Raw genomic sequence first — 87,500 nt, forward strand, 5'->3', positions numbered from 1 at the left:
CCGCGATGCGCCGGTCCCGGTGCATCGCCTCGGCCACGCTGGTGCCGCCCGCGGAGTGGCCGTAGGCCCCCACCCGGCGCAGGTCCAGCGCCCGGCCGAGGTGCCGGGGCAGCGGCCGCCCGGCCGCGTCCGGGTTCCGTCCGGCGGCCAGCACCGCCAACTGGTCCAGGACAAAGCGGAGATCCGCGATCCGGGTGTCGATCAGGGTGCGGAACAGTCGCGGGTGAAGGCGGGGATCCTCCCGGATGACGGTGTCCCGGACGATCTCCCGCCCGGCCCTGGGCACCGGGAACTCGACCTCGCTGCCGTCTCCGGGGTGGTCCACGGTCACCACCACATGCCCATGGCTGGCCAGTTCCTCGGCGAGCGAGGTGCCCACCGTACGCGGGTCGGCGCCACCCGGGCTGTAGACCAGCACCGGCCGCCGTACCGGCTGGGCCGGAGCCCCGCTCGCCGAGTGCGTCGGGGTGGCGGCCCAGTCCACTCCCGAGGAGGGCAGCCCATGTATCGGGACGTCGATCTGGCGGAAGTCTCCCGCCGCCTTCGGGGTCAACTGCCGGGCGAGCGCATGGCCATGGGTGCTCAGAGCCGGGTAGTGGATGCTGACCATCACCTCTCTTACCGCGATGGCGTTCCAGGGGTCCCGCCTGCGCCGGTCCACCAGATAGAGGGTGGTGACTCCCAGCGGGTGGGGCCCGGTGGGCGGCGGGAGCCGCAGGGTGTGGCCGCCCGGCGTCCGGGCCTGTGCGGTGCCCGGCAGCAGCAGGCCGGCGGTCGCCAGGGCGGCGGAGCGGAGGAAAATCCGCCGGTCTAGGGTGAGTTCGGAAAGCGGGGAACGGGTCATGCCCTCAGGCTGCCGCCCGGCGGCGGTCCGGACGATCTTTAAGGCCCTGGCCCAAACGATGGCGCGGCACCGTCAAGGAGCGTAGTGATCCGGATCCACCTCACCGCCGCCGACCTCGCCGCCATACGGTTCGCACCGCGCCCCGCCCAGCTCCAGGAACTCCACAGCGCCCTGCTGATGCTGGGCAGCCGGGAACACCAACTGCTCTACGGCCGCTGGCGCCAGCGCCTGCTGCGCGCACTGCCCCCGGCCGCCGAACCACTGGCCGACCTGGTGCCCGGCGGGCGGGCACCCGCCTTCCTCGATGTCCTCGCCCCCACCCTGCCGGAGGGGCTGGAGGCCCTGCGGTCCCTCAGCCCGCACTTCATCCGCGCCGAGCTCAGGCGCGTCTACGCCGGTTCCCCGGCTCCGTCCTGGATCCACGGCCTCCACCAGGGCGAGGCCGCCGCCTGGCGCACCGTGGGCCACGCCCAGCGCACCGCCTTCGACACGGTGCTGGGGCCCGTCTGGCCCCTGATCCAGGACCTGCACCGCGCCGAGTTCACCCGGCATGCCCTCACCGTGGCCGAGCATGGCATCGGCACCGCGCTGAGCGGCCTGATACCCGGCTCCCGACTGACCGGCTCCGTCTGGGAGTTGGCCGCTCCCTTCGACCGCGACATCCACCTGCACGGCCGGGGCCTGCTGCTCCAGCCCACCTTCCACTGGACCGGCCATCCACTGCTCGCCGACCTGCCCGGCCGGCCCCTGGTGCTGACCTATCCCGCGGGCCCCGGCCTGCCGCTCGCCCCCGACGGGGACCCGGACCCGGAGAAGGCGCTGGCCGCCGTGCTGGGCCGGACCCGGCTGCGGCTGCTGCTCCTGCTCACCGAGGAGCACTCCACCGGCGAACTGGCCCGCCGCCTGGGCGTCAGCGACGCCACCGCCTCCGCGCACACCGCGGCCCTGCGCGGGGCGGGCCTGATCAGCACCGTCCGGGCCGGAAAGGCGGTCCGCCACCGCCGGACCGCCCTGGGCGGCCTGCTGGTCGGCCGGCTGTCCGGCCCCGGCGACCGGCCGGTCAGGCCGGCCGGTGAGGCGTGGTGACCGCCGGTCCGGCAAGCTCGACTCACCGGATGCTCAACTCACCGGCTCAGTTCACCGAAAAGCGCCGGCTGAGGAACGAGGTGACCGTCCGGACGAAGCGGAGCCGGTCGTCCAGCCAGGGATAGTGCCCGGCCCCTCGCTGCACGGCGAGTTCGGAACGGGGGAACAGCCCGGCGATGGCGGCGGCGACCCGGGGCAGCGGGCCGCCGTCCAGCTCACCGGCGAGCAGCAGCACCGGCGCGTCCAGGGTGGCGGCAATGGCCGCACGCGTCTCGGCGGGGGAGAAGGCGCCGTCGGACGCATAGACCTCCGCCGCCTCCGCGTTGCGCTGTGCGTCCGCCGAGGCGGCATGCGCCTGCGCTACCGCGTGCCAACGGCCGTAGTGGAACGGTGCGGTGGCGTGCCGGTCGGCCTCGGTCCCCGAGCCGTCCCGGACGGCCTGGTACGCCCGGTACGCCTCGGCGAACCATGGCTCGGCCGTCCGCAGTTCCACCGCCTCCCGGCGCTGCTCCTCGGTGAACTCCACGCCCAGCGCCCGCGCCCAGGCGGTGACCAGGGCCAGCGAGCCCACCCGCCAGGGATACCGGGCCGCATAGCGGATGGCCAGCTCACCGCCCGCGCAGTGGGCCAGCACATCCACCCGTGCCAGCCCCAGATGGGCACGGAGCGCCTCCACATCGGCGACCTGCCGGTCACAGCGATAGGTATCCGGATCGGCCGGCGCCCCCGACTCTCCGGTGCCCCGCAGATCGAGCAGCACCAGCCTGCGGTGCCCCGACAGCCCGCCGAGATCGCCGAGATAGGCGGAGGCACGCATGGGGCCACCGGGCAGACAGAGCAGCGGCTCGCCCTCCCCCTTGAGGTGATAGGCGAGTTGGGTCCCATCGGGGGCGGTAAAGGTCGGCATGGCGCTCTCCTCAGATCCCTGGATCCCTGGTGCCGAGAGCATCTCTCTGCCGAATGTACGGCGGGGGGTGGGGCGATGGCTGCGGTAACGGGTAACTCTTTGGTCCCGCAGGGATGTTCAGCGGCCATCGCCGGAATCGCATCGGCCCAGCCCCGTATCCTCGGTACCGACTACCCGCCACCCCGGAGGTATTTCCGATGACCGGCTCGGACGCAACGGACCAGTCCGTCGCCCAAACCGACGCGGCAGCAGCCCTGATGGAGCGTGTGGCCGGACAGCTCGGCAGCCGGGCCTCGGCGGCGGCCGTCTTCGGTGAACCCGTCACCAGCGACGGGATCACCGTCATTCCCGTCGCAGAGTTCGGCCTTGGATTCGCCGGGGAAATGGGCCCCGGAGCCGCCGGCACCGGCAACGGAAGGGGCGGAGCCGGTGCCCGTCCCCGGGGCTATATCGAGATCAAGGACGGCACCGCCACCTACAGACCCCTCCCGGCCCCATGGGCGAATGCCGTCGTGCCGCTCGCCGCCCTTCTGGCGGGAGCCCTCGTCCCCTCGCTCGTTCGCCGTCTCGCCGGGCGCCGCTGGAAGCCTTGACCGCCGCGGCGGTCAGTGCAGATACGACCCCCCGTTGAGATGCAGCACCGCCCCCGTGGCGAACTCCGCCTCCGGGGAGGTGAACCAGGCGACCGCGGAGGCGATTTCGGCGGGGTCGGCGATGCGGCCCAGGGGGTGCTGGGCGAGGACGAAGCGGGCGGTGGCGGGGTCGTCCAGGAGCGGGGCGGTGAGGTCGGTGCGGGTGAAGCCGACGGCCAGGGCGGCTACTGCGATGCGGTGCGGGCCCAGGGAGACCGCCAGGGACTGGGCCAGGGCGTGCAGGCCGGCCTTGCCGGCGCCGTAGGCGGGGACATCCGGTTCGCCCCGGTAGGCGCCACGGGAGCCGATCATGATGATGCGGCCGCCGGCCGGGCCCTCGGGGCGGTGCAGCAGATGGTTCACCACGCACCAGGTGGTGTTGGCGGCGGCCAGCAGATTGACGTTCAGATGGTCCTGCCACATCCGCTGCCACTGGGCGTAGGAGGTGGTGCCGATGGGGTGTTCACGGTAGATCCCGGAGTTGTTGACCAGGATGTCCAGGCCGCCGAGGCCGTCGATGGCCTCCTCCACGACCCGGGAGACGGTGCCGGGGTCGGTGAGGTCGCCGGTGACGGTGAGATGGCCGTCGCCGGGAAGGGAGCGGGTCACCGCCTCGCCCGCCTCGGTGTCGGTGCGGCAGTGCACCGCGACGGCCGCGCCCCGGGCCGCCAGGGCGGTGGCGATGGCGGCGCCGATGCCGGTCGGGCGGGAGGCGCCGGTGACCAGGGCCCGGGGGCGGGATTGCGTGCTCAACCTGTCTTCCTCTCATGCCGGATGGTGACGTCGCGGATGCGGGCGATGGCCCGGGGCAGGTCGGTGAAGCGGGTGGAGAGGGGCGCCGGGGTGATGCGGATGCGGTCGGGGAGGGAGTGATCGACGAAGACCCCGGCGGCGGCGAAGAGGGGGACCAGCTCGCGGGCGGCGCGGTGCTCATAGGTGAGATGGGCGCCGCGCTGGGCCGGATCGGGCGGGCCCGCCAGGCGGAAGCCATGGGGGAGCAGTTCCCGCTCGGCCAGTTCCTGGAAGAAGGCGGTCAGGGCCAGGCTTTTGGCCCGTACCCGGTCCATGCCCGCCTCGGCGAGCAGATCGAGTCCGGCGCCGATGGCGGTCAGGGAGAGGACGGGGGGACTGCCGGTGAGAAAGCGGCGGATGGTGGGGTCGGGGTCGTAGCCGGGACGCATGGCCAGTTGCTCACGGTGGCCGTACCAGCCTTGGATGGGCTGGGTGGTGAGGTCGTGCAGGGCGCGGCGGACATAGAGCAGGGCGGGCGCGCCCGGACCGGCCATCAGGTGTTTATAGGTGGAGCCGGCGGCGAAGTCGGCACCGCAGGCGTTGAGTTGGATGGGCACGGCGCCCACGGCATGGCTGAGGTCCCAGAGGATCAGAGCGCCGGCCGAGTGCACGGCCTCGGTGACCGCCGCCATGTCCAGCAGGGCCCCGGAGCGCGGGGAGACCAGGGAGAGGCAGACCACGGCGACGGTGTCGTCCAGGGCGGCGCGCAGGGTGGCGAGGTCCAGGCCCTGGTCGATATCGGTGTGGATGGTGCGCAGTTCGCCGCCGGCGTCGGCGGCGACTCCGGCCAGGACATAGCGGTCGGTGGGGAAGTTGTCGTCGTCCACCACCACGGTGGTACGGCCGGGACGGGCACGCAGCGCGGCCACGGCCAGTTTGTAGAGGTTGACGCTGGTGCAGTCACCGGCCACCACCTCGCCCGGCTCCGCCCCCAGCAGCACCTCGGCGATTCTGTCCCCCATGCGCTGGGGCAGGTCCAGCCACTGGGTGCGGGCCTGGGCCAGATTGTCGCCCCAGCCGCCGCGTACCAGCTCGTCCAGGAGGGCGGGGGTGGCGGACGGAAGGCGGCCCAGGGAGGCGCCGTTGAGGAACAGGGCGTCCTCGGGGACGGGGTGGAAGCGGTCACGGAAGGGGGCGAGGGGGTCGGCCGCGTCCAGCCGGCGGGCCCGGTCGAGTTGGGGGAGCGGATGGCTCGTTGTGGTCACAGCAGTCCCCTGGCAGTCCATAGTTCCGGGAAGAAGCGGTGTTCGCTGATGCGGCGCAGCCAGGCCACGCCCTGGGTGCCGCCGGTGCCCGGCTTGAAGCCGATCACCCGCTCCACGGTGAGCAGATGGACGGACCGCCAGCGGCACATTCCCTCGGCGATGTCCATCAGGGCCTCGGCGAGCAGGAAGAGGTGATCGGTGGGGCCGCTGTCGCGGTAGACCTCCGCCCAGGCCCGTTCCACCCGTTGGTCGGGCCGGTAGGGGCGGGAGAAGTCGCGGCGCAGGAGTTCCGGCGGGATGCCGGCGCCCCGGCGGGAGAGCAGGGCGAGGGCGGCGTCATAGAGGCTGGGGGAGTGCAGGGCCTGTTGGACGGCCTCGTTCACCTGGGGCACCTTGCGGTGCGGGCGGGCGAGTTCGGGGACCTTGTTGCCCAGGACGTACTCCACCATGCGGTACATATACGACTGGAAGCCGGAGGCCTGCCCCAAGTGGTCGCGGAAGGCGTTGAATTCGTTGGGGGAGAGGGTGCCGAGCACATCCCAGGAGGAGACCAGCAGGTCCACCACCCGGCGGGAGCGGCGCAGGGCCCAGACGGCCTGGGGGATGTCGTCGTCGTCCAACAGGCCCCGGACGCGCACCATTTCCTGGTATATCAGCTTGAAGAGGAGTTCCTTGACCTGCCCGAGGATATAGAAGGTGAGCTCGGCGGGTTCCGTGGAGCGGGGGTGCTGCAGACCGAGCAGAACGGTGATGCTCTGGTAGTCGATGTACGGGGTGCTCCGGCCGTCGAAGTCCAGCAGCGGGGCGCCGCCGGTGACCTGGGAGGTCGCGGCACGGCCGGCGTCACTGCCGAGGCCCAGGTCCGGGGGAGTGCTGGTCACTGGTCTCCTTTGTCCTGCTCCTCGCCCCAGGTCCGTTGGGCCTCGGCGAAGAGCTCGGCGAACAGCGGATCGGGCACGCTCCCGGTGCGGTAGCGCGCCCCGTAACGTGCGCGGTAGGCGGCGAACCACCCGGGGTCGGTGTGCAGGAACATCACATCGTGAAAGGCCATATGGCGCAGCGCCAGCATGGGAACGGGAGAGCGGGAGACCATGAACTCCCGGTTGCGGGCGGCGCGTTCGTCGCAGGCGGCATGGAACTGGCCCAGCATCAGGCCACGGTGGGCCAGTTCGGTCTTCATCCGGGCATGGGCCTGGTCCAGCAGCGGTAATCGGTCGTCGGCCAGCCCCGGTAACACCACTACCAGGGCGTGCAGAGTACGGTTGCGGCCCTGCCAGGCCATGGTGTCGAAGGTCTCGGTCATCCGGTGGACGATCTCCACCAGGCCGCCTGTGTCGATATCCGGGGCGACCGGCCACACCCGGGTTTCCAGGGTGCCGGCCTTGATGGCGGGTTCCACAAAGGGGCACACCGGCCCGCTTCTGCCGATGTGCTGGTGGGAACGGGTCAGATAGTCCTGGAACCACCGGCGGGCGATTTCCAGTGCGTGGGCCGGCGGTGAGTCCACCGCCGGAGCGTGGTGATGAGCCATGGCTGCTGCCACCCCCGTGTCCGTCCCCGCTCACCCGGTGGTGGCGGGGGCAAGGTCAGACTCATGGCAGGGGACGGTTCACCGGGAGGCGCTTCCGCGACAAAACGGTGATCGTGTGGGGCGGGAGGGTGTGGTGTTTGCCAGCATTCGCCCGTCGAACGGATCTTGCCGGGATATCCGGGGGATCACGGATTATGCCGCTGACAAGCGATGCTCAGGTGGTGGCCGGTAATCACCCTTGTGGGTGCTCGACAACTCCTTGAGTTGTCCTGGGTCAAGGCAACAATGAGGACACCCTTGGCTTCGCCCGCTGCCCGGAGAGTGGCCACCATGAATCTCACCCGCCGCCTGGTCCATCTCTACGCGGGGCTCGCCCTGTTCGGCTTCAGCGTGGCCCTCCAGCTCCGGGCGGCGCTGGGCCTCAGCTCCTGGGATGTCTTCCACCAGGGGGTGGCCAGACGCACCGGGCTGTCCATGGGCACGGTGGTGATCCTGGCATCGCTGGTGGTGCTGTTGCTGTGGATTCCGCTGCGGGAGCGGCCCGGTGCCGGGACGGTCTCCAATGTGCTGCTGGTGGGGCTGGGCATTGACCTCACCCTGCGCCTGCTGCCCGAGGCGCAGGCACTGGCCGTCCGGATCCCCTTGCTGCTCACCGGGATCGTCCTCAATGGACTGGCCACGGCGCTGTATATCTCGGCGCGGATGGGGCCGGGCCCGCGCGACGGTCTGATGACGGGGCTGTGCAGACGGACCGGGCGCCCGACTCGCTGGGTGCGGACGGGAATTGAGCTGGTGGTGCTGGCGGTCGGCTGGCTGCTGGGCGGGTCGTTGGGGGTGGGGACGGTGCTGTACGCGCTGGCCATCGGGCCGCTGATCCAGCTCTTCCAGAGGATGATCACCGTGCCCGGTGCGGCGGTGGCCGCCGCCGCACCGGGCAAGGAGTGAGGGACGGGTCCGGCTAGTCCACGTACAGCTTGCCCGGATGCGGGTAGTTGGATCGCAGACCCTGGAGCTCACGGATGTCATGCGGGCTGAGCTTTATGCAGCCGTTCGAGCGGTAGTCGCCGGTCCAGTGGTACGGGCCGCTGCCCTGGTTGCCGTTGGGCAGCATCTTGCTGTGGATGAACAGCTCGGTCCGCCATTTGCCGGTGTGGCACTGGTGGTTGCCGATGTCCCAGGCGATGCCGTTGACGCCGTGCGGCCCGCCGTTGTGGTGCGGGTAGTAGGTACCGATGTTGTAGGTGCCGTTGGGCAGCCAGCCCTGGCCGGTGGCGCAGGTGTCCTTGCTGCCGTTGCCGGAGCCCGCGCGCCAGGTCGCTATGGTCCAGCTGCGGACATGGTCCGGGTTGGACGCCTGGACATAGATGAACCGGAGCTGAGAGTTCAGCGGGTTGGAACCCTTCTTGAACTCCAGATAGGTGTAGTTGCCGCTTGCCGCCTGTGAGGTGGCGGCCGGTGCCGGTGCCTTCGCCGGTGCGGCCCCGGCGGCCGCCGGTGCCAGTGCGATGGCGGCGGCCGGCAGTACGGCCATCGCCGCCAGCTTGCCGCCCAGGTGCTTCTTCCGTTTCCGCAGCATAAGCATGGAACGTGCCTCCCCCGTGATCCCGAAGGTTGGTTGGGTGGTCCTGTGCCTCAGAAGCTACGGAAGGATACGCGCGGTGGCGTCCCCCTCGGGGTTGATTGCAGTGCAACATGCGCCTTAGCACCCGTAGATCTTCTCAACCCCCTGCGGTACGCGGGGCGTTGTCCGCCTCATAGGTCATGCGCAGTTCCTCGTTGAGCGAGCGCTGGAAGGCGGTCACCAGGGCCTGCACCACCAGGGGCTGCATATGGGCGGAGAGCGTCTTCATGGTCTCCACCTGTTCGGGGTCGTCCGATTCGCGCTCGCGGTAGGGCCCCCACACCTCCGTATGGAAGATCCGGGTCAGTTCACAGGCCGTGGCGCGGGCATGGTCCAGCAGGACCTCGCGGGCGGCCAGAATGGTGTCCAGGCTCATCGGGAGGTTGAGCAACCGGAGCCCCACGCCCAGCAGTCCGGGGTCGGCCCGGAAAGTGCCGTCGGGGTTGCGCGTCAGGACGTTCATGGCGGCCAGCCGCTCCAGGTCGTCCTCGCTCAGCGGGCGGCCGGCCCGGCGCTCCAGTTGGGCGAGGGTGGTCTCCTCGGGCTGGTCCGGGACCCAGGAGGCCACCACCGCACGGTGGATGGCCAGATCAAGCTCGCTGAGGTCCTCCGGGAGCCGCTGGACATAGCGCTCGATGGCGGCCAGGGTCAGGCCCTGGTGCTGGAGTTCCTCGATCAGGGCCAGCCGGGAGAGATGGCCGGGGCCGTAGTGGCCCACCCGGCGCGGGCCCAGCTCCGGTGGCGGCAGCAGGCCGCGGGTGCCATAGAAGCGGATGGTGCGTACGGTCACTCCGGCGCGGGCGGCCAGTTCGTCGATGGTGAGGCGGGGTTCGCCGTTTTCCTGGGCCATCGCTGATGCCTCGCTCCGTTCCGTTCCGCGTGCTCGCCGCCCCTAACAGTAGGAGTGTGCCAGCGGTGTTGTCCCACCGCGGCCGGGGCGGGGAAGCGGCGGGCCCGCCGTACCGGTGCGGTACGGCGGGCCGGAAACGACTCCGCGCGGAGTCAGTGGCGGTGCGATTCCTGGATCTGCTTCCAGGACTTGGGCTGGGTCGGCTTGACCGAAGCGGCCAGGCCCCGCTTGGCGCTGGGGGTGTTGTTGGCCGGAACGCCAATGCCCCACTTGGCGGCCTCGGCGGCCGAGGGCTTGGCGGTGGTGAACAGCCAGGTGTCGAAGAGCTCCTGAAGCGGCTTGCCGGAGACCTTCTCGGCATAGCGGGTGAAGTCCTGGACCGAGGCGTTGCCATAGCGGTTGGCGGACGTCCAGCCCTTGAGGATCTCGAAGAAGACCTTGTCGCCGACCTGGTTGCGCAGCGCCTGGAGGGCGATCGGGCCCCGGTCGTAGACCGCCTCGTCGAACTGCTTGTCCGCGCCCGGGTCACCGGGCTTGACCGTCCAGAAGGGGTCCTCGGCCGGGTGGAGGCTGTAGATGTAGTCGGCGAGCTGCTGGGCGGTGCCCTCGTTCTCCTTCTCCGACCACAGCCACTGGGCGTAGGAGGCGAAGCCCTCGTTGAGCCAGATGTCGCGCCAGTCCTTGACCGAGACATTGTCGCCGAACCACTGGTGGGCCAGTTCGTGCACCACCACCGAGACATTGGCGCCCTTGGCGAACTGGGCGGGGCTGTAGAACGGCCGGGTCTGGGTCTCCAGCGCGAAGTGCGTGGGGACATTGGGCACATAGCCGCCGACCGCGGTGAAGGGGTACGGGCCGAAGACCGTGCTCTCCCAGTCGATCACCTCGGAGCTGCGCTCCACGCTGGCCTTGGCCGAATCGTAGTTGTCGCCCAGGTCCTTGCTGTAGGCGTTGACCACCGGCAGGCCATTGGCGGTGGTGTCGGTGGTGATGTCGAACCTGCCCACCGCCAGGGTGGTCAGATAGGTCGCCTGCGGCTTGGTGGAGCGCCAGTTGTAGCGGGTCCAGCCCAGCTTTGAGGACTTGGCGGCGAGCACACCGTTGCTGATGGCCTGGACGTCGTCGGGCACCGAGACCGAGATGTCATAGGTGGCCTTGTCCAGCGGGTGGTCATTGCTGGGGAACCACCAGGCCGCCGACTCCGGTTCCTGGGCCGCCACCCCGCCGTCCGGGGTGTGCTGCCAGGCGGAGAAGCCGGCCACCTTCACCTGGGAGGGGACGCCGCTGTAACGGACCACAATGGTGAAGGACTTGCCCTGGGCGAGCGCGGCGGCCGGGGTGATCTCCAGTTTGTGCACCCCGGACTTGGCGAAGGCCGCCTTCTTCCCGTTGACCAGCACCTCCTTGGTGTCCAGCAGGAAGTCCAGGTCGAACCGGGAGAGGTCCTGGGTGGCGGTGGCGGTGAGGGTGGCCGTACCGTCCAACTGGTCGGTCTTCGGCTGGTACTTCAGCCGCAGGTCGTAGTGCGAGACGTGGTAGCCGCCGTTGCCGGCGTCCGGGTAGTACGAGTCGCCGATGCTCGGCGCGCCCGGCTTGGGCTCTGCGGCCGAGGCGGGAACGGCCAGCAGCAGAAAGGCGGCGGCAGCGGCGGCGCTCGGAACCAGGAGTCTATGACGCACAGGACACTCCAACTCTTCGGGGGCGGAAGATCGTTCGCTGACCGGAGCCTATGTACTCACCTCAACCACCGGAATGTCCATGGCCATTCACGTCATGCGATCGACATGCGGCCGACATGGACGGGTCCGGGGCAACAAGTCCTTGCGCCTTACCCTTCTGTTACGGGAGTTGACGCGCGTACCCTCCGCCCGTGCTGAAAGTTGCGCGGGACACCCGCATATCCTGGACAGCCCTTGTCCTGATGGCCGTTGCCGCCCTGCTGGCGGTGTTCGCCGCACCGCCGGGCATGGCGCGGGCGGCGGCGGCCGGAGGACGGGGCGGTGAGAGCAGACCCGTCTACTCCTATGACCGGGCCATCAGAGAGACGGTGTGGGTGCAGGCCCCCACCGCGGCCGGTCACCACGACCGGGTGGCCGTGGACATCATCCGGCCCCGGGAGGCGGCCGAGCGGGGCCGCAAGGTCCCGGTGATCATGGACGCCAGTCCGTACTACTCCTGCTGCGGGCGCGGCAATGAGAGCCAGAAGAAGACCTATGACGCCCAGGGCCGGCCGGTCCAGTTCCCGTTGTTCTACGACAACTACTTTGTACCGCGCGGCTATGCGGTGGCTCTGGTGGACCTCGCCGGAACCAACCGTTCCGACGGCTGTGTGGATGTCGGCGGCCGCTCCGATGTGCAGTCGGCCAAGGCGGTGATCGACTGGCTCAACGGCCGGGCGCGCGGCTATGGTTCGCGCTCCGGGGGCCGGGCGGTCAAGGCCGGCTGGACCACCGGCGCGGTGGGCATGATAGGCAAGAGCTGGGACGGCACCATCGCCAACGGGGTCGCCGCCACCGGGGTGCGGGGCCTGAAGACCATTGTGCCGATCAGCGCCATCAGCTCCTGGTACGACTACTACTTCGCCAAGGGCGCCGCGCTCTATGACGGCGGGCCCGACGAGCTGGCGGGCTATGTGGAGAGCCCGCAGGCCAAGGCCGGCTGCCAGGCCGTCCAGCGGAAGCTGGCCGAGGGGGCGCCGCGCAACGGCGACTGGACCGGGCTGTGGAGCGAGCGCGACTATGTGCGCGACGCGGTCAGGGTGCGGGCCAGCGTTTTCGCCGTGCATGGCATGCAGGACCTCAATGTGCGCACCAAGCACCTGGGGCAGTGGTGGGACGCGCTGGCCGCGCATGGGGTGCAGCGCAAGATCTGGCTGTCCCAGACCGGGCATGTGGACCCCTTCGACTACCGGCGCGGGGCCTGGGTGCCCACCCTGCACCGCTGGTTCGACCACTATCTGCTGGGCTATGACAACGGCATCGAGCATGAGCCGATGGCCGATGTGGAGCGCTCGCCCGATGTGTGGTCCACCGACCGGGTATGGCCGCCGGCCGGCACCCGGGCCACCACGCTGCGTCCGGTGGCGGGCACCGTGCCCGGGGTCGGCGGGCTGGGCGTCAAGACCGCGCCGGGCGGGGCCACGGCGGGCTTCACCGACGACCCCAAGCGCGGTGAGAGCGACTGGGCGGCCGCCATCGACCAGCCGACGCCCGACAAGGCGGCCTTCCTCACCCGCCCGCTCGGCCATGATCTGCGGCTGTCCGGCTCGTCCACGGTGACCCTGCGGGTCACGCCCTCCACCGGCTCGGCCCATCTGTCGGCGGTGCTGGTGGACCTGGGGCCCTCGGTCATCCGCAATTACGCGGCGGACGGCGAGGGGATCACCACGCTGCCGGAGAAGGAGTGCTTCGGGAGCGGCAACCCCGGTGACACCGGTTGCTTCCGGCGGACCGCGGCCGATGTCCAGCGGGTGGACCGGACCGTCTTCAGCCGGGGCTGGGCCGATCTCGGGCACTATGGGCCGGACGGCAAGGGGCGGGTGATCACGCCGGGGAAGTCCTACACGATCACGGTGGACCTGGCCGCCACGGATCATGTGGTTCCGGCGGGGCACCGGCTGGGGCTGGTGATCGCGGGCACGGACGCGGGTCTGATCGTGCCGGCCGCGAGCACTCCCCGGGTGAGTGTGGATCTGCGTCACACCTCGGCCCGGCTGCCGTTGGTGGGGGGATACCGGGCGCTGGCACGGGCCCTGGGCGGCACCGCGCCGTCCCCGAGCGCCGGCTCGCCGGGCGCGGTGGGGATTCCGCGGCTCAGCCGGCTGCCGTGACGCGGGGCGCTCCGCGGGGGTGAGGGCGCGGCCGTGGCCGGTCGCACGGTTCCCCGCGCCCCCGGCGGGGCGCCTGTCCCTGGCGAACGGCCGGTCACCCCGGCGCTGACCGGGCTCACTCGTTCCGGCGGCATCCATCCGGATGAGGGGACCGCCGAAAACAACCTGAGAAAATGGCCAACAGTTTCCCAAGCGATCAACGGGGCCGGAGTGCTTGAAAGCCGCAGTTTTTCCCTGGAGGCGCCCCTAACGGCGGAGAAACAGCGGTCGTGAGGCTCGTACAGTGTCTGTTCGATTTACAGAACGTTGGCCTCGATCTCCGAACCTAGGGGCCCGGAGCGACGTCTGTGGATCTGGACGTCCGTTGAGGGCGTCCGGATCACCAACGTCGAATTGAGGCGTACGCATGTCCCCGACCCTGTCCAGTTCCACGCCCACCCCACTGGATCCGCCAGTGGAGCGGGCGGTCTACCCCAGTGCATCGCCGCCCCGTGCGCGCACCCTGATCGACGTGCTCGACGCCAGCACGGCCGCCCACCCCGACGCGCCGGCCATCGACACCGGCAGCGAGGTGCTCAGCTACCGGCAGCTGGCGGTAGAAATCGAACAGCGCGCCGAGCGGCTGCGGAAGGCCGGTGTCGGACCCGGTGACCGGGTCGGCATCCGGGTCCCCTCCGGCACCGCGGAGCTGTACCTGTCCATCCTGGCCACCCTGCGCGCCGGTGCCGCCTATGTGCCGGTGGACGCCGATGACCCCGAGGAACGCGCCGCCACGGTGTTCCACGAGGCCGGAGTCTGTGCGGTGCTCGGCGCCGAGGGCTCCCTCACCCCGGGCGAGCAGGCCCCCTCGCATGGCGAGGCGCGGTTGCCGCTGCCCACCGATGACGCCTGGATCATCTTCACCTCCGGCTCCACCGGCAAGCCCAAGGGCGTTGCCGTCAGCCACGCCAGCGCCGCCGCCTTCGTTGACGCCGAGGCCCGCCTCTTCCTCCAGGAGGAGCCGCTGGGGCCCGGCGACCGAGTGCTGGCCGGCCTGTCGGTGGCCTTCGATGCCTCCTGCGAGGAAATGTGGCTGGCCTGGCGCTATGGCGCCTGCCTGGTGCCCGCCCCCCGCTCCCTGGTGCGGGCCGGCCATGAGCTGGGCCCCTGGCTGGTCGAGCGCGGCGTCACCGTGGTCTCCACCGTCCCCACCCTGGTCGCCCTGTGGCCCGCCGACTCCCTGGACCGGGTCCGGCTGCTGATCGTCGGCGGTGAGGCCTGCCCCGCCGAACTGGTGGAGCGCTTCGCCGTGCCCGGCCGCGAGATGTGGAACACCTACGGCCCCACCGAGACCACCGTGGTGGCCTGCGCCGCCCGGATGTTCCCCGGCGAGCCGGTGCGCATCGGCCTGCCGCTGGACGGCTGGACGCTGGCCGTGGTGGACGAGGCCGGCGAGCCGGTACCGTTCGGCGGCGAGGGCGAGCTGGTGATCGCCGGCGCCGGTGTCGCCCGCTACCTCGACCCGGTCAAGGACGCCGAACGCTTCCGCCCCAACGCGGCCCTGGGCCTGGAGCGCGTCTACCGCACCGGCGACCTGGTCAAGGCCGACCCCAAGGGCCTGGTCTTCGCCGGACGCGCCGACGACCAGATCAAGCTGGGCGGCCGCCGCATCGAGCTGGGCGAGATCGACGCCGCGCTCAGCGCCCTGCCCGGAGTGCGCGGCGCGGCCGCCGCGGTGCGCACCACCCCGGCCGGCGGCCAGCTGCTGGTCGGCTATGTGGTCACCGATGAGAAGTACGACCGTAAGGAGGCCCGGGCCCTGCTGGCCGAGCGGATGCCGGCCGCCCTGGTGCCGGTGCTGGCCGAGGTCGAGGACCTGCCCACCCGCACTTCCGGCAAGGTGGACCGCAACGCCCTGCCCTGGCCGCTGCCCAGCACCGCCGGTGACACCACGGAGCCGGGCGAGGAACTGCACGGCACCGCCGCCACCCTGGCCACCCTCTGGGAAGAGCTGCTGGGCACCCGGCCCGGCCCGGACGACGACTTTGTGGCGCTCGGCGGCAGCAGCCTGACCGCCGCCCGGATGGCCTCCGCCCTGCGTGAGAAGCACCCGGGCGTCTCGGTCGCCGGCCTCTACCGCCACACCGTGCTGCGCGACATGGCCGAGCACATCGACTCCTTGGACGACTCCCACGCGCCCAAGGCCGACAAGCACCGCCGTGTCCGCCCGGTACGCCGCCGCTCCGGCGCCGCCCAGATCCTCATCCAGCTGGGCCTGTTCGGCGTCCAGGGCCTGCGCGGCGTGACCGCCCTGGCCACCGCCGACAACATCCTCGGTCTGCTGGCGCCCCGGTCCTGGGCCCCGCACACCTCCTGGTGGCTGGTGGTCATCGGCTGGCTGCTGCTGTTCAGCGCGCCCGGCCGGTTCGCCATCGGCGCCCTGGCCGCCCGTACCCTCACCCGGAACATCACCCCCGGCAGCTACCCGCGCGGCGGCCGCGTCCACCTGCGGCTGTGGGCCGCCGAGCGCATCGTGGCCTCCTTCGGCGTGCCCTCGCTGACCGGCACCCCGTGGATGCACTGGTACGCCCGCGCCCTGGGCTGCTCCACCGGCAAGAACATCGCCCTGCACGCCATGCCCCCGGTCACCGGCCTGGCCGAGCTGGGCGACGGATGCAGCGTCGAGCCCGAGGCGGACATCGCCGGCTGGTGGCTGGACGGCGAGGTCATCCACATCGGCGCCGTCCGCATCGGCGCCAATGCCCGGGTCGGCCACCGCGCCATGGTGATGCCCGGTGCCGCCCTGGGCCCCGGTGCCGAACTCGCCCCCGGCTCCTGCCTGGACGGCGAGATCCCGGCCGGCCACACCTGGACCGGCTCACCGGCCCGGCCCGACCGCTCCTCCGCCCACCGGGACAACTGCCCGGTGCGCTCGGCCGACAGCCCGGACCACGGCTGGCCCGCCCCGCGCACCCAGCGCTCCCGCCGCTGGAACATCGCCTATGCGCTGTCCCTGGCCGGAATGCCGCTGCTGTCGCTGGTGGCCTTTGTCCCCGCGCTGATCGCCACCTACTTCCTGGTCAAGGACGCCACCTCGCTGAGCGAGGTCACCCTCCGCCTGCTGCTGGCGGTGCCGCCGCTGACCATCCTGGGCACCCTCTGCGCGATCCTGGTGCTCGCCGGGACCGTACGGATCCTCAACCGCGGCCTCGAGCCCGGCCTGCACCCGGCCGACGGCGGCGTCGCCTGGCGCGCCTGGCTGATCAGCCGGCTGCTGGACGGCGCCCGGCGCAGCCTGTTCCCCATCTACGCCAGCCTGTTCACCCCGGTGTGGATGCGGATGCTGGGCGCCAGGGTCGGCCGCCGCGCCGAGCTGTCCACCGTGCTGCCGCTGCCCTCGCTGCTCAGCGTGGACGACGGCGCCTTCCTCGCCGACGACACCCTGGTCGCCCCCTATGAGCTGCGCGGCGGCTGGGTACGGGTGGGCCACTCGCACATCGGGCGGCGTGCCTTCGTCGGCAACTCCGGCATCGTCGGACCGGACCGCACCGTCCCCGACAACAGCCTGATCGGCGTGCTCTCCGACGCCCCCGAGCACAGCGAGCCGGGCACCTCCTGGCTGGGCCGTCCGGCCATGCCGCTGCCCCGGGTGGCCACCGCCGCCGACGCCGGGCGCACCTTCGACCCGCCCAAGCGGCTGATCCTGGCCCGGGCGAGTGTGGAGTTCTGCCGGGTGCTGCCGCTGATGTGCGGCCTGGCCCTGGCCGACCTGGTCTTCCTGGGCGAGCAGCGGGCGATGGACATCGGCGGCCTGGGGCTGGCCGCCCTGGTCGGGGCGCCGCTGCTGCTGCTGGGCGGACTGGTGGCCGGACTGCTGGCCACCGTCTCCAAGTGGGTGCTGGTGGGCCGCTTCAAGGTGAGCGAGCACCCGCTGTGGTCCTCCTTCGTCTGGCGCAACGAGCTGTACGACACCTTCGTGGAATCCCTGGCCGTCCCGTGGCTGGCGGGCCCCTTCACCGGCACCCCCGTGCTCAACTGGTGGCTGCGCACCCTGGGCGTACGGATCGGCCGCGGCGTCTGGTGCGACACCTACTGGCTGCCGGAGACCGACCTCATCAGCCTTGGCGACGGGGTCAGCGTCAACCGCGGCTGTGTACTGCAGACCCACCTCTTCCACGACCGGATCATGCGTATGGACACCGTCCAGCTCGACGAGGGCGCGTCCCTCGGCCCGCACGGCATCGTGCTGCCCGGCACCTCGGTCGGCGCGCACACCGCCATCGCCCCCTCCTCGCTGGTCATGCGCGGCGAGACGGTGCCGGCCGGCACCCGGTGGGCGGGTAACCCCATCGCCGGCGAGCGGCCCGCGCCGCCCGCGCTGGTGTGTGTGGCAGGCCGGGAATGCGCGGCCTGAGCCTGCGGGCCAGGTTTCCGTGCAGCCGGCGCTCGCTGCTCACCGCGGCGGCCGTGGTCCCCTTGACCGCGGCCGCCGCGGCCGGTGACGGCGCCGCGGGGCAGCCTCCGGCCGCCGGGGGACAGCGCTACTTCCCCCGGCACGGGTCCTATGGCCACCGGACCCTGGCCTATGACCTGCGGCTGGCCTATGACCCGGACCGGGCGTGGCTGGACGGCCACGCCCGGATCCGGGCGGTCGCCAATGACACCCTGGGCCGGGTCGAGCTGGACCTGGCCCGGCTGAAGGTGGGCGAGGCCCGGGTGGACGGGGAACCGGCCGCCGTCCACCGGCGGGACGGCAAGGTGCTGCTCGGCCCGGCCCGGCCGCTGGCCGCCGGACAGCCGTTCGTCATGGACATCGCCTACGCCGGGCGTCCCAAGCCGGTCAGCACCCCCTTCGGCGGGGTCGGCTGGGACCGCACCGGGGACGACCACGACGGGACCCTGGTGGCCTCCCAGCCGGTGGGCGCGCCGTCCTGGTTCCCCTGCAACGACCGGCCCGACGACAAGGCGGCCTACACCTTCGCGGTGACCGTGCCGCGCGGGCACCACGCCCTGGCCAACGGGACCTTGCGGGAGCGGCAGGAGGTGGAGGACGGGGTGCGCTGGACCTACCACCACCCCGGGCCGATGGCCACCTATCTGGCGGCGGTGTACACCGGGCGGTTCGGGGTGGACGACCTCTCCGCGCCGGTGCCGGTGCGGATCGCCTACCCCGCGGATCTGGCCGAGGAGGCCCGGTACGACCTGGGGCGGCAGCCGGAGATGCTGCGGCTGTTCACCGGGCTCTTCGGGGAGTACCCCTTCGAGTCCTATGGCGCGGTGGTGGTGGACGCGGATCTGGCGGCGCCGGTGGAGAACCAGACGCTGTCGGTGTTCGGACGCAACCATGTGGACGGGCAGCGGAGTTGGGAGACGCTGGTGGCGCATGAGATCGCGCACCAGTGGTTCGGCAACAGCGTGGGGCTGGCGGACTGGCGGCATATCTGGCTGAACGAGGGGTTCGCCACCTATGCGGAATGGCTGTGGTCCGAGCACATCGGGGAGGACGGGGCGGAGGTTCTCGCCCGGCGGGCCTGGCTGGACCTTTCGGCGCGGCGGCAGAATCTGCGGATCGCCGACCCGGGGCGGCGGCACTTGTTTGACGACCGCGTTTATGTGCGCGGCGCTTGTGCGTTGCATGCGCTGCGGCTGGCGGTGGGGGACGAGTGCTTTTTCCGGGTGCTGCGGAGCTGGCATGCGGTGCATCGGGGTGGGTGTGCGGATACGGCCGCTTTCCTCGCGCATGCGGAGCGGGTTGTGGGGCGGCCCCTGGGGACCGTGCTTCAACCGTGGCTGTTCGAGCGGTCGTTGCCGAGGTTTGATGTCGGCTGACCGCGGGTGGGTGGGGCTCCCACCCGCGCACCACCCGTAACCCTCATCCGAGTTGGCCGAGCTCTCCCGTGGGTGGCCGGGCGCCGTTGGCGGCGCCCGGCCGGTCGGTTAGAGCAACCCCGCCCGGCGCAGGGCGTCCGCCATGGCGTCGTTGGCGGGGCGCGGGGCCTGGGTCTCGCGGGGGCGGCGCTGGCGGGGGGCCGCGCCGCGGCGCGGCGCCCGCTCCTGGCGTTCCCGGGAGGGCGAAGCCTCGTCGTCCAGGCGGAGGGTGAGGGAGATCCGCTTGCGGGGGACGTCCACCTCCAGGACCTTCACCCGCACAATGTCGCCCGGCTTCACCACATCCCGTGGGTCCTTGACGAAGTTCCTGGACATCGCCGAGACATGGACCAGGCCGTCCTGGTGGACGCCGATGTCCACAAAGGCGCCGAAGGCGGCGACATTGGTGACCACGCCCTCCAGCAGCATCCCGGGCGTGAGATCGCCGATCTTCTCCACGCCCTCCTTGAAGGTGGCGGTCCTGAAGGCCGGGCGCGGGTCACGGCCCGGCTTCTCCAGCTCGCGCAGGATGTCGGTGACCGTGGGCAGGCCGACGGAGTCGGTGACGAAGTCCTCGGGGCGCAGCGAGCGCAGCACGGCCGTGTTGCCGACCAGCGAGGCCCCGCCCGCGGCCTTGGCCATGGCCCGTACCACCGGATAGGACTCCGGGTGCACGGCCGAGGCGTCCAGCGGATCGTCCCCGCCCCGGATGCGCAGGAAGCCCGCGCACTGCTCGTATGCCTTGGGGCCCAGCCGGGAGACGTCCTTGAGCGCCTTGCGGGAGCGGAAGGGGCCGTTGGCGTCGCGGTGGGCGACGATGTTCTCGGCCAGACCGGCACCGATGCCGGACACCCGGGAAAGCAGCGGTACCGAGGCGGTGTTGACGTCCACGCCGACGCCGTTGACGCAGTCCTCGACCACCGCATCCAGCGAGCGGGACAGCTTCACCTCGGACAGGTCGTGCTGGTACTGGCCGACGCCGATCGACTTGGGGTCGATCTTGACCAGTTCGGCCAGCGGGTCCTGGAGGCGGCGGGCGATGGAGACCGCGCCGCGCAAGGACACATCCATCTCCGGCAGTTCCCGGGAGGCGTAGGCGGAGGCGGAGTACACCGAGGCACCGGCCTCGGAGACCATCACCTTGGTCAGCTTCAACTCCGGGTGGCGGGCGATCAGATCGGCGGCCAGCTTGTCCGTCTCCCGGGAGGCGGTGCCATTGCCGATGGCGATCAGCTCCACCGAGTGCTCCCGGGCCAGCCGAGCCAGGGTCGCCAGTGAGGCGTCCCACTTGTTCTGCGGGACATGCGGGTAAATGGTCTCGGTGGCGGCCACCTTGCCGGTGGCGTCCACCACCGCGACCTTCACCCCGGTACGGAAGCCCGGGTCCAGGCCCATGGTGGCGCGGGTGCCCGCCGGGGCGGCGAGCAGCAGATCGCGCAGATTGGCGGCGAAGACCCGCACCGCCTCGTCCTCGGCGGCCTGGCGCAGCCGCAGCCGCAGATCGATGCCCAGATGCACCAGGATGCGGGTGCGCCAGGCCCAACGGACCGTGTCCACGAGCCACTTGTCGGCCGGGCGGCCCCGGTCGGCGATGCCGAAGCGCCGGGCGATGGCGGCCTCGTAACCGCTGGGACCCTCGGGCGCGTCCGGACCCTCCGGCTCCAGGGTGAGGTCGAGGACCTCCTCCTTCTCACCGCGCAGCATGGCCAGCACCCGGTGCGAGGGCAGGGCGGTGAAGGGCTCGGCGAAGTCGAAGTAGTCGGCGAACTTGGCGCCGGCCTCCTCCTTGCCCTCGCGCACCTTCGCGGCCAGCCGGCCCCGGGTCCACATCCGCTCGCGCAGCTCGCCGATGAGGTCGGCGTCCTCGCCGAAGCGCTCGGTGAGGATGGCCCGGGCGCCCTCCAGGGCGGCCGCCGCGTCGGCGACGCCCTTGTCCGGGTCCGCGAAGGCCGCCGCCGCGGCGGACGGCTCCACGGTGGGGTCGGCCAGCAGCCCGTCGGCCAGCGGCTCAAGGCCGGCCTCCCGGGCGATCTGCGCCTTGGTGCGCCGCTTGGGCTTGAAGGGCAGATAGATGTCCTCCAGGCGGGCCTTGGAGTCGGCCGCGCGGATCTGCGCCTCCAGGGCCGCGTCCAGCTTGCCCTGGGAGCGCACCGACTCCAGCACGGCCGTGCGCCGCTCCTCCAGCTCCCGCAGATAGCGCAGCCGCTCCTCAAGGGTGCGCAGCTGCGCGTCGTCCAGGGCGCCGGTCGCCTCCTTGCGGTAGCGCGCGACAAACGGCACGGTGGCGCCCCCGTCGAGCAATTCGACGGCGGCCCGCACCTGCCGTTCCTGTACGCCGAGCTCCTCGGCGATCCTGCTTTCGACCGACGCTCCTGTAGCCGTCACGATCACGCTCCGCATTCTGTTCCAGCCGTGATCTGCATTGTGGCAGGTGCCGCCGACAGCGCCGAAGGAGCCGCCCGGGGGCCCGGCTCAGTTCCGGCCGGAGTGGGCGGCCGGGCCGCCGGAGCCCTTGCCGGCGGCGCCGGAGAGCAGGTCGGCGGGGAAGCCGCCGGCCTGCACCAGGGCCGCGGTGAAGCCCTTGGCCAGCTCGGTGAGCCGGGCCACCCCTGCCGCGCCCAGGTGTTCATAGGGAGCGGCGTCCAGCCGGTCGGTCTCCGCCTCCAGGTGGTCCCGCAGCGCGGTGCCCGCCTCGGTGAGCGCGCCCCGCTCGTCCAGCAGCCCGCGCTCGGTGAGCCGGCGGCGGGCGGCGGTCAGCTCCTCCTGGCTCCAACCCCGGGTGATCAGCAGCCATTTGTCCGACATGCCCTGGCCGGTGGCGGAGTGGCTGACCAGCGACTCCACCGGGTCCAGCCCGGAGGCGGCCAGCAGCGCCATATGCCCGTCGCCGCGGTGCTCGCGCAGCAGGGTGGCGGCATGCCACAGGGCCAGATGCGGGGCCCGGGGTATCGGCAGATCGGCATGTGCGGCGTACACCGGGCGGACCGCCCGCCCACAGCCCTCGGCGGCGCGCAGCGCCAGCTCGGCCGACTCGGCCAACTCAGCGGATTCCAGGGTCTTTTCGCCCGGCAGCCGGCGCAGGGTGGCGTCCACCGCGCGCAGCCGGGCGTCCAGTACCCGCTGCGGGTCGGCGGTGTCCCAGACCGCGGGCAGATGCCGGGCCACCAGCTCATGGCTGAAGTTGTGGAAGGCCGCGGTCACCACGCCCGGACCGACGCGGCCCATGGCGGCGCTGCGCGAGGCCAGATAGCCGGCCTGGAAGTCCTCGAAGCCCTTATGTTTCACATGGGGGGTGGTGTGTCGGTGGGTGTGGGTAGGTTGGCTGGTGTTGGTCTGCGGGTGGGGTGGCTGTGGGAGGGCGGTTGTGCGGTCGATCGTTGCGCCGTTCGTTGCCCCTGGGCCGGGTGGTGTTGCTATCCGTGCGCGGCTGAAGCAGCTCACGCCCGGGGATGAGAGGGTGTTGCGGCTGGCCGGTGGCCATCTGGGTGCGCTGGCCGGGCGGGATCTCAAGGCTCGCTGTGCGGCCGGTGTTGAGCACGACAGCCATCGGTGGGCGGAGCGCAAGCGGACCTGACCGGGGAGCCGTCCTCCCGCCGGGCCGGGAGCATCACCAAGGCCACCCACGACCAGTGGGCACTGTCCCGGCGCGCCCAGCTCGCCCACATCCACAGCCTCGAAGCGGGTATCCGTACCCTCACGCACCGGCTCTCCCTCGGCGTGGGTGAGAGGGGGACGAAGAGGGCTCCGGGCGGCTACCGCTCCAGGCAGGAGTGGTTCGCCAAGAGGCGGCGTCTGGGCGTGCTTGAGGACCGGCTGGCCGCTGAGCGGGCCGACCGGCAAGCCGGGCGTGTGCGCGTCACGCGCGGCAGTGCACGCCTGCTCCATACCCGGCACCACCTGGCCGCCGCGCAGCTCACCGAGGATGAGTGGCGTCGGCGCTGGGCGGCTGGGCGCCGTTTCCTCCAGGCCGACGGCGAAGGCGGTAAACCGTTCGGCAACGAGACCATCCGCGTCACCCCGGGCGGTGAGGTATCGCTCAAACTGCCCGCTCCGCCGGCGCACTTGGCCAATGCCCGGCACGGCCGGTATGTGCTCACCGGCACGGTGGCCTTCCATCACCGGGGCGAGGAGTGGGCCGACCGCGTCACCGGCAACCGGGCGGTGGCCTACCGCATCCACGAAGACACCCAGCGCCAACGCTGGTACTTCACCGCAACCTGGACCACCCCACCACTCAAGACCGTCCCACTGGCACAGGTCCGTGCCGGTGGGCTGATCGGTGTGGACACCAACGCCGACCACCTGGCCGCCTGGCGCCTCGATACCCACGGCAACCCCATGGGTGAGCCGCGCCGGTTCTTCTTCGGCCTCTCCGGCAGCGCCGCCCACCGCGATGCGCAGATCCGTCACGCCCTGACCCGCCTGGTGCACTGGGCCAGGCGGTGCGGGGTGGCCATCGCGATCGAAGACCTGGACTTCGCAGCGGACAAGACCCGGGAGAAACACGGCGGACGCAAGCGGTTCCGGAACCTGATCTCCGGCATGCCCGTGAGCAGAGTGCGCGCCCGGCTGGTCAGCATGGCCGCTGAACTCGGCATCACCATCGTCGCCGTGGACCCGGGCTACACCAGCAAGTGGGGCGCCCAGCACTGGCAACAACCCCTCACCCACAACAGCAGAAAGACCACCCGCCACGACGCGGCAGCCGTGGCCATCGCAAGACGCGCCCTGGGGCATCCGATCCGGCGACGGACGGCACCGCCCCCGCATGACCGGAGAGATCGTGCGGGGCATCGGACCGTCCAGGCCCGACCGGGCACCCCAGGGCGTGAGGAAACCCGCCCCTCCATTCCCGGACAACGGACACGATCCGCCTGCCCGGACGCGAGCGCGAAAGCGGGAGACCAGTGCGCCCAACACCGTTCGGGGCACACGGCTGAGCCCGGGCCTGGCAACAGGACCCCCTCCCGCTCAGTCACCAGGAACGGTTGAGGACGGAGAAGCATGGCCGGCTGGGGCCGGTGGCGAAAGTGGTCATATGCCGCACGGTATCGGCGAGTTGGCGGCGTGGGCAGTCCTGGAGGTTGCGGGGTGATGGGGGACGGCATCGGCCTGGGGCTCACCTTGTCCGGGCACCTGACGGACCGCACGGCGCAGTTGATCCAGTTGATAAATGAAGTGTGATCCCCAACTGCCGTACGGCGCGAGCTCGCCAGGGAAGGCCCCGGGCCGAACTGGTGGGCGTGAGTGGCGCCGCCTGCGCGGCAGGCGGTAGGACGCCCCATGAGGAGCGCGGAGCGGCAGTGATATGCGGCTCTGCTGCGTGGGCGCGAGCACCCCTCACGGCCCGCGGCCAACCGCTCAGCCCCGCCAGCCGAAGCGCGGTACCCGCCGCTCCAGGAAAGCGGCAACCCCTTCCACCGCCTCGCCACTCCGCCGCGCGCACCGCGCCCAGTGCGCCACGCGCTCGTCCGCCACTGCCCCCGCACCCGCTCCGACGAACTCCTTCGCCGCTGCCTGGGTCAGCAAAGAGCGCGACGCCAGGGTACGGGCGAACTCCGCCACCCGGCCGTCCAGTTCGGACGCGGGCCACACCTCGTCCACCAGGCCCGTCCGCAGCGCCCGCTGAGCGTCGATCAACTCGGCCGAGAACAGGAGGTACTTGGCCGTGGCGGGGCCCACCAGTCCGGCCAGCCGGCGGGTGGAGGAGGCCGGGTAGACGATGCCCAGCCGGGCCGGGGTGACGCCGAAGGAGGCGTCCTCGGCCGCGAAGCGCAGGTCAGAGGCGACCGCCAGCTGGCAGCCGCCGCCCACACAGTGCCCCCGCACCACGGCCAGCACCGGCTTGGGGAAGGCTGCCAGCGCCTCTTCCGCCTCGGCCGCCAGCCGCCGCGAGGCGTCGCCGCCGTCCTCCCTCATGCCCGAGATATCGGCACCGGCGCAGAAGGTGTCGCCCTCGCCGGTGAGCACCAGCACCCGTACCCCCGGATCGTCCGCGCAGCGCCGCAGCAGCCGGGGCAGCTCCCGCCACATCCGTTCCGTCATCGCGTTCCGCCGCGCTGGATTGGCGATACGGATGGTGGCCGTGGTGTCGCTGATGTCCAGGTGCAGTGCGGGCTGTGCGGGCTCCATGTGCCGGATGCTATCCGGGCCCGGTCCGGCCCCGCCGACGACGGGTTGCCGGAGAACCCAGTTCCGGATCGCTCGGCGAAAGGCGATCAACGCAGCCAGGAACAGTCGCGAGAGTGACTGCGGCATACGCACGCGATCAAATCACGTCGATAGCAGGCGACTTCTGGTCAGCTGCCCGGTACCGGGTTCAACCTTCCCAAGACTTCGGTTGTGCGGTGGAGCCACGGTGAGGGGTTGGTATCGGACATGGAGATCCTCGGGAGCGTTCCCCCGGAACCGGGGCAGGCCCCGCCCTGCGAACCGGCCGCCCGCCCCGGCTACCGAGCCACCTGGCGCCTCACCGCCCCCGCGCTCCCCTCCTCGGTGCCCCGGGCCCGGCACGAGGTACAGGACCTGATGGCCCGTCAGGGCGTGCCGCTGACCCGGGACCGGCTGGACGGGCTGCTGCTGATTGTCTCCGAACTGGTCACCAACGCCGTGCAGCACGCCGCCCTGCTCTCCCCCGAGGTGGCCGTGGAGGTGTCCATCGGCCCGGCCTGGATCCGGGTGGCGGTGGCCGACGACCACCCCTGCCGCCCCCGGCAGCTGGCGGCCGACGAGGAGCGGATCGGCGGCCGGGGGCTGCTGCTGGTCCAGGCCATCGTGGCGGAGGCGGGCGGCGCCTGCGACGTGGAGTGCACCCCGGGCGGCGGCAAGGTGGTCTGGGCCACGCTGCCGGTGCCCCCGCCCCGCCCGGCCCTCACCAGCCGGCCGACGCCCCGGTGACCTCCCGGATCGCCGGACGCGCGGTGTCCAGCACGGTCATGAACCAGGCCGAGAACCGCGCCCGCTCCCGCAGCTCGTCCAGCTGGGCGGGGGTGACAAAGGCGGTCTCCTCCACCTCCGCCGGATCCGGGGCCGGCGCCGCCCGCACGGTGCCCACGAACAGGTGGTTGTACTCCTGCTCCACCAGGCCGGACAGCGGGTCGGGGTGGTTGTAGCGCACCGTCCCGGCCTCGCGCAGCAGCGCGGGCGCCACGCCCAGCTCCTCGCCGGTGCGGCGGGCGGCCGCGACAAACGGCGGCTCCCCGGGATAGGGGTGGCCGCAGCAGGTGTTGGACCAGACACCGGGGGAGTGGTACTTCCCCAGCGCCCGCCGCTGCAGCAGCAGCCGCCCGGCCTCGTCGAAGAGGAAGACCGAGAAGGCGCGGTGCAGCCGGCCGGGGGCGAGGTGCGCGGAGACCTTCTCGGCCGTACCGATGGTTCTGCCGCTCTCGTCCACCAGCTCCAGCATGATCGGTTCGGTGTTGTCGGCGGAGGGGGCGGTGCTCGACTCGGTGGTGCGGCCCTCGGCTGATGTGATCGGCATTGACCATCCTCGGTGTCGGACTTCGACCTTCCAGTCTGCCGTACCCGGACTTTCCCGCCACGCCGGACGGCCGATGGAGGCTGCCCACCGCGTCAGTGGCACAACCGCGCCTCATGCGCGGCATGCCCCCCGGGCTCCAGCTGGAAGGTGCAGTGCTCCACGTCGAAATGCTCGCCCAGGCAGTCCTGGAGGTCGTGCAGCATCTTCTCGTGCCCCGCCGCGTCCAGCGCCTCCGCCTGGACCACCACATGCGCGGACAGCACCGGCATCCCGGAGGTGATCGTCCACACATGCAGGTCATGGACGTCCACCACCCCCGGCAGGGCGGTCATATGCGCCCGTACCTGGTCCAGGTCCACATTCCGCGGCGCGGCCTCCAGCAGCACGTCCAGCGCCTCCCGCAGCAGCCGCAGGGTACGCGGCACGATCATCAGGGCGATCAGCAACGAGGCCGCCGGGTCGGCCCGGGTCCAGCCGGTGGCCATGATCACCAGGGCGGAGAGGACCACCGCCAGCGAGCCCAGCGCATCCGAGAGCACCTCCAGAAACGCCCCGCGCACATTGAGGCTCTCCCGCTGGCCGCGCATCAGCAGCCCCAGGGAGATCAGATTGGCCACCACGCCCACCAGGCCGAAGGCCACCGTGAGCCCGCCGGGCACCGCGGTCGGCTCGGCGAACCGCTGGATCGCCTCCAGCAGGATGAAGCCGCCCACGCCCAGCAGCAGCAGACAGTTGAGCAGGGCCGCCAGGATCTCGGCGCGGGCATAGCCATAGGTGCGCCGCCCGCTCGCCGGGCGGTTGGCGAAGTGGATGGCCACCAGCGCCATGGAGACCCCCACCGCGTCGGTGGCCATATGCCCGGCGTCCGCCAGCAGCGCCAGCGAGCCGGTGAGCGCGCTGCCCACCACCTCCGCCACCAGCACGGTCAGGGTGATGCCCAGGGTGATCCGCAGCCGTCCCCGGTAGGCGGCCGCCGCCGTGGTGCCCGCGGCCGGCGGGGGCCCGCCATGCGCATGGCCGTGGTCATGACCTGCACCCATGCCGTCCTCCCTGGCTCGCGCCGCCGCGGCCCGGGTCGGCTACGGCCGCCCGGCGACCGCCTGCGGGCGGTGCAGGCACCAGCCCTCCCAGGCCGAGGTGACCATGCTGCGCACATCGTGCACCGGCCGCCAGCCCAGTTCCTCGCCGATCCGCCGGTTGGCGGCCACCACCCGGGCCGGATCGCCGGGGCGGCGCGGTTCCACCTCGGGCGTCAGATCACCGCGGCCGGTGACCTCGGCGATCAGATCCGCCATCTCGCGCACCGACACCCCCCGCCCGGTGCCCACATTGAGGGTGAGGTCGCCGCCGCCCGGACGTTCGGCCAGCCGGCGGGCCGCGGCCAGGTGGGCGGTGGCCAGGTCCTCGATATGGATGTAGTCACGGATGCAGGTGCCGTCCGGGGTGTCGTAGTCATCCCCGAAGATCTTCGGCCGCTCGCCGCGGGTGATCCGGTCGAACATCATCGGGATGATGTTGAACACACCGGTGTCGGCCAGCTCCGGCCGGGCCGCCCCGGCCACATTGAAATAGCGCAGACAGGCGGTGGAGATGCCGTACGCGGCCCCCGTCGCCCGCACCAGCCACTCCCCGGCCAGCTTGGTCTGCCCATAGGGGTTGATGGGGACGCAGGGCGTCTCCTCGGTGACCAGCTCCACATCCGGCATCCCGTAGACGGCCGCCGAGGAGGAGAAGACAAAACTGGGGATCCCGGCCGCCACCACGGCCTCCAGCAGCACGGTCAGGCCGTGCAGGTTCTCCCGGTAGTAGCGCAGCGGCTGCTCCACCGACTCACCGACCTGCTTCTTGGCCGCCAGATGCACCACCCCGGTCACACCCAGCTCGGCGAAGGCCCGGTCCAGCACCGGACGGTCCAGCACCGAGCCGTGCACCAGCGGCACATCCCCGGGCAGCCGGCCGGGCAGGCCGCTGGAGAGGTCGTCCAGTACGGCCACCCGCTCGCCGGCCTCCAGCATGGACCGCGCCACATGCGCTCCGATGTATCCGGCACCGCCGGTGATCAGCCAGGTCATGACGGCACCCTAGACCAGCGGGGCGGGCGGACGAGAAGTCAGCACGGCGGCGGAACTCCCGGTGCCGCCCGATCGTCCTGTCGGTGGCGGGCGGCCGCGGTGACCACCGGCTCCCGGTGATCCGATAGCCTCTGCCGACGTGCCGCACGCCTGCCCGGGACCGGGTTACCGCGTGCCAGCGCCCGCTGCCCGGACATCCCGCTGGACCGAGGCGGCCGCCGTCCGCTTCCCCAAGGAGTGAGTTCGTCTGTCGATCGCCATCCTCACCGGTTTGCCGCCCGCCGGCTCGTCCCTGGAGGGCGACCTGCGGTCCCTGGGCTTTGATGTGCGCACGGCGGCCGACGCCGCCGAGGCGGCCACCATGCTGGCGGCCGTCCCGGCCGGGGAGCGGGTGGCGCTGGTGGACCCCCGCTTTGTGGGCCACCCGCACGCACTGCGCCTGGCGCTGACCGACCCCCGCTACCCGGTGGCGGCCGTGGCGGGTGCCCTCACCGCCCGGCCGGAGGCACGCGCCGCGCTGGCCGGAGCGGCGGCCGACGGCGAGACGGCACCCGACCTGCTGGCCACCCGGCTGGAAGCGGCCGGCACCGCGGTGCACCGCCCCGAGCTGGGCGTGCTGGTCGCCGAGGTGCCGGCCGACGCCGAGGCCCGGGCCAAGGCCATGGGCAATGTGGCTGCCATCGACGACGAGGCGCTGCGGCTGCGCAGCGCGGTGAAGTCCCGCGACGGCTTCTTCACCACCTTCTGCATCAGCCCCTACTCCCGCTATCTGGCCCGCTGGTGCGCCCGCCGCGGCCTGACACCCAATCAGGTGACCACCGCCTCGCTGCTCACCGCGCTGATCGCGGCCGGCTGCGCGGCCACCGGCACCCGGCCCGGCTTCATCGCCGCCGGAGTGCTGCTGATCGCCTCCTTTGTGCTGGACTGCACCGACGGCCAGCTGGCCCGCTACTCACTGCAGTACTCCACCCTGGGCGCCTGGCTGGACGCCACCTTCGACCGCGCCAAGGAATACGCCTACTACGCGGGCCTGGCCCTGGGCGCGGCCCGCGGCGGCGACGACGTCTGGGCCCTGGCCCTGGGCGCCATGGTGCTGCAGACCTGCCGGCATGTGGTGGACTTCGCCTTCAACGAGGCCAACCACGACGCCACCGCCAACACCAGCCCCACCGCCGCCCTCTCCGGGAAGCTGGACAGCGTCGGCTGGACGGTCTGGGCCCGCCGCATGATCATCCTGCCGATCGGGGAGCGCTGGGCGCTGATAGCGGTGCTCACCGCTCTCACCACCCCCCGCATCGTCTTCCTCGTCCTGCTGGCCGGCTGCGCCTTCGCCGCCTGCTACACCACCGCCGGCCGGGTGCTGCGCTCCGTCACTCGCAAGGCCCGCCGCACCGACCGCGCCGCCCGGGCGCTGTACGACCTCTCCGACTCCGGGCCGCTGGCCGAGGGCGTACGGGCCACGCTCGGCCGGGCCGTGCCCGCCGGCCCGTACACCGCCCCGCTGCTGGCGCTGCTCGGCGCGGCCGTGCTGCTCGCCGGACCGGTCCTCGCCCACAACGGCGCCACCTGGCAGGGCATCGCCCAGGCCCTGGCCTACACCGTGCTCACCGGCCTGGCCGTTGCCCGGCCGCTCAAGGGCGCCCTGGACTGGCTTCTCCCACCGGTGCTGCGCGCCGGGGAATACTGCCTGGTCCTGGCGCTGGCCGCGCACTCTTCCGCCCCCGGTGCGCTCCCCGCCGCATTCGGCCTGGTGGCCGCGGTCGCCTACCATCACTACGACACGGTGTACCGCATCCGCGGTGGCACCGGCGCGCCCCCGCACTGGCTGGTGCGGGCGATCGGCGGGCACGAGGGACGGGTCCTGGCGGTGACCATCGCCGCCGTCCTGTGGCCGGGGCAAGGCTTCACGATCGCGCTGACGGTCCTGGCGGCCGCCATCGCGCTGGCGGTGCTCAGCGAGAGCATCCGCTTCTGGGTGTCCTCCGGGGCACCCGCAGTACACGACGAAACAGGAGAACCCGCATGATCGGCCTCGTGCTGGCAGCAGGCGCCGGACGCCGTCTGCGCCCCTACACCGACACCCTGCCCAAGGCCCTGGTGCCCGTGGACGGCGACACCACCGTCCTCGACCTCACCCTGGCCAACTTCGCGGAGGTCGGCCTGACCGAGGTCGCGATCGTCGTCGGCTACCGCAAGGAGGCCGTCTACGCCCGCCAGGCGGCGCTGGAGGAGAAGTACGGCCTCAAGCTCACCCTGATCGACAACGACAAGGCCGAGGAGTGGAACAACGCCTACTCCCTGTGGTGCGCCCGTGAGGTGCTCGGCCGCGGTGTGATCCTGGCCAACGGCGACACCGTCCACCCGGTCTCCGTCGAGCAGACTCTGCTCGCCGCCCGCGGCAACGGCCAGAAGATCATCCTCGCCCTGGACACGGTGAAGAACCTGGCCGACGAGGAGATGAAGGTCATCGTGGACGGCGACAAGGGCGTCCAGAAGATCACCAAGCTGATGGACCCGGCCACCGCCACCGGTGAGTACATCGGTGTCACCCTGATCGAGCCGGAGGCCGCCGCCGAGCTGGCCGACGCCCTCAAGGCCACCTTCGAGAAGGACCCCGACCTCTACTACGAGGACGGCTACCAGGAGCTGGTCAACCGCGGCTTCAAGATCGACACCGCGCCGATCGGCGACGTCAAGTGGGTCGAGATCGACAACCACGACGACCTCGCCAAGGGCCGGGAGATCGCGTGCCAGTACTGACGAGGCTCATCCCCTCGCCGGTCGTCGTCGATATCCGGGCCGGAGCCCTGAACGACCTGGCCGGCGTCCTCGCCGACCAGCGGATCTCCAGCTCCGGCAAGCTGGCCATCGCCATCAGCGGCGGCTCCGGGGCGGTGCTGCGCGAGCGGCTCGCCCCGGCGCTGCCCGGCGCCTCCTGGTACGAGGTGGGCGGCGGCACCCTGGACGACGCCATCCGGCTGGCCGACGCCATGAAGTCCGGCCACTACGACGCCGTGGTGGGCCTGGGCGGCGGCAAGATCATCGACTGTGCGAAGTTCGCCGCCGCGCGCATCGGCAAGCCCCTGGTCGCCGTGGCCACCAACCTCTCGCACGACGGCCTGTGCTCCCCGGTGGCCACCCTGGACAATGACGCCGGCCGCGGCTCCTATGGCGTGCCCAACCCGATCGCCGTGGTCATCGACCTCGATGTGATCCGCCAGGCACCGGTGCGCTACATCCGCTCCGGCATCGGCGACGCCATCTCCAACATCTCCTCGGTCGCCGACTGGGAGCTGTCCAACCGGGTCACCGGAGAGGCCATCGACGGACTGGCCGCCGCCATGGCCCGCCAGGCCGGCGAGGCCGTGCTGCGCCACCCCGGCGGGGTCGGCGACGACAGCTTCCTCCAGGTGCTCGCCGAGGGACTGGTGCTCACCGGCATCTCCATGTCCGTCGCCGGTGACAGCCGCCCGGCCTCCGGCGCCTGCCATGAGATCAACCACGCCTTCGACCTGCTCTACCCCAAGCGGGCCGCGCCCCATGGCGAACAGTGCGGCCTGGGTGCCGCCTTCGCGATGCACCTGCGGGGCGCCCGCGAGGAGTCCGCCCGCATGGTCGAGGTGCTGCGACGGCACCAACTCCCGGTCCTCGCCGAGGACATGGGCTTCACCGAGGACGAGTTCGTCCGCGCCGTGGAGTTCGCGCCGCAGACGCGCCCGGGGCGGTACACCATCCTGGAGCACCTCGACCTCTCCACCGACCAGATCAGGGACGCATACGCCGACTATGCAGAAACCGTCAGTCGCTGAACTCCGCCCGGTCGTCCACCCCTTGGGCGTGAAGGACCGGCGCAGCGGTGAGCACTGGGCGGGTCGCCTGTACATGCGGGAGATCTCGCTGCGGGTGGACCGGCACCTGGTGAACACCAGGGTCACGCCCAACCAGCTCACCTATCTGATGACCGTCGCCGGTGTCCTCGCGGCCCCGGCGCTGCTGGTGCCGGGGATCCCCGGCGCCGTGCTCGGCGTGGTCATGGTCCAGCTCTATCTGCTGCTGGACTGCGTCGATGGCGAGATCGCCCGCTGGAAGAAGCAGTACTCCATGTCCGGGGTGTACCTGGACCGGGTCGGCGCCTATCTGTGCGACGCCGCGGTCCTGGTCGGCCTGGGCCTGCGCGCCGCCGACCTGTGGGGCGGCGGCCGGATCAACTGGCTGTGGGCCTTCCTGGGCACCCTCGCCGCGCTCGGCGCCGTGCTGATCAAGGCCGAGACCGACCTGGTGGGCGTCGCCCGCCACCAGCAGGGCCTGCCGCCGGTCAAGGAGGCCGCGTCCGAGCCCCGCTCCTCCGGCATGGCGCTGGCCCGCAAGGCCGCCGCGGCCCTGAAGTTCCACCGGCTGATCCTGGGCATCGAGGCATCCCTGCTGATCCTGCTCCTGGCGGTCCTGGACGCCGCCCGGGGCGACCTGTTCTTCACCCGGCTCGGCACCGCCGTGCTGGCGGGTATCGCCCTGCTCCAGACGCTGCTGCACCTGGTGTCCATCCTCGTCTCCAGCAGGCTGCGATGAGCGCCCCCGCGCTGAAGGTCGGCGCCGTCGTGCTGACCATGGGCAACCGCCCCGAGGAACTGCGCGCCCTGCTGGAGTCGGTGGCCAAGCAGACCGGCGACCCCATCGAGGTCGCCGTGGTCGGCAATGGCTCCCCGCTGCCCGAGCTCAATGTGCCCGGCCTGGCCGTACGGACCGTGGAACTGCCCGAGAACGTGGGCATCCCGGCCGGCCGCAATGTGGGCATCGAGGCCTTCGGCCCGGCCGGCCGCGAGGTGGACATCCTGCTGTTCCTGGACGACGACGGGCTGCTGCCCGGCCAGGACACCGCCGAGCTGTGCCGCGCGGCCTTCGCCGACGACCCGGAACTGGGCATCATCAGCTTCCGGATCGCCGACCCCGACACCGGAGTCACCCAGCGCCGCCATGTGCCGCGGCTGCGGGCCTCCGACCCGATGCGCTCCTCCCGGGTCACCACCTTCCTGGGCGGTGCCAACGCGGTGCGCACCCGGGTCTTCGCCGAGGTCGGCGGCCTGCCGGACGAGTTCTTCTACGCCCATGAGGAGACCGACCTGGCCTGGCGGGCGCTGGACGCCGGGTGGATGATCGACTACCGCGCCGACCTGGTGCTGTACCACCCCACCACCGCCCCCAGCCGGCACGCGGTCTACCACCGCATGGTCGCCCGTAACCGGGTCTGGCTGGCCCGCCGCAACCTCCCCGCACCGCTGGTCCCCGTGTATGTGGGGGTCTGGCTGCTGCTGACGCTGGCCCGGCGGCCCTCGCTGCCGGCGCTGCGCGCCTGGTTCGGCGGTTTCAAGGAGGGCTGGACGACGCCGTGCGGTCCACGGCGTCCGATGAAGTGGCGTACCGTTTGGCGCCTGACCCGACTGGGTCGCCCGCCCGTGATCTGACAAGCTCGTGTCCGCGCCCCTTGCGGGCGCGGTCCGCGTGCTGAGAAGACGAAAGTGTCAACTGTGAGCGAGACAACGCACGACAGTGCGGTCGTGGTGAGTGCCCCGCCCTCACCCGACGGTGGCCTGTCGGCCGCCGAACTGGCCGGGAAATACGGCCTGTCGGTCAGCGGCGCCCGGCCTTCGCTGCCGGATTACGCCCGGCAGTTGTGGGCCCGGCGGCACTTCATCCTGGCCTTCTCCCGGGCCAAGCTGACCGCTCAGTACAGCCAGGCCAAGCTCGGCCAGCTCTGGCAGGTGGCCACCCCGCTGCTGAACGCGGCCGTGTACTACCTCATCTTCGGCCTGCTGATGGACAGCAAGCGCCATGTCGGTGACGGCACCCCCAAGGCGTTCATCCCCTTCCTGGTGACCGGGGTGTTTGTCTTCACCTTCACCCAGAGCTCGGCCATGGCCGGCGTCCGGGCGATCTCCGGCAACCTCGGACTGGTGCGCGCGCTGCACTTCCCGCGGGCGGCGCTGCCGGTCTCCTTCGCCCTCCAGCAGCTCCAGCAGCTGCTGTACTCCATGGTGGTGCTGCTGGCCATCGTGGTCGGCTGCGGCCATATGCCCAGGCTGTCCTGGCTGATGATCGTGCCCGTGCTGGTCTGCCAGTTCCTCTTCAACACCGGACTGGCCATGGTGCTGGCCCGCCTGGGCAGCAAAACCCCCGACCTGGCACAGCTGCTGCCCTTTATCCTGCGCACCTGGATGTATCTGTCCGGCGTGATGTATCCGCTGATCAACAACCTCAAGCGGATGCATGCCTCGTCCACGGTGGTGGACCTGGTCAGCGCCAACCCCGCCGCCGTCTATATCGACCTGATGCGTTACTGCCTCATGGGCCATATAAAGGGTGCTCCGCTGCCCCAGCATGTCTGGCTGCTGGCCATTGGCTGGGCGGTCGTCCTGGGCATCGGCGGTTTCGTCTACTTCTGGAAGGCTGAGGAGCAGTACGGCCGTGGCTGAGCAGAAGCAGAACGAGCGCATTCCCACCGTGATCGCGGACGATGTGCACATCGTCTACCGGGTGCATGGTGGCAGTACCGGGCGGGGCAGTGCCACCGCCGCCCTCAACCGCATCATCCGCCGCAAGCCGGGTGCGGGCGTCCGTGAGGTGCATGCCGTCAAGGGTGTGAGCTTCACCGCCTACCGGGGCGAGGCGATCGGTCTGATCGGCTCCAATGGGTCCGGGAAATCAACGCTGTTGAAGGCGATCGCGGGGCTGCTGCCCACCGAGCGCGGCAAGGTCTACACCGATGGCCAGCCCTCGCTGCTGGGTGTCAACGCGGCGATGATGAACGACCTCACCGGCGAGAAGAACGTCCTGCTGGGCGGTCTGGCGATGGGCATGTCCCGGGAGCAGGTCCGCGCCCGCTACCAGGAGATCGTGGACTTCTCCGGGATCAATGAGAAGGGTGACTTCATCACCCTGCCGATGCGGACGTACTCCTCGGGCATGGCGGCCCGGCTGCGGTTTTCCATCGCCGCCGCCAAGGACCATGACGTCCTGATGATCGACGAGGCGCTGGCCACCGGTGACCGGGCGTTTCAGAAGCGCTCGGAGGAACGGGTGCGCCAACTGCGCGAGCAGGCGGGCACGGTGTTCCTGGTCAGTCATAACAACCGCTCCATCAGGGATACCTGCAACCGGGTGCTGTGGCTGGAACGCGGTGAGCTGATGATGGACGGGCCCACCGAGGAAGTGGTCTCGGCCTATGAGAAGGAGACCGCCCGTTGAACCCGTACGGTCCTGCCGGGCAACCGGGATATTGACCGGACGCGTCATGTGAGCCATGGCATTGTATGGATCAAGCACGGACCTCGGGGTACACCGGATACTTGTACGGCGTACGCTGTAGCGTGCTTCGCGGTGATGCGCGGTGCCGCCCGGGTGCCCGCGCCACCGGCGACAAAGCCATGGGGGAGGGCTCAATGGGGAGCCGCCGGGCGGGGTCGCGCTGCGGCGTGTCCGAAATAGGATGTTCTGGGTCGGCAGTGTAGAAACGGAGATGTGACGGCAATGGCTACGGGAACTCTCCAGATCCGAGGCGCGCACGCCGTCTCCGGTCCGGGCAGCCCGCGATGACCGCGGGGACGGACGCGCATGAGCGCGCCGTGCTCGACAAGGCCGCGCACGAGAACTTCCCGGTGGCGCCGTTCTTTCTGCCCCGCGCCTGGCGGGACGATCTGATGGCGGTTTACGGCTACGCCCGGTTTGTCGATGACATCGGCGACGGCGATCTGCCGCACCCGGCCCGCGACGCCGAGCTGCTGGGCCTGGACCGGGAGCAGGGCCAGGACCGGCCGGCCATGCTGGACGCCTTCGAGGCCGATCTGCGCCGGGTCTTCGACCACGGCGGCACCGGCCCCCGTCACCCCCTGCTGCTCCGGCTGCGGCCCACCGTCCGCCGGTGCGCCCTGACCCCCGAGCCCTTCCTGGGCCTGATCGAGGCCAACCGGCAGGACCAGCGGGTGCGCCGCTACGACACCTACCAGGAGCTGCTCGGCTACTGCGAGCTGTCCGCCAACCCGGTCGGCCGGCTGGTGCTGGCCATCACCGGCACCGACAGCCCCGAGCGGATCCGCCGTTCGGACGCGGTCTGCACCGCGCTGCAGATCGTCGAGCATCTGCAGGACGTCGCCGAGGATCTCGCCCGGGACCGGGTGTATCTCCCGGCCGAGGACCTGCGGCGCTTCCATGTCACCGAGGCCGACCTCGCCCGCCCCACCGCCGGCGCGTCGGTGCGCGCACTGGTCGCGTACGAGGCGGAACGCGCCCGGCACCTGCTGAATGAAGGCACCCCCCTGGTGGGTAGCGTCCACGGCAGGCTGAGGCTGTTGCTCGCGGGGTTCGTGGGCGGAGGGAGAGCCGCGCTCAGAGCGGTCGCCGCCGCGGGGCATGACGTACTCCCAGGACCGCCCAAGCCCACCAAGCTCAGCTTGCTGCGCGAGGTGGGGGCGACACTGCGAAGAGAGGGGTGAGCGGGACCGTGATCGGAACGCCACACGCGTCCGCACCGGTACTCGCCGCGTACAGCTACTGCGAGGCCGTCACCGGACAGCAGGCCGGCAACTTCAGCTATGGCATCAGACTGCTGCCGACCGCCAAGCGGCGGGCGATGTCGGCCCTGTACGCCTTCTCCCGGCGCATCGACGACATCGGTGACGGGCCGCTGGACGCCTCCGCCAAGGAGCAGCGGCTGGAGGACACCCGGGCGGTGCTCGCCCGGATAAGGGACGGCGGGATCGACGAGGACGACACCGACCCGGTGGCCGTCGCGCTCGCCCACGCCGCGCGGCGCTTTCCCATTCCGCTCGGCGCGCTCGACGAACTGATCGACGGAGTCCAGATGGACGTTCGTGGTCAGACCTATGAGAGCTGGGACGACCTGGCCGACTACTGCCGCTGTGTGGCGGGCTCCATCGGCCGGCTCTCGCTGGGCGTGTTCGGCACCGTGCCCGGGGCGCGGGACACCGAACGCGCCCCCGAGTACGCCAATACACTGGGTCTGGCGCTTCAGCTCACCAACATCCTGCGCGATGTACGCGAGGACGCGGCCAACGGCCGTACCTATCTGCCCTCCGACGACCTGGCCAAGTTCGGCTGCTCGGACGGCTTCCACTCCGTCTCGCCGCCCGCCGGGTCCGACTTCACCGGGCTGGTGGCCTTCGAGGTCCGCCGGGCCCGGGCCCTGTTCGCCGAGGGCATGCGGCTGCTGCCCATGCTCGACCGGCGCAGCGGCGCCTGTGTCGCCGCCATGTCGGGCATCTACCGCAGACTGCTGGACCGTATCGCCGAGGACCCGCAGGCCGTGCTGCGCGGCCGGGTCTCGCTGCCCGGCCGGGAGAAGGCGCTGGTGGCCGTGCGCGGCCTGTCCGGATACGACGCGCGCAGCGTCCACCGGCAGACCGCCAGGGGGCGCGCTTGATGACCTGCGCCCACACCGGCGAGCGGTGTGTGAACCGGCACCGCGGGAGGAGCGCAACCCTCCACCGGGTAGACGCGTCCCTGACAGCAGCCGAGGGGGTGGCAGCATGACCGCGGAACCGGTGACCAGGCCCGATCGGCTCGATACGGACGAGGCAGGCCGCCCCCAGGGGGCGGCCGCGGTGGTGATCGGGGGCGGACTGGCCGGCATCACGGCCGCCCTCCGGCTCGCCGACGCCGGGCTGAAGGTCACTCTGCTGGAGGGCCGGCCCCGGCTGGGCGGCCTGGCCTTCTCCTTCCGGCGCGGGGAGCTGACCGTGGACAACGGGCAGCATGTCTTTCTGCGCTGCTGCACCGCCTACCGCTGGTTCCTCGACCGGATCGGCGCCACCCACCTGGCCCCGGTCCAGGACCGGCTGGATGTGCCGGTGCTGGACGTCGGCCACCCCTCCGGACGGCCCCGGCTGGGCCGGCTGCGGCGCGCCGCCCTGCCGGTGCCGCTGCACCTGGCCGCCAGCCTGGCCGGCTATCCCCATCTGTCGGCCGCCGAGCGGCTGAGCGTGGGGCGGGCCGCGCTGGCGCTGAAGAAGCTCGACCCGGCCGATCCGGCCCTGGACGGCGTGGACTTCGGCGGCTGGCTGCGCGCCCATGGTCAATCCGCCCGTACCATCGAGGCGTTGTGGGACCTGGTGGGCATCGCCACCCTCAACGCCCCTGCGGAACAAGCCTCGTTGGGGCTGGCGGCGATGGTCTTCAAGACCGGTCTGCTCACCGAGCCCGGTGCCGCCGACATCGGCTGGGCCGCCGTACCGCTGGGTGAGCTGCACGACACCCGCACCCGGGCCGTCCTCCGGCGGGCCGGGGTGCGGGTCGCCCTGCGCACCCGGGCCGAGGCGATCGCCCCGGACCCGGAGGGGGGCTGGCGGGTGACCGCACGGCATGGCACCGGTGAGAGCGAGCGGCTGCCGGCCGACACGGTGGTGCTCGCCGTGCCACAGCGCGAGGCCCATGCACTGCTCCCCGAGGGGGCGCTGGACGAGCCGGACCGGCTGCTGGAGATCGGCGCCGCGCCGATCCTCAACCTCCATGTGGTCTATGACCGCAAGGTGCTGCGCCGCCCCTTCTTCACCGCCCTGGGCAGCCCGGTGCAGTGGGTCTTCGACCGCACCGAATCCTCCGGGCTGGCCGGCGGCGGCCAGTATCTGGCCGTCTCCCAGTCGGCCGCCCAGGAGGACATCGACCGGCCGGTCGCCGAACTGCGCGAGCGCTATCTGCCCGAACTGGCCCGGCTGTTGCCCGCCGCCCGCGACGCGGTGGTACGGGACTTCTTTGTCACCCGGGAGCGTACGGCCACCTTTGCGCCCACCCCGGGCGTCGGCCGGCTGCGGCCCGGTGCCCGCACCCAGGCGGCCGGTCTGTTCCTGGCCGGAGCGTGGACCGCCACCGGCTGGCCCGCGACCATGGAGGGTGCCGTGCGCAGTGGTCTGAGCGCCGCCGACCAGGCGCTCTCCGGGCTCGGCCGGACGCCGCGAGACCTCCTGCGGGAGGCGGCATGAGACCGGGCAGCGGGCCGGACGGCCCCACCCAGCGAGCCTTCCAGGCGCGCGCTTCCGAGGCGGAGCGCGCGTGAGCACGATCACCCAAGGAGAGACCGTGACTTCGGCGATCCCAGCTTGCGACACCGAGGGCGTACACGCCCTGCTGGAGCGCGGACGGGCGCTTGCCACGCCGGTGCTGCGTGCCGCCGTGGGCAGACTCGCGGCGCCCATGGACACCACGGCCGCGTACCACTTCGGCTGGATCGACGCCGAGGGACGGCCCACCGACGGCGACAGCGGCAAGGCCGTGCGTCCCGCCCTGGCCCTGCTGTCGGCCGAGGCGGCCGGCGCCGCACCGCAGACCGGGGTGCCCGGTGCGGTGGCGGTGGAACTGGTGCACAACTTCTCGCTGTTGCACGACGACCTGATGGACGGCGACGAACAGCGGCGCCACCGCGACACGGTGTGGAAGGTGCACGGCCCCGCACAGGCCATCCTGGTCGGTGACGCGCTGTTCGCGCTGGCCAATGAGGTGCTGCTGGAGCTGGGCAGCGCGGAGGCCGCCCGGGCGACCAGGCGGCTGACCACCGCCACCCGCAAGCTGATCGACGGTCAGGCCCAGGACATCTCCTTCGAGCACCGCGAGCGGGTCACCGTCGAGGAGTGCCTGGAGATGGAGGGCAACAAGACCGGTGCCCTGCTGGCCTGCGCCTCCTCCATCGGCGCGGTGCTCGGCGGCGCCGACGACCGTACCGCCGATGCCCTGGAGAACTACGGCTACCACCTGGGGCTGGCCTTCCAGGCGGTGGACGACCTGCTGGGGATCTGGGGCGACCCGGAGGCCACCGGCAAGCAGACCTGGAGCGATCTGCGCCAGCGCAAGAAGTCGCTGCCGGTGGTGGCTGCCCTGGCGGCCGGTGGTCCGGCCTCCGAGCGGCTGGCCCGCATCCTGGCCGCCGACGCCAAGAGCGAGAGCGAGACGGCCGGCTTCGACGAGGAAGAATTCGCCACCCGCGCCGCGTTGATCGAGGAGGCGGGCGGCCGGGAGTGGACTTCCCAGGAGGCCCGCCGTCAGCACACCACCGCCATCGAGGCGCTGGACCGGGTGGACATTCCGCCGGCGGTCCGGGCGCAGCTGACGGCGCTCGCCGACTTCGTCGTCGTACGAAAGAGATGATGACTATTCACCGAACCTGATCAGCGAACCTGAAGATCGCGGTCGCCGGACGGCGCCTGGCTCGGCGCCGGCCGACGGAACCCCGAGTACGGCAGAGAAGAGACTCACTGCAATAGGGGAAGCCAATGACAGCGACGACCGACGGCACCGGGGCCACCGTCGAGGTGACGCCCCGGTCCGCCGCGGAGCGGGCCACCGCCCGCGCCACCGAGTATCTGCTCTCCCTCCAGGACGAGCAGGGCTGGTGGAAGGGCGACCTGGAGACCAATGTCACCATGGACGCCGAAGATTTGATGCTCCGTCAATTCCTGGGGATCCAGGACCCGCGGACCACCGAGGCCGCCGCCCGCTTCATCCGGGCACAGCAGCGCCCGGACGGCACCTGGGCCACCTTCCATGGCGGCCCGGGGGAGTTGTCCACCACCATCGAGGCCTATGCGGCCCTGCGGCTGGCCGGGGACGCCCCCGACGCCCCGCATATGGCCGCCGCCTCCGCCTGGGTCCGCGAACACGGCGGGATCGCCTCCGCCCGGGTCTTCACCCGCATCTGGCTGGCGCTCTTCGGCTGGTGGAAATGGGAGCACCTGCCCGAGCTGCCGCCCGAGCTGATGTTTGTGCCCACCTGGTTCCCGCTGAACATCTATGACTTCGGCTGCTGGGCCCGGCAGACCATTGTTCCGCTGACCATCGTCTCCGCGCTGCGGCCGGTACGGCCCGCGCCCTTCGCCCTGGACGAGCTGCACACCGACCCCCGCCGCCCCAACCCGCCCCGCCCGCTCGCCCCGGCGGCCGGCTGGGACGGCTTCTTCCAGCGCCTGGACAAGGCGCTGCACACCTACCGCCGGTTCGCCCTCAAGCCGCTGCGCCGGGCCGCCATCGGCTCCGCCGCCCGCTGGATCATCGAGCGGCAGGAGAACGACGGCTGCTGGGGCGGCATCCAGCCGCCGGCCGTCTACTCCGTCATCGCCCTGCACCTGCTGGGCTACGACCTGCAACACCCGGTGCTGCGGGCGGGACTTGAGTCGCTGGACCGTTTCGCCGTCTGGCGGCAGGGCGAGGACGGCCCGGTCCGGATGATCGAGGCCTGCCAGTCCCCGGTCTGGGACACCTGTCTGGCCACCATCGCACTGGCCGACGCCGGACTGCCGGCCGACCACCCGGCACTGGTCAGGGCGGCCGACTGGATGCTGGACGAGCAGATCACCCGGCCCGGCGACTGGACCGTGCGCAGACCCCAACTGGCCTCCGGCGGCTGGGCGTTCGAGTTCCACAACGACAACTACCCGGACATCGACGACACCGCCGAGGTGGTGCTGGCGCTCAAACGCGTGGCGCATCCGCGGCCGGAGCGCGTCGAGGCGGCCGTGCGGCGGGCGATGAGCTGGACCGTGGGCATGCAGTCCAGGAACGGCGCCTGGGGCGCGTTCGACGCCGACAACACCAGCCCCTTCCCCAACCGGCTGCCGTTCTGCGACTTCGGCGAGGTCATCGACCCGCCCTCGGCCGATGTCACCGCCCATGTGGTGGAGGCGCTGGCGGCACTGGGCAAACAGCACCACCCCAGGGCCCGGCGCGGCATCGAATGGCTGCTGGCCGAACAGGAGGAGAGCGGCGCCTGGTTCGGCCGCTGGGGCGTCAACTACATCTATGGGACCGGGGCGGTGGTCCCCGCGCTCACCGCCGCCGGACTGCCCGCCTCCCACCCGGCCGTCCGCCGGGCCGTCGAATGGCTGCAACGGGTGCAGAACCCGGACGGCGGCTGGGGCGAGGACCTGCGCTCCTACCGCGACCCGGAGTGGATCGGCCGCGGCGCATCCACCGCCTCCCAGACCGCCTGGGCCCTGCTGGCCCTGCTGGCGGCCGGCGAACGGGAGTCCGCCGCGGTGCGACGGGGGGTGGACTGGCTGGCCCGGACCCAGCGCGAGGACGGGTCCTGGGACGAGCCCTACTTCACCGGCACCGGCTTCCCCTGGGACTTCTCCATCAACTACCACCTCTACCGCCAGGTCTTCCCGCTGACCGCGCTGGGCCGCTACCTCAACGGCGAGCCCCTGACCGCCGGCCGCCGGGAGGGCTGATGGCCGCCGGCACGGGAACCCCCGCCCCCGCACCGCTGCTGATCGCCTGTGCGCTCGGCATCGAGCGCCTCGCCCTGCGCGGCGGCCTCGGCGGTGCGGCCGGTCCCGTGACCGTACTGCGCACCGGCATGGGCCCGCAGGCCGCGGACCGTGCCATCACCCGGGCACTGGGCGAGGGCGCGCCGCTGAGCGAGGCGGCCGTGATCGCCACCGGATTCTGCGCCGGCCTGGCCCCCGGGATGCACCCCGGGGACCTGGTCGTCGCCGATGAGACCCGCGACCGGGACGGCCGCACCGAGTGCGCCGGGGTGGAGCTGCTCGCCAAGGAACTCGCCCGCTCGGTGGGCGGCCGGGCCATCCACACCGGCCCGCTGGTCGGTTCGGACCATGTGGTCCGCGGCGCCGAGCGGGCCGCCCTGCACGCCGCGGGGGCGCTGGCGGTGGACATGGAGTCCGCCGCCACGCTCCGGAGTGCCGTGCGGGCCGGTTCACGCCCGGTTGCGGCCGTCCGGGTGGTCGTGGACGCTCCGGAACATGAACTCGTACGAATCGGGACCCTGCGCGGTGGAATATCGGCATTCCGTGTGCTGCGCACCGTCCTACCGGCTTTTTTCGAATGGCACCGTTCTTTGCTGCTCCCCAGGAGGTGAGCCAGATGGCCATGCCGCTTCGTCAGACCATCCGTGTCGGGACCTATCTGCTTGAACAGAAGCTGCGGAAGCGGGAGAAGTTCCCGCTCATCGTGGAGTTGGAACCGCTTTACGCCTGCAATCTCAAATGCGAGGGCTGCGGCAAGATCCAGCATCCCGCCGGTGTGCTCAAGCAGCGCATGCCCGTGGCGCAAGCGGTGGGTGCGGTACTGGAGTGCGGAGCGCCGATGGTCTCCATCGCCGGCGGCGAACCGTTGATGCACCCGCAAATCGACGAAATCGTCCGGCAGTTGGTGGCCAAACGTAAATACGTCTTCCTGTGCACCAATGCCGTCCTGCTGCGCAAGAAGATGGACAAGTTCACCCCCTCCCCGTATTTCGCGTTCGCCGTGCACATCGACGGCATGCGTGAGCGGCATGATGAATCGGTCGCCAAGGAGGGCGTGTTCGACGAGGCGGTGGCGGCCATCAAGGAGGCCAAGCGGCGCGGCTTCCGGGTCACCACCAACTCGACGTTCTTCAACACCGACACCCCGCAGACCATCGTCGAGGTGCTGGACTTCCTCAACGACGAACTGAAGGTGGACGAGATGATGATCTCGCCCGCCTATGCCTATGAGAAGGCCCCCGACCAGGACCACTTCCTGGGCGTGGAACAGACCCGGGAACTGTTCAAAAAGGCCTTCTCCGGCGGCAACCGGCGCCGCTGGCGGCTCAACCACAGCCCGCTCTTCCTGGACTTCCTGGAGGGCAAGGCCGACTTCCCGTGCACCGCCTGGGGAATCCCCAACTACTCGCTCTTCGGCTGGCAGCGGCCCTGCTACCTGATGAGCGACGGCTATGTGCCCACCTACCGGGAGCTGGTGGAGGACACCGACTGGGACAAGTACGGGCGGGGCAAGGATCCGCGCTGCGACAACTGCATGGCGCACTGCGGTTATGAGCCCACGGCCGTGCTGGCCACCATGGGGTCGCTGCGCGAGACCATCCGGGCCGCCGGCGAGACCATCGCCGGGAACCGGGCCCGCTGACCGCGGGCGGCAGCACCCTGCCCGTGGCCTGAGGGGTGACAGCACAATCGGGCTCGCCAAGGGCCCCGGGAACAAAGGCCGACAGAGTTAAGGAGGGGGCCGGGATGTCCTTGCTGGAGAACATCCGCAGTCCACGAGACCTGAAGGCGCTCGATACGGAGGAACTGACCGAACTCGCCGAGGAGATCCGCCACTTCCTGGTGCACGCGGTGGCCAGGACCGGCGGTCATCTGGGACCCAATCTCGGAGTGGTGGAGCTGACCATCGCCCTGCACCGCTCCTTCGACTCACCGTCCGACCGCATCCTGTGGGACACCGGGCACCAGTCCTATGTCCATAAACTGCTCACCGGGCGGCAGGACTTCTCCAAACTGCGCCGCAAGGGCGGGCTGTCCGGCTATCCCTCGCGCGCCGAGTCCGAGCACGATGTCATCGAGAACAGCCATGCCTCCACGGTGCTCGGCTGGGCGGACGGCCTGGCCAAGGCCAACCAGGTGCTGGGCCGCTGGAACGACCATGTGGTGGCCGTCATCGGCGACGGAGCGCTCACCGGCGGCATGGCCTGGGAGGCGCTCAACAACATCGCCGCCGCCCGGGACCGCCCGCTGATCATCGTGGTCAATGACAATGAGCGCTCCTACGCCCCCACCATCGGCGGCCTGGCCAACCATCTGGCCACCCTGCGCACCACCGACGGCTATGAACGCTTCCTGGCCCGCACCAAGGAAGCGGTGCAGAGCGTGCCGCTGGTCGGCAAGCCCCTTTATGAATCGCTGCACGGCGCCAAGAAGGGCTTCAAGGACGCCTTCGCCCCCCAGGGCATGTTCGAGGACCTGGGGCTGAAATACCTGGGGCCGATAGACGGGCACGACATCGCCGCCGTGGAGTCCGCGCTGCGCCGGGCCAAACGGTTCCACGGCCCCGTACTGGTGCACTGCCGCACCCAGAAGGGCCGCGGCTACCGGCCGGCCCTGGAGGACGAGGCGGACCGCTTCCACACCGTGGGCTCGATGAACCCGCTCACCTGCGAGCCGCTGGCCCCCTCCGGCGGCCGCTCCTGGACCTCGGTGTTCGGCGAGGAGCTGGTGCGCATCGGCGCCGAACGGCCGGATGTGGTGGCCATCACCGCCGCCATGCTGGACCCGGTGGGGCTCACCGGGTTCGCGCGGGCCTACCCCGACCGCGTCTGGGACGTGGGCATCGCCGAGCAGCACGCGGCCACCTCGGCCGCCGGCCTGGCCACCGGCGGACTGCACCCGGTGTTCGCGGTCTACGCCACCTTCCTCAACCGCGCCTTCGACCAGGTGCTGATGGATGTCGCCCTGCACAAGTGCGGCGTCACCTTCGTCCTCGACCGGGCCGGGGTCACCGGCCCCGACGGCCCCAGCCACAACGGCATGTGGGACATGTCCCTCCTCCAGGTGGTGCCGGGCCTGCGGATCGCCGCCCCGCGCGACGCCACCCAGCTGCGCGCCCAGCTGCGCGAGGCGGTGGAGGTGCCGGACGCGCCCACCGTGCTGCGTTACCCCAAGGAGCAGGTGGGCCCGGACATCGAGGCGGTCGGCCGGGCCGGCGGCATGGACGTACTGCGGCACCCGGCGGAGGAGAACCCGGATGTGCTTCTGGTCGCGGTCGGCACCATGGCCCAAGTGGCCCTGGACACGGCGGATTTGCTGAAGGACCGGGGCACCGGCTGCACCGTGGTGGACCCGCGCTGGGTCAAGCCGGTGGACGCGGCCCTGCCGGAGGTGGCCCGGAGCCACCGGATGGTCGCCGTGGTGGAGGACAACGTCCGTACCGGCGGGGTCGGCTGGTCCGTCGCCCAGGCGCTGCGGGTTGCGGGCGTGGACCTGCCGGTGGAGACCCTGGGCCTGCCCGAGCAGTTCCTGGCCCATGCCAAGCGCTCCGAGGTGCTGGCGGACGCGGGGCTCACCCCGGTGGAGATCGCCGGCCGGATCAGCGCCGTACTGGCCCGTACCGCCCGCCCTGCCGCGGTGGTCAAGGAGAACGCATGACCGACGGGGGCTTCGACCTGGCCCGGCTGCTGGCCGAGCGCGGTGGCGAACGCTATGAGCTGCACGCCCGCCATCTCAACCACCAGCTGCCGAGGATGCTGCGCACCATCGGCTTCGACAAGGTCTACCAGCGGGCCGAGGGCGCCTACTTCTGGGACGAGGAGGGCCGGGACTACCTCGATATGCTGGCCGGCTTCGGGGTGATGGGCCTGGGCCGGCACCATCCGGTGGTGCGCAAGGCGCTGCACGACGTCCTGGACGCCTCGCTGGCCGACCTCACCCGCTTCGACTGCCCGCCGCTGCCCGGACTGCTGGCCGAGCGGCTGCTGTCCTACACCCCGCATCTGGACCGGGTGTTCTTCGGCAACAGCGGCACCGAGGCGGTGGAGACGGCGCTGAAGTTCGCCCGCTACGCCACCGGCAGGCCCAGGGTGCTCTACTGTGTGCACGCCTTCCATGGGCTGACCACCGGCTCGCTGTCGGTCAACGGCGAGGAGGGCTTCAAGGACGGCTTCGCCCCGCTGCTGCCCGACACCGCCGTCCCGCTGGGCGATCTGGCCGCACTGGAACGGGAGTTGCGGCGCGGCGATGTGGCGGCGCTGATCGTGGAACCCATCCAGGGCAAGGGGGTGCACCAGCCGCCGCCCGGCTATCTGCGCGCCGCCCAGGAGCTGTTGCACCGGCACAAGGCGCTGCTGATCGCCGACGAGGTGCAGACCGGCCTCGGACGCACCGGGGAGTTCTTCGCCTACCAGCACGAGGCCGGGGTGGAACCCGACCTGGTGTGTGTGGCCAAGACCCTCTCCGGCGGCTATGTGCCGGTGGGGGCCACCCTGGGCAAGGACTGGATCTTCAAAAAGGTGTATTCCTCCATGGACCGGGTGCTGGTGCACTCGGCCAGCTTCGGCTCCAACGCCCAGGCCATGGCGGCCGGTCTGGCGGTGCTGGCGGTGATGGAGGACGAGGGGATCGTGGCCAACGCCCGGGCCACCGGCGAGCTGCTGCGCGGCCGGCTGGCGGCGCTGGTGGACAAGTACGAGCTGCTGCACGAGGTGCGCGGCCGGGGCCTGATGATCGGTATCGAGTTCGGCCGGCCCAAGTCCCTGGCGCTGCGCAGCCGTTGGACGATGCTCCAGGCGGCGCGCAAGGGACTGTTCGCGCAGATGGTGGTGGTGCCGCTGCTCCAGCGGCACCGCATCCTCACCCAGGTCTCGGGTGACCACCTGGAGGTCATCAAACTGATCCCGCCGCTGATCATCGGGGAGCGGGAGGTGGACCGCTTTGTGGACGCCTTCACCGCGGTGATGGACGAGGCCCATGGCGGCGGTTCGCTGATCTGGGACTTCGGCCGGAACCTGGTGAAACAGGCGGTGGCGGCCCGCTGAGGCTCAGCCGTCGAGCAGCCGCTCCCGCAGCCGCTCGACGGTGGCCGGGGCGAGCGAGAGGCCCTCGCTCAGATAGCGCTCGCTCGTCCCCCAGGTCTCCTCGATGGCCGCGAAGGCGGCGGCCAGATACTCGGCGCGGGCCTCGAACAGCGGCGAGAGCAGCTCCATCACCTCCGGGGAGGTGGCACTGTCCGACCCGCGCCGCACGGCATAGCGGCGGTGCGGGGCATTGGACTCCAGATAGTCGGCCTCGATGGCGTCCCGGGGCACCCCCAGCGCCAGCAGGGTGGCCGCGATGGACAGCCCCGCCCGGTCCTTGCCGGCCGCGCAGTGCATCAGCGCCGGCACCGCGTCCTCGGCCAGCTCGTGCAGCACCCGGCTGTGCTCGGCGGTGCGGGTGGTGACGATCAGACGGTAGGAGTCGGCCATCCGCTGGGCCGCCCGGCCCTCGGCAAGCACCTCCCGCAGCCGCTCCATGCCGCCCTCGCGGACCATCTCCCAGAACTCGCTGCCGTCCGCCGGGTCGCTCAGCGGCAGATTGACATAGCGCACTCCGGGCAGCGCCACATCCGTGCCCTCCAGCGCGATATCGGCGGCATTGCGGAAGTCGAAGACGGTGTGCAGCCCCAGCGAGGCGAGAAAGGCCGCGTCCGCCTCGGTGGCCGAGGCCAGATGCCCGCTGCGGAACAGGACGCCGGGCCGCACCCGCCGGCCGTCGGCGGCCGGCAGGCCGCCCAGATCGCGGAAGTTGCGGACTCCCGCCAGTTCCGGCTCGGCGGTGGGGACATGCGGCGTCTGAGTCACGGGCGCTCCTTGGGCTCGGCCGTCGGCGGTGGGTCGCCGATGGCGGGAAAACTGACCCTACGACACCGGTTTTACGGCGCATCGGCCCGTCCGGCAGCCCCTTGGCGGGCGTATTCCTCCGTAGGGGACCAAACCGGGGTGGGATACATCACGGCTCGTCAACCCCTGGTTACGGTGGCGTAGGTCACTTGCGAGGGTGAAAGATGTGCTGACGTGGCAGACGATTCGAATTCAATCAACAAGAGCGCGATCGGGTCGTACGCGGCAGTCGGGGACAGCTTCACCGAGGGCGTCGGGGACCCGGGTCCCGATGGCGCCTTCGTCGGCTGGGCCGACCGGCTGGCCGTACTCCTGGCCGATCAGCGGGAAGAGCACACCTTCCGGTACGCCAACCTCGCCGTCCGCGGCCGCCTGCTGGACCAGATCGTGGAGGAGCAGGTGCCAAGGGCCAAGGAGCTCGGGCCCGATCTCGTCACATTCTGCGCGGGGGGCAATGACATTCTGCGGCCGGGCTCCGACCCGGACGATGTGGCCGAGCGCTATGCGGCGGCCGTCGCCGACCTGACCTCCTCGGTCGGCACGGTGCTGCTGTGCACCGGCTTCGACACCCGGGGCATGCCGGTGCTCCGCCATCTGCGGGGGAAGATCGCGACCTATACCGCCCATGTCCGGGCCATCGCCGACCGGCATGGCTGCCCGGTGCTCGACCTGTGGTCGCTGCGCTCGGTGCAGGACCGGCGGGCCTGGAGCGAGGACCGGCTGCATCTGTCGGCCGACGGGCACACCCGGGTGGCACTGCGCGCCGCCCAGGTGCTGGGCCTCGCGGTGCCCGCCGACCCGGACCAGCCATGGCCGGCGGAGGAGGAGCGCACCCCCGCCGAGGTGCGCCGGGACAATATCCACTGGGCGCGCGAGCACTTGGTGCCCTGGATCGGCCGCCGGCTGCGCGGCGAGTCCTCCGGGGACCATGTGGAGCCCAAGCGCCCGGACCTGCTGCCGCTGTAGCGGGGCCGTACCGGACCTGCCCGCCGTACCGCGCGCCATGCGGCGGGGCCGGCCCCTCAGACCAGCCGCCCGTGCGGCAGCTCGGCCCAGACGACCCGGCCCCGGCCGGCGTCGTCGGGCCGGACCCCCCACGCCTGGGACAGCGCGCCGACCAGCAGCAGCCCGCGCCCGCTCTCCTCGTCCGCGCCGCTGCACCGCGCCCGTGGCTCAGTGGAGGCGCGCCCCTGGTCCGCCACCTCTATGCGCAAATGCGCTTCCCCGAAACGCAGTTGGCAGCTCACGTTTTCGCTGTCGGTGTGCCGCACCGCGTTGGTGAAGAGTTCAGACACCACCAACTGTGCGTCGTCGCATGCCGTTTCATCGACACCCCACTCGTGCAGCCGGGCGAGAACCTGCCGCCGCGCCTCGGCCACACAGGCGTTGAGCGCCGGAAAGTTGAAGGAGTAGAAGTGGGCGTCCTGCGGGCGCCCGGTGAGGCGGCCGCCGAGGCGCCCCAGGGAAGGTGCGTCTTGGGAGGGGACCACTCCGCAACTATGTGCGATGTGACGGACGTGTGGCAAGCTTCAGTCTGCAAATTGCAGAATCGACCGGACACTCTGTCCGCCCTACAGTCTGCATGGCACACTGCTGGCATATGACGGGAGTTGGAGGGGGTGGACAATGGGGGACGCACGGCCCACCGGGGCTCCGACCGTGCTGCGCGTCGTACTCGGCAAGCGGCTCCAGGACCTCAGGGAGAAGGCCGGGCTCTCCTTCCAGGACGCCGGCCGGGCGCTCGATGTCACCCATGCCACGGTGCGCCGGATGGAAAAGGCCGAAGTCGGCCTGAAAATCCCCTACGTCGAAAAACTCCTCCACCTCTATGGCGTGCACAACCAGACGGAGGTCGAGGGATTCCTGGCCCTCGCCCGGGAGGCCAACCGGCCCGGCTGGTGGCACCGCTTCCGCGACGTCCTGCCCGAATGGTTCAGCGCCTTTGTCAGCCTGGAGGGCGAGGCCAACGTCATCCGCGCCTATGAACCGCACTATGTCCCCGGCCTGTTGCAGACCGAGGACTACGCCCGCGCCGTACTGCGCGCCGGCCAGCCGCACGCCCCGCGGGAGGAGATCGAACGCGGGGTGGCCGTCCGCCGGGAACGCCAGCACCTGCTCACCCGGGACAACGCCCCGCTGCTGTGGGTGGTGATGGACGAGACCGTACTGCGCCGGCCCATCGGCGGCCCGGAAGTGATGCGCGCCCAGATCTCCCGGCTCATCGAGGCCACCGAACTGCCCCAGGTGCGGCTCCAGATCATGCCCTTTGCCTCCGGTCCGCATCCGGCCATGTACGGACCGTTCCATATCTTCCGGTTCCCCATCGACGAACTCCCGGACATCGCCTACGCCGAAAACCTCATCGGCGCCTCGTACTTCGACCAGCGCGAGGATGTCTCGGCCTTTCTCGAAGCGCTGGACCGGATGTGCGCGCAGGCCGCGCCGGCACACACCACCAAGGCATTCCTGGGTGGCATTCGTAAGGAGATCTGAACCTATGGATCTGGACCATATATACAACGGCATGCCCGCCGCCGACCTGGGCACGGAGGGCTGGCACAAGCCGTGGAGCGGCGGCAACGGGGGCAGCTGCGTCGAGGCCATGCGGCTCATGGACGGGCGGGTGGCGCTGCGCCAGTCAACCGATCCGGAGGGTCCGGCACTGATCTACACGCGTCACGAGATGGAAACCTTTATCCGCGGGGCCAAGGAAGGGCAGGCCGACTTCCTGCTCGCCGGTTCCGGTGTGGCCGACTGAACAACGGCCGTGACAACGCAGGGGGAAAGCCGAGTGAACCAAGAGGACTTGACCGGCCGGGGATTCACGGCGCAGGAGATAGACACCAGCAGACCGCACCCGGCCCGGATGTACGACTACTATCTGGGCGGCCGGGACAATTACGAGGTGGACCGCCAGGCGGCGGAGAGCGTCATCCGGCTCGTCCCCGACGCCCGCCCCAGTGCCCGTGCCAACCGGGCCTTTATGCACCGCGCGGTCCGCGAGGTGGTACGGCGCGGAGTGCGGCAGATCATCGACATCGGCACCGGCATCCCCACCTCGCCCAACACCCATGAGGTGGCAAGGGAGTCGGCGCCGGACGCCAGGGTGGTCTATATCGACAACGACCCCATCGTGGCCACCCACGCGGGCGCCAAGCTCACCAACACCCCCGGCACCGGCTTTGTGCTGGCCGATGTCCGCGAGCCGGAGGCGATCCTGGCCCACCCGGTGGTGCGGGAGCTGATCGACTTCGATCAGCCGGTGGCCCTGCTGCTGGTGGCCGTACTGCACTTCATCAAGGACGAGGAGGACCCGGCCGGCATCCTGGCCACCCTCGGCCAGGCCCTGCCGGCCGGCAGCTGTCTGGTGCTCACCCATGGTACGGGCGACTTCCACCAGCACATCGAGGGCGATGCGGCCGACTTCTACAAGAACGCCACCGCCCAGCTGAGGGTGCGCAGCTTCGCCGAGTTCGTCCCCTTCTTCGACGGGTACGAGCTGCTCGAACCGGGCGTGGTCCAGGCGCCGTTGTGGCGGCCGGAGGGAGAGCCGCCCACGACGGAGGAGCTGGCCAGGGTGGCCTTCTACGCGGGGGTGGGGGTCAAGGAGTAAATGCGGGCCGCCCCCTACCGCGTCAGCGAACGGGCCTGCGCGCCCACCCGCCGGACGCTCAGGCCCAGCGCCAGGGCGGCGGCCACTGCCGGCTGGACCACCGCCGGGGTCAGCGACGCCTGCGGCGAGACCACGCTCTGCCACAGCAGCGGCCCGGCCACGATGGTGCACAGCAGGGTGGGAGCCGTGTACCAGATGAGGAAGGGCAGCACCGCGTACCAGTCCAGCGAGCCATACAGCAGGTCGTAACGCATCCCGCCGCGGTAGGCCGTCATCAGCGCGGCCCCCACCGCGGCGGGCGCCCCCACCGTGGAGACCAGCGCCCACAACTGCCAGTCGGCGCCCGGCAGTCCGGCCAGCCGGGCAGTGGCCCAGGCGACGGCCGGCCCCAGCACACAGAGCACGGCGGTGGGTACCGCGAAGTGGCTCAGGGGCACCGTCCGCGGGGCGAAGGGCAGCAGCCGGGTGCGGGTGAGGTTGTCGGTGTCCTGCCGGGCACCCTCGCTCAGTGCCGAGGCCGCCAGATACAGGGGCATCACCAGGACCCAGCCGAACAGCGCCGCCTGTGGAGCGCTCACCGCCGCATGGTGCGGGGAGTTCCCCCACTGCCGCATCAGATGCAGCAGCAGCACACCGGCCGCCGGCCACACCACGGCCGCCGCCGTACGAGCCGGCCGGTGCAGCAGCGCCACCGCGTCCCGCCATGGCAGCACCAGCCAGGCACCGCCCGCCGGAACGCCCGGCGAGAAGCGTGCCCGGCCCCGTCCGGCCCGGGCCACCGTCTGTGCCACCAGGGCGATTCCACGTATGCCCAACAGCGCCGCGCCCTGCCCGGCCCGCGAGCCGTGCCGGGCCCGGGTGGCGAGCTCCGCCGCCGGCAGGGACCCCAGCAGCCCGGCGGCGTACCCCAGCAGTGCCGCCCCGGTGCCCGCGGTCAGGGCCGGCACGGTGCCGGACGCGGCCGGGGCGCCCACGGCCCGCCCCGCCGCCGGCGCGATGCGCAGCACACCGGCCGCCACGACCAGCACGGCGACCAGGGTGAGCAGCGACTGCCACAGCCCGGACAGCCGGGGGCGCCCGGAGCGGTCGCGCCGGGCGCGGCGCGCCTCGCTCAGCGCCTCGGCGCCGGCGGCGGTCAGCTCCAGGCCCGCCTCCGGCGGCCCCGGCGCGGCGAACCGCGAACTCCGGCCGATCCGGGCCGAATTGCCGTGCATTACCGCCACGGCGCCGCCTCCTCACCCAGCACGGCCGCAGGCCCGCCCTGGGCCGCACAGCGGCCCGAGGCCAGCAGCATCACCTGGTCGGCGACCGTCTCCACCAGCGCCCGTTCATGGGAGACCAGGACGATGCCGGTGCCCGCCCGTTTGGTCTCCCGCAGCACCTCGGCCAGCCGCTCCCTGGCGCGGGCGTCCAGGCGCTGCTCCGGCTCGTCCAGCAACAGCAGGCGGGCCGGGCGCACCAGGGCGGCGCTCAGCAGCAGGGCCTGGCGCTGCCCCGCGGAGAGGGTGTCGGGAAAGGCGCCATGACGGGCAGCCAGCTCCAGATGGTTGAGCACGGTGGCGGCGGCCCCGGCCGCCCGGCGGCCCAGACCATGGGCGGCGGCGACCATCCGGATGTGCTCGGCCACCGTCAGATCGGGGAAGCGCTCCCCGCCGTCCATGGCCACGGCCACATCGCGGCGGAATCCGGGATCCTGCTCACGCACCGGTGCGCCGTCGAAGAGCCCCCTGCCCTCGTCGGCCGTCTGCCGTCCGGCCGGCGCCCGCAGCAGGGTTGACTTTCCCGAGCCGTTGGCGCCGACCAGGGCGATACAACGGCCGGGATCCACCCGCACCTTGCTTTTCTGCGAATCGGGTACGGAGCGGAACCAGTGTTGCGCATAGGGTGGTTGCAGGCTGTGGGAGGGGACCGGCAGCAGCCAGGAGCTTTCTCACCCCGCCCGTACCCCCTCCGAGCACGCACGGGCGCATGGCGCAAACCCCCGATCCCGGAAGTGAATTTCCGCGCCGGATGTCCTAATGTTCGTTTGGGTGACGACCGGTCACGCCGGGCGAGGAGGGGGCAGTGAGCGGGGTAGTGATCTATCTGCCGCCGGGAGTCGGCGACCACGGGGAGGAGCCCGACGGCGGGGTGACCCTGCGGCTCGGCGCGGGGGAGACGGCCCGGTTCGGGCGCGGCTCCGCGACAACCCCGGTGGAACTCCGGCTGATTGACGCGGCCATCTCCCGGCTGGCGGGGGAGATCCGGGTGACCGAGGACCACTGGCAGCTGAGCAACCACAGTACGACACAGAGCTATCTGGTGGAGAACCCGGAAGGTGCGGGGGAGTACCTCAGGGTGCCGCCCCGGCGGGCCGGAGCGCCCATCCCCTTCGAGTTCTCCCGTGTGGTGCTGCCCACCCGCCGGGACACCACGGTGGCCTTCCAGGTGTTCGCGCCCGACCACCTCTATATGGATCCGGACGCGGTGGGCGGCCATCGCGGGACCCGCACCGTGACGGCCTACTCCCTGGACGAGACGGCCATTTACTTCCTGGTGCTGGTCGCGCTCTGCGAACCCAGGCTGCGTGACGAGTCACCGCTGGCGGTGCCGACCACCCCGCAGATTGTCGAGCGGCTGCGGGCCCACCCCGCCTGCGCCCGGCTGACCGCCCGCGCGGTCAGCTCGCATATCGACTACCTCGCCGAGGAGAAGATGCGGATCAGCGCCCCGGACGAGTACGGGCCCGCCCGGGGCGGCCGGCGCAACGGCAAGCGGGAATCGATCGTCGGACTCGCCCTGCGCTTCGGGCTCGTCAGGGAGGAACACCTCACCCTGCTGCCGCCCCGGACCGGAGGAGGCCATGGTGTCCATACCGGCCGACACCTCGGATGACGACCGTACCGATGTGCTCCCGCCCGGCTACCGCCTGGGCCGCTGGGAGGTCACCGGCCAGATCGGCTCCGGCGGCTGGGCAACGGTCTACGCCGGGCGCCCGGTTGACGGAACAGACGCCGGAGAAGGGGAAGAGGTCGCGCTCAAGATCCTGCCGACCGCCGGGCTCGGCCCCAGCCAGGCCCGCAAGGTGGCGGACACCGCGCGCCGGGAGGTGGAACTCGGCCGCCGCACCGGCCACCCCAGGCTGATCCGCCTGCTGGAGTCGCTGGTGCTCAGCGACCCCCGATACCCCTTGCTGGACGGCGCCATTGTGCTGGTGATGGAACGGGCCGCGGACAGTCTGCGGACGCTGCTGGCCGCCGGGGTGAGTGAGGACGAGGCCGCCGGGCTGTTCACCGGAATCTGCGAGGGGCTGGCTCATCTGCACCGCAGCGGGTGGGTGCACGGGGACCTCAAACCGGACAACGTCCTGGTCATGGCCGATGGTTCGGTCAGGCTCTCCGACTTCGGGCTGGCCACCGAACTCACCGGCACCCATGGCACCCACGGCTATGCACCCCCGATGGGCACCCTGGACTATCTGCCGCCCGAGCGCTGGAAGGCCCCGCTGGGCGAACACGGCGTAAAGGTCCGGCCCAGCGCCGACATCTGGGCCCTGGGCATCATGATTCATGAAGCCTTCGCCCATGGCGCCGCCCCCTTCCCCGGCGCCACCCCGGCCGCCCGAGGCGCCGCCGTCCAGGAGTACGCCGAGGGGCGCGCCCCGCTGCGCCTGTCCGGCGAACTCCCCCCGTTCTGGCGTGAGCTGGCCGCAGACTGCCTGGCCCCCACCCATGCCGAGCGCGGCGCCCACACCGCCGAGAGCCTGCTGGCCCGTATCAACGGCCGGCCGGACGGCACCGCGTCGGCGGCCGGTGCCGCAATCCGCCGCCGGAGATGGCTGGTTCGTTCCACGGTGCTGGCCGCCGCGGGCTGCGGGGCGGCCGCCGCCATCTGGTCGTACGCCCTGCCCGGCAACGCACATGACCACCCGGCCGCAGTGGGCTCCACCGGCAGCGCCTCCCAGTCGGCGGGCAGCATCCGGGTGTTCAACATCGAGCAGAGCTGCCGGCAGCGCAACGACCGCAGTCCGCAGTGCAGTCTGGGCCTGGCCATCGACCCCCTGCAGCCCTACACCATCGACAATGTGGTGCCCACCCGGGTCTGGCACGGCGATGTCCTGCCCGTGGACTGCCGGCTGCCCAAGGGCATTCCCATCATCGACGAGGCCGGCACCGAGTCCGCGCAGTGGTTCCGGGTCCGGCTGCCGGAGGGTTCCAGGCGGACCACGGCCTGGCTGCCGGCCGTCCGTACCCAGGACCGTCCCGCGGTCCCCGAGTGCCCCCGCCCCACGCCCCTGAGGTGAGACGGGCCGCCCGCCACCGCCCCGGAACGTTCCGGATGTCCCGGCCGCCGCCCGCGCGGCTACTTTTCGGGCCGTCCAACGTCATTCCCGGATGAAGGAGCGGTGGCGTGCCTGGCCCAGCCGCACGACGCGGAAGATGCGGAAGACTGAGAACGATGACCCTGCTGGCCATGGCGGCCGTGTCCGCCCTGGCCCAGCCCGCCTGGGCGCAGCCCGCCGGCCGGATACCCGGCCCCCTGGGCCACAAGGCACCGGCCACGGCCAAGGCCACCGCGGACTGCTACATCCCCCCCGGACCGGGACATCGCGGTGACCCGCAAGGTCTATGAGGTCGGCCAGCGCCGCAATGTCTCCGACAAGGTGATGCCGGCCGGCTTCGAGACCGGCTGGATCGAATCCCGGATGAACAACCTGGACTGCGGCGACCGCGACTCCCTCGGCGTCTTCCAGCAACGGCCCTCCCAGGGCTGGGGAACCCGCGAGCAGATCCTCGACGTGGACTACGCGGCCAATAAGTTCTTCGAGGTCGCCCAGCAGATGGAGCCGGGGATGGAGGGCAGCACCGCGGGACAGCTCGCCCAGGCCGTCCAGCGCTCCGCCTACCCCCTGAAGTACGACCAGGTGGAGGGCACCGCCCGGGAGCAGCGGGAGGAGGCCCGGCAGCCCTACGGCACCATCGGCGCCAAGTACGACAGCCTGGGCGGCCGCGGTGGGGTACTGGGCCCGCCGGTCCGGGCCGAGGAGGACTCCTCGCTGGGCGGCCGCTTCCAGCTCTTCCAGAACGGGATCATCATCTGGCACCCGGATACGGCCTTCGCCGTCTACGGCGACATCCTGGCCAAGTTCTGGGCCACCGACGCCGAACGGCACTGGGGCTTCCCGACCATGGACGAGGCCGGCGCGGCGGCGGCACCGGATGGCACCAAGGGCCGCTACCAGGTCTTCGAGCGGGGGCTGTTCCTGTGGTCGCCGCAGACCGGCGCCCATCCCCTGCAGGGCGCGGTCTATGACGCGTTCCAGGGCGCGGGCCGCGAGAAGGCACTGGGCTACCCGCTCACCGACGAGACCGACGAGCCCGGCGGCAGCAAGGCCCAGCGCTTCCAGAACGTCACCATCCACTGGACCGCCGCCAAGGGCACCTGGATCACCAAGAACTGAACTCGCATCAGGAGGATGTGTGTTGAGCGAGAACCGTCCCAGCCGCAGGAGCATGCTGAAGGCCGCCGGCGGACTCTCCGCGGCGATGGCCCTGGGCGCCGGAGGTGTGCTGGGCTCGGCGTCCTCGGCGAGCGCCGCCGACGACGGCTTCGGGCTGCGCATCGTGGAACGCGGCGAGAGCGATCCCCGTATGTGGTACTACCGGTTCAGCACGCCCGAGATCGGCTGGAACCCGGCCGTCAATGTGCTGCTGCCCGACGACTACCACACCAGCGGGCGCACCTATCCGGTGCTCTATCTCTTCCACGGCGGCGGCACCGACCAGGACTTCATCACCTTCGACCGGCTGGGCATCCGGGACTGGACCGCCGGCAAGCCGATCATTGTGGTGATGCCGGACGGCGGGCACGCGGGCTGGTACTCCAACCCCGTCACCTCCAACGTCGGCCCCCGAAACTGGGAGAGCTTCCATATCAACCAGCTGATCCCCTGGATCGACGCCAACTTCCGGACCTTCGCCGAGTACGACGGCCGTGCCGTCTCCGGGTTCTCCATGGGCGGCTTCGGCGCGCTGAAGTACGCGGCCAAGTACTACGGCCACTTCGCCTCGGTGAGCGCCCACTCCGGCCCGGCCAGCCTGCGCGGCACGGTCGCCGGAATCCCCGGCGCGGTGGTCCACTGGGCCAATGCCTCCTCCGCGGCCATCGAGCTGGGGGGCGGGACGGTCTATGGCGTGCCCTGGGATGAGAACCGCGTCAATATGGACAACCCCTGCCAGCGGCTGGACAGTTACCGCAACAAGCGGCTCTTTATGGTCGCGGGGACCAGTCCCGAGCCGATCAACTGGTTCGACACCATGAACGAGGTCGGTGTGCTGCAGACCCAGCGCGAGTTCCGCGGCCTGCTGGACCGGGCCGGGATCCCCTTTGAATGGCATGAGGTGCCGGGCGGGCACTTCGTCCGGCCGGATCTGTTCCAGAACGATCTGGATGGGATCATCGACCGCCTGCGCAAGGCGTAGGCGGGCTGTGCGGAGGGGTGCCGGGCCGGGCCGGCCCGGCACCCGTTCACCGATTCCGGTTGCGCAGCGCGGACTTGACCGCATAGGCCACCGGCGGAACGCACAGCATAAAGAGCCAGTCGCCGGTGGCGGCGGTCAGGCCCACGGCGGCCGCCCCGCCCAGCGGGAGGACGGCCCGGCGCAACCGCTCCCCGGTGGTCGGGGCCGTACCCTCCGGTACCGCAACCTCACTCCCGCTCGACGGCTGCCCGAACGGCCGGGGCTCCGGCAGGTCACCGAAGACGGCCAGCACCTCGTCCCGGGTCACCGCGGACTGGACGGCCGCGAGCCGTTCGCCGTATTCGTCGATGGTCAGCCGGCCGGCTCTGCTGTGTTCGGTCAGGGCCTCCGTGGCCTGCTCACGCTCTTGATGACCGATGCGGATGCCGGTTGCGGGGAGCCGGGAGTCGGTGGAATCGCTCACGGAGTTGATCATATTCGGCCTGCGGCTCTCCTCCCGAACATAATGGAACGGATGAATGAAGGGCTGTTCCCCCGGCAGGAGGCGGAGATCGCACCCGGTGCCGTCCATGTGCCGGACTGGCTCGACCTCGGCGCCCAGCGCGAGCTGCTCACCGCCTGCCGGGAGTGGGCGCGGCCGCCGGCCGGCCTGCGGACGGTGCGGATGCCCGGCGGGGGCGCCATGTCGGTGCGGCAGGTGTGCCTGGGGTGGTACTGTGTAACCGCATGATGCTGACCCACCGGCCTGGCCTGTCCCGACGAGCCGTGCCTGTCTCGGAGCCGTAGAACCCGGCGTCTACCCGCCGCGATGGCTGGGCCATCAGAACCACACGACCAGTACCGAGGTCGTAACGGCCCGCAAAGGAAACCGGCGGGCCGCCATAAAACATCGAGGCCGGGATCGATCAGTCCAGGATCGTCTCCTGAGACTCCTCGGATTCCGGATCACCTTCCTCCGACACATAGATCTCCATGGTCCTGCGTCGGAAGTTCTCTACGTCGGTCAGAATGCCGACCAGCAGTTTGTGCAATTCATCTAGCTGGTCCACCGGGACGATCGGGGTATGGCCCCCGACTTCCGGCTCCAGGGTGTGCAGATGGTCGAGGGCGTCCCGGGCGCCTTGCACCCCGAGGTAGAGGGCCTTACGGTGGGCGGCGGCGCGCTGGCTGGGAGGCACCGGAGTGTCTTCGCTCTGGGGAGCCGTCACTGGGACAACGGGCAGAGCACCCTCAGCCCACTGATCAGCGCCGTACTGGAACAGTGTCGTCACTGGGTTCATGGTGACGGGCGTCTCGCCGGGAGAGGCGCTGGTGGAGGCGCCGCCGTCTGCTGTCGCCGTCTCACCGTTCGACGAGGGCGCGGCCGGCCCTGGGACTGTACGGATGACCGCCGAGAGTGGCACGGCCTTCGCCGCGCGGTTCGGGTCTGAGGCCGCGACGACATCCCACTCGTACAGCCGCACTGGCACACCGTCGGCGTCACGGGCGATGCGGTCTGGGGCGTCGAGATCGACCTTGAAGTACACGTAGGGCGGCTCTGCGGAAGCGGCTGATTCCTTGCCGGTGAGGCTCTGCTTCGGCACGGAATTCTGCGGCAAATCGTCGCTGCGGAACGTGTTGGCTGCCAACGCGAGGGTCCACAGACCGAGTTCGTTCGCTGGCGATGAGAGCCCTTCGATGACCTTGTTCACGTCCGAGCGGAAGGGGACGCCGCCCTTCTCTCTTTTGGCGCCCAGCGACGAGCCGACGTTCCTGGTCAGGAGCTTGTCGGCGATCAGTGCGACACCGCCGGCCACAGCCAGGGTACGGCGTGCGTCGTCGTCGCCGTTCATCGCCGGTGCGATCAGCTTGGTGAAGTCGTCGGTGGGGCGTGGAGTCCAGCCCTGGGTGACGTCGTTCGACAGCACGCCACCGTTGTTCCACGCGTTGCGTGCCTGCTTGGTGACGAGTTTCTTCTTCGCCCGCCAAGGCAGATCGATGATCGGCCCGAGCAACTCGCCGAATCCCTTCATACTCATCCGCTGGCCGCCCTTGATGGCCTTGGCTTGGTCCTTGAGAAGTTCCAGGAGATCCGGCTGCGTTAGGGCGCTAACCAAGTAGACGGCACGCCACAGGGCCGTTCCGGTAGGGGCCGAATCGCGTCCGAATACCTGCGGAAGCTTGGCCACGGGAATGCGTCCGACGGCAAGGCCATAAACCGCCTGGAGATCGGCCGTGTTCCAGCGTGGGTCGCCCTGCTGGATGATTCGCTTCAGGGCTCGGGTGATGACCTCGACGTTCTGAGCTGCGGCGTCCCACTGCTTGAACTCGACGTGTACTGAGGCCAGTACGGAACGGATGGCGTCGTCGAAGATGTCCTCGGGAGACAGCACCTGGCCGTCGTGTCCATCAACCCCGACGGCGATCTGTGCCGGAACGACGTAGGACTGGGCGATCTGAGCAGCCCGAAGGCCTGGCGTCGCTCCCTTCATCTCGTCATCGAACTCCTTCCGTAGTCCCTGCCACCACCGCGCCCGGCTGGCAGCCAGCTGCTGGCCGAGATCAGGACCGGCAGTCGTCCCTGCCGCAAAAGCGCTGCCGAGTAGTGCGTCGGTGGCCAGGTCGGCCACCTCCGAGGGTTCGACGCCATGCCCGGCCAGTACCGCCCAGGCGCTGGCGAGCCGGGTAATGCCGTCACGAACGACGAGAACGGGGAACGGCTTCGTACCGTCCTCGAAGGCAATCTCGGCAGGATGGGTAATCAGGTTGCGGCTGACGGAGCGTGTGAGAATGGAGGCCGCATAGTTGTTGAGCGAGAGCGTCGCGTGGATGGTCTGCCACACGTGGTTCCGTAGGTGAGTGAGGTTCTCATAGCGGTACTGCAAGATCGCACTGGGACGGCCCTCATGAGTTATCCCGTGCACCTGTGGGTCGGCTACCTCTGAGACCTCCATACTGGTACGAGGCTGGGGGCCGGGAAACAGTTCGCTCAGCAGGACCCGGGTGACGACGGAGTGCAGCGTCGCCCCCTCGACGTTTTCGACGGTCAGGAGACCCGAGAGCTCATCCGATGTCGGCCGGAGCTGAACTGCCAGTGCTTCGGGTTTAGTCGTGGCGCGCGCCAAGATGCCCCACGCAGTGTCCGGCAGCCAGGTGCTTGTATTGGCCCGACCAGCCGCAGTCACCGCCGCGATATTGCTGTCCGTTGAGTCGGAAGGTAGGCGGGGCGAAATGTTAGTTACCCGGACCATGTCCGCCCCCCAGGGGACGTCAATGGAAAGGACTGCGGGTGTGTCGGTGGTCATGGGTATGGATCTCCAATGTGGTTCGGAGTGGTTTGCTGCGATTGCGAGTTACGTGAACTCGCTGTACGGATTACTGCGTCAAAGGTTTTGACCGAAACCGCCCTGTCTGCCCAGGATAATTCAGATGGAAGTCGGGTTGACCTGTAGCTCACATTTGGGTAGAACCGGTGTTGGTAAGCGGTGTAAACCTCGGGTTTTGTGGGTGCCAGAAACAGCAGACCTCGGTTGCCGGGTAGAGAAGAGCCGTCAATGCAGGCGATTCCGAGGCAGGGGATCAAAGTTCGAACTGTGCGTCATGAGGTGGTACCAGGTGCCACGGGCTGGTATGCATGGAGGGCAAGCCGCCGAGGATCATCCGACGAGCGATGTAAACAACTAGTTGAGAACGCCTTGTTTGGCCTGCTGGGGAGTGCCGCTTGGCTATGCGGGCAATGAGCTGCTTTGTGAGCTTAACTAGTCTTGCGGCGAGCTGTTCGCTTACCGGTAACGGCACCCACGCAATCTTGGAGTTGGCGACCTTTATGTGCGTGGCATATCGTCCTCGTGGCCAGCCCATTGAGTACGGTGTGGGCCTTGCCGCAGGGATGCGTAATCGGCCATCTAAGGGGGAGATCCACTTATATCGACTTCTCGGGATTCCCCTACGTGTCGGTTCAGGTGCGCACATCTTCCCAAGCCTATAGCCGTCTGGAGGCACCGACGATGAAGGGGGGATCCTCACACGGATGGGTTATTTCTTCGGTATTGCTCATCCAGGGCTCCTGGGCAGTGCCATTGCCTCCGAGGCAAGGATGATGGGACGCCGCTGGCGTGATATCGGCGCTCGCTTGGCATCACCGTATACATGAGCCACAGCCACGTGTGGTCGCTTTCTGGCCTGCACTCATCCTGGGCGCAGTATATACGTCCGATGCTGTACGCACCGCGCAGGAGTCAAACGCGTCATTTCTACGCTCAGCTCAAGTCGCCCTTTGCTCGCGGGTAGTTGGCGAAGATCTGAGGGAGAGGGCTTAGCCCGAGCTTGTCCAGATGTGCCAGGGCGGCGGCGACGGCTGCGACTTCGCCAAGGACACTGTCGCGCTGGATGATCCAAACAAACTCGTTCTCTGATGTCGGTAATATGCGAGGAAGGGTGGTTAGTCCGATTCGTTCGAACTCATCGCTAATCTTCGCGCACAACTCGGAGCTGAGTCTGGCTCGTTCCGGTGCTGCGTGCTTCTTGATGAAGCGCATAGACAAGCGCTTGATGCCGTGATCGACCTCGACGGCGTGCCTGATAATTGTGAAGTCCATAACTTAGTAATTTACTGAAATAGTAACTGAGTTGGGAAGGGTGGAGCCCGGACCCGCTTCAGGGGAGAGGTGGATCTGAGGCGTCGGCGGTGTAGTCAAGCGGCTGAAGATCGCAACACATCGCTCATGTCGACGCGCCCTCGTGCGCCTGGTGGTTGCTGCCCTTCCATATGGTCAAGGGTGGTAACCAAAGAGGAAGGCCGCCCGTCAATCGGGTGGGCGCTCTTGAAGGTTGCAGAAGATCACAACCCATGTGCACCGGAATCAGGTGTTTGCGCAACCGCAGATTGGTGCGACGCCGCTCACCGGCGACGTTTCCCAGCAGTAGGGGTCAGCTGCGAACATGGGAGCGATGGAAGACGGATTGTTCCCGCGCGACCGAGCGGAGATCGCCCCCGGCGCCGTTCACGTTCCGGACTGGCTCGATCTCGACGCCCAGCGCGAACTGCTCGCGGCCTGTCGGGAGTGGGCACGGCCACCGGCGGGGCTGCGGACGGTGCGTACGCCCGGCGGGGGCGCCATGTCAGTACGGCAGGTTTGCTTGGGCTGGCATTGGGCCGTGGTGCCCCGCTGCCCGAACTGCGGGAAATCGGTACGGGAAAATCCGCAGTGCCCCGGGTGGCACTGGTATCCGTACGGCTATGCCCGCACCGTGGTGGACGGTGACGGCGCCCCCGTCAAACCCTTCCCGCCACGGCTGGACCGGCTGGCCCGGGATGCGGTGGCCCGGGCGTACGGCCGGCCCGCGGGGGCGGAGGCGTATGACATCGCGCTGGTCAACTTCTATGACGCCGACGCCAGGATGGGACTGCACCGGGACAGCGACGAACGGTCGGACGCCCCGGTGGTCTCGCTCAGCCTGGGAGACTCCGGGATCTTCCGGTTCGGCAACACCGAGGGACGCCACCGCCCTTGGACGGATCTGGAACTGCGCAGCGGCGACCTGATCGTCTTCGGGGGACCCTCCCGGCTCGCCTATCACGGGGTGACCCGGATCATCCCCGGCACCGCACCCGCCGGGCTGGGGCTCACCGGGCGGCTGAACATCACCCTGCGGGTCAGCGGACTGGCGCCCGGGCCCTGAGCTGCGGCTCCCGAAAACCGGATGCGGGACAGCGGCGGCGGGCGGCACAGTGGGACACCGCCGGCCGCCGGTCCGGCCGTCCGGGCCGCGACGGGGGTGGGCCCGGAACGGCGGGCGCCGGCCGGCGGCGGATAATGGGAGGACCTGCCTTCTCGCCTCCTGGAGGTGCCGTGTCCGGCTTCCGCTCGCTCAGCTCCCCGCTAGACGCCCTGCGCCCGGCCGCGTTCGGCGCCGATCCGGCCGGGGAGCGGCTGGCCCGGATCAGACGGTCGCCCAACTTCGCGGACGGGGTGTTCGTCAACCCGATGGCCGCCGCCCGGAAGCCCTCCGGCTCGATGCTGAAGTATCTGCCCACCTACTTCCGCAAGGAGGAGCGCGCCCGGCGCACCCCCGGCCACCCCATCCCGGTCCACCCGACCACCGTGGCCGATCTGGCCGTTCCCGCCGTCTCCGGGCTCCGGCTCACCTGGATGGGACACTCCAGCGTGCTCGCCGAGATCGACGGCCACCGGGTGCTCTTCGACCCGGTCTGGTCCGAGCGCTGCTCACCCTTCGGCTTCGCCGGTCCCCGGCGCCTGCACCCGGTGCCGGTCCCGCTGGCCGAGGTGGGACGGGTGGACGCGGTGATCATCTCGCATGACCACTACGACCACTTGGACATGCCGACCGTCCGCGCCCTGGCCCGCCTGGGCACGGCCTTTGTGGTGCCGCTGGGCGTGGGGGCACACCTGGAGCACTGGGGCGTACGCCCGGCCCTGATCACCGAGCTGGACTGGCATGAGTCCACCACCGTAGGCGAGTTGACGCTCACCGCCACCCCGGCCCGGCACTTCTGCGGCCGGGCGCTGCGCAATGTCCAGCACACCCTGTGGGCCTCCTGGGTGGTCGCCGGTCCCGAGCACCGGATCTTCCACAGCGGGGACACCGGATACTTCCCCGGCTTCGCCGGAATCGGGGCGCAGTACGGGCCGTTCGACGCCACCATGGTGCAGGTCGGGGCGTATTCGGAGTTCTGGCCCGACATTCATATGACCCCGGAGGAGGGCATCCGGGCCCATCTGGACCTGGGTGGCGGGCTGATGATGCCCATCCACTGGGGGACCTTTGTGCTGGCGCCCCATCCCTGGGCGGACCCGGCCGAGTTGAGCGTGGCCGCCGCCCGGGAGGCCGGGACGCGGTGTGCGGTACCGCGCCCCGGGCAGCCCTTTGAACCGGCCGAAGGACTGGAGCCGGACTACTGGTGGGCCCCGCCGGGCTCGGGCGCGGAGCCGGTGCCCGTACCGGCCCCGCCGCTGCCCGTCCCGGCGGCCTGAGAAATCAGCCGTGTTCGTGCTCGCAGCAGGAGTCCCGCCGCAACTGCCGCCCCACGTCCAGCCATTCGCCATGCGCGGGCCGGGCGTGCGGCGTCTCCTGGTAGGCGCCCACCAACTCGCCCTGGGCGAAGGGCACTCCGCCGCGTAGCACCGACTCCGTCCGCAGCAGCGAGTCGAAGTCGGTGAACGGATCCCCGTCCACCACCGTGAGATCCGCCAGTTTGCCGGGCTCCAGGGTGCCCAGATCCCGGTCGGCGCCAAAGACCCGGGCCGGGATCAGCGTGGCCGTACGCAGCGCCTCGGCCGCCGACAGCCCATAGCGGTGCAGCGCCCGCAGGCCGATATGCAGCGAGAGCCCCACCGGCACCAAGGGGGCGTCGGTGCCCAGGGCCACCAGTCCGCCGCCGGACAGGATCCGCCGGTAGACCTCGATCTCGGTGCGCAGGGTGGCCAGTTGGTCGTCGGTCGGCGGGGTCCCGGCCGCCTTGCGCACCAGGTCCCGGTCCCAGGGCGGCATCAGCCGGGTCACCCGGGGATCCTCGGCCAGCCCGGGGTCGGCGCCCAGCAGCGGGACGGAGGTGAAGATGGTGGCGATCATATGGAAGCCGTCGCCGGTGTAGATCTCCGTCAGATCCTGGTAGGAGTGACCGGTGGCGCTGGTGGCATGCCCGAACTCCAGCCGCTGGGTGGCCTGGAGATGGGTGGTCAGGTCCTGCCCCAGCTGGATGCCCGGCGAGCAGAGATGGCTGCCGGAGCGCACCCCCAGCCGCTGGTGGGCGAACCGGGCCGCCTCCGCCATCAGCCAGCCGGGCGCCCGCACATAGGTCTTGACGAAGTCCCAGTCCAGCGGCTCGGCCCGGGACAGCGAGCGGCGCAGCCCCTCCTCGGTGCGGTGGGCGCGGCCCATGCTGTACGCCACCCTGGCCCCGTCCAGCAGCTCGCCGCAGGTCAGCAGGCGCGGACCGGCCAGCGCCCCGGCGGCCACCGCCTCCCGGATCCGGGCCTGCTCATAGGCGGGACCGCCCAGGGACACCGCGGTGGTGATGCCATAGGCCAGCTGCAGCGCGGTCTGCCGCCCGCCGTAGGTGCTCTGCCAGGGATGGGTGTGGGCATCCCACAGGCCCGGGATCACGGTGCGCCGGGAGGCGTCCACGGTGTGCGCCGCGCCGCGCCGGGCCCGGTGCGGTTCCACGGCCGAGATCCGTCCGCCCCGCACCAGGATGTCCACGTCCTCGCGGACGGCGGTGCCGGTGCCGTCCCAGAACCGCCCGGCGTGCACCACGGTGTCCGGCGGAGTGGGGCGGCGGTAGTCCAGGGCGACGGGGATGGTGCGGGTGCTGCCGTCCGCCACCGTCAGCAGCCGCAGCCGCCCGGCCGACAGATACAGCAGCCGGCGGGAGTCGGCGGACCAGGAGGGATGGTCGGCGGCCTCCTCGGTCAGCCGGCGCGGGGCGCCCTCGGGGGTGCCGTCCGGCCGTACCGGAAGCAGCCAGAGCGCCGATTCGCTGATCACCGCCATGGAGCGGCCGTCCGGCGACCACACCGGGCCGGAGTCGAAGCGGTCGGAGACCGAGGCGTGCGGGGCCAGCGCATGCAGCCGGAAGGCGCCGCTCGCGGCGTCCACCACCCGGATCAGGTTGTAGCCCTCGCGGAAGCGCTGGTTGAGGCGGTTGCGGTCGCAGTAGGCGATAAAGCGGCCATCGGGCGACCAGCTGGGCCTGCCGGGCAGGCCGCCGCCGCCCATGGGGGCGGTCAGCAGCCGCTCGGTGCCGCTGTCCAGCTCGCGGACGATCAGGTTTCCGCTCATGTCCAGGCAGGCCAGCCGCTTGCCGTCCGGTGACAGCGCCGGGCTGACCCGGCCGCCGTCCGCCAGGACGCTCTCCCGGCCGGAGGCCAGCTCACGGCGGCGTACCGCCAGCAGGCCGTCACGGTCGTCGGCCCAGATCAGCGCCTTGCCATCGGGGGTCCAGGAGGGGCCCAGCAGATAGTGCGCGGCATCGGCCGTGACCACCCGGCGCGGTGCCCGGCCGCCCGAAGTGTCCGCCACCCACAGCGAGTTGAGCGCGGCGAAGGCCACCTGACGGGCATCGGGCGACAGCACCGGCAGATGCACCGAGCGCACCTTGCGCACACCCTCGCCCGCCAGGTCGTACCGCTTGACCCGGTAGCGCGGCCGGTCCAGCGGCAGGGCGGCCTTGAACGGCACGGTGGCGCTGACGTCCGCGCGCCCGGCCGCCACCCGGAGGACGGTGAACTGCCCGTCCACGGTCAGCAGCAGCTCGTCCCTCGACACCCAGCGCGGCGGAACCGGCTCCAGATCCCCCTTCACCGGCACCACGGCCCCGTCCACCACCAGGGTGCAGGAGGCGGTGGGGGCGGGGGTGGTCCGCAGACAGGCCAGCCGGCCGGCCGCCGAGACGGCGGGCGTCATCACCGAGACCTGGCCGGGGTCGGAGTGCTCGGTGCGCACCCGGCCCTTGCCGTCCGCGGGCACCGAGGCGATGGTGCGCGCCACCAGCGCGCCGCCCTCCAGATGCCCGCGGACGAACAGCAGCCGCTGCCCGTCCGGGGACCACACCGGGTCGAAGTCCTCCCAGGCGCCGTCCTGTTGGGGGCCGTCCTGCCCGGGCAGCCCGGTGACCCGGGTGAGCGCGCCGGTGCGTACGTCCACCACCCACACCCGGTACGGGCTGCCCTGCACCGGGTCGCCGCCGCGCTCGGAGGCGAAGGCGATCCGGGTGCCGTCCGGCGACCAGGAGGGCCCCCGGTCGTCCCAGGGCCCGTCGGTCAGCTGCCGCAGCCCCGAGCCGTCGGGCCGCAGCGTCCAGATATGGAACCCGCCGCCCCGGTAGGCGCAGACCGCCAGCAGGCGGCCGTCGGGGGAGTGCACCGGGCGGGTGGGCTCCAGATCCGCGGGGGTGATGGCCCGCGCCTGGCCGCCCTTGCGGGGGACGGACCACAGGACGTTCTGCACCTCGGCGATCAGCCGGTCACCGGCGGGCGAGAGGGTGGCTGCGCCATTGGTGGCCCCGGTGAAGGACAGCACGGTCCGGTGCGCTTGCCCGGCATCCCCGGCATCCCCCGCTTCCGCGGCCTCGGCCACCGCCGGCAGCGTCCCGGACAGCCCGGTCACCGCGGCGGTGCCGGCGGTGGCCTGCAGGAAGTGGCGTCTGGAGAGCGGGGAGGGTTCGAAGACGGCCAACTGTCCTCCTGCGCTGCGGGAGTTGTGTCAACTCCGGGTCTTGAGTCATCCGGTTCCGGATCACCTCGCGGAGGATCGATCGTCGCATGAAGATCCGGTAGCGGGTCAATACCACGGGAGTTGGGCCGGTCGGTCCAACTCCATTGGCAGGATGGGTAATCGGCGGGCAGAGTGGCCGATTTCGGGCGGGATGGGAGTGAGGGTGAGGGTGGGGCTCGCGGGTGGGTTTTGGTTGGTGGGCGTGGGCTGACCTGCGGGGTGGGGGCGGCGCCGGTGGTGGGTGCGGCGGGCCGGGACCGGTCAGGGCCGCCGGGCCGGTCCCGCCCCGCGGCCGGTGAGTGACCTGCGGCACACCTCTGGGGCGGGCCTGCCCGGGCAACCCGTACACCGGCACCCCGCGGGGTGGGGTATTGTTCTCTTGCGCGGTCGGCGCGGGCGAAAGTCCGGGCCGGACAAGCACCGGGACGTGGCGCAGTTTGGTAGCGCACTTGACTGGGGGTCAAGGGGTCGTGGGTTCAAATCCCGCCGTCCCGACCAGCGTTTTCGCAGGTCGGAGGCCGTTCTCGCAGGATGCGGGGGCGGCCTTTCTGATGTTGCGGCGGCTTGTGGTCGCAGGGTGGTCGCACGTGCTCACGGCTGTTGGGACGGTTCTGGGGTAGTTCGTGGTGTGGGTGGGCTGTCTGGTGATGGTCATCTGGTTGTGCAGCTGGGGGATGTGGTCGCAGGGCGGTCGCGGTGCTGGGATCGGTCGTGGGGGAGTGGTCGGCCGGTCGGCCTGGGTGAGGATTTTGTCGATAACGTCGACGGCTTCGCGGGCTGCCTGGGTGGTGAGGTGGCTGTAGATATTCGCCGTGGTGGAGAGAGTCGAGTGGCGCAGGGTCTTGGAGACCACCGTCAGGGGGACGCCGGCGGTGATGGAGATCGTGGCGGCCAGGTGCCGCAGGTCGTGGAGCGTGGTGCGGGAGACGCCGGCTTCGCGGCTCAGCAGGTGGAACCGGTTGAGGGCGTACTCCGGGTGGATCGGTCGGCCGTCGGGCCGGTGGAAGACGAAGTCGCCCTCGAGACCGTCGGTGGTAGACGGGCACCTCTCCTGCATGCGGTGGCGGAGGGCGGCGGCGACGCGGCTTGAGATGGCGACCCAGTTCCTGCTGTTCCTGGTCTTGGGTGTGGTGATCATCAGGCGGTTGTTGTCGATCGCGGAGAGCGTGGTGTGTATGTAGAGGACACGGTTGTCCAGGTGGACGTCCTCCCAGCGCAGCGCGAGCGCTTCTCCCTTGCGGATGCCGGTCCCGATGAGGACTTCGACGAGGTCGGCCATGAGCGGGTCCGCGGCGTTGCAGTACCGCAGGAAGCTGACGGCCTCGTCGATGGTCCAGATGTGGCGTTCGGCGGCGGCTGGGCGGGGGATGATCGTAGGCCGTGCAGGGTTGTGGTCAAGCCGGTGGTGACGGACGGCCTCGCCCAGCGCGCTCGACAGCGTGGCGAGGATGCGGTGGACGGTGACCGGACCCCGTCCACGCGAGAGCTGGGCCCGGACGAAGGCGGCGATATGCCTGTAGCCGAGGTCGTCGAGCTTGATCTTCCCCAGCGCGGGGACGAGATCGTGTCGATGTAGGCGCGGTAGCGGACCGTGGTCGTCGGCTTGAGGGTCATGGCCTTGGCCTGCAGCCAAACGGCCAGGTAGTCCGCGACCGTCTGGTTCGGATCGGCCAGAAGACCCGCGTCCGCGGTCTTGATCAGCCGCCGCAGGGCCTGTGCGGCCGTGTCCCGGTCGGGGAAGCCGCCGCGCCGGACGGTGTGGCGCCCGGGAGCGCACTGAGGGATGTCGACGGCGAACGTCCAGGCACCGTGATCAGGGTCGGCCAGGAGCAGTGGACAGCGTGATCCGAGCTGTTTATGCAGGTGGTCCCGGCAGCCGCAGCGCCGGTAGACGCGCCCCCGAGAGGTAGGGGAGGGCATGGTGATCGCTTCCAAAGGTTGCGCATTGAACTGCTACACCAGTGTCGATCCGGGCGTGGCGGTCCCGCGATCGCATGCGACCACATCGACGTCAGCGCGGCTCTGATCTGCTGTGATCCCTTGGCGGGGCGCAAGCGCGTTCGACTGCGTCCCGGGTGCTGAAGTCCCTGCTGCGGCCTGGGGTGGGCGATGTCGGATATTGGCAGTGCCGCGGGGGGATGGTGAGACCTGCTCGCAGAACGTGATCAGTTGGCGTCCGGGTGTTGGAGTCCGTCCGGGAGTGCTTTGTCTGTTGTTGTTCTTTGACGGACGCCAGCGCGGTGGCGGGGGCCGACGCCCTCGCCGTCCTCGCGCTGCGTTGGGCCATCCACCGCGAGGACGGAGTATGGCCGCAGCGTGTACCTCCACGACGCCCTTCAGCTCAGTCCACCTGGAACGATGCCAGCGCGTCCTCGGCCTCACACCCGACGGGGCTCGCGAGCTGCCGCGCGCCAGGGCGGCGGGCCAGCACACGCTGTACACACCGCATCCGAGGAACGGGGCGAGTAGCTGCTCGGCCTCAGCGCCGAGCAGCACGCCGCCGGCCTGGCCCTTACCGAGCTCGCCGACGACGAGCCGACGGAGGGCGCTCAGTGAGGTTCGCGCCATTCATCCACTGCCTACATTGTGGCCTCGTCGGCATCCCGTCCGAGGAGCGCCGTCGGCGGGTGGCCGGGATGGCGCAGGCCCGCCGTGCGGGCTTGTACCAGGGACGGAGGGGGTGATGACCACGGGCATTAAGCAGCACCGAGGTGGTCGTTGACGCTGAGCTTGCCCCTGCCCAGCCCGTCGGCGGGGCGGCGGAGGCTTACGACCCGGCGGCGGCTGCGGTGCTCGCCGTGCTCGAGCACGGTACCGACGAGCACATCGAGGCCGTGCGTCCGCGCAGGACGAAGATCTCCTACGCCCGCGACTGAGCGCTGTGGACGGAGTTCCACGGCTGGCTCGCCGAGCGCACCGGCACCGAGCTGCCGCTTACCGCCATCACCAAGGGCACGATGGTGGCGTTCGTGACGTGGCTGGACCAGGTGAAGGAGGCCGCGCCCAACTCGATCGACCGCCGGATCACCAGGGTGGCCGGCACCGCCCGGCGGTCTCCGTGCAACGTGACCGTGCCCAAGGATGCCGCGCTCGCTGTTCAGCAGCTGGCCAAGCGGTTTCGCGCGCAAGGCAGAGGGGCCGGACGCGCCGGGGCGGGGCGCCCGGAAGAAGTGCCCCGCCCCGGCGCGTCTGTGCTCAGCTGAGGGCCGTGAAATCGCCCCAGCCGCCCGTGCCGACAGGGAACGGATCGCCGTGATCGCGAATGGTGATCTTCGGGTAAAAGAGGAGCCCGGCGGTGTTGTCGGTGGTGGTGGCCCAGAGGTCCGGGACACCGTCGTTGTCGGCGTCGCCTCCGGAGGCGATCAGGGGGCGGTTAGCCGCGGTCCAGCTCCGGCCGAACTGGAGGCGCGTGCTCCCGTCGCCCAGGCCCTCACCGGCCGGCCCGCTTCCCGGGTACACATAGATCTCACCCGAGCTGCGCCGACGGGACACCAGGTCGACGCGGCCGTCACCGGTGACGTCCCCGGGGGCGATCACGTCGAAGTCGGTCCAGCCGCCGTCACCGATGAGGACCGGGTCCGTCTCGTCGAGGTACCAGCTGCTGGAGCCGTAGTAGAGCCAGAGGTGATCGCCCTCCTTGACCAGCAGGTCGGGGAAGGAGGGGATGTCGGGTGTGCCGTCGTTGTCGAGGTCGGTGGGGCCGTCAATGTCACCGATGGCCACAATCTGCTGAGCCTTGTCCCAGTGGTTGTTGGCCGGGTCGTACACGCGAAGCTCCTGGCTCCCCATCGGGCAGCCCTGCGGCTGTCCGTCGACGACCTCGACGGTCTTGGTACAGGCGTAGCCGAGGCCGTTGTTGGGGTGGACGAACAGCTTCTTGGTGCCGTCGCTCTGGGGCCGTGCGGAGATGAGGTCCTCGTAGCCGTCACCGGTCCAGTCGCCGCGGTGGGTGATCAGGGCGCCGGTGAAGTTCTCGTTGCTGACCACCGCCGCCGGGCCGACCCCTCCCGTGCCGTTTCCGGCGTACAGGCGCAGATCGCCGTTGGTGCGGATGCCGTACATGTCGGCGTTGCCGTCGCCGTTGAGGTCCCCGGGTTTGTCGGCGATCTTGGGGCTGTTGGCGTAGAAGAAGTAGATCTGGATGTCCGAGGGGTTGCCGGCCTTGTCGAGGCTGCGGGTGTAGAGCTTGTGCACGCCGACGGACATGGGGGTCACCTTGACGGAGACGGACCCTCCCGGTGAGGCGGCGGCGGCCGTACGTCGGGTGCTGTCCCAGTCGTTCCAGTACTCGTACTTCGTCACGTCGCGGACTCCCCCGGAAGAGATGGTGAAGGAGCCGGGGGTGCGGGCCGTTCCCGTGGCGGCCGGCCAGCCGTCACCTCCGTCGGGGTACTCCTTGGAGGTGACGACGGGCAGGGCGCTGGGGCGCGAGGTGTCGATGGTGAAGCGGCAAGGCTCACCGGGTGCCCAGGGGGAGACGGCGGTGCCGTCGTCGGCACGCACTTGCCACTGGTGGACGGCGCCGTCCTTGAGGACGGACTTGGGCACGGTGACCCGGGCGACGTTGCCGCTGGTGACGGAGATGGTCTGGCTGAAGATCGCTGGATCGCCGTCCTTGATCCACATGTTGAACCGCGCCTTGACGGTTCCCCCGTCCGGGTCGGAGACCTTGGCGTACAGCTGGACGTCGCTGTTTCCGATGACGGAGGGCTGCTTGGCACGGCATTCCGTGGCGGGGCTCGTGCCGTAGTCGGTCGGGGTGTTGGGCGGGGTGGTGTATTCGGTCGACAGCACCGCGGACTTGGCGTCGAACTTCTTCCAGCTGTAGACGGATGTCTCCGTGGCGGCGCGCAGGCCGAGCGTCCAGTTGGTCCAGTGCGAGGCGGCGGCTTCCTTGGTCCCCGACGTCACGTCGAAGGCGAGGTTGCCCGCGGGACAACTGGTGCTGCCCGCCCAGCCCTTGGTGTCACTGGTGGTAGCCACCTTGCGGGTCCAGTTGGGCTGGTTGTTCCAGGTGGTGCGGGAACTGATGCTGCCCGTGTCCCACAGCTGGGTCTCCCGCTCCTCGCAGGACCAGGACCAGGTGTTTTTGATCCGGAACGTGGACTTGATGATCCGCTTGTCGGTGTCCCAGAGGTTCTTGGTGTTGAGCTGGAAGAAGGAGCGGCCCAGCCCGTCGGTCTCGTTCTCGTAGCCGATGCGGGCGGTGGACGTGCCCTTCGTGCCGTCGCGGTCGATCCACCCGGCGCCGTTGTAGAAGGCGCTGTTGGCGTACTTCTTGTAGACGAGGGCCCAGGCCTGGCGGGCGCCGTCGACGTACGGGTCGATGAACACCGGGTAAGTGGTGTCCTTGCCCGTCAGCAGCCCCGCGTCCGGAGTGATCTTGAGGTTGGACGGTGTCACCGCCACCTTCATCTCCGAGGTCCTGGCACCCTGTCCCGGCTGGAACTCGTCATCGGCCGGGGCCGGGGCCGCGGCGGTGCGCGCCAGGGGAGCGCTGCGGGAGGCCCGCTGCGCGGCATCGGCGTTCTGGGCCGGTCCGGAGCTGTCCCACATCCTCGGGGTCGGCCCCGAGAAGACCACCTGCCCGGCCGGGTTGACGCCCGTGAGGTTGCCGTACTGGTCGACGGAGACCTTCACCCCGTCGGCGGACATGCCGTACTGGATGGCCTTGAGCGCCGGGTCTGCGGCCGCCCGGGGCGACTTGACCACCAGGAGCTGCCCGAAGCCGGTCGCGCTCGCCCGCACCTTCAGGTCCACGTCCGGGAGCACCTCGGGATAGGTGACCGTGTTGCCGGAGACCTGCGCCTTCGGCAGTGCCTTCGGCCAGGACAGCGACACGCGCCGGCCGTCGCGCTCGATGGTGGCCAGCGGGCCGTCGCCGCCCGGGGAGAAGGACATCCTCACCGGGGTCGCGGCCGGGCTGATGCGGCCGTCCTCGGCCGGGGCCAGCGCGGTGTCGATGTCCACCAGCGCGCGGTTCTTCTTCACCCGCTGGGGGAGGGCGTAGCGCTCCTCGGTGAAGGTGCCCGAGGGATTGGCGAAGACGGACGACGTCTCGGTCCGCCGGGGTACGACCTCGACCGGCTTCCCGCTGCTCTCCGCCTCCTTGAGCGCGGCTCCGTCCGCCTTCGCCACCGCCGCGGCGGAAGGCGCCGGTGTGCTGCCGACATCGGGAACCGGCGCGGCGGCGGCCCCGGGCAGGGAAATGCCATTGACGATGAAAAGAAGCGAACAGGCGAGAAGAGCGCATGGAATGCCTCTTCTGTGTGCGCCCAGCCTTGTTGGCATGGGAAATGCCCTCCGGTTTGTCTCCATGAATTGCGAGGGCACCGTAAAGGCAGGCCCAAGGGACTGGCAAAACACATGATGTCACAGGTGATCACGGTCTGGCCAAGGGCTTCGTTTATCTGCGCATTATGTCCTGAAATATCGGGGGTGATATCGGTTAAATCGCCCAACCTGCAGGCAGGGCGCTCCACTGTTCGGGGGATGCCGGTCACGCAGCGTGATACGTTTTGCGTCACCTTTACGTAATCAACTTGGGGTTTTGGTAAATGCCTGCCTTTATGAGGTTCTCGTCGAGGGGGCGCCCGGAAGGCGCTCCCTTGAGATACTCGACAAGTCGAATAACCGCTGCGCTGACGGCTACGGTGACCATTGCCGGGCTGCTCTCCTACGATTCGTTTCTGACCCGGGGAACGACTCCCGGGGCCCAGCGGATCAAACCCGTTCCCGTCTCGGAGGTGAAGGCCAGACCGGACCGGACCCCGGATCAGGCGGCGCGGAACGCGTGGCACGAGGCCCCGTCCGCGGCATGGCCGAAGGCCGGTGGCGCCACTGTCGCGCTCCCGTCGGCCGCAGGGGCGTCGGGTCCGAAGAAGGCACGGGCCGGTTCCCTGCCCGTGGAGATCGCGTCCTCCCGCACCGCCGACAAGGCGGGCCCGGGCAAGGTGCGCGTCGAGACGCTGGACCGCAAGGCCGCGGAGCGCGCCGGTGTCGACGGCGTGCTGCTCAAGGTGACGGGCCAGGGCAAGGCCTCGGCCGACAGCGCCGTCGACGTCAAGGTGGACTACTCGGCCTTCCGGAACGCCTACGGCGGTGACTGGGCGTCCCGGCTCACCCTCGTGCAGCTGCCCGACTGCGCGCTGACGGATCCCAAGGACGCCGCATGCCACCGCGGTAGGCCCCTTCCTTCGGCGAGTAACGACTCCGCGAAGGGCGCGCTGAAGGCGACCGTTCCGCTGCGGCGCACCGCCAGGTCCGCGGCCTTCGCCCCCGTACTGCTGGCGGCGACCGCCGATGCCTCCGGTGCCTCCGGGGCCGCAGGAGACTGGAAGGCTACTTCGCTCTCTCCTTCCGGCAGTTGGCAGTCGGGCAGTTCCGGTGGTGGCTTCGGGTGGAGCTACCCGATCGTCCTGCCCGAGGTCCCGGGCGGACACGGGCCGGAGCTCGCACTCTCCTACTCGTCCCAGGCCGTCGATGGCCGCACCGCGGCCACCAACAACCAGGCCAACTGGGTGGGCGACGGCTGGAGCATGGCCGACAGCTTCGTGGAACGGCGCTACAAGCCGTGCATCGACGACATGAAGGATGGCAACAACAAGGCCAAGAACGGTGACCTCTGTTGGGGCACTGACAACGCCGTGCTGTCCCTCAACGGCTCCACGACCGAGCTTGTCAAGGACGACAAGAGCGGCGAGTGGAAGCTGAGGCAGGACAACGGCACCAAGATCGAGCGCCTGAACTCGGCCGACCGGGGCAACGGCGACAACGACGGTGAGTACTGGCATCTGACCACTCCGGACGGGACCCAGTACTACTTCGGCTACAACCGTCTTCCCGGCTGGTCCTCCGGCAAGGCCGAGACCCACTCCACCTGGACCGTTCCCGTGCACGGCAACCACAAGGGCGAGCCGTGCCACAAGGACGCCTTCGGGGACTCGTCCTGCAACCAGGCCTGGCGGTGGAACCTCGACTACGTCGTGACTCCCGGTTCGGACGCCATGGCGTACTACTACACGGCCGAGACCAACCGCTACGCGCGCAACGCCAGCTCGACCACGGGCAAGGGAACGGTCACCGAGTACGTCCGCGGCGGATACCTGAACCGCATCGACTACGGCCTGCGCTCGGACAACATCTACGGCACCAACGCCGCGGCCGCGCGGGTGACCTTCACCGAGGCGGAACGCTGTCTGCCGGACTCGAAGTTCGCCTGTGCCGAGGACAAGTTCACCAAGGACAACGCCAAGTACTGGCCCGATGTGCCCTTTGACCGGTACTGCAAGTCCGGCGACGAGTGCAAGGAACAGTACTCGCCGAGCTTCTGGACCCGTAAGCGTCTCGCGAAGATCACCACGGAGTCGCTGATTGACGGTGCCTACAAGACGGCCGACACCTGGGAGCTCAAGCACCAGTTCCCGAGCAGCGGCGACGGCAGCAGCCCGGCCCTGTGGTTGTCGGCGATCTCCCACACCGGCCACGTCGGCGGCAAGGAAACGACGCTGCCGGACGTCACCTTCAAGGGAATCCAGCTGCCCAACCGCGTGGAGAAGGCCGTCGACGCGGTGCCCCCGCTCGTGCGGTACCGGGTCTCCGCCGTGCAGACGGAGACCGGCGGCACCATCGGCGTCACCTACTCGGAACCGGAGTGCAAGGCCGGCGACCTGCCGGACGAGGCGCACAACGCGCGCCGTTGCCACCCCGTCTACTGGGTGCCCCAGGACTCCCCGGCTGCCGACTACAAGCCGGTCAAGGACTGGTTCCACACCTACGTGGTCACGCAGGTCCGTGAGTCGGACAACACCGGCGGCGCCCCTGACAAGCAGGTCGAGTACACCTACCTTGACGGTCCGGCCTGGGAGAAGAGCCAGGACGAGCTGACGAAGCCCGAGCACCGTGCCTATAGCGAGTTCCGGGGCTACGGCCGGGTGCAGACCCGAGCCGGTGCCGGCACGGACCGGCGCACGCTCACCGAGTCCCGCTATTTCCGGGGCCTGAACGGCGCCCAGGTCGCCGACAGCGAGGGCAACAAGGCCGACGACCACCCGGCATTCGCCGGAATGGTCCGCGAGTCGGCCACGTACGACGGCGACGGCGGCAAGCTGCTGTCCGCCAAGGTGTACGAGCCCTGGCGCAAGGGGCCGACCGCCACCCATGCCCGCGAGGGCCTTCCTGACCTCACCGCTCAGGTGTCCGGGGTCCAGGCCGAGAGCAGCCGGACGGCCGTCGGCGACGGCTGGCGGCGCACGAGGACCGAGCGGACCTTCGACGACTACGGCATGCCCCTGACGGAGACCGACTTCGGCGACACGGCGAAGACGGGCGACGAGACGTGCGCGACGACGACATACGCGCGCAACGGCAAGAACCCCATCCTCAACGCCGTCGCCACGCAGCGCGTCCTGTCGGTGCCCTGCGGCAAGGAGGCGAGCCTCCCCGGCGACCTAATATCGGAGAAGCGCTCCTACTACGACGGCTCCAGCACACTGGGCGAACTGCCGGATTCGGGCCGGGGACTCGTGACCCGGACGGATGAGCAGGACGCCAAGGGAACAGGGTTCGTCACGACCGGCACCGTCACCTACGACCAGTACGGCCGGGCCCTGACGGTGACCGACGCACTCAACAACAAGTCCACCACCGCGTACACGCCGGCAACCGGCGCGTCTCCCACCAAAATCACCGTCACCAACGCGCTGGGACACACGTCCAGCACGGAATTCGCTCTCGGCCACAGCGTGGTCACGGCCCAGACCGACGCCAACGGCAAGAGAGTCGAAGCCGAGTACGACGGCCTCGCCCGTCTGACGAAGGTGTGGAAGCCCGGCCACCCCAAGTCGGCCTTCCCCAAGAGCCCCACGTTCGAATACGACTACCAGATCCGCCGCGACGGCCCCACCGTCGTCACCTCGAAGACGCTGGAGCACAACGGCTCCTACCGGACCGACTACGCCCTCTACGACGGTCTCCTGCGCTCCCGCCAGACCCAGACGGCGTCCGCGACGGGCACCGGCAGGGTCATCGCGGAGACGATCTACGACACACGCGGTCTCACGTGGAAGACGTACGGCTCCTACTATGCCGACGGCGACCCCTCCGGCACCCTGGTCACCAGTGACGACTCCAAGGTGCCCAACGTCACGGAGAACCTCTACGACGGGGCGGGACGCGTCACCGACACGATCTCCCGGAAGTACGGGGACGAGACGAAGCGCACCCGGACGATCCACGAGGGCGACCGCACCACGGTGATCCCGCCCAAGGGCGGCACGGCCACCACGACCGTCACCGACGCCCTGGGCCGCCAGACGGAACTGATCCAGTACACGAACGACGAGCGCACGGCCTCGCAGTCCACGCGCTACTCGTACAACGCCAAGGGGCAGCGGGAGAAGGTCACCGACCCCGAGGGCAGTACGTGGACCTACCGTTACGACGCCCGAGGCCGGGAAGTGCAGGCCGACGACCCCGACAAGGGCCTGAGCACCACCGCGTACGACGCTCTGGACCGCCCCGTGGCGCTGACGGACGCGAAGAACGCCACGCTCACCACGGTGTACGACGTCCTGGGCCGCAAGACACAGCTCAAGCAGAACGGCACGGTCCTGAGCGAGTGGGTCTACGACACCGTCGCCAAGGGCCAGTTGACGTCGGCCAGCCGGATCATCGGCGGCAAGAAGTACACCTTCGAGACGACCGCCTTCGACGACTGGTACAACCCCACCGCCGACAAGGTCACCATCCCCGACAGCGAAGGGGGCCTCGCGGGCACCTACGAGTGGACCCGCGGCTACAACGCCAACAACGGACTCCCCGAGTGGGTGCGCCAGCCTGCCATCGGGGGTCTCGCCGCCGAGCGTGTCACCACCAACTACGACGACTCCAAGCCGTACGACCTGCCCCTGCGCACGACGGTGAGCGGGGCCACGCTGGTCGCCGACACGAAGTACGACGCCTTCAGCCGTCCGCTCCGCAGGGAGCTCGGCACCCAGGGCAAGCGGCTGTGGGAGACCAAGGAGTACGACGAGCACACCGGTGACCTGACGCACACCACGACGGAGCAGGAGTCCGGCCCGTCGGGTCCGGGGCGCCTGGACGACGTCCGGTACACCTACGACGCGGCGGGCAACATGACCCGCCTGACCACCGTCACCGGCCAGGGAGAGGCCGCGGTCACCGACACGCAGTGCTTCGTCACCGACTCCCTGCGGCGGATCACCCACGCGTGGACCGCCACCGACGCCTGCGCGGCCAAGCCGGAAGGCGGCAGCCGTCCGAAGGTCGGCGGCCCCGATGCCTACTGGCACTCCTACACCTATGACGCGGTGGGCAGCCGGCAGACCGAGACACTGCACGACGCCGGCGGGGACACCTCGAAGGACGTGCAGCGGGCCTATGCCTACCCGGCCAAGGACGCGAGGCAGCGCCGGGCCTTGACATCTGTAACCACGTCACGAGGGGAACAGGCCGCGCCGGAGCGCTCGGACGACTTCGTCTATGACGCCGTGGGCAACACTGTCCTGCGCCGGACCGACGGGAAGGAGCAGGTCCTCGACTGGGATACCGAAGGCCATCTCACCAAGGTCACGGAGGGCGGACGGACCACCAGCTACGTCTACGACGCGGGCGGTGCCCGGCTCATCCGCAAGGACGCCGAGGGCAGCACCCTCTACCTGCCCGGCGGCAATGAGCTCCTGCTGAAGCCCGACGGCACCACGAAGGTCGGAACGCGGTACTACACCCACAGTGGCGAGACCACCGCCGTACGGACGGCGGGCAAGCTCAGCTACGTCTTCTCGGACCACCACAACACCGGCACCACCGCCGTCGACGCCGCCACCCAGATGGTGAACCGCCGCAAGCTGACCATCTTCGGCGCCCAGCGCGGCGCGGCCGCCACGGCATGGCCCGGCGACCGTGGATTCATCGGCGGCACGAAGGACAACTCCACAGGGCTCACCCACCTCGGGGCCCGCGAATACGATCCGGCGACCGCCCGGTTCATCAGCGTCGACCCGCTGATGGACGTCAGCGATCCGCAGCAGCTGCACGGGTACAGCTACGGCAACAACAACCCGCTGCTGTACAGCGACCCGGACGGGAAGTGGTGGGGCCTATGGGCAATGTTCGAGCTCGTCAACCAGGCCCTCGAGATCTTCCAGGAGGCCTACGCTCCCCGGGCCGTCCGGCCTCACGCGTCCAATCAGAAGCTGAACAACTACCTGGGCAACATCTATGCGCGGGACCAGGCCAAAAATGTCTACGGGAACGGCAAGGTCGGCTCCGCCATCAAGTACGAGCTCCGGAACGGCCACCGGCTCGTGTCTGATGGGATGGAGAAGGATCAATGGCACGTACAGAAGGGGTGGGCCGTCCTTTCCGGCCTTTCCGAGTTGATCGACGGGGACCGTGCGGCCCGTGAAGGAGCGAAGGGCAAAAACGCGGTCCGGCTCTCGGACGAGGATCTGGCGACAGCGAAGCGAGAGGCGCAGGAGCTATGGGAGGCGTTGAATTCCAGGGATGTCACGGGGAATGTGGCGAAGGACTTCAAGGGTAAGCCCCAGCTGGAGAAGGAAATGAGGGGGAACCGGGACAAGGTGGTCAAATCTGCTGGTATGCAGGATGTCACCGGCCAGAGCTTCGAGCGCAATAAGTACAATGGCCGCCCGGAGCCGGTGGGGGAGCCCACGAAGATGCGGGGGTTCGCACGCGCCTTTGGCGTCGTGGGCGGCGTGGCTCAAGTGGGCGGCTATGCGCGGGACGTGCAGCGGCACGGTTTCCAGCAGGCGACGAAGGATCTGATCAAGAACTTGGTCGATCCGTTCGGGCTGGCGAAGAGAGTCAACACGCCCCACGACTCAGGATGTCCGTGCTAGAAGGAAGAAGCAACTCAGTGATCGTCACTTCCTACACTCAGATCCCGGCGCTCCTGGCCGACTTCGTGCCCGAGGTGGCGGGTCTGATCGAGGAAGAGGCCGACATGCCCCTCCACGAGGCGGTCCGTGACGAAGATTTCGCGCTCGGCTACTTCAACCTCCTCGGGAACGTGCTGTCCTACCCTCTGCTGATGCCGCAGCTGCGTGCGGAGGATCCGGACCGTGATCTCGTCGCGCGCTGTTTCGCCTTCGTCGAGAAGCTGATGGAGAGCCCGGAGGAGGGGATCCGATCGGCTGCGCACTTCCAGTGTCTGGAGCCGCTTCTCGATGCGAAGGGTCTCCTGGAGACAGCGCTTCCATTCATGGGGGAGCGGACGAGGTCGGACGCCGCGAAAATGGTGCAGTTCTACGCCGTCGAAGTGGACGACGATACGCGTAGGCAGCTGGGGCTGTAGCTCTGCTGCATTCCGATGAAAAAGAGGGGCAGGAGCCGTCGAACGGCTCCTGCCCCTCAGCGCATTCAGGGCCCGAAGGCCCCGCACCTCAGGTTATCCGCAAGCCAGTAAGAAGTCCGGCCTGTCCTCCAGCCGCGACAAGTTGCGCCCTGTCAGCTGCTCACTGACAACTGCCCCCCACCCGGGCGGGAGCCCACGGCGCCTTCACTATGGTCTGTCGGCCGCCACTCGAGGAGCGTGACCTCACAGAGTTCCTGACCGACGAACAGTTCGAGGCGTTCATCGCGGTGAGACCACTGCGGCGTGAACTCGACCTCCTCCCACCCGGTGATAGTTGCTGCGGTGTCGACCGTGTCCCAGCCGATCGAGAGTTCGTCGAGCTTCCAGTGGCACACCTCCACCTGGGTGCCGTTGAAGTCCAGCACCACCGGGCAATCGGCAGCAAAGGCGCGTCGGATGCATCATGTGGCCGGCCCGCCGAAGACGCGCTGATAACAGGCCCGATGCGCCTCGGTCAGTGAAGAGCAGAATGAACTGCGGCAACAGCGGGAGTGAATGCTTCTCGGCTCAGTCGGCGAGACTTCCGAGTGGCTGCCGTTCGTGGTGACGCCGTTCAGACAGCCCTCCTCAGGCGCCGCCCGCCGGGAAAGTCAAGTTGATGACGTGCGCTGAACTGGACTCAGATTGGGACCAGTTTGGGACCACACACCACGCACGCCATTGAACGGCGCCCCTTTTACCCCACATTAAGAAGCCCTCTTTCGGGGGTTTTGTCCAGTTCTGATTGGCCGTCAGCTTAACTGGGGGTCAAGGGGTCGTGGGTTCAAATCCCGCCGTCCCGACCAGCGTTTTCGCAGGTCGGAGGCCGTTCTCGCAGGATGCGGGGGCGGCCTTTCTGATGTTGTGTTGGCTTGTGGTCGCAGGGTGGTCGTAGGGCGGTCGCGGTGCCGGGATCGGCCGCGGGGGAGTGGGCGATCGGTCGGCCTGGGTGAGGGTTTTGTCGATAACGTCAACGGCTTCGCGGGCGGCCTGGGCGGTCAGGTGGCTGTAGATGTTCGCGGTCGTCTACAGCGTCGAGTGGCGCAGCGTCTTCGACACCACGGTGAGCGGGACGTCGGCGTTGATCGAGATCGTGGCCGACAGGTGCCGGAGATCGTGAATCGTCGTGCGGGAGACACTGGTTTCGCGGCACAGCAGATGGAAGCGGTTGAGGACGTACTGCGGGTGCAGCGGTTGACCATCACGGCGGTGGAAGGCGAAATCACCCTCGAGCCTCTCGATGGCCGACGGGCGCCGATCGCTTCTGCGGCAACGCAAGACAGCGGCGACGCGGCTGGAGATCGCGACCCAGTTGCTGCTGGTACGGGTCTTGGGCGTGGTGATCACAAGGCGGCTGTTGTCGATCGCGGACAGCCTGGCGCGTATATACGCGCATATAGAGGACACGTTCGTCGGGGCGGACGTCGTCCCAGCGCAGAGCGAGAGCTTCGCCCTTTCGGAGGCCGGTTCCGATGAAGACCTCGACGAGGTCGGCCATGAGCGGATCGGCCGTGTGGCAGTACCGCAGGAAGGCGGCAGTCTCCTCGAGTGTCCAGACATGACGCTCGGCGGCGGCCGGGCGGGGGATGATCGTGGGCCGTGCGGGATTGTGGTCGAGCCGGTGGTGCCGGACGGCCTCGCCCAGCGCGCTGGAGAGCGTGGCGAGGATGCGGTGGACGGTGACCGGACCCCGGCCGCGCGCGAACTGGGCGCGTACGAAGGCGGCGATGTGGCCGTAGCCGAGGTCGTCGAGCTTGATCTTCCCGAGCGCGGGATGAGGTCGTCGACGACGTATGCGTGGTAGCGCACCACTGTCGTCGGCTTCAGAGTCATGGCCTTGGCCTGGAGCCAAGCGGTCAGGTAGCCGGCGACCGTCTGGTTCGGGTCGGCGAGGAAACCGCCGGCGCTGTTGGCCATCCGCCGCAGCGCCTGAGCGGCCTCCTCCCGGGTGGAGAAGCCGCCGCGGCGGATGGTGCGTCGACGGGTGGGGAAGGGGAGATCGACGGCGAACGTCCAGGTCCCGTGATCGGGATCGGTGAGGAGTCGTGGGTAGCGTGATCCGAGCTGTTGGTGCAGGTGGTCCTTGGCAGCCGCAGCGCCGGTAGATGCGCCCCCGAGAGGTGGCGGAGCGCATGGTGATCGCTTCCAAAGGTTGCGCATTGAACTGCTACACCCAGTTGTCGATCCTGGGGCAGCGGTTCCTGCGACCACTCTTGGTCTTCTGGCCGGCGAGGCGTTCTGTGTTCGTGCAGTGGGTGGATCCCTCTGGCTGGGCGATGTGGGGGTACGCCGGCCAGGCAGGGCTCGAGGGTGTGCGCCTCCCATAAACGTGCACAGGTGCGCACTCCAGCCCTACGATGTCGGGATGGGTGTAAGCGCGGAGATGGCAGATGCACACTCTTCGCAGCAGCGGGGTGGCGGCGAGCGGCTGGATGTCGCCGCGTCGGTGCTGGCTCTGCTTGCCGATCGCACGCGCCTTGCGCTGATGGAGCGGCTCGGCCGGGGTGAGGCCGACGTCACGACCCTGACCGAGGCCACGGGTGCGGCGCGGACTTCCGTGAGTCAGCACCTGGCGAAGCTTCGCCTGGCCGGTCTGGTCGTTGCCCGCAAGGACGGCCGTCGCGTGGTCTACTCCCTGCGTCACGGGCATCTGCGACGCCTGGTCGGCGAGGCCCTGAACGTCGCCGATCACCAGATTGGGTCGCTGCCGCCTCACGACTGACTCCCAGTCCCTCCCGTTCGGTGTGAGCATCCGGGACCGGTCCGGAATCAATATGTGAATACGTACGCACATGATGTTTATGATGGGTGCGTCATTCCGTGCTGACGGGGACGGGGCCCATGCTGTCTGTGCTGCGCAACCGCACCTACCGCCACCTGTTCACCGCCCAGGTCGCCGCCTTGACCGGGACGGGTCTTGCGACGGTGGCGCTGTCGCTGCTTGCGTACGACGTCGCCGGGGATCATGCGTCGGCGGTGCTGGGCACCGCGCTGGCGATCAAGATGGTTGCCTACGTCGCCATCGCGCCGGTCGTGGGTGCGCTGGCCGGGCGAATACCGCGGCGGGTGCTGATGGTCGTGATGGACCTGACCCGGGCCGGCGTCGCGCTCGCCCTGCCGTTCGTCACCCAGGTCTGGCAGATCTACGTGACGGTCTTCCTCCTGCAGGCGGCCTCCGCCGCTTTCACGCCGACCTTCCAGGCGACCATCCCCGAGGTGCTGCCGGAGGAGCGCGACTACACGCAGGCGTTGTCGATGTCCCGCCTCGCCTACGACCTGGAGAGCCTTTTCAGCCCGGCGCTCGCGGTCGGCCTGCTGACCCTGGTCTCCTACAACTGGCTGTTCGCAGGCACCGTGGTCGGCTTCCTTGCCTCCGCTGCACTGGTCGTCTCTGTCGTCCTGCCCAAGCCCACGCCCGTAGAGCGGATGGGCAGCGTCTACGCCAAGGCAGCCTTCGGCTCGCGCCTGTTCTGGGCCACACCGCGGTTGCGGGCCCTGCTTGCGCTCGACCTCGCTGTCGCCGCGGCCGGAGCAATCGTCTACGTCAATACCGTCGTCATCGTCCGCGACCATTTCCACCAGCCCGCCGGTGCGGTGTCACTGGCGCTGGGTGCCTTTGGGGCCGGCTCCATGCTCACCGCCCTCGCCCTTCCCCGCGTACTCACCAAAGTCAGCGACCGTGTGGTCATGCTCTTCGCCGCGTTCGCACTGCCCGCGGTGCTGGTCGCTGCCGCCGCAGTGACCGCCACTGACCCGGGCGCCTGGTCCTGGGCAGCACTGCTCGTGATCTGGGCTCTGATCGGTGCTGCCTCCTCCGCCGTCCTGACCCCGGGCGGACGGGTCATCCGCCGCTCCGCTGGCGACGCGGACCTACCTGCCGCCTTCGCCGCCCAGTTCTCCCTCTCCCACAGCTGCTGGCTGCTGACCTATCCCCTTGCCGGATGGCTCGCCGTAGGCGCCGGGCTGCCCGTCACTGCCATGGTGCTCGGCGCCATCTCACTGGCCGCCATACTCGGGGCGGTTGTGCTGTGGCCGGCCCACGACCCCGGGCGGCTCGACCACGTTCACACCGACCTCCCGGTCGGCCACCCTCACCTCGTCGACGCACGCCACACCGCAGGCGGCTGGCGCCACGGTCACCACTACGTCATCGACCAGCACCACTACACCTGGCCCCGCCCCGACGGACAGCTCCGCCACCGGGCGGCGGCCGGCCACTACCGGCTGTTTCCCGGCGCGTGAGGCAGTCCGTGCGCCCTCCGCAGCTGCACGATCCGCCCGGTTGCCGTCGGCGCATGGGCAGGTGGTACCGCTCCTCCTTGCTCGTGGGCCTTGTCAGCCAGGAGAGAGGCCACTTCGGGCGGGAGGACGAGGTGCTGTCCGATCCACGGGGCGTCATTGCCGTGGAAGGCGAGCACCCAGGCTGACACCAGGCGGTGTACAGCTCGCTCGGGCTGGGGGCGCCGGGGCAGCGTCTCCTGTGTGAACCATTTACGGTTCGGGGTGGCCGGCCGGAGGAGCGGCCACAGGGGTGCTTCCGGTGTGCAGGTGCCAGCGGAGATCACGCACTCTGGGTTCGCGTGCAAGCTGGGCGACCAGTCGTTCCAGGGCGGAGGTGGCGGGGCCGTCCGAGGTGAGCGTCAACTGCACGAGCACGTTGACGTTGTCGTCCGGCTCGACGGTGTGCAAGCTGTTCAGACGTACGCCGGTTCCCGCGAAGGCGAGAACGCACAAGGCCCGCACTTTGCCCTCGACGCGACGGTCGCACACCGCCTGGAGCGTGCACTGTGCCGTCACAGGATGCACGGAAGTCGTCGGGCGTCGGAAGAGCGGCGAGTGTTCACTGCCTGGGCGAGGCGGGTCGGATATGGGGGTTCCATGTCCGGAGTGCAGCGGACGTGCACGGCTGCCAGGACGGTTGGGTCGGTGGCCGAAGGCGGGGTGCGTGCCGCCGGGATGACGCGGGGCATGGTGCAGCGGCGGATGCGGACGAT

At 70.3% G+C, this 87,500-nt stretch carries 69 protein-coding genes, 1 tRNA gene and 2 pseudogenes (1 of these 72 only partly in view); 44 read left to right on the forward strand and 28 right to left on the reverse strand.

The features are described from left to right. Positions 1-844, reverse strand: partial view of an alpha/beta hydrolase family protein gene (locus tag CV755_RS10160; protein WP_109279846.1) — the 5' portion only. 362 nt of this gene lie to the left of the window's left edge; only the first 844 of its 1,206 coding nucleotides appear in the window; it begins with the start codon at positions 842-844; its stop codon lies off the left edge, out of view. A gap of 84 nt (positions 845-928) precedes the next feature. Here CV755_RS10160 and CV755_RS10165 point away from each other — a divergent pair, with 84 nt between their 5' ends. Continuing rightward, positions 929-1,930, forward strand: coding sequence for an ArsR/SmtB family transcription factor (locus CV755_RS10165; RefSeq protein WP_109279847.1), 1,002 nt, complete (start codon positions 929-931; stop codon positions 1,928-1,930). 46 nt (positions 1,931-1,976) lie between these two features. On the opposite strand, the gene CV755_RS10170 is transcribed toward CV755_RS10165, so the two are convergent. After that, on the reverse strand, positions 1,977-2,837 hold the full coding sequence (locus tag CV755_RS10170) for an alpha/beta fold hydrolase (RefSeq protein ID WP_109279848.1): 861 nt from the start codon (positions 2,835-2,837) through the stop codon (positions 1,977-1,979). Positions 2,838-3,034: 197 nt separating this feature from the next. Between CV755_RS10170 and CV755_RS10175 the strand changes: the two genes are divergently transcribed. Next, complete coding sequence (locus CV755_RS10175; RefSeq protein WP_109279849.1) at positions 3,035-3,430, forward strand: sporulation protein; 396 nt, start codon at positions 3,035-3,037, stop codon at positions 3,428-3,430. 12 nt (positions 3,431-3,442) lie between these two features. Here CV755_RS10175 and CV755_RS10180 read toward each other — a convergent pair whose 3' ends face one another. The 4 genes from CV755_RS10180 to CV755_RS10195 are packed head-to-tail and all read right to left on the reverse strand — an operon-like array spanning position 3,443 to position 6,973. Beyond that, a complete protein-coding gene (locus CV755_RS10180) occupies positions 3,443-4,222 on the reverse strand; it encodes an SDR family NAD(P)-dependent oxidoreductase (RefSeq protein WP_109279850.1) in 780 nt (259 codons plus the stop codon). Continuing rightward, entirely contained in the window at positions 4,219-5,466 is a 1,248-nt protein-coding gene (locus CV755_RS10185; RefSeq protein ID WP_241561096.1) for a kynureninase, read from the reverse strand. The genes CV755_RS10180 and CV755_RS10185 overlap by 4 nt, the downstream gene beginning before the upstream one ends. After that, entirely contained in the window at positions 5,463-6,347 is an 885-nt protein-coding gene (locus CV755_RS10190; protein ID WP_109279852.1) for a tryptophan 2,3-dioxygenase, read from the reverse strand. Before CV755_RS10190 ends, CV755_RS10185 begins: the two co-directional genes overlap by 4 nt. After that, positions 6,344-6,973: a DUF6875 domain-containing protein gene (locus CV755_RS10195; protein WP_153068635.1), complete on the reverse strand. Its 630-nt coding sequence runs from the start codon at positions 6,971-6,973 to the stop codon at positions 6,344-6,346. The genes CV755_RS10190 and CV755_RS10195 overlap by 4 nt, the downstream gene beginning before the upstream one ends. Before the next feature lie 354 nt (positions 6,974-7,327). On the opposite strand from CV755_RS10195, the gene yczE reads away from it, so the two are divergent. Beyond that, the gene (yczE, locus tag CV755_RS10200; protein ID WP_109279917.1) at positions 7,328-7,942 is read left to right on the forward strand and encodes a membrane protein YczE; all 615 of its coding nucleotides are present in this window, start codon (positions 7,328-7,330) and stop codon (positions 7,940-7,942) included. Positions 7,943-7,955: 13 nt separating this feature from the next. On the opposite strand, the gene CV755_RS10205 is transcribed toward yczE, so the two are convergent. The 3 genes from CV755_RS10205 to CV755_RS10215 all read right to left on the reverse strand — a co-directional run bounded on the left by CV755_RS10205 (position 7,956) and on the right by CV755_RS10215 (position 11,147). Further along, a complete protein-coding gene (locus CV755_RS10205) occupies positions 7,956-8,579 on the reverse strand; it encodes a L,D-transpeptidase family protein (protein WP_109279854.1) in 624 nt (207 codons plus the stop codon). 136 nt (positions 8,580-8,715) lie between these two features. After that, positions 8,716-9,468, reverse strand: coding sequence for a MerR family transcriptional regulator (locus CV755_RS10210; RefSeq protein WP_109279855.1), 753 nt, complete (start codon positions 9,466-9,468; stop codon positions 8,716-8,718). A gap of 152 nt (positions 9,469-9,620) precedes the next feature. Then, a complete protein-coding gene (locus CV755_RS10215) occupies positions 9,621-11,147 on the reverse strand; it encodes a M1 family metallopeptidase (protein WP_109279856.1) in 1,527 nt (508 codons plus the stop codon). A gap of 242 nt (positions 11,148-11,389) precedes the next feature. Between CV755_RS10215 and CV755_RS10220 the strand changes: the two genes are divergently transcribed. The 3 genes from CV755_RS10220 to CV755_RS10230 all read left to right on the forward strand — a co-directional run bounded on the left by CV755_RS10220 (position 11,390) and on the right by CV755_RS10230 (position 19,105). After that, the gene (locus tag CV755_RS10220) at positions 11,390-13,297 is read left to right on the forward strand and encodes a Xaa-Pro dipeptidyl-peptidase (RefSeq protein WP_109279857.1); all 1,908 of its coding nucleotides are present in this window, start codon (positions 11,390-11,392) and stop codon (positions 13,295-13,297) included. Positions 13,298-13,703: 406 nt separating this feature from the next. Further along, entirely contained in the window at positions 13,704-17,690 is a 3,987-nt protein-coding gene (locus CV755_RS10225; protein ID WP_109279858.1) for a Pls/PosA family non-ribosomal peptide synthetase, read from the forward strand. Continuing rightward, a complete protein-coding gene (locus tag CV755_RS10230) occupies positions 17,678-19,105 on the forward strand; it encodes a M1 family metallopeptidase (protein ID WP_109279859.1) in 1,428 nt (475 codons plus the stop codon). Before CV755_RS10225 ends, CV755_RS10230 begins: the two co-directional genes overlap by 13 nt. A gap of 108 nt (positions 19,106-19,213) precedes the next feature. Here CV755_RS10230 and CV755_RS10235 read toward each other — a convergent pair whose 3' ends face one another. Together CV755_RS10235 and CV755_RS10240 are read right to left on the reverse strand one after the other, a co-directional pair. Then, entirely contained in the window at positions 19,214-21,535 is a 2,322-nt protein-coding gene (locus CV755_RS10235; RefSeq protein WP_422070531.1) for a Tex family protein, read from the reverse strand. Positions 21,536-21,616: 81 nt separating this feature from the next. Next, positions 21,617-22,519 (reverse strand): SCO6745 family protein, encoded by a 903-nt coding sequence (locus tag CV755_RS10240; RefSeq protein WP_422070532.1) that lies wholly within the window; start codon positions 22,517-22,519, stop codon positions 21,617-21,619. Between CV755_RS10240 and CV755_RS10245 the strand changes: the two are divergent. After that, positions 22,509-24,120, forward strand: a pseudogene (locus CV755_RS10245) (IS200/IS605 family accessory protein TnpB-related protein); the annotation flags it as partial. The gene CV755_RS10240 and the pseudogene CV755_RS10245 sit on opposite strands and share 11 nt — an antisense overlap. Before the next feature lie 385 nt (positions 24,121-24,505). On the opposite strand, the gene CV755_RS10250 reads toward CV755_RS10245, so the two are convergent. Beyond that, positions 24,506-25,276, reverse strand: coding sequence for an enoyl-CoA hydratase/isomerase family protein (locus tag CV755_RS10250; protein WP_109279861.1), 771 nt, complete (start codon positions 25,274-25,276; stop codon positions 24,506-24,508). 246 nt (positions 25,277-25,522) lie between these two features. On the opposite strand from CV755_RS10250, the gene CV755_RS10255 reads away from it, so the two are divergent. Further along, positions 25,523-26,041, forward strand: a complete 519-nt coding sequence (locus CV755_RS10255) for an ATP-binding protein (protein ID WP_109279862.1) — start codon at positions 25,523-25,525, stop codon at positions 26,039-26,041. Here CV755_RS10255 and idi read toward each other — a convergent pair. From idi to galE, 3 genes are all read right to left on the reverse strand, one after another. Next, the gene (gene idi / locus CV755_RS10260; RefSeq protein ID WP_109279863.1) at positions 26,016-26,624 is read right to left on the reverse strand and encodes an isopentenyl-diphosphate Delta-isomerase; all 609 of its coding nucleotides are present in this window, start codon (positions 26,622-26,624) and stop codon (positions 26,016-26,018) included. The genes CV755_RS10255 and idi overlap by 26 nt on opposite strands. Positions 26,625-26,716: 92 nt before the next feature. Further along, positions 26,717-27,664: a cation diffusion facilitator family transporter gene (locus tag CV755_RS10265; RefSeq protein WP_109279864.1), complete on the reverse strand. Its 948-nt coding sequence runs from the start codon at positions 27,662-27,664 to the stop codon at positions 26,717-26,719. 39 nt (positions 27,665-27,703) lie between these two features. Further along, entirely contained in the window at positions 27,704-28,696 is a 993-nt protein-coding gene (galE, locus tag CV755_RS10270) for a UDP-glucose 4-epimerase GalE (protein ID WP_109279865.1), read from the reverse strand. 247 nt (positions 28,697-28,943) lie between these two features. Here galE and CV755_RS10275 point away from each other — a divergent pair, with 247 nt between their 5' ends. The 16 genes from CV755_RS10275 to CV755_RS10350 all read left to right on the forward strand — a co-directional run bounded on the left by CV755_RS10275 (position 28,944) and on the right by CV755_RS10350 (position 47,999). Beyond that, a complete protein-coding gene (locus CV755_RS10275) occupies positions 28,944-30,722 on the forward strand; it encodes a DUF5941 domain-containing protein (RefSeq protein ID WP_109279866.1) in 1,779 nt (592 codons plus the stop codon). Further along, positions 30,719-31,456, forward strand: coding sequence for a phosphocholine cytidylyltransferase family protein (locus CV755_RS10280; RefSeq protein WP_109279867.1), 738 nt, complete (start codon positions 30,719-30,721; stop codon positions 31,454-31,456). Before CV755_RS10275 ends, CV755_RS10280 begins: the two co-directional genes overlap by 4 nt. Next, the gene (locus CV755_RS10285) at positions 31,444-32,505 is read left to right on the forward strand and encodes an iron-containing alcohol dehydrogenase family protein (RefSeq protein ID WP_109279868.1); all 1,062 of its coding nucleotides are present in this window, start codon (positions 31,444-31,446) and stop codon (positions 32,503-32,505) included. Before CV755_RS10280 ends, CV755_RS10285 begins: the two co-directional genes overlap by 13 nt. Beyond that, complete coding sequence (locus CV755_RS10290; RefSeq protein ID WP_109279869.1) at positions 32,483-33,262, forward strand: CDP-alcohol phosphatidyltransferase family protein; 780 nt, start codon at positions 32,483-32,485, stop codon at positions 33,260-33,262. The genes CV755_RS10285 and CV755_RS10290 overlap by 23 nt, the downstream gene beginning before the upstream one ends. Then, on the forward strand, positions 33,259-34,155 hold the full coding sequence (locus CV755_RS10295) for a glycosyltransferase family 2 protein (protein ID WP_109279870.1): 897 nt from the start codon (positions 33,259-33,261) through the stop codon (positions 34,153-34,155). Before CV755_RS10290 ends, CV755_RS10295 begins: the two co-directional genes overlap by 4 nt. A 63-nt stretch (positions 34,156-34,218) precedes the next feature. Then, positions 34,219-35,163 carry an ABC transporter permease gene (locus CV755_RS10300; RefSeq protein WP_109279871.1) on the forward strand — a complete coding sequence of 315 codons (945 nt, stop codon included), beginning with the start codon at positions 34,219-34,221 and terminating at the stop codon, positions 35,161-35,163. Further along, positions 35,156-35,935, forward strand: coding sequence for an ABC transporter ATP-binding protein (locus CV755_RS10305; RefSeq protein ID WP_109279872.1), 780 nt, complete (start codon positions 35,156-35,158; stop codon positions 35,933-35,935). The genes CV755_RS10300 and CV755_RS10305 overlap by 8 nt, the downstream gene beginning before the upstream one ends. A 344-nt stretch (positions 35,936-36,279) precedes the next feature. Then, a complete protein-coding gene (gene hpnC, locus CV755_RS10310) occupies positions 36,280-37,179 on the forward strand; it encodes a squalene synthase HpnC (RefSeq protein ID WP_109279873.1) in 900 nt (299 codons plus the stop codon). Next, positions 37,176-38,126 (forward strand): presqualene diphosphate synthase HpnD, encoded by a 951-nt coding sequence (hpnD, locus tag CV755_RS10315; RefSeq protein ID WP_161968650.1) that lies wholly within the window; start codon positions 37,176-37,178, stop codon positions 38,124-38,126. The genes hpnC and hpnD overlap by 4 nt, the downstream gene beginning before the upstream one ends. Before the next feature lie 106 nt (positions 38,127-38,232). After that, positions 38,233-39,681 carry a hydroxysqualene dehydroxylase HpnE gene (gene hpnE, locus CV755_RS10320; protein ID WP_109279874.1) on the forward strand — a complete coding sequence of 483 codons (1,449 nt, stop codon included), beginning with the start codon at positions 38,233-38,235 and terminating at the stop codon, positions 39,679-39,681. A gap of 97 nt (positions 39,682-39,778) precedes the next feature. After that, positions 39,779-40,840, forward strand: a complete 1,062-nt coding sequence (locus CV755_RS10325) for a polyprenyl synthetase family protein (RefSeq protein WP_241561097.1) — start codon at positions 39,779-39,781, stop codon at positions 40,838-40,840. Between the two features lie 125 nt (positions 40,841-40,965). Continuing rightward, on the forward strand, positions 40,966-42,918 hold the full coding sequence (gene shc, locus CV755_RS10330; protein ID WP_109279876.1) for a squalene--hopene cyclase: 1,953 nt from the start codon (positions 40,966-40,968) through the stop codon (positions 42,916-42,918). Further along, complete coding sequence (locus CV755_RS10335) at positions 42,918-43,568, forward strand: phosphorylase family protein (RefSeq protein WP_109279877.1); 651 nt, start codon at positions 42,918-42,920, stop codon at positions 43,566-43,568. Before shc ends, CV755_RS10335 begins: the two co-directional genes overlap by 1 nt. A gap of 5 nt (positions 43,569-43,573) precedes the next feature. Then, entirely contained in the window at positions 43,574-44,599 is a 1,026-nt protein-coding gene (gene hpnH / locus CV755_RS10340) for an adenosyl-hopene transferase HpnH (RefSeq protein ID WP_109279878.1), read from the forward strand. 104 nt (positions 44,600-44,703) lie between these two features. Continuing rightward, entirely contained in the window at positions 44,704-46,614 is a 1,911-nt protein-coding gene (dxs, locus tag CV755_RS10345; protein WP_109279879.1) for a 1-deoxy-D-xylulose-5-phosphate synthase, read from the forward strand. After that, on the forward strand, positions 46,611-47,999 hold the full coding sequence (locus tag CV755_RS10350) for an aspartate aminotransferase family protein (protein WP_109279880.1): 1,389 nt from the start codon (positions 46,611-46,613) through the stop codon (positions 47,997-47,999). The genes dxs and CV755_RS10350 overlap by 4 nt, the downstream gene beginning before the upstream one ends. A gap of 3 nt (positions 48,000-48,002) precedes the next feature. Here CV755_RS10350 and CV755_RS10355 read toward each other — a convergent pair whose 3' ends face one another. Further along, on the reverse strand, positions 48,003-48,803 hold the full coding sequence (locus CV755_RS10355) for a tyrosine-protein phosphatase (RefSeq protein ID WP_109279881.1): 801 nt from the start codon (positions 48,801-48,803) through the stop codon (positions 48,003-48,005). A 213-nt stretch (positions 48,804-49,016) separates the two neighbouring features. Here CV755_RS10355 and CV755_RS10360 point away from each other — a divergent pair, with 213 nt between their 5' ends. Next, positions 49,017-49,808: an SGNH/GDSL hydrolase family protein gene (locus tag CV755_RS10360; RefSeq protein WP_109279882.1), complete on the forward strand. Its 792-nt coding sequence runs from the start codon at positions 49,017-49,019 to the stop codon at positions 49,806-49,808. Positions 49,809-49,864: 56 nt separating this feature from the next. Here CV755_RS10360 and CV755_RS10365 read toward each other — a convergent pair whose 3' ends face one another. After that, positions 49,865-50,332, reverse strand: a complete 468-nt coding sequence (locus CV755_RS10365) for an ATP-binding protein (RefSeq protein WP_241561098.1) — start codon at positions 50,330-50,332, stop codon at positions 49,865-49,867. A gap of 136 nt (positions 50,333-50,468) precedes the next feature. Here CV755_RS10365 and CV755_RS10370 point away from each other — a divergent pair, with 136 nt between their 5' ends. The 3 genes from CV755_RS10370 (at position 50,469) to CV755_RS10380 (ending at position 52,455) form a co-directional block, all read left to right on the forward strand. Further along, positions 50,469-51,335, forward strand: coding sequence for a helix-turn-helix domain-containing protein (locus CV755_RS10370; protein ID WP_109279883.1), 867 nt, complete (start codon positions 50,469-50,471; stop codon positions 51,333-51,335). Between the two features lie 4 nt (positions 51,336-51,339). Further along, on the forward strand, positions 51,340-51,600 hold the full coding sequence (locus tag CV755_RS10375) for a DUF397 domain-containing protein (RefSeq protein WP_109279884.1): 261 nt from the start codon (positions 51,340-51,342) through the stop codon (positions 51,598-51,600). A 108-nt stretch (positions 51,601-51,708) separates the two neighbouring features. Then, complete coding sequence (locus CV755_RS10380; protein WP_241561109.1) at positions 51,709-52,455, forward strand: SAM-dependent methyltransferase; 747 nt, start codon at positions 51,709-51,711, stop codon at positions 52,453-52,455. Positions 52,456-52,469: 14 nt separating this feature from the next. Here the strand turns inward: CV755_RS10380 and CV755_RS10385 are convergent, their stop codons facing one another. Together CV755_RS10385 and CV755_RS10390 are read right to left on the reverse strand one after the other, a co-directional pair. Further along, complete coding sequence (locus CV755_RS10385) at positions 52,470-53,678, reverse strand: hypothetical protein (RefSeq protein WP_153068636.1); 1,209 nt, start codon at positions 53,676-53,678, stop codon at positions 52,470-52,472. Then, positions 53,669-54,283: an ATP-binding cassette domain-containing protein gene (locus CV755_RS10390; protein ID WP_161968651.1), complete on the reverse strand. Its 615-nt coding sequence runs from the start codon at positions 54,281-54,283 to the stop codon at positions 53,669-53,671. The genes CV755_RS10385 and CV755_RS10390 overlap by 10 nt, the downstream gene beginning before the upstream one ends. 236 nt (positions 54,284-54,519) lie before the next feature. On the opposite strand from CV755_RS10390, the gene CV755_RS10395 reads away from it, so the two are divergent. The 5 genes from CV755_RS10395 to CV755_RS10410 all read left to right on the forward strand — a co-directional run bounded on the left by CV755_RS10395 (position 54,520) and on the right by CV755_RS10410 (position 58,916). Then, entirely contained in the window at positions 54,520-55,329 is an 810-nt protein-coding gene (locus CV755_RS10395) for a serine/threonine protein kinase (protein ID WP_193553389.1), read from the forward strand. Further along, the gene (locus CV755_RS10400) at positions 55,298-56,737 is read left to right on the forward strand and encodes a serine/threonine-protein kinase (RefSeq protein WP_109279887.1); all 1,440 of its coding nucleotides are present in this window, start codon (positions 55,298-55,300) and stop codon (positions 56,735-56,737) included. Before CV755_RS10395 ends, CV755_RS10400 begins: the two co-directional genes overlap by 32 nt. 155 nt (positions 56,738-56,892) lie before the next feature. Continuing rightward, entirely contained in the window at positions 56,893-57,066 is a 174-nt protein-coding gene (locus CV755_RS35565; RefSeq protein WP_206608408.1) for a hypothetical protein, read from the forward strand. Further along, a complete protein-coding gene (locus CV755_RS10405) occupies positions 57,047-57,895 on the forward strand; it encodes an LGFP repeat-containing protein (protein WP_241561099.1) in 849 nt (282 codons plus the stop codon). The genes CV755_RS35565 and CV755_RS10405 overlap by 20 nt, the downstream gene beginning before the upstream one ends. A 22-nt stretch (positions 57,896-57,917) precedes the next feature. Continuing rightward, positions 57,918-58,916 carry an alpha/beta hydrolase-fold protein gene (locus CV755_RS10410; RefSeq protein ID WP_193553390.1) on the forward strand — a complete coding sequence of 333 codons (999 nt, stop codon included), beginning with the start codon at positions 57,918-57,920 and terminating at the stop codon, positions 58,914-58,916. Positions 58,917-58,962: 46 nt separating this feature from the next. On the opposite strand, the gene CV755_RS10415 is transcribed toward CV755_RS10410, so the two are convergent. Beyond that, positions 58,963-59,379, reverse strand: a complete 417-nt coding sequence (locus CV755_RS10415) for a DUF1707 SHOCT-like domain-containing protein (protein WP_206608409.1) — start codon at positions 59,377-59,379, stop codon at positions 58,963-58,965. A gap of 51 nt (positions 59,380-59,430) precedes the next feature. On the opposite strand from CV755_RS10415, the pseudogene CV755_RS10420 reads away from it, so the two are divergent. Next, positions 59,431-59,631: pseudogene (locus CV755_RS10420) on the forward strand (alpha-ketoglutarate-dependent dioxygenase AlkB); the annotation flags it as partial. Positions 59,632-59,821: 190 nt separating this feature from the next. Here the strand turns inward: CV755_RS10420 and CV755_RS10425 are convergent. Together CV755_RS10425 and CV755_RS10430 are read right to left on the reverse strand one after the other, a co-directional pair. Then, the gene (locus CV755_RS10425) at positions 59,822-62,200 is read right to left on the reverse strand and encodes a hypothetical protein (RefSeq protein WP_109279890.1); all 2,379 of its coding nucleotides are present in this window, start codon (positions 62,198-62,200) and stop codon (positions 59,822-59,824) included. A gap of 954 nt (positions 62,201-63,154) precedes the next feature. Then, positions 63,155-63,493 (reverse strand): hypothetical protein, encoded by a 339-nt coding sequence (locus tag CV755_RS10430; protein ID WP_109279891.1) that lies wholly within the window; start codon positions 63,491-63,493, stop codon positions 63,155-63,157. 352 nt (positions 63,494-63,845) lie between these two features. On the opposite strand from CV755_RS10430, the gene CV755_RS10435 reads away from it, so the two are divergent. Next, positions 63,846-64,577, forward strand: coding sequence for an alpha-ketoglutarate-dependent dioxygenase AlkB family protein (locus CV755_RS10435; protein ID WP_109279892.1), 732 nt, complete (start codon positions 63,846-63,848; stop codon positions 64,575-64,577). A 170-nt stretch (positions 64,578-64,747) separates the two neighbouring features. Next, positions 64,748-65,890, forward strand: a complete 1,143-nt coding sequence (locus tag CV755_RS10440) for an MBL fold metallo-hydrolase (protein ID WP_241561100.1) — start codon at positions 64,748-64,750, stop codon at positions 65,888-65,890. Positions 65,891-65,894: 4 nt separating this feature from the next. Here CV755_RS10440 and CV755_RS10445 read toward each other — a convergent pair whose 3' ends face one another. Next, entirely contained in the window at positions 65,895-69,092 is a 3,198-nt protein-coding gene (locus CV755_RS10445) for an amidohydrolase family protein (RefSeq protein WP_109279894.1), read from the reverse strand. 460 nt (positions 69,093-69,552) lie between these two features. On the opposite strand from CV755_RS10445, the gene CV755_RS10450 reads away from it, so the two are divergent. Further along, positions 69,553-69,629, forward strand: a tRNA-Pro gene (locus CV755_RS10450). Here the strand turns inward: CV755_RS10450 and CV755_RS10455 are convergent. Then, positions 69,592-70,764 carry a tyrosine-type recombinase/integrase gene (locus CV755_RS10455; RefSeq protein ID WP_161968652.1) on the reverse strand — a complete coding sequence of 391 codons (1,173 nt, stop codon included), beginning with the start codon at positions 70,762-70,764 and terminating at the stop codon, positions 69,592-69,594. The genes CV755_RS10450 and CV755_RS10455 overlap by 38 nt on opposite strands. 1,078 nt (positions 70,765-71,842) lie before the next feature. Between CV755_RS10455 and CV755_RS34605 the strand changes: the two genes are divergently transcribed. Next, positions 71,843-72,007, forward strand: coding sequence for a hypothetical protein (locus tag CV755_RS34605; RefSeq protein WP_161968653.1), 165 nt, complete (start codon positions 71,843-71,845; stop codon positions 72,005-72,007). Between the two features lie 81 nt (positions 72,008-72,088). After that, positions 72,089-72,334, forward strand: coding sequence for a hypothetical protein (locus CV755_RS34180; RefSeq protein WP_153068637.1), 246 nt, complete (start codon positions 72,089-72,091; stop codon positions 72,332-72,334). On the opposite strand, the gene CV755_RS10465 is transcribed toward CV755_RS34180, so the two are convergent. Further along, positions 72,327-75,269 carry an FG-GAP-like repeat-containing protein gene (locus tag CV755_RS10465; RefSeq protein WP_161968654.1) on the reverse strand — a complete coding sequence of 981 codons (2,943 nt, stop codon included), beginning with the start codon at positions 75,267-75,269 and terminating at the stop codon, positions 72,327-72,329. The two genes, CV755_RS34180 and CV755_RS10465, sit on opposite strands and share 8 nt — an antisense overlap. A 767-nt stretch (positions 75,270-76,036) precedes the next feature. Here CV755_RS10465 and CV755_RS10470 point away from each other — a divergent pair. Together CV755_RS10470 and CV755_RS10475 are read left to right on the forward strand one after the other, a co-directional pair. After that, on the forward strand, positions 76,037-82,012 hold the full coding sequence (locus CV755_RS10470) for an RHS repeat domain-containing protein (RefSeq protein ID WP_153068638.1): 5,976 nt from the start codon (positions 76,037-76,039) through the stop codon (positions 82,010-82,012). 17 nt (positions 82,013-82,029) lie between these two features. After that, positions 82,030-82,467, forward strand: a complete 438-nt coding sequence (locus CV755_RS10475) for a hypothetical protein (protein ID WP_109279899.1) — start codon at positions 82,030-82,032, stop codon at positions 82,465-82,467. Between the two features lie 152 nt (positions 82,468-82,619). Here CV755_RS10475 and CV755_RS10480 read toward each other — a convergent pair whose 3' ends face one another. Both CV755_RS10480 and CV755_RS34610 read right to left on the reverse strand, forming a co-directional pair. After that, positions 82,620-82,895 carry a hypothetical protein gene (locus CV755_RS10480; protein WP_241561101.1) on the reverse strand — a complete coding sequence of 92 codons (276 nt, stop codon included), beginning with the start codon at positions 82,893-82,895 and terminating at the stop codon, positions 82,620-82,622. A 637-nt stretch (positions 82,896-83,532) separates the two neighbouring features. Further along, the gene (locus CV755_RS34610; protein WP_161968655.1) at positions 83,533-83,853 is read right to left on the reverse strand and encodes a tyrosine-type recombinase/integrase; all 321 of its coding nucleotides are present in this window, start codon (positions 83,851-83,853) and stop codon (positions 83,533-83,535) included. Between the two features lie 10 nt (positions 83,854-83,863). Here CV755_RS34610 and CV755_RS34615 point away from each other — a divergent pair, with 10 nt between their 5' ends. The 3 genes from CV755_RS34615 to CV755_RS10495 all read left to right on the forward strand — a co-directional run bounded on the left by CV755_RS34615 (position 83,864) and on the right by CV755_RS10495 (position 86,748). Further along, positions 83,864-84,310, forward strand: coding sequence for a hypothetical protein (locus tag CV755_RS34615; RefSeq protein ID WP_161968656.1), 447 nt, complete (start codon positions 83,864-83,866; stop codon positions 84,308-84,310). A 561-nt stretch (positions 84,311-84,871) separates the two neighbouring features. Next, on the forward strand, positions 84,872-85,228 hold the full coding sequence (locus CV755_RS10490) for an ArsR/SmtB family transcription factor (protein ID WP_109279901.1): 357 nt from the start codon (positions 84,872-84,874) through the stop codon (positions 85,226-85,228). A 119-nt stretch (positions 85,229-85,347) separates the two neighbouring features. Beyond that, positions 85,348-86,748, forward strand: coding sequence for an MFS transporter (locus CV755_RS10495; protein ID WP_109279902.1), 1,401 nt, complete (start codon positions 85,348-85,350; stop codon positions 86,746-86,748). Positions 86,749-86,997: 249 nt separating this feature from the next. On the opposite strand, the gene CV755_RS10500 is transcribed toward CV755_RS10495, so the two are convergent. Beyond that, positions 86,998-87,303, reverse strand: coding sequence for a hypothetical protein (locus tag CV755_RS10500; RefSeq protein WP_161968657.1), 306 nt, complete (start codon positions 87,301-87,303; stop codon positions 86,998-87,000). Between the last annotated feature and the right edge of the window lie 197 nt (positions 87,304-87,500).

Origin of the sequence: Streptomyces orinoci (assembly GCF_003121295.1) — a bacterium.
GTDB classification, from domain to species: domain Bacteria; phylum Actinomycetota; class Actinomycetes; order Streptomycetales; family Streptomycetaceae; genus Streptomyces; species Streptomyces orinoci.

What these genes read in the sequence shown, in the direction of transcription:
- CV755_RS10170 (WP_109279848.1), bottom strand. Translation starts at nt 2,837, where the DNA reads ATGCCGACCTTTACCGCCCCCGATGGGACCCAACTCGCCTATCACCTC.
- CV755_RS10175 (WP_109279849.1), top strand. Translation starts at nt 3,035, where the DNA reads ATGACCGGCTCGGACGCAACGGACCAGTCCGTCGCCCAAACCGACGCG.
- yczE (WP_109279917.1), top strand. Translation starts at nt 7,328, where the DNA reads ATGAATCTCACCCGCCGCCTGGTCCATCTCTACGCGGGGCTCGCCCTG.
- CV755_RS10205 (WP_109279854.1), bottom strand. Translation starts at nt 8,579, where the DNA reads ATGCTTATGCTGCGGAAACGGAAGAAGCACCTGGGCGGCAAGCTGGCG.
- CV755_RS10210 (WP_109279855.1), bottom strand. Translation starts at nt 9,468, where the DNA reads ATGGCCCAGGAAAACGGCGAACCCCGCCTCACCATCGACGAACTGGCC.
- CV755_RS10220 (WP_109279857.1), top strand. Translation starts at nt 11,390, where the DNA reads ATGGCCGTTGCCGCCCTGCTGGCGGTGTTCGCCGCACCGCCGGGCATG.
- CV755_RS10225 (WP_109279858.1), top strand. Translation starts at nt 13,704, where the DNA reads ATGTCCCCGACCCTGTCCAGTTCCACGCCCACCCCACTGGATCCGCCA.
- CV755_RS10230 (WP_109279859.1), top strand. Translation starts at nt 17,678, where the DNA reads ATGCGCGGCCTGAGCCTGCGGGCCAGGTTTCCGTGCAGCCGGCGCTCG.
- CV755_RS10250 (WP_109279861.1), bottom strand. Translation starts at nt 25,276, where the DNA reads ATGGAGCCCGCACAGCCCGCACTGCACCTGGACATCAGCGACACCACG.
- CV755_RS10255 (WP_109279862.1), top strand. Translation starts at nt 25,523, where the DNA reads ATGGAGATCCTCGGGAGCGTTCCCCCGGAACCGGGGCAGGCCCCGCCC.
- idi (WP_109279863.1), bottom strand. Translation starts at nt 26,624, where the DNA reads ATGCCGATCACATCAGCCGAGGGCCGCACCACCGAGTCGAGCACCGCC.
- CV755_RS10265 (WP_109279864.1), bottom strand. Translation starts at nt 27,664, where the DNA reads ATGGGTGCAGGTCATGACCACGGCCATGCGCATGGCGGGCCCCCGCCG.
- galE (WP_109279865.1), bottom strand. Translation starts at nt 28,696, where the DNA reads ATGACCTGGCTGATCACCGGCGGTGCCGGATACATCGGAGCGCATGTG.
- CV755_RS10280 (WP_109279867.1), top strand. Translation starts at nt 30,719, where the DNA reads ATGATCGGCCTCGTGCTGGCAGCAGGCGCCGGACGCCGTCTGCGCCCC.
- CV755_RS10290 (WP_109279869.1), top strand. Translation starts at nt 32,483, where the DNA reads ATGCAGAAACCGTCAGTCGCTGAACTCCGCCCGGTCGTCCACCCCTTG.
- CV755_RS10295 (WP_109279870.1), top strand. Translation starts at nt 33,259, where the DNA reads ATGAGCGCCCCCGCGCTGAAGGTCGGCGCCGTCGTGCTGACCATGGGC.
- hpnC (WP_109279873.1), top strand. Translation starts at nt 36,280, where the DNA reads ATGACCGCGGGGACGGACGCGCATGAGCGCGCCGTGCTCGACAAGGCC.
- hpnE (WP_109279874.1), top strand. Translation starts at nt 38,233, where the DNA reads ATGACCGCGGAACCGGTGACCAGGCCCGATCGGCTCGATACGGACGAG.
- shc (WP_109279876.1), top strand. Translation starts at nt 40,966, where the DNA reads ATGACAGCGACGACCGACGGCACCGGGGCCACCGTCGAGGTGACGCCC.
- CV755_RS10335 (WP_109279877.1), top strand. Translation starts at nt 42,918, where the DNA reads ATGGCCGCCGGCACGGGAACCCCCGCCCCCGCACCGCTGCTGATCGCC.
- hpnH (WP_109279878.1), top strand. Translation starts at nt 43,574, where the DNA reads ATGGCCATGCCGCTTCGTCAGACCATCCGTGTCGGGACCTATCTGCTT.
- dxs (WP_109279879.1), top strand. Translation starts at nt 44,704, where the DNA reads ATGTCCTTGCTGGAGAACATCCGCAGTCCACGAGACCTGAAGGCGCTC.
- CV755_RS10350 (WP_109279880.1), top strand. Translation starts at nt 46,611, where the DNA reads ATGACCGACGGGGGCTTCGACCTGGCCCGGCTGCTGGCCGAGCGCGGT.
- CV755_RS10370 (WP_109279883.1), top strand. Translation starts at nt 50,469, where the DNA reads ATGGGGGACGCACGGCCCACCGGGGCTCCGACCGTGCTGCGCGTCGTA.
- CV755_RS10375 (WP_109279884.1), top strand. Translation starts at nt 51,340, where the DNA reads ATGGATCTGGACCATATATACAACGGCATGCCCGCCGCCGACCTGGGC.
- CV755_RS10380 (WP_241561109.1), top strand. Translation starts at nt 51,709, where the DNA reads ATGTACGACTACTATCTGGGCGGCCGGGACAATTACGAGGTGGACCGC.
- CV755_RS10400 (WP_109279887.1), top strand. Translation starts at nt 55,298, where the DNA reads ATGGTGTCCATACCGGCCGACACCTCGGATGACGACCGTACCGATGTG.
- CV755_RS35565 (WP_206608408.1), top strand. Translation starts at nt 56,893, where the DNA reads ATGACCCTGCTGGCCATGGCGGCCGTGTCCGCCCTGGCCCAGCCCGCC.
- CV755_RS10425 (WP_109279890.1), bottom strand. Translation starts at nt 62,200, where the DNA reads ATGACCACCGACACACCCGCAGTCCTTTCCATTGACGTCCCCTGGGGG.
- CV755_RS10430 (WP_109279891.1), bottom strand. Translation starts at nt 63,493, where the DNA reads ATGGACTTCACAATTATCAGGCACGCCGTCGAGGTCGATCACGGCATC.
- CV755_RS10435 (WP_109279892.1), top strand. Translation starts at nt 63,846, where the DNA reads ATGGAAGACGGATTGTTCCCGCGCGACCGAGCGGAGATCGCCCCCGGC.
- CV755_RS34180 (WP_153068637.1), top strand. Translation starts at nt 72,089, where the DNA reads ATGGTGGCGTTCGTGACGTGGCTGGACCAGGTGAAGGAGGCCGCGCCC.
- CV755_RS10490 (WP_109279901.1), top strand. Translation starts at nt 84,872, where the DNA reads ATGGGTGTAAGCGCGGAGATGGCAGATGCACACTCTTCGCAGCAGCGG.
- CV755_RS10495 (WP_109279902.1), top strand. Translation starts at nt 85,348, where the DNA reads ATGCTGTCTGTGCTGCGCAACCGCACCTACCGCCACCTGTTCACCGCC.